This window comes from Exiguobacterium sp. s193, from assembly GCF_018618755.1.
Classification (GTDB): domain Bacteria; phylum Bacillota; class Bacilli; order Exiguobacteriales; family Exiguobacteriaceae; genus Exiguobacterium_A.
Genome location: NZ_JACSMR010000005.1, coordinates 1 through 115,343, shown reverse-complemented (window position 1 = coordinate 115,343; position 115,343 = coordinate 1). Strand labels below are relative to the sequence as shown.

Sequence of the window (115,343 nt, the reverse complement as noted above, 5' to 3'; positions counted from 1 at the left end):
ACATCTATGATATCAGTCCAATTCAGTTCCCAGCGGACGATATGGGGTCGGAATGGAAAACGACACACTTTGACTTCCACTCGATTCACGATAATCTATTGAAACTGGATATTCTCGGGCACGATGACCCGACGATGATTCGGATGTTACAGGATTTATCTGGACGCGATCCGAAAACGATTCCTGTCGATGATGCCGAAGTCATGAAAATCTTCAGTTCGACGGAATCGATTGGTGTGACACCGGAACAGATTGATTCAAAAACCGGAACGCTCGGGATTCCAGAGTTCGGGACGAAGTTCGTCCGACAGATGCTTGAAGAAACGAAACCGACGACGTTCTCGGAACTCGTTCAGATTTCCGGACTATCGCACGGAACGGACGTCTGGCTCGGGAATGCCAGTGAGTTGATTTATAACGGGACCTGTGAACTGAAAGATGTCATCGGCTGTCGTGACGACATCATGGTCTACTTGATTTATGCAGGGCTCGAACCGTCGCTTGCCTTTAAAATCATGGAATCCGTCCGAAAAGGGAAAGGGCTCTCGATTGAGATGGAAGAAGCGATGATTGAAAACAATGTGCCGCTTTGGTACATCGACTCGTGTAAAAAAATCAAGTACATGTTCCCGAAAGCCCACGCCGCAGCTTACGTCTTGATGGCGGTCCGGATCGCTTATTACAAAGTCCATCATCCGATGTACTATTACGCGTCGTACTTTACGGTCCGGGCGGGTGATTTTGACATCGGGGCGATGAACAAAGGAACGGCTGCCGTCCGAAAAGTCTTACAAGATATCAAAGATAAAGGATTTGAAGCGACGGCGAAAGATAAAGGACTCTACACGGTCCTTGAAATCGCACTTGAGATGATCGAACGGGGCTTTACGTTCCAAAAAGTCGATTTGTACAAGTCGAGCGCTAGCGAGTTCTTGATTGATGGCGATACGCTGTTGCCGCCGTTTGACGCGGTGACTGGACTCGGGACGAACGCGGCCAAACAAATCGTCGAGGCCCGTAAAGGTGGAGAATTTCTGTCGAAGGAAGATTTACAGAAACGTGCCAAGTTATCGAAAACGATTATTGAAACGCTCGATAATCTTGGTTGTCTCGAGGGACTCCCAGACGAGAACCAGCTTTCGTTATTTGACCTGTAAAGCCCGGCGGATACTTGCTTAGAGCGGTTCATTATGCTATATTGAGTGAGGAAATGTTTTTTATACTACGACTTGGAAGGAGTAGGGGGACCTGCTCCTTTCTTGTTTGTTTTTTGAAGGAGGATGAAGATGACGAACGTAACTGAGAAGGTCGAGGCGCTCGCGAAACCAATCGTAGAACGAGAGGGGATGGAGCTTGTCGACGTCGAATTCGTCAAAGAGGGGGCGGATTGGTTCCTACGTGTCTCCATCGATAAGGAAGGTGGCGTTGACCTTGAGGATTGTGTCAACATCAACGAACAGTTATCGGAAGCATTGAACAATGATGATCCGATCGACGAACCCTACTATCTAGATGTTGCCAGTCCGGGCGCAGAACGTCCACTCAAGAAAACTGAGGATTTCGAAAAGGCGATTGGGAAACATATCTACGTCAAAACGAATGATCCGGTGAAAGATGCTACAGAGTTTGAAGGAACGTTACTCGCGTACACGGATGAGCTTCTTGAAATCGAAGTCCGCGTCAAGACACGAAAATTGAAAATTGAGATACCGGTGACCAAGATCGCGATGGCGCGACTTGCGGTACTGTTCTAAGGAAAGGAAGAGAACGATGGGACCAAAGTTACTCGAGGCGATCGAGCAAATCGCAAAAGAAAAAGAAATCGATAAGAATATTATCATCGATGCGTTAGAACAAGCATTGATCTCAGCTTACCGCCGCAACTTCGGCAAAGAGTCGGAGGCAGTCAAGGTCGAGTTCGACCAAAAAACAGGAGATATTCGTGTCTTCGCACTGAAGGAAGTCGTCGAACGCTTGACACAACCGGAAGAGCAGCTTTCTCTAGAAGAAGCACATGAAATCGATCCGACATACGAACTTGGGGACTTCCATAAAGTCGAAGTCACACCGGGGGACTTCGGACGTGTTGCTGCACAGACGGCGAAACAAATCGTCACACAAAAAATGCGTGAAGCGGAGCGGGAGCGCATTTACAATCACTTCGCGGACCGTGAAGATGAAATCATGACAGGGATGGTCGAGCGACAAGATGCGCGCAACCTCTATGTTAACCTTGAAGGAATCGAAGCAGTTCTGACGACACACGAACAAATGCCGAATGAACGCTTTGGTATTCGGGAATACATCAAAGTATACGTGACGAAAGTCGATCCAATGGTCAAAGGATCAGGCGCATCGATTCTTGTGTCACGGACACACCCTGGTTTACTCAAGCGTTTGTTTGAAATTGAAGTACCAGAAATCGCTGCTGGCGAAGTCGAAGTGAAATCTGTCGCGCGTGAAGCGGGAGATCGTTCGAAAATCGCGGTCGCGTCAGAGGATATCGACCCGGTCGGTGCATGTGTCGGTCAAAAGGGTGCGCGTGTTCAAAGTATCGTCAACGAATTGAACGGTGAAAAAATTGATATCGTTCGTTATTCCGATGATCCAAAAGAATATGTTGCGAATGCCTTGAGCCCAGCACAAGTCGTCAGTGTGTATGTCAACGAACCGGCGAAGGCGACAATCGTCGTCGTGCCTGATTTCCAATTGTCACTCGCAATCGGGAAGCGTGGGCAAAACGCCCGCCTTGCTGCGAAGTTGACAGGATGGAAAATTGACATCAAGAGTGAGTCGGAAGCAGAATCGATGGGTCTTCGAGATGTGTTCCTCAAAGATGAAGCAGTTGACGTGGAAGCGGTCCAAGTCGAAGGCGAGGAATAATTCGTGCAAAAGAAGGTACCTTTACGTAAATGCGTCATCACACAAGAAATGAAAACAAAAAAAGAGTTGATTCGCGTCGTTCGAACACCTGACAGTGAGGTTGTCATCGATCTTAATGGTAAGATGAATGGGCGAGGTGCCTATTTAACGAAAGATGTGACGGTCATCGAGAAGGCAAAGAAGAAGCGAACACTCGATCATCATCTGAAAGTCAAGACGACAGATGAACTATATGATCAATTGCTTGCAATCGCGGGAGGTACACATGAGTAAATGGGAATCGCTCCTTGGTCTCGCGAACCGAGCGCGTAAAGTGACGACTGGAGAAGAACTCGTACTGAAAGAAGTACGGGGAGGGCAAGCGAAGCTCGTCCTCTTAGCAGCAGATGCGGGGGCTGCAACGCGTAAAAAGGTTACGGATAAATGCACAAGTTACCATGTCCCATATCTTGAAGTCGGGGATCGTTCGATTCTTGGCCATGCACTAGGGAAAGACGCGCGTGTTGTTGTGTCAGTCAATGAAGCCGGATTTGCGAAAAAGCTAACTGAACTCCTCTCGAACGATTAATTGGAGGTGGATCCTTTGGGTAAACGTGTATACGAATTCGCTAAGGAACAAAATGTAACAAGTAAGCAGGTTATCGCACAGCTTGAAAAGCTTGAGAAACCCGTCAAGAATCATATGGCAGTATTAGATGAACAAACAGTACAGCAACTCGACAAAGTATTTAATCCCGAAAAACATCGGGTTGAAAAAACGGAGGCTCCAAAACAAGTGAAATCAGACAATAAACCGAACCGACCAGGAACAACTACTAATAAACCAGCAGGCAATCAATCACGTAATACAAAAGGTGGACGTCCAGAATTCGGAAACCGCAACAACCGCGGTGGGAAACGTCGTCCGAACCAAAAGAAAGCAGAACCACGTAAATTAGAAGTGGCTGACCCGAACTCAAAATCAAGTCAACGGAAAGCAGCACGCCGGGCACAAGAAGAAGCGATGGCGAATGTCGTTCAATATGCGGACAACTTGACGGTTGGTGAGCTTGCTGAAAAAATGGACAAAAAACCAAACGAACTCATCATGAAATTGATGGGCATGGGTGTCATGGCGACAATCAACCAAGATCTCGATGATGAGACAGTTGAATTGTTAGCATCAGACTTCGGTTTCGAAGTTGAAAAAACCGTTAAAGTTGACGAAACGGATTTCGATGCATATGAACTTGACCTTGATGACTATGAGTTGTCAGAACGTCCTCCTGTCGTCACAATCATGGGTCACGTCGACCACGGTAAAACGACACTTCTTGACTCGATCCGTAACACGAAAGTAACAGCGGGCGAAGCTGGTGGGATCACGCAGCATATCGGGGCATATCAAGTTGAAATCGATAACAAAAAAATCACGTTCCTTGATACACCAGGTCACGCGGCGTTTACGACAATGCGTGCTCGTGGAGCAGACGTGACAGATATCGCGATCATCGTCGTTGCAGCGGATGACGGTGTCATGCCGCAAACAGAAGAAGCAATCAGTCATGCGAAAGCAGCGGGAGTGCCAATCATCGTTGCCGTCAACAAAATGGATAAAGAAGGCGCTAACCCAGATCGCGTCAAACAAGAATTGACAGAGTTCGAACTCGTTGCGGAAGATTGGGGCGGCGATACGATTTTCGTACCGGTTTCTGCTTTAAAAGGCGACGGAATCGACGAATTGCTCGAAATGATTCTTCTTGTTTCAGAAGTCCAAGAATATAAATCAACACCAGAGATGAACGGACGCGGAACGGTCATCGAGGCGAAACTCGATAAAGGTCGTGGACCGGTTGCGACGTTACTCGTCCAACACGGAACACTTCGTGTCGGAGACCCAATCGTCGTCGGTCATACGTTCGGTCGGATTCGGGCGATGGTCAATGATATCGGTCGCCGTGTGAAAGAAGTCGGTCCATCCACACCGATCGAAATCACAGGCTTAAACGATGTACCAAAAGCCGGTGATCAATTCTTCGCGTTTGAAGATGAGAAAAAAGCGCGTCAAATCGGTGAAGCACGTTACCAACGTGAAATCGAAGCACAACGTCGCGATTCAGCGAAAGTCAGCCTCGAAGATCTCTTTGACCGCATCAAAGAAGGCGAAGTCAAAGACTTAAACATCATCATCAAAGGTGACGTTCAAGGTTCTGTCGAAGCTCTCGCAGGTTCACTTAAGAAAATCGATGTCGAAGGCGTTAAAATCAACATTGTTCACTCAGGTGTTGGTGCCATCACAGAAGGTGATGTCATCCTCGCTTCAGCAGCGAACGCGATCATCATCGGTTTCAACGTCCGTCCAGACGGTAACGCGAAATCAATGGCAGATCAAGAGAAGGTTGAGATTCGTCTCCACAAAATCATCTACAATGCGATTGAAGAAATCGAACAAGCGATGAAAGGGTTACTTGACCCTGAATTCGTCGAGAAAATCATCGGACAAGCGGAAGTCCGTGACGTCATCAAAGTTTCGAAAGTCGGAACGATTGCTGGTGGTTACGTGACGGAAGGTAAGTTGACACGTGCAGCAGGTGTCCGCGTCGTCCGTGACAGCATCGTCATCTATGAAGGGAAACTTGATACACTTCGTCGCTTTAAAGACGACGTCAAAGAAGTCGCGACTGGCTATGAGTGTGGAATCAAGATTGAGAAGTATGACGACATCAAAGTCGATGACGTCATCGAAGCCTTCATCATGGAAGAAGTCAAACGGAAGTAACAGAACGGAGATCATCCGAACTGGAGGGAATTCACATGAGTGTACGTTCAAACCGAGTTGCAGAACAAGTTCGTAAAGAGATTACGCAAATGCTCATCAAAGATGTTAATGATCCACGTGTCAAAGCGGTTACCGTAACAGGTGTCGAAGTGACTGGTGACTTACAACAAGCGACGATTTTTTATTCGGTGCTTGGTGACGAAAAAGTACGAGACGATGCACGCATCGGTCTTGAAAAATCAAAAGGGTTTATGCGTAAGGAAATCGGATCCCGGATCCGCCTTCGTAAAACACCGGAATTGATGTTCGAGATTGATACATCGGTCGAGTATGGGTCACGAATTGACGAGTTGCTCCGGAACTTGAACAAGGATTGACAAGATCAACAGGGCAACCACAAGCGTGGTTGCCCTTTTTTAGGAGGACGAGGAGATGGAACCGATTGGTGTGTTACCGTTAGATAAACCAGCTGGGATGACGAGTCATGATTGTGTGTTTCGGTTGCGACGGTTATTTCAAACAAAAAAAGTGGGACATACCGGCACGCTCGACCCGGAAGTGACCGGTGTTTTGCCAATCTGTCTCGGACGGGCGACGAAACTCGCACGCTTCATCACGGATGAAGGGAAACGGTATGTTGCGGAAGTGACGATTGGATACGCGACGACGACAGAAGATGCACATGGTGAGACGGTCGAGACGACACCTGTGGTGCAAGACGCGTTGACGGAAGCACAAATCGACGGCGTCCTAAAGCAATTGACAGGGCAGATTGAACAGACACCACCTTACTACTCAGCGGTGAAAGTCAACGGTAGAAAGTTATATGAATATGCCCGCAAAGGAATCGAAGTCGAGCGTCCGACGCGTCTAGTCGAGATTCATGAACTTCTCCGAACATCATCTGTCAGGTTCGAAGACGACGTTTGCCGATTCCAAATTGAAATTGCTTGCGGGAAAGGGACCTACATCCGGACGCTTGCCGTACAAATCGGCGAACAACTGGGTTATGCGGCGCATATGAGCCACTTACGCCGGACGGAGTCGGGGACAATCCAAGAGGGGGATGCCGTGACACTTGCGACACTCGAGGCCTGTGAGACGGTCGAGGAGCGTTTGGCGTATGTCTTACCGATTGAACAAGTCATTCAAAAGTGGCCGCGGATGACGGTTGATGCTGAAACGGCAGCTCGGGTCTTAAACGGAGCAAAACTTGCAAGCATTCCGGATGAATTCGAACTGTTTACTGTCTATAATGAAGAGGACGTACCGTTAGCGATTTATCGCCGTGACCCTGAAATCAATATGGGGCGCGTCGAGGTCATGTTACAAATCGATTAAGATCGGAGAGATCGGGATGGAAATCATTCATTTAACATATCCGGAAAAACCAGTCGAGGAACCAGGAATCATTGCACTCGGATTTTTTGATGGGGTTCACCTCGGACATCAACAAGTATTACAAACAGCAATCGACAAAGGGAAAGAACTCAAACTTCCTGTTACCGTGATGACATTTGATCCCCACCCGAAGCAAGTGCTCGGAAAAAGTGACGATCAAATCCGCTACATCACTCCCCTTGACCGAAAACTCGAAAAAATGGCACAGCTCGGCATCGACCGTGCTTACGTGATCGAGTTTACGGTTGCTTTTTCAGAACTCTCTCCACAAGAATTCGTCGATACGTATTTGATTGGGGCGGGAGCGAAACATATCGTTGCCGGATTCGATTATTCCTATGGGCGATTTGGTGCCGGGAAGATGGCGACCCTTGATTTTCATAGTCGCGGGCAATTTACACACACGACGGTCGCTGAACAACAGGCAGATGATGAAAAAGTCAGTTCGACCCGGATCCGGAAGCTGCTTGCAGCAGGGGAAGTCGAAGCGGCAGCGAGTTTACTCGGAGAACCGTACCAACTGAAAGGTATTGTCATTCATGGCGATGCACGGGGAAGACAAATCGGCTTCCCGACGGCGAACATCCGTCCGGAATTTGCCTATGTCATTCCGAAACTCGGTGTCTATGCGACGCGGGCGCAGCTCGAAGACGGACGGACGTTTCCAGCGATGACGAATATTGGACGGAGACCAACCTTTTACGAAACGGGAGAAGTCAGTGTTGAAACCCACTTACTTCAGTTTGATGAAGATTTATACGGGCAAGAATTGAAGCTCGAGTGGATTGCGTATTTACGTGACGAACAGGCATTTGACGGGATCGAGAGCTTAAAAGCACAACTTGCTCAAGATAAAATCGAAGCGGCACGCCGTTTAAACGTTTGACAGAAGAATAGCGGTTCGTTATGATAAGTCAGTACGATCACGTACAGCCGATTGACTTGGCATCAGGTCTCACCATCCGATGCTCGGCAATCCGGTCATTTAAAAGATGGAGGTGGAGTGACAATGGCACTCACTAAAGAACGTAAAAACGAAATTATCGAAGCTTATGCTACGAAACAAGGCGATACTGGTTCGCCGGAAGTACAAGTTGCTGTTTTAACTGAACAGATCACAACTTTGAACGATCACTTACGTACACACAAAAAGGATCACCACTCACGTCGTGGTCTCTTGAAAATGGTCGGTCGTCGCCGTAACTTGCTCACATACCTTCGTAACAAGGATGTTGCTCGTTACCGTTCATTGATCGAACGTCTTGGTCTTCGTCGCTAATCCGACTAAAAGGACAAGTGGAAGCAGGAGCATCGTCTCCTGTTTCTTTTTTTTGCCGATTCATGGACATTTGGCGCAAGAACCTACATAATTAGATTTGAATGAAAAAACGGATAGCAGTGAGAGGAGATTTGTGCATGTCACAAACAAAACAGACGTTTTCGACCGAACTCGGTGGACGTCCTTTAACAATCGAAATCGGTCAATTGGCCAAACAAGCGAACGGGGCAGCGATGATTCGCTACGGTGAGACAGCTGTTCTCGCGACGGTCGTTGCATCGAAACAACCGAAAGATTTAGATTTCTTCCCATTAACAGTGAACTATGAAGAAAAATTATATGCAGCAGGTAAAATTCCAGGTGGCTTCTTGAAACGTGAAGGACGCCCGGGAGAAAATGCAATTTTAACATCACGGTTGATTGACCGTCCGATTCGCCCGCTCTTCCCAGACGGTTTCCGTCACGACATCCAAGTCGCGACGACTGTTCTTTCGTCAGATCCGGACAACTCGTCAGAAGTTGCAGCGATGATCGGCGCATCAATCGCGCTTTCGATCTCTGATATTCCATTCGACGGTCCGATTGCGGGCGTGACGATTGGTCGTGTTGACGGAGAGTTCATCATCAACCCGACAGCAAGCCAGGCTGAAGCAAGTGATATCGACTTGCAAGTCGCAGGTACAAAACATGCCGTCAACATGGTTGAAGCAGGCGCGAAGGAAGTATCGGAAGAAGCGATGCTCGAAGCGATCTTACTCGGACATGATGTCATTAAAGAATTGATTGCGTTCCAAGAAGAAATCGTTGCCGCTGTCGGAAAAGAAAAATTTGCGTACACGGTATCATCGTTTGACGAGGCACTCGTTGCACGTCTGAAGACGGAAGCGTTAGCAGAAGTGACGACTGCCGTCCAAGTCGAAGAAAAACAAGCGCGTGACGTCGCAATCAACGAAGTCATCTCAAAATATATCGATCTTTACGCAGCAGACGAATCGGTCACGGAAGCACAACTTGCTGAAGTATCCGGTGTGTTAAATAAGTTCGTCAAAACAGAAGTCCGCCGCTTGATCACAGAAGATAAAGTCCGTCCGGATGGTCGTGGGCTTGCTGAAATCCGTCCGCTCGACTCAGAAATCGGACTCTTGCCACGTGCCCACGGGTCTGGTCTCTTCACACGTGGTCAAACACAAGTCTTGTCTGTCGCGACGCTTGGTGTCGCCGGAGATGCACAAATCATCGATGGACTTGGTCTAAAAGAAGAAAAACGCTTTATGCACCACTACAACTTCCCACCGTTCTCAGTTGGGGAAGCGCGTCCGATGCGTGCACCAGGTCGTCGTGAAATTGGTCACGGAGCACTCGGAGAACGGGCGTTACAACCTGTTTTACCATCAGAAACAGATTTCCCGTATACGATCCGTCTCGTGTCGGAAGTGCTTGAATCCAATGGGTCGTCTTCACAAGCCTCAATCTGTGGTTCAATCCTCGCGATGATGGATGCCGGCGTACCGCTTAAAGCACCAGTCGCAGGAATCGCGATGGGCTTGATTAAAGAAGGCGAAAACTACTCGATTTTGACTGACATTCAAGGTATGGAAGATCATCTCGGCGACATGGACTTTAAAGTCGCAGGAACAAAAGATGGTGTGACTGCTTTACAAATGGATATGAAAATTGGTGGCATCACACGTCAAATTCTTGAAGAAGCACTCGAACAAGCGCGTCTTGGTCGTTTGCACATTCTCGAACACATGAATTCGGTCATTGCTGAACCACGTGTCGAATTGTCGAAATATGCACCGAAAATCGTTACCCTCAAAATCAATCCGGATAAAATCCGTGATGTGATTGGACCCGGCGGTAAAGTCATCAATGCGATCATCGATGAAACAGGCGTCAAGATTGATATCGACCAGGATGGAACGGTCTTTATCGCATCGACGGATCAAGATGGCATTAACCGGGCACGTCAATTGGTCGAGGACATCGTCCGTGAAGTCGTCATCGGTGAAGAATTCGATGGAACGGTTCGCCGAATTGAGAAGTTTGGTGCGTTCGTCGAATTATTTAAAGGAAAAGACGCGCTCGTCCATATCTCTGAACTTGCACTCGATCGAGTCGGTCAGACGGAAGACGTCGTTAAACTTGGTGACAAACTGAAAGTCCGTGTCACAGAAGTCGATGACAAAGGGCGTGTCAATGCCTCTCATAAAATCCTTCTTGTCGAAGGGATGAGTGCAGAAGACCGTGCCGCATATGATGAAAAGAAAAAAACAGAGCGTGACAACCGCCCGCCACGTCGGGATACAGGATCTCGCCCACCACGTGACGGACAACGTCCACCACGTCGTAACTAATGAAAACAAGGTGGCTCAACGGTGCGGATGTCGCAGCGAGAGCCACCTTGTTTCCGATTCAGGAGGAAACTATTATGGTCGAACGGATACAGCTAGAAAATGGTGTACGGATTATCATCGAACGGATGCCGAGCGCACGGAGTGTAGCGACAGGAATCTTCATCAAAGCCGGTTCGCGAACGGAAACACCTGAAGAACATGGGATCAGTCATTTGATTGAACATATGATCTTTAAAGGAACGAATCAGTTTTCAGCAAAAGAGATTGCGGTTTACTTCGATCGACTTGGTGGAAATATTAATGCATTCACAAGTAAGGATCAGACGTGTTATTACGTCAAGACATTAGATGAACATGCGGCGACGGCATTCGACGTCTTAGCGGATATGTTCCTTGATTCGACATTCGACGAAGAAGAACTCGAAAAAGAGAAACGCGTCGTGATTGAAGAAATCAAAATGTATGAGGATACGCCGGACGATCTCGTCCATGAACTACTGGCGATCGCGGCTTATGGCGAGGATGTCATGGCGCGGCCAATCCTCGGTACGGAGGAAAGTGTTCTCCGGATTAACCGACAGATGATCATGGAGTATATGAAACAGGCATATGCGCCGGACCAAATCGTCATCTCGATCGCAGGTCACGTCACGGATGCATTGGTCGACCAAGTAAAGGAACGATTCCGTGTCATGACGCGCAGCGATGCAACACGTCCGATTGTGTTACCTGAATTAAAAAATGATGTCATCCGAAAGGAAAAGGATACAGAACAGGTCCATCTTTGTTATAATTTCCGTGCAATCGATTCAACGGATGAGCGCCTACCGGGGCTTGCATTATTGAACAATGCCTTTGGGGCGACGATGTCTAGCCGCTTGTTCCAATCGATTCGGGAAGATCGTGGACTCGCCTATTCCGTCTTTTCCTACTACACGACGTTCGACGATCATGGAACGTTTACGATTTATGTCGGAACGTCACATGAGACGCTACAAGAAGTCGAAGACGTCTTAGAAGCTGAAGTAAAATTATTGCTCGAAAACGGCTTGACGGATAAAGAATTAGAAGATGGGATTGAGCAGCTGAAAGGGTCGCTCATCCTTGGGAATGAAGGAACGTCGAGCCATATGAACCGGAATGCACGGAACGAACTTCATTTAGAGAAACACCCGACATTAGAAGAAGTCATCGAAGAGGTCGAGCGCATCACAAAAGAAGACATACAAGCGTTGATTACACACATCTTTGGAGCGCCACCTGCTAAGGCGTACATCTTACCGGAAGCAGAAGAAGCGGAGTAACATCGCGTTTTAAGCGAAATAAGTAAACTAGAAAACAAGTTGTCGAGAAAGAAGGAATCCCCTTGAATTTAGTTGAATTAATCGAAGCCATTCAAGTCCAAAAAATCGAACGAATGGCAGATGCGGAAGTCGGCTCATTAACGACAGATTCACGTGACGTGAAACCTGGGACATTATTTGTTGCCATTAAAGGCTATACAGTGGATGGACATGCGTATGCCCAGCAAGCGGAAGCGAAAGGGGCCGTCGCCATCATCGCGGAACATACACTCGATGTGACGATTCCGGTCATTCTTGTCAGAAGTACGACACGGGCGATTGCCGAACTTGCAGGGAAGTTCTATGATTATCCGTCTGAAAAAATGCGGATGATCGGCATCACGGGAACGAACGGGAAAACGACGACGACGACGATCGTTCGTGATGTATTGGCACAGTTAGGGCGAAAGACGGGAATCATTGGAACGGTCGAAGTGAAGATTGGTGACCGTGTCGTCCCGAGCCGAAATACGACACCACAAAGTTCTGAACTCCAAGCCTTTTTCCATCAGATGCATCAAGAAGGTGTCGAGGATGTCATCATGGAAGTCTCGTCGCACGGTTTGGAACTTGGCCGTGTCACGGGTGCAGATTTTGATGTAGCGGGTTTTACGAACTTAACACACGACCATCTCGACTTCCATAAGACGTTCGAAAACTATGCCCGGGCAAAAGGGTTATTGTTTGCGCAACTCGGACAACGCCTGTCCGATAAGAAAGTCGCCGTCTTGAACGCTGACGATGCGACAAGCGAACTGTTTGAAATGATGACGGGCGCACGCGTGTTGACGTACGGAATTGATCAGCCTGCTGATTTACAGGCACGTAACATCACGCAGACGCTTCAAGAGACGACGTTCACGATTGATTATCAAGATGAATCGGTGGAATTGACCGTTCAATTCATCGGTCGGTTTAACGTCTACAATTTATTACTCGCGACAGGCATCTTGTTATCACTCGGTTACCGCTTACCTGAGATTTCGAATGCGATCACTCAGATTCAGCCGGCAAAAGGACGGATGCAACGCTTGCCGATCGAGGGATATAATGTCTATGTCGATTATGCCCATACGCCAGACGGCATCGAACAGTGTCTGAAGGCACTTGTCGACGTCCCGAAGGAAAAAATTGTTTTCTTGATCGGCACGGGAGGAAACCGTGACGTGACGAAGCGGCCGATGATGGGACAACTTGCTTCGACGTATGCCGGAACGGTCGTCGTGACGACGGATGATCCACGCTTCGAGTCGTATGAGTCGATTACGTCCGGTATCGCTTCCGGCATGTTACACGACCAGTTCGTCGAAATCGGTGACCGAGTTGAAGCCGTCCGTTATGCGGCAAGTCTCGCCCGTCCCGATAACATCGTCATTCTAGCAGGAAAAGGGCATGAAAAATATCAAATCATTGGTGACGAAAAAACACCACTCGACGAAGAAGAACTCGTCAAAGAGATGATACGCCAATTGGAGGAAAAGCAGTGAATTATCAACCACTTGAATTAACGACTGAGCAATTTGAAACGTTTGTCAAAACGCATCCGAAAGGGGACTTATTGCAGTTACCGGCATGGGGCGCAGTAAAACAAGCGACGGGTTGGACACATCAACGTGTCGCCGTCGGAACAGCCGACGGTCAACCGGTCGGCGTCGCGTTACTCTTGTTTAAAAAAGTTCCGAAACTTCCCTTTACATTATGTTACGCACCACGTGGTTTTGTCGTTGATTATGCCGACAAGGATGCCGTTACGGCGTTACGTGACGTGACGATTGCTGTTGCAAAATCACAAAAAGCGATTGCGATTAAAATCGATCCGAACATTGACCGTGATGAAGATCCGACACTGTTGACAGAAATGATGGCACTCGGATTTAAACATAACGGTTTCGGCGGTGGATTTGACCATGCGCAACCCCGCTTTACGATGGAGACGAACCTTGAAGGAACCGAAAAAGAAATTTTTGACGGTTTCCATTCGAAGTTCCGATATAATGTCCGGCTCGCAGAACGAAAAGGAATCGTTTGTTACGAAGCGAGTCGTGATGAACTGAAGACATTTGCGAAGCTGATGGTCGAGACGGGTGAGCGGGACGGATTTTCTGTCCGGGGTCTCGCATATTTTGAGAATCTTTATGACAACTTGCGTCCGAACGGCGATGCAGCGCTATTTTTGACGAAACTCGACGCGGCGAAGGCCCTTGAAAGTACGGAAGCATTGTTACTTCAAGCTGACCGTGAATTGACAAAAATTCACCGTCAGCTCGAAAAAGAGACGACCGAGAAAAAAATCAAGAGTCTCAATAATCGTTTGGAACAGACGACGGCGCAAATTGATAAGGCCGAGAAATCAAAAACCGAATTGATGGCGATTGCCGCGAAGTATCCAGACGGTGTCATCCTCTCGGGAGGACTGTTAACACTTGCCGGACGCCGGTCGTATTATCTTTACGGTGCATCGTCAAACGAATACCGTGAGTTCATGCCGAACCACTTGATGCAATGGACGATGATGCAGTATGCGAAAGCCCACGGTGCCCTTACGTATGATTTCGGTGGTGTCAGCGGGTCGACGGATCCGGACGATCATTATGCAGGGTTATATGCGTTTAAATCAGGCTGGGGAAGCCAAATGGTTGAAAAAGTCGGGGAGTTTGATTATGTCTTGAACAAACCGCTCTACTTGTTACTTGAAACGGGTCTGCCGATTTTGAAGAAACTCCGGAAGAAGTTCCGCCGCTAATGAAGAGAGGAACAATCTTTGCCTGGATATTGTTTTTATTCGCGATGTTCGCGGTGGGATTGTTTCTTGCCGCTTCGACGAACCGTTTACCGTCGATTTTGCTTGATCAGCCGGATTTAGGGATCGATAGCTGCCCCCGTGACCGCGCGGGGGAAGACCGTCTGATTGCAGCAAGCCGTGGCAATCTAAAACAACTGCATCCGGCTGTCGAAGCAGGTGCAAAAGATTTAATTCGCATCAGTCACTCCTGCTACAACATCGATATTCGGGTTACACAAGGGTACCGGACAAAAAAACAACAAGATGCGTTATATGCACAAGGTCGTTCGAAGTCAGGTGATATCGTGACGAATGCACGTGGGGGAGAGTCGATGCATAACTATGGTCTTGCGATTGACTTCGTGCAAATGATCGATGGCAAGATTTCCTACGATGTCGATTATGACGGGAACCAATCGGGTAAAAGTGATTGGCGTGAAGTCGCAGATGTCGGGAAGGCACTTGGTTTTGAATGGGGAGGGGACTGGAAACGATTCGTTGACTACCCTCACTTTGAGATGAACTTCAATTATTCGTTAAGTGAACTGAAGTCGGGTGCCCGACCGGGTAAACAAGAAAAAGCCAATCGTACAGAAGAAATCGAGCAGCTGCTTGAATCGTAACGAACCGTCATACCGGACGTATTTTGATTCGGTATGACGTTTTTTTTTAGTTTTCCTAGTCCCGTTGTTGGCAGGAAGGCAAAGTTCGGCTAGAATAGTGATAGTGATAAGTGGACGGCTCACGAAAAGTGAATATAAATAGGAGGTCATGTTGTGTCAAAGAAAAAGACGGAAAAAGTAAGCGTCTTTGCTCTTGGTGGAGCTGGTGAAATCGGTAAGAACATGTACGTCGTCGAACTCGACGAAGACATCTTCGTAATCGATGCCGGTTTGATGTTCCCAGGAGATGAGATGCTCGGAATCGACAAAGTCATTCCGGACATTAGTTATTTAAAAGAAAATAAAGAACGAATTCAAGGGATTTTCATCACGCATGGTCACGAAGACCATATCGGTGCACTCAGTTACGTCTTACGTGACTTAAAAGTACCCGTATACGGGACACGCTTGACACTTGGGTTGATCGAAATCAAATTAAAAGAAGCCGGTTTATTGAAGAAGGCAGATCTTCGTCCAATTGATGCCAAGACGAAATTAACCGTTGCGGGACATTTCATCACATTCTTCCGCGTCAATCACTCGATTCCGGATGCAGTCGGGGTATGTATCCAAACCTCACAAGGCGCAATCGTCCATACGGGGGATTTCAAGTTTGATTACACGCCAGTCGACGGCAAACAAGCTGACTTCGGGAAAATTGCAGCAATTGGGCAACGTGGTGTCCTCTGCCTCTTATCGGATTCGACGAATGCAGAGCGACCGGGTATGTCTGGGTCTGAATCGACGGTTGGTTCTGAATTAAATGATGTCATCTATGAGGCACCGGGTCGCGTCATCGTCGCATCCTTCGCATCGAACGTTCACCGCTTGCAGCAAGTATTTGCTGCTGCTGAAGCGAACAACCGGAAAGTTGCGGTCGTCGGAAGAAGCATGGTCAATATCGTCGAAGTCGCGCAACGTTTGAACTATTTGCGCTTTAAACAAAAAACATTGATTGAATTATCGGAAATCAACCGCCTAGATGATAATCAAGTCGTCATCTTAACGACCGGTTCACAAGGGGAACCGATGGCGGCATTAACACGGATGGCACGCAATGCACATAAACAAGTCAACATTCGTCTAAACGATACCGTTGTCGTCGCAGCGTCACCGATTCCAGGGAATGAGAAATCGGTTTCGAAAACGATTGATCTTCTGTTCCGTGCCGGAGCGAACGTCATTTATAACCAACGTAAAGTTCACGTGTCGGGTCACGGTCACGCGGAAGACTTGAAGTTGATGCTCAACTTAATCAAACCGAAGTTCTTTATACCGATTCATGGGGAGTTCCGGATGCAAAAAGCACATAGTCGTCTCGCGCAGACGGTTGGTGTCAATGCAAATAATATCTTTATCATCGAAAATGGTGATGTCGTCGAATTTGAGAAACGAAAAGCCCGGATGTCACGTAAAGTGAATGCCGGAAACGTTTTGATCGACGGGATTGGCGTCGGCGACGTCGGGAACATCGTGTTACGCGACCGCCGTCTCTTATCGCAAGATGGTGTAGTCCTCTGCGTCATCACGATCAGTCGGAAGAACAAGACGATCGTTTCAGGACCAGAAATCATTTCACGTGGATTCGTGTACATGCGTGAATCTGAGGATATGATCAATGAAGCAAACCGGATCGTCGCAAAACAATTGCAAGGCAAGTTAGGCGGAGAACTTGATTGGACTGAGATGAAGTCATTGATTCGAGATAAGCTAAGCTCTTATCTATATGAACAGACAAAACGTCGTCCAATGATTTTACCGATCATCATGGAGATTTAACAAGGTGAGCGACTCAGATCGACCGATTCCTGGTCAGCTGAGTCGTTTTTTAATAGGAGGAGGTGTATCAAACATGGCGACGACGAAAAAGAAACCAGTCCGAAAACAACCGACGGCACGAAAACGTCCACCCGCAAAAAAACAACGACGCCCCCTTCCATATCGTACATATGCCGGTATCTTAGCCGTGTCATTATTATTGGCGTACCTTCTTGCGTTAGGAGAATTTGGTCGGGTTGGCGAAATGTTAGCAGAACAAGCAGCAGCTGTTGTCGGTCAATTTGGTTCATTACTGTACGGTCTACTCGGTGGACTAATGCTCGTGTTGTTATCCCAGCTTGAAGGTACGAAAAAATGGGCGATCACGTTGCTCGTATTCGGTCTTTTGATTTGGCTCGATTTGTTGATTGGTGAGCCGAGAGGTGCACTGAACGGCTGGTTGTATCAAGGTTCCGCTTATTACATTTCGAGTTTCGGGGCCTTTTTGATTGGATTGTTCTTGATTGTGACAAGTATTCATTTACTGGAGCCCTTGTTCTTCCGTGAACTTGGTCAAGGGCTGCTCGAACGGTACGAGGCGTTTCGTAACCGGGAACGCCGTGTCCGAGAGCAACGGGAGCGACCAGTGAAGGAAAAACAAGAACGGAAGCGACTTGAGCGACAAGCTAAACCTGCTACGCTTAAGACGGAAGCTGTCAGTCCACCCGTACCGGACATGGAACCGGAAGATCCGACGGAAAGCATTCAGGATGTCCCGATCATTGGTTTTGCTGATCATGTCGAACCACAGGCAAAAGAGTTGCAAGGTCCTTTGACGATGACAGAGACACCAGATGGGTATCAATTGCCGTCGCTTGACTTGTTGATGGAACCGACAGCTAAAGACTTGTCCGGTGAGAATAAACGATTGAAAGATAACGCCACAAAATTGATTGCGACATTGAAGTCGTTCGGAATCGGGGCAAAAGTCTTAAAAATTCATTTAGGGCCGAGTGTGACGAAGTACGAAATCGAACCCCATCAAGGGATTAAACTCAGCCGGATCACGGGACTTGCTGACGATTTAGCACTTGCGCTCGCCGCAAAAGATATTCGGATTGAAGCACCGATTCCCGGGAAGGCGGCTGTCGGGATCGAGGTACCAAACCGTGAAGTGGCGATGGTATCGCTACGTGAAGTTCTCGGGGCAGAAAGTGTCCAAGCCGATTCCGACCGCTTACTCGTCGCCCTCGGACGGAGTATCTCAGGTGAGACGGTGACAGCAAAACTAAATAAGATGCCCCATGTGCTCGTCGCTGGGTCGACGGGTTCAGGGAAATCCGTGTGTATCAACGGGATGATCGTCTCGATATTGATGCGGGCCCGCCCGGATGAAGTCCGGCTGATGATGATTGATCCGAAGATGGTTGAGTTGAATGTCTACAATGGAATCCCGCATCTGCTCGCACCGGTCGTCACCGATCCGAAAAAAGCCGCACAAGCTTTGAAACAAGTCGTCTCCGAGATGGAGCGGCGTTATGAAATCTTTAGTCAAAATGGCGCCCGTAATATCGAAGGATATAACGCGTTGATTGATAAGATGAATGCAGAAGAAAAAGTCCATCAGCGTTTACCGTATATCGTCGTCATCGTTGATGAGTTGGCCGACTTGATGATGGTCGCTTCAAACGAAGTCGAAGATGCAATCATGCGTCTTGCCCAAATGGCACGGGCAGCCGGCATTCATATGGTCATCGCAACCCAGCGGCCGAGTGTCGATATCATCACGGGTGTCATCAAAGCGAACATTCCGTCCCGGATTGCGTTCAGTGTCTCGAGCGGAACCGATTCGCGGACGATCCTTGATACGAGTGGGGCAGATAAGCTACTCGGACGCGGTGACATGCTGCTGCTTGGGAATGGGATGAATAAACCGGTCCGAGTCCAAGGTGCCTTCTTGTCAGACGAGGAAGTCGAAAAAGTCGTCAACCATGTCATCAGTCAACAAAAAGCACAGTATGTGGAAGCGATGATTCCAAAAGATATTCCTGAAGGTGAGTCGGACGTCGATGATCCATTGTACGATGAAGTCGTCCAGTTCATTTTGACCCAGGAATCGGCTTCGACCTCGATGATTCAACGGAAGTACCGGATTGGATATAATCGTGCGGCACGGTTGATTGATGCGTTAGAGGAAAATGGATTGGTCGGTCCATCAGAAGGATCGAAACCACGCCGTGTCATGGGACGTTAAGTAATTAACAGAGGAACCAGCGTTCACATCGTGAGCGTTGGTTTTCTTTACATGTAAGAAAATATTAAAAAAGTCTAAATGAGAACGATTTCATGAAAAATAGTTGTCAGACGTCTGTTGATTTTCTCTGAATACTTTGTCATACTCAGTCATATGAGTTGACTGCCTTGTATAGAGGCAAGTGAGCAGCTTTTTTACAAATAGATAATGAAAGCGCTCACATAAAGTAGAAGAGGAGCTGGATGGCAATGAAGAAAAAACAGGTACTTGTATCAGCGATGACAGTGGCGACAGTAGGACTGGCAGCATGTGGTGGAGCAAACGACAGCGACAAAGGGAAAAAAGAAGAATTTTCTGTTGCGATGGTTGCCGATAAAGGCGGAATTGATGATAAATCGTTTAACCAATCTGCTTGGGAAGGACTTCAAGCATACGGGGAAGAAAATGACCTGAAGAAAAATGAAGGATACTCATACCTCCAATCTAAATCACAACAAGACTATCAACCGAACTTGTCTCGTCTTGCACGTGGTGGCGAAGATCTTATCTTTGGAATCGGAAACACGTTTAATGAAGACATCAAAACGGTTGCCGGTCAATTTAAAGATACGCAGTTTGCGATTATTGATAATGTCGTCGAAGGAGACAACGTGACATCGATTACGTTCAAGGAAAACGAAGGTGCCTATCTTGCAGGTATCGTCGCTGCGATGGAAACGAAAACGGATCATATCGGATTTGTCGGCGGGATGAAGATGGATGTGATCGAACGGTTCCGGGCAGGCTTTGAAGCTGGCGCAAAATCCGTCAATCCAAAAATCAAAATCGACGTGCAGTACGCGGAAGATTTTGCTGCGCCAGAAAAAGGACAGGCGATTGCAGCGGGTATGTACGGTAAAGGCGCAGACATCATCTTCCCAGCAGCTGGTGGGACAGGGAACGGTGTCTTCACAGAAGCGAAGAACCGCAAAAAGAACGGGGAAGAAGTTGCGGTCATCGGTGTCGACCGTGACCAACAAGAAGAAGGCATGCCGGAAGACGTTACGTTGACATCCGTCATCAAGCGTGTCGATCTCGCAGTGAAAGATACAGCGAACGAAGCGAAAGCAGGCAACCTTAAAGGTGGAGAGACTGTTCAATACGGCTTAAAAGAACAAGGTGTCGATCTCGTCGAGTCTAAAAAAATCTCGAAAAAAACGCTTGATATGTTAGAACAGGCAAAAGAAGAAGTCATCTCTGGTAAAACAGCAGTACCTGAAAAATAAGCAATCCAAGACGATCGGACATTCTTAGATAGAATGTCCTCGGACTGTAGACAACGTGCTATCGGGAAAACAAGCGTCTTTTTTCGTTGCTTTCCTCGGGCGAGGCGCAAGCCGTTGCTCCTTGATCCTAACGGACAAGAAGCAGGGTCTTGCCTGCCTCTAAACGTGCGTTAAAAACGCACTTTTCCCCGTAGGAGTCAACGAAACGCGACGCTTTTTAGATAATACCGTGAGGGAAAGCCGGGCAGGCAGACGGTTTAGGGCGCAATTCGTCTCGTTATCGCCTGTTCATGCTTCATAAGAGTTTGTCTACATGCTAAGGACATTCTTAGGTAGAATGTCCTCGGACTGTAGACAACGTGCTATCGGGAAAACAAGCGTCTTTTTTCGTTGCTTTCCTCGGGCGAGGCGCAAGCCGTTGCTCCTTGATCCTAACGGACAAGAAGCAGGGTCTTGCCTGCCTCTGAACGTGCGTTAAAAACGCACTTTTCCCCGCAGGAGTCAACGAAACGCGACGCTTTTTAGGGAATACCATGACGAAAATCCAGTCATGCAGACGGTTTAGAGCGCACTCCGTCTCGAATCGCTTTTGAAGCGAAAAGCAATCGGTCGCGACCCTGCAGCTTTGCTGTAGCGGCGAGACTGATGCCGCTTTGAAGACGAGGCGAGACAGGGAAGCGCGACCGGATTGTCTCTCGTTATCGCATGTTCACGATTCATAAGAGTTTGTCTACAAGCTAAGGACATTCTTAGGTAGAATGTCCTATTTTATTCCAAAAGAAGTTGCGATATGAAAAGGGTTACAAAAGCGCCAGAAGTCAGACTTCTAACCTGTTACAAAATGATTGCAGGATTGTGTTCGACGTCATATACTTATCTTGGCTGGAGTTCTCATACGTCAGAAGTCTGAGCACTGGTTACAACTAGATAGAGGATGGAGATGCGTCATGTCGATTAAATTAGATCATCGTTTGCTTTATTTACGAGTGATTGAAAAAATCAAGTCCGACATCGATGACGGCGTTTACAAGGAAGGCGAGAAACTACCTTCAGAGTTTGAACTTTCAAAGCAACTTGGCGTTAGTCGAGCGACTCTTCGAGAGGCTTTACGAATTCTTGAAGATGAGAACATCGTCATCCGTAAGCACGGTGTCGGTACGTTTATCAATGCAAGACCACCATTCACTTCAGGGATTGAAGAATTGTATAGTGTGACGGAGATGATTGCGCGCGCTGGTATGATTCCGACATCAGAAGTGTTGTCGTCAGAAATGGTTCAACCGACGGAACGTGACCGAGAACGTTTTCAACTTGGTCCGGATGAACTGGTTTATCGAATCGAACGAATCCGACTCGCGGGAGATGTTCCTGTTGTCTATTGCGTCGATAAGATTCCAAGCCATTATATTAAAAATGAAGAGCAGTTTACGTCGTCGACGTCACTGTTTGACGCACTAGAAAAAGAATTAGGTCGTCGAGTCACACATGCGGTCACGCATATCGAACCTCGAATCGATCCGAAAATCGCTGAACAATTACATACGGACCAACCCTTGCTCGCATTGCGGCAGACGCATTACGATGAGCTCGACCGATCCGTTCTTTATTCAGCGAACTATTTCCGTGCGGATAAGTTTGATTTCCACGTCATCCGTAAACGTGTATAATCGATTGTTTTAGGAGTTTTACTGAAAGCGCTTCCGCTAACCTACGTAACGCTCCTCATCACCAGCCTCAGGTGCTTGACGTAGTCAGGAACTTTGTATGACCATATTCGAAAGGGGATTATTTCAGATGAAAAAGAAGTCACTTCTCGCATTAGCAGCAACAGGTTTAGCAATGAGCTCGGTACTCGCAGCATGTGGTAGCAACGATGATTCTAAAGATTCAGGAAGCAGCGAAAAAGACGGCTTCAAAGTAGGTATGGTCACAGATACAGGCGGTGTTGATGATAAGTCATTCAACCAATCTGCATGGGAAGGGATTCAAAAGTTCGGTAAGGACAACGATTTGAAAGAAGGAACAGGATACAAATACCTTCAATCAGCAAAACAATCGGATTATCAACCGAACTTACAGCAATTAGCACGTGCTAAATACGACTTGATTCTCGGTATCGGGTTCTTGATGGCGGAAGATATCGGTAAGGTAGCGGATCAGTTCAAAGACAAAAACTTTGCCCTCGTCGACATGGTTGTTGATAAACCAAACGTCGCGTCAATCGTCTTTAAAGAAAACGAAGGATCATTCCTCGTTGGTGTCGTTGCTGGTCTTACAACAAAAACGGATAAAGTTGGATTCGTTGGTGGCGTTAACTCAGACTTGATCAAAAAGTTTGAAAGCGGATTTAAAGCAGGCGTCATGGCTGTTAACCCAGATGCAAAAGTCGAAGTTCAATATGCAGAAGATTTCAACGCTGCTGAAAAAGGACAAGCAATTGCTTCAGGAATGTACGGTAAAAAAGTTGACGTGATCTATCACGCTGCTGGTGGTACAGGCCAAGGTGTCTTTACAGAAGCTAAAAACCGTAAGAAAAACGGTGAAGATGTTTGGGTCATCGGTGTTGACCGTGACCAAGTCGAAGAAGGTATGCCGGAAAACGTGACATTGACTTCAATGGTCAAACGTGTTGATACAGCCGTTGAACAAGTTGCGAAAGATACGAAAGACGGCAACTTCCCAGCAGGTAAAGTTGTTGAGTTCGGTCTTAAAGACGGCGGCGTTGATATCGCTCCTTCACAAGACAATGTTGCGAAAGACGTCTTGACAAAAGTCGAAGACTACAAAAAACAAATCATCGATGGAAAAATCACAGTTCCAGCAACTGACGATGAGTATAAAGAGTACGAAGCATCACTTAAATAAAATGGAAGCGGGGGTCGCTAGCATTGCGGCCTCCCCTTTTAAACTAAACATGGGAGTGGATTTTCTTGGAATACGTCATTGAGATGCTAAACATACGAAAAGAGTTTGGCAGTTTCGTCGCAAATGATAATATCACGCTCCAGCTTCGGAAAGGTGAGATTCACGCTTTACTTGGTGAAAACGGTGCCGGAAAATCGACGCTGATGAACGTCTTATTTGGTTTGTATCAGCCTGAGGCTGGAGAAATTCGTGTGCGTGGTGAAAAAGTCAATATTACGAGTCCGAACGTCGCGAATGATCTTGGAATCGGCATGGTGCATCAACACTTCATGCTCGTTCAAAATTTCACCGTCACGGAAAACATCATTTTAGGTGCCGAACCGAAATCTGGTCTTAAAATCGACCGTGCAGCTGCCCGGGAGAAAGTACGCCAAATTTCAGAACAATATGGTCTCGCAGTAGATCCGGATGCAAAAATCGAAGACATTTCAGTAGGGATGCAACAACGTGTTGAAATTTTAAAGACGTTGTATCGTGGCGCTGACATTCTGATTTTTGATGAACCGTCTGCTGTATTGACACCTCAAGAAATCAAGGAATTGATTCAAATCATGAATCGATTGATTGCTGAAGGTAAGTCGATCATCTTGATCACACATAAATTGAAAGAAATCATGGAAGTAGCAGATCGTTGTACGACGATTCGTCGCGGTAAATACATCGGTACAGTTGACATCGACGAAACGATGACACAATCGAGACTTGCGGAAATGATGGTTGGCCGTGAAGTAAACTTTGATGCGGAGTATTCCAAGGCAAATCCACAAGAACTCGTTCTCGACATTAAAAATCTTGTCGTTAAAGATGGACGAGGTATCAAGGCAGTCGATGGTCTGAACTTAGACGTCCGTGCTGGAGAAATCGTTGGAATCGCGGGGATTGATGGAAATGGTCAAACAGAATTGATTGAAGCCATCACAGGACTTCGAAAAGCTGAAAGTGGCGAAATTTTCCTAAATAATAAATCAATCAAAAACTTGAAGCCACGGAAAGTGACAGAATCAGGTGTCGGACACATCCCTCAAGACCGTCATAAGCACGGACTTGTACTGGATTATTCGATTGGTCATAACATGGTCTTACAAACGTACTATCAAAAACCGTATTCTAAAGCAGGCATCATGAACTATAATCAAGTCATGGAAAAAGCCAAAACGTTAATCGAGAAGTTCGACGTCCGAACTCCAAGCCCAGAGACGTTTGCCCGCGCCCTATCTGGCGGAAACCAGCAAAAAGCGATCATTGCCCGAGAAGTCGATCGTTCGCCTGACCTCTTGATTGCAGCACAACCGACCCGTGGACTCGATGTCGGTGCAATTGAATTCATTCATGAGCAATTGGTGCTTGAACGGGAAAAAGGACGCGCTGTTCTCTTGATTTCGTTCGAACTCGAAGAAATATTACAAGTATCAGACCGCATCGCTGTTCTATATGAAGGACGGACAGTAGCCTTTCTCGATCCTAAGGAAACGAATGAGATTGAACTCGGCTTCCTGATGGCTGGCGGTAAGAAAGAGGAGGTAGGTCGTTCATGAAACTAGAACGTTTTTATGGGATTTTAATTCCAATTTTATCGATCATCCTCGGAATGGTGGTTGGTGCCATCGTCATGTTAGTCGGTGGATACGATCCAATCGCTGGATTCGATCAGTTGTTTTACGGGATCTTTGGTGAGCCGTATAGCATCGGGGAAACATTGCGTGCCGCAGCCCCATTGATTTTTGCAGGTCTTGCTGTCGCCTTCGCCTTCCGGACAGGATTATTCAACATCGGTGTTGAAGGTCAAGTCTTAGTCGGCTGGATGGTTGCGGTCTGGATCGGGATTGCCTTTGATTTACCAACAGCGATTCACTTACCACTTGCTCTCATCGGAGCAGGTTTAGCAGGTGCGCTTTGGGCAGCGATTCCAGGTATTTTAAAAGCCCGTTTTCATGTCCATGAAGTCATCACGTCAATCATGATGAACTATATCGCGTTGTATGTGACAAATGATATTTTACGTCACGTCATCGGCATCAAAAATGAACGGACGGACTCGGTCAAAGAGACGGCGTCATTAGCATCACCGTTCTTGCAAGAACTGACGGATTTCTCGCGTCTTCATAACGGGATTTTCATCGCCGTCATCGCAGCACTCGTCTTCTGGTTCATTCTTTGGAAAACGACGCTCGGATATGAGTTACGTGCCGTCGGTTTTAATAAAAGTGCAGCAGAATATGCGGGTATGGGCGTCAATAAAAATATCGTCCTGTCATTCGTCATTTCCGGTGTGTTCGCAGGGCTAGCCGGTGCGATGGAAGGTCTCGGGACGTTCCAAAACATGACGTTGAATGCGTCCTTTACGGGCGTTGGATTTGACGGAATCGCCGTCGCACTTCTCGGGGCGAATAATCCGATTGGTGTCGTCCTTGCAGCCTTATTATTCGCGGGTCTTAACATCGGTGGGTTGTCGATGCAACAGATTGGTATTCCACCAGAATTGATTAAGATCATCATTGCGTTCATCATCATCTTCGTCGCTTCCGGTTATGCGATTCGTCTCGTCATCGAAAAGCTGACGCTCAAAAAGTCAGAATCTAAAAAACTGAAAGGAGCCGATAAATAATGGGCTTTCTAGAAGTACTTTATATTGTCGTACCAATTGCACTTGCCTATTCGGCTCCGTTAATCATTGCAGCACTTGGTGGGATCTTCAGTGAACGTTCTGGCGTCGTCAACATCGCGCTTGAAGGCCTGATGGTCATGGGTGCATTCACAGGAATCGTCTCAGCATTGACGTTGTCTAAAATGGGTCTTGGCGCAGCAAGTCCTTGGGTCGCGATGCTCGTCGCAATCGTCGTCGGAGCAATCTTCTCCTTGTTCCTTGCCGTTCCTGCGATTTTATTCCGCGCCGATCAAACCGTTCTTGGTGTTGCGATTAACATGTTAGCCGTCGGATTAGCGATTTTCTTAGTCCGTGCCTTTTACGGCAAAGGACAGACGGATTCGATTCCGAACCGGATTTCGAAAGAAAATGTTCCATTTTTATCTGACATTCCCGTCTTGAAAATGTTTTTCGCAAACGTCTACTATACATCGTATATTGCGATCATCTTGGCATTCGTTGCCTGGTTCGTCGTCTTTAAGACACCATTTGGCTTACGTCTCCGTTCTGTCGGAGAACACCCGATGGCAGCAGATACGATGGGAATCAATGTTACGAAAATGCGTTTCATCGGTGTCATGATTTCAGGTGGATTCGGCGGGCTTGCCGGCGCAGTCTATGCGACATCGATTTCATTGAACTTCAGTGTGACGACGATTCTTGGACAAGGGTTCCTTGCAATCGCGGCGATGATTTTCGGTAAATGGAATCCACTCGGCGCAATGGCGGCAGCATTATTCTTTGGTTTCGCACAAGCGATTTCTATCATCGGACAACAATTGCCGCTTCTTGACCAAATTCCACAAGTTTATCTCTTGATTGCACCATATGTCTTGACGATTCTTGCGCTTGCAGGTGTCGTAGGACGGGCGGATGCACCAAAAGCTGTTGGGGTACCGTATATCAAAGGGAAACGATAAAGCTAAACACACGATTCAACTAAAAAGCTGTACGTTTTGGCCTGTTAGGTCGAAACGTACAGCTTTTTTAATGCGCTAATGAAAAAACGGTCTGATCGATAAAGATCAGACCGTTCATCCTGTTATTCGTATTTCAGTGCATCGCCTTCAAATGACTCGTCCGCGACTTTAATCGAATCCGTTGGGCATCCTTCGAATGCGTCAATCATGTCGTCAAACAACGCTTCTGGGATTTCTGCCGTCCCTTTGTTATCGTCTAGAATGACGAATGCGAGACCCTCATCATCGTAATCATAAATATCTGGTGCAGCAGCACCACAAGCGCCACAAGCGATACACGTGTCTTTATCGACAATCGTAAATTTAGCCATTTTGAATTTCTCCTCTCGATTCGAAAACATGATGCCTCTAGTTTTGTTCTCATCTATATGTCATTGTATCGGACTCATGCCTTCTTTTCAATGAAGAAGAGGTAGAAGTATTTAAAGAAAGTAATCCGAAAGCGGAAAACCCTGTCATTTTTAAAAAGAACGGCTATGATAATCAAAGGAAAGAAGTTGGAAAGCACAAACTGAACGTGCTATATATAAATCAATGAGTTTGATGCGTTAAGGAGCGGGGGGAGTAGAACATGGAGTTGACGATTGTCAATCAAATGCTGCTTGAAGCAGTCACACGTCTGCGGGATGAACGGACGGACCGAAGCCTGTATCATGTTTTACAAGGGAAACGGTCGGCAACGTCTTTGCAAGACGCACATTTTTATGAACTTGAACCCGTCTTCGGGATGTTACCGTTTAAACGTGAAACTTTTGACCGCCTGCTGACAGAATTGGAACGACAAGGGCTAATCGAAAGAGATACGACGTTACGGGTGACGGAGATCGGGAAAGCGCAAGTCGCGGCACCATTTCTGATTGACGACTTAGGCGGTGAGTTACGTGGCTTTTCAATTACGTTATGGAAGCGAATCAGTCTGCTCATCCAAACGCTTGTCTGTCTGGAACAACGGATTACCTTTGTTCCGATTCAACAAGACGTCGCGACGAAAGAGTGGGTCAGGCAACAGATTAAACACATACCGAATCGAAAACAATGGCTTGAAGGCATCCATCGTGAGTTGCGAGACGCGTTACGTCAACTGTCAGACCGGGAAGCGACGCTTATCAGCTATCGTCTGTCCGGTCTGAAAACGGGTTTATCTTATCCTCAACTACAGGAGCAACTCGACAGTGACACGCTGTCGCTTCGTCTCGAATTCATCATGGCATGGCGCAAGTGTTTGCGTCATTTAAATGAAACGAGTATTATTTTGCAGCTCGGCAGTGATATCGATCAATCAAAGATGACACAATCGGCACAAAAGACATGGGAGATGTTAAAGCGTGGACAGACGCTGGACGAAATCGCCCATCGGCGACGTCTGAAAAAAAGTACGATGGAAGATCACCTCGTCGAAATCGCGATGTATAGTGATGTCTTTCCGCTTGGACAGTTTATTGGAGAAGCAGAGTGGAATGAAGTCAAACAGGTCGTGAACCGGGAACATACCTATTCTTTAAAGCGAATCAAGGCAGAACTGACAAGCGAAATTGACTATTTTCAAATTCGAATTGCCCTCGCGAGGACACGATGGGAGGAAACATGATGGAAGCGGTACTTGAGCGGTATTTTAAGTATGACCGGTTCAGGGCGGGACAAAAGGAAATCATCGAGTCCGTATTGGCGGGACACGATACCTTGGCGATGTTACCAACCGGGGGAGGGAAATCGATTTGTTACCAATTGCCTTCCTATCTTCAACCGGAAGGCTTGACGATTATCCTCTCTCCTTTATTATCTTTAATCGAAGATCAAGTCATGCAAATCAAAAGTCGTGGGGAACGGGCCGTCGCGAAGTTGACGTCTTTCGAGACACGAGAAGAAAAAGACGACATTTTACAGCACTTGCACCGGCTCAGGTATCTCTATCTGTCGCCGGAACAATTGGCGGTCCCGTTCGTCAAACAACAGCTCCGTCAAACAACGATCAATTTGTTCGTCGTTGATGAGGCACACTGCATCTCGCAATGGGGACATGAGTTTCGCCCAGAATATGCGAGATTAGGAGCGGTGCGGAAAGAACTTGGAAATCCGCCTTGTCTTGCACTGACGGCAACAGCGACGTCGCAAGTCGAACAGGATATTTTAGCAGGACTGATGTTATCCGATCCGACGGTCATTCGGCATTCGGTCAATCGTCCAGAAATCCAATTCATCGTCGAACAAGTCGAGCCGGACCAAAAAGATCGTGCGCTCACTACTTGGTTAACGAAAACGGAACGTCCGTGTGTCATCTATACGACGACACGGAGTGAAGCGGAACGTGTCGCACGTATGATTCCGAACGCGACGCACTATCACGCGGGATTAGAAACAGAGGATCGTCAACTGATCCAACAACAATTCTTACATGATGAAATCGAATGTCTTGTCTGTACGAGTGCGTTTGGTATGGGTGTCAATAAAGGGAACGTCCGGACGGTCATCCATTATTCGATGCCGGCAACGATTGAAGCCTACATGCAAGAAATCGGGCGGGCGGGACGGGATGGAAAACCTTCGACGGCGTTACTCCTTTACGCAGCGGGAGATCAACGGCTCCAACACTTTTTAGTGGATAAGCAATATGCACCGACGTTATGGATTGACCAACTCTTCGCAGCCCGTGCACAAAACGAAGCAATCGACGTGACGGAAAAACGGTTGCGGCTCGATGGAGAGGACCCGGCTTATCGGTTGCTGAAGGCACAACTCCTTGATGGATGGTCACGTGAAACCATCATCAAGTGGCAGGAAAGCCGAAAAAAGATACGTTTACGTGAACTTATGCAAATGACAAATTATATTGAAAGTACATCTTGTCGACGTGGATTTATTTTAAACCACTTTGACGAACAACGAATCATTCAGGACCGTTGTTGTGATAACTGTGGAAACACGACGACGACTACGCACGCGAAATTAAAAAGTGGCGGCGTACTCGATTGGGAACGCCGACTCGAAGAAGTCTTTTTTTCATCAGCCGATTCAGTGTAAACTAATAATATCCTTATTTTTTAGAAAAGGTGATGAAATTGAGTAAATACGATCAACGAAAAAGTAACCAAGAAGAAGTAAAATCAAGTTTGCCGCCACGTGCCTCCCGAATTGAACACGGGAGAAATGAGCGACTGAAGCAACCTTTTGCAAAAAATCCATTAGCCATTACATTAACACTGCTTATGATTACGATCATTATTGCCTTCGTTTCTCTTGGTTTCATGATGTAAGGGCACATTGTGAACGGAGATTATTTTCCTTTACGGGTATACTGAAAGGGAAGAGGAAGGAGGCACGATGCATGGATCGTGGGAAATATAATATTAAAGCAGTCGCTGCATTAGTGGGGCTCAACCCGACGACCATTCGTGCTTGGGAACGACGGTATCAGGTACTCGATCCGGATCGTAGTGAATCGGGACATCGCATCTATAGTGATAGTGATGTCGCGAAGCTGCGCTGGATTGTAGATAAACAAAAAGAGGGGCTGTCGGTCTCGAAGGCAATTCAATTGTATGAAATGCCTGTCAGTCGAACCGAACTTCCGCTCGATTATGGTGTTGAACTACGCGAACAGTTGTTTGAAGCATTGACGTCGTTTGAAGAACGACATGCGCATGATATCATGAACAAAGCATTTTCGATGTTTAGCTTTGATAAGGTGATTCAAGACATCGTCGGACCACTCCTGCACGAGATTGGTTTGAAATGGGAAAGTGGCGAAATTACGATTGCGCATGAACATTTCGCGACCGCTTTTTTACGGGCACGCCTGTCGACGTTATCGTTGCAAATGCCTATCAATCCGTTTTTACCACGGATTATCTGTGTCTGTGCTCCGGAAGAAGAACACGAACTCGGTCTCTTATTTTTTACGTTATACTTGCGTCAATCGGGATTCGACGTCATTTTCCTCGGGGCGGGTATTCCTGTCATCGATCTTGTGACGGTGACGAAGCAACTCGCGCCACGCGCTGTCGTACTGTCTTGTACGATTTCCGATCACTTACCGTTGCTCGATGAAGCGATTGAGGAGTTAGGGCGTCTCGTCCCAACGGTTGAGATTGGTCTCGGGGGGTATGCGGTCGATCAATGCCCTGAAAAGTACGGAGAACATCTCCTCGGGACAGACGACATTGCTTGGAAAAGCTGGTTAAGTCGACTCACTCCAACAACTGGTGTATAGTGTGATTCATATCGAACGGAGAAAATGGTTTTCTTCGGTATTGACTGGAGGAGTCTAACATGAGATTTGAGAAATTCAAACAAGGTCATTTACGTGTGTTCATCAGCAAGCAGGAACTGTCTGTTCATGATGTTCGTCCAGAAACACTGGCAGTCGGGAAGGGACAGGACCTGTTGCGTAATTTATTAGAGGAAGCCGAGTCTAATTTTGGGTTCCACGCTGCTGGAACACTCGAATTTTTTGTGACATTCTTCCCGAATGATGGGATGTTGGTGGATGTCCGGCGTGAAGGCGAACTACCGGAAGAAACGTTTGAGGAGTTTGATCAAGTCGAAATCCGGATGACGGTGGATATCGTCCATCATGTGCTTTATCAACTCGATAATTTCGAGGATGTCATTCAAGCGAGTCACGGGCTCGTGCGCCATGCAGTCAAGACAGAAACTGGAGGAAGTCTTTATTTCTTTGAAGGACGGTATTACCTCTACTTTGAAGAACGGATGCCAGAGGCACTCGAGCGGACCGTCACGACGGTCTTGTCTGAATACGGAAACCCGAGTCCGAAAAGTCCGCTCATGATGGCGGAGTACGGTAAAGTCGTCACACGTTCAAATGCAATCGAAATGATTGTTGAGGCATTTTCTGTCTGACCGATTGAACGTTTGTCATGAAAAAGAATGTCATGATTTTTTATCGACCACCCGACCGAATCGTTTCGGAAGCGTGGTCTTTTTTAATAGGAATTCGTCGTTAACACCATTTTGTATTTTTTCGTATAAAAAGTGGTGGTATGATAAACAGTGAACGTAAGATGAAGGAGTGAAGAGTATGAGAGTGGCAGTATTATATGGTGGGATTTCAGGAGAACGCGAGGTTTCGTTAAGTAGCGGGAAATCCGTGATTCAAGCGTTGGAAGGAAAAGGACATGATGTCGTCGCGATTGATTTCCATCCGGAGCGTGCTGAAGAAATCTTCAGTCTGGATGTCGAGGTCGCCGTCATTGCTCTTCATGGGAAGTATGGAGAAGATGGTCGAGTCCAGGCCTTACTAGAACTGGCAGATATTCCATATACGGGTTCAGGTGTGTTGGCGTCTGCCTTAGCAATGGATAAAGCGCGCTCGAAGCTCCATTTTGAAAAAGCCGGGATTCGGATTGCCCGTGATGTATTGATTGAACGTGGTGACAATATCGTGACTAAGATCGAGCAATGGGGCGGAGAATTCCCATGTGTCGTCAAACCAGCCCAAGAAGGATCTTCAAATGGCTTGACGATTGCGCTAGATGAAACGATGTTGCGTGATGGAATCGAGCTAGCGTTTCAAGCAGATGATGCAGTCTTGATTGAGCAGTTCATTAAAGGACGAGAAGTGACGGTACCGGTTCTCGGTCAAAAAGGTGCTGAAAAGGCATTACCTGTCATTGAGATCATCCCTAAAAATGAGTTTTATGACTATGAATCAAAATATGCAGTTGGTGGTTCAGAACATATCTGTCCTGCTGATTTTGATACGAGTACGACACAACAATTACAGGAATGGGCAGTCCTTGCGCATCAAGTGCTCGGGTGCTCAGGCTATTCACGGTCCGATTTCCTTGTCCCTGAGATTGGACATCCCGTTATTTTAGAAACGAATACATTACCAGGAATGACGGCAACGAGTTTGTTCCCGGACGGCGCACGTGCAATCGGAATGGAGTATCCGGAGTTAGTTGAATCCTTTATCATGCTTGCGATTACACGTCACCAAGCGACTTCTAACAAGATAAAATGACCGAATTAAAGCAGATGATAGAAAGCGCTTACAAATATAGTCGGAACCCCTTTCATTACACCGTGGAAAAAGGTATACTTTATCCGAACAAGGAAACGGCATAGGGGATGCCACTTATGGGGAGGAACGTTGGAATGATCACTGACCAACAACATGCAAATCATCGGAAAAACGTACTTGAAGCAACACAGGAAATCGTAAAAGAGGCGCTTGAAAAATTAGGTTATCCAGACGAGATGTACGAATTGCTAAAAGAACCGCTCCGGATGCTGACAGTACGGATTCCGGTCCGGATGGACGATGGATCGACTAAAATCTTTACCGGATACCGTGCGCAGCATAATGATGCCGTCGGTCCGACAAAAGGTGGTATTCGATTCCACCCGAGCGTAACAGAAGTCGAAGTCAAGGCATTATCCGTCTGGATGAGTTTAAAGGCGGGAATCGTTGACTTACCGTATGGTGGTGGTAAAGGCGGTATCATTTGTGATCCACGTGAAATGAGTTTCCGTGAAATTGAACGGTTAAGCCGCGGTTATGTCCGGGCAATCAGCCAAATCGTTGGTCCGACGAAGGATATTCCAGCACCAGACGTCTTTACGAACTCACAAATCATGGCGTGGATGATGGATGAGTACAGCCGGATTGATGAATTCAACTCACCTGGCTTCATTACTGGAAAACCGTTAGTGCTCGGTGGTTCGCACGGGCGTGAGACGGCGACGGCAAAAGGTGTCGCCATCATGATCCGGGAAGCAGCCGCTAAAAAGGGCATTACGTTAGAAGGTGCACGTGTCGTCGTTCAAGGATTCGGTAATGCCGGAAGCTTCTTATCGAAGTTCATGCATGATTTAGGTGCGAAAGTCATCGCAATCAGTGATGCCTACGGGGCATTACACGACCCGAACGGCCTTGATATTCCGTATTTACTCGATCGTCGTGATTCATTCGGAACGGTAACGACGCTCTTTAAAAATACGATTTCAAACAAAGAATTGTTAGAACTTGAATGTGATATTCTCGTTCCAGCAGCCATTGAAAATCAAATTACGGAAGATAACGCGCATGATATTAAAGCTCGGATTGTCGTCGAAGCGGCGAACGGTCCGACGACGAACGAAGCGACGAAAATCTTAGCAGAGCGTGAAATCTTAATCGTTCCAGATGTACTGGCTTCAAGTGGTGGCGTAACAGTGTCCTACTTCGAGTGGGTCCAAAATAACCAAGGGTACTACTGGACGGAAGAAGAAGTGCACGAAAAACTTGAAAAAGTCCTCGTGAATTCGTTTAACCAAGTTTATCAAACGGCACATACACGGAATGTCGATATGCGTCTTGCGGCGTATATGGTCGGCGTCCGAAAAATGGCGGAAGCGTCACGTTTCCGTGGTTGGGTCTAAGTGAAGAGAAAGTCCACTTCGAAAGAGGTGGGCTTTTTGTCTAGGGTAAATTCTTTCTTCTGCTACTTATTTTTGCTAAGATGAAAAAAAAGCACGTGGAAGAGGAGAAGGAACTATGCTGGATTGTATCATCATTGGTGCAGGTCCTTGTGGCTTGTCAGCGGCGATTGAAATGCAAGATCGCGGCTTGTCCGTCGAAGTCATTGAAAAAGGAAATATCGTCGAAGCGATTTATCAATATCCGACACACCAAACATTCTTTTCGAGTAGTGAAAAATTGGAGATTGGTGGCGTCCCGTTCATCAATAAGGAACTGAAACCAAAACGACAAGATGCCCTCGTTTATTATCGCGAGGTCGTCAAGCGGAAACAACTCACAATTCGTCCGTTTGAGACGGTACAACATATCAAAAAAATAGAGGACGGTTTTGAGGTCAGCTCAATCCGTTCAGAAGAGGAAGTAACGCGCGAGGCCCGTGCCATCGTTTTAGCGACGGGGTACTACGGTTTACCGAACAAAATGAACATACCAGGTGAAGAACTGCCACACGTCTTCCATTATTTTAAAGAAGGTCACCCGTTTTATGGACAGGAAGTCGTTGTCATCGGTGGGAAGAACTCAAGCGTCGATGCTGCCATCGAACTTGAAAAAGCAGGCGCACACGTCACGCTGTTGTATCGTGGCGAAGCGTACAGCCCTTCAATCAAGCCGTGGGTCCTCCCGAACTTCGAAGCGCTCGTACGGGCAGAGAAGGTCAATATGGTGTTTGACGCAACAATCGATTCGATCACACCGACGCACGTTCATTATAAAGAACGGGGAGAATCGACTTCGATTAAAGCGGATTTCGTTTTTGCGATGACGGGATATACGCCGGATGTCGGATTGTTCGCGGATGCAGGTGTCGTCATTGACAAAGAGACGGGCATTCCGGACTTCGATGAAGAAACGATGGAATCAAATGTTTCGGGCATCTATATCGCAGGTGTCGTCGCGGCAGGATATGACGCGAATAAAATTTTCATCGAAAATGGACGCTTCCACGGTGAATTGATTGCAATGAGTCTTTCGGAACGGTTGAAGCGGAAGACAGCTCAACCGTAAGAAGTGTCGGCAGGAAAAAACTCCTTTTAAACAAAACAAGGATTGTGGATTTAACCGCTGAATATCCTTGTCTGTGTATAGAAAACGCCGATGATTCCGTAAGCCAAACGGAATCATCGGCGTTTTGATTTGTATTCCGGTCGAAATGTCCGTCCTCTTTTCAAGAGACCGGGTCGGGAGCGTAAAAAAGTGTTACTTGACGCTGTCCCGTTCATGTGTGTCATTCGACTTGGAAGGAGGTCTCGAGTTCTTGATGAGTCGCTCCGATTTCAAGTTCAATCATCAGTTTAAGCCGAGCTTTTTGTGAGTTCAGCCCGTTCGAGAAGATGAGCCCGAGTTCTTTCAGTTGTTGTCCGCCACCTACATACCCATACACATCTTGGACGATTCCATTAAAGCACCGACTGACGATGACAATCGGCATTTTCGTAGTCAATTGGCTGATGGCATCGACGAGGCTTGGGGGGACGTTTCCTTGACCGAGTACTTCAAGGATCAGTCCATCATATCCGAGCTCCCCGACGGCGAGTAAAAGATCGGGTTCCATCCCGGCATAAACTTTTAGGACGGAGACACGTTTCGTTAATTTCGTCACCATATGGGTCGGCTTTAATAACGGTGTGTTGAATAAAAAGACATGATCTTTCGTGACCATCCCAAGGTTTCCGAAGTGGACGGACTTAAACGTATCAACAGACGATGTATGTGTTTTTGTAACGTTGAAAGCGGAATGGATTTCACCGTTAAAGACGACGAGCACACCTTTCCCTTTTGCAGCATCACTGACGGCGACACGAAGTGCCGTGATTAAATTGAACTCGCCGTCTGATCCGACTTCATTTGACGAGCGCATCGCACCAGTGACGACGATCGGAATCGGTGCCCCGATTGTCAACTGTAAGAAATAAGCAGTTTCTTCTAACGTATCCGTCCCGTGTGTGACGACGACACCGTCGTAGCCGGACTGGAGTTCGTCTTTGATGAAGTGAGCCAGGCGTAACATGATATCGGGTGTGATGTGGGGAGAAGGCAGGTTCGCAAAATGTCTTGTCGTGATGTCTGCGATGTCCGTCGCCCGTGGTAATGAGGCGTCAAGCGGATTGATATCGTTCGGTAATACGTGACCGGCGTGGTTTTGGGCCATCGCAATCGTGCCACCCGTATGGATTAAAAGTAATTTTTTCATTAGAGTGCCTCCCTATTAGGAACAGGGAGTCTTCACCTTCCTTCCGCACATTTTCATTCATATTGTACCTTTTTTTTGAAGATATACAATGGACGCGGTTTTCTTTTTTTACCGAAACGCTTATTCTTAAGGAACAGGAAGGGGGAGGAGACGTGTTACCAATCGTTTTCTCAGGAATCGCCCCAGGAATTGCGTTACTTACTTATTTTTATTTACGACATGAACATGAGGCTGAGCCTGTTGGCTATATACTACGTAGTTTCATTTTTGGAATCCTACTCGTTTTTCCATTGATGTTCATCGACTACATCATTCAAAATGAATTCGGGGGGCGTGAATCGATTCGTCTGATTCGTACGGCCGTCACGGAAGAGTTTGCGAAATGGTTCATCGTCTTTTATACGGTGTACATCCATCAACGTTTCAATGATTATTATGATGGAATCATTTATGCGGTCGCTTGTTCACTTGGTTTTGCGACACTCGAGAATATTTTGTATTTGATGGTCAATGGAACGGTTGAACACATGATCTTCAGAGCATTGTTGCCAGTTTCCGGGCATGCGTTATTTGCCGTCTTGATGGGATTTTTTATGGGACGGGCGAAGTTTTCGGTTTATCCGAATCGTTGGCTTATTTTATCGGTTGTCATCCCGATGATTGCACATAGTATGTTTAATTTGTTAATATTGGAAAATGGTGGGATTTCATTCGTTCCAATCATCTTTATGGTCGTATTATGGAGTGTCGGATTGTATCAAGTGAAGAGTGCTAACCGACTCAACCATCGGTATAAGAAAAACTAGTGATTAATCGTAATTGAATAGAAGTGACTGGGAGAGATTGACATGATGCAAACAGGTGATTTAGTAATGGTCACGAATAGTGAAGAAAAGCAAGGGCGGACAAAGGTAACGGCAGTGACGAATCGATTGATTTGGATTGAGGCGCCGAGTGAAGTGTCGACGTTAAAAACGTTCATTTTATCCGAAAATGAACACATCCAAGTTTACTTCTTTAAGGAAAAAGGACGGCTGTTTGGTTTTGAGGCAGAAATCGTCGAACGACAAAATGATCCACTCCGTGGGCAACGGTATGCAATTCGGCGGCCGAGTGAAGAAAAAATCGAACATGTCCAACGCCGGCAGTTCTTGCGTGTGCCGCAATTATTGGATGTAGCACTCCACCCACGTAAAAAGAAATTTGACCCCTTCACGACGGTCTCGCTCGATTTGTCGGCTGGTGGAATATTGATTTTAGCAAACCATCTGCCGCTCGAACTGAAAGATGAAATTGAGCTGACATTTTTGTTGCCGTCTGATAATGGTGGGACACACACACTCGATGTCGTCGGCGAATTAGTCCGAATCGATCGGCGCGAAGCACGTTATGAACTCGCATTTCAGTTCACGGAGATTCATGACCGGAGTCGTGAACTCGTTTTAAGGCACTGTTATCAAGCTCAGATGAAAAATTCGCGGAGTGGTCGGAATCCATTCACTTAAACCGATTTTTTTGCTATGATAACGTTCGATACTACGAACCGCTTAAAAATGGGTCTAACGGAAGGAACGAATGAAACATGACTAAAATTCAAATCGCGCTTGACGGACCAGCTGGTGCTGGTAAAAGTACAATCGCAAAACAATTAGCAGCACATCTTGATTACGTCTATATTGACACAGGGGCGATGTACCGCGCCGTGACATTGGCAGCGCTTGAACAAGGAATCGATTTAGAAGACGGTCATCAGTTAGGTGAAATGATGAAGTCGCTTGATATCCGTTTAACACCTGGCGAAAACGGGCAACGTGTCTTTATCGGCGAACGTGAAATCACGGAGGCAATCCGAACGAATGAAGTGACGAACAATGTGTCATTCGTCGCGAAACATGCTCAAGTTCGCTCGGCGCTCGTCGATATGCAACGTCATGTCGCAAAGTCAGGTGGCATCGTCATGGATGGACGCGATATCGGGACAGTCGTCTTACCTGATGCTGAACTCAAAGTATTTATGACAGCGACCGTCGAAGAGCGGGCAGGTCGTCGTCACCGTGAAAACGTCGCACGTGGCATGGAGAGTGATTTAGAGGCATTACAAGCTGAAATCGCCTTGCGTGACAAGCGAGATAGTGAACGAGAAGTCTCGCCGCTCAAACAAGCGGAAGACGCTATTTATCTCGATACAACTGAGTTAACGATTGATCAAGTCGTCCTCCGTCTGACAGAACTTGCGGAAGGAGTCTTGAAATGAGACGAACAGACTCCGCCTATCGGTTAGCGCGATTCGTCGTGCTCGTCATCGCTAAAACTGTTTTCCGGCTGAAAGTGACCGGGAAAGAGAATTTACCGAAGGACGGATCGATTTTATTATGTGCGAATCATAGCTCGAACTGGGATCCTGTCTTTTTAGTCAGCGCGATTCCGACGAGCCGCTCCGTCCGCTATATGGCGAAGGAAGAATTGTTTAAAATTCCGGGTTTAAAACAATTGATGACGGCAGCAGGGACGTATCCGGTCGGTCGTGGACAAGGCGACCGTCAAGCATTGAAGCGGACGATCGAGTTGTTAAAAACAGATGAAACCGTCGGGATTTTTCCGGAAGGCACCCGATCAGCACCTGGTGAATTCACGGCAGCACAGCCGGGCGTCGGATTTTTTGCGCTCCGTTCACCTGCTCAAATCGTTCCTGTTGCCATCATCGGCAATTATCGACCGTTCAAAACGATGCGGGTCGTCATTGGCAAACCGGTCGATATCGAAGACTTACGTGACCAGCGTGGGGCGGCGAAAGCCATTTCAGAACGAATTCTAGAAGAAATCAAAGGCGTCTACTACAATCAAGCGTAAAACCTTGACAAATAGTCAGAATTGTAAGAAGTTTAAAGAAGGATAAACGTAGAAATACGTTTCTTGTACTCATCGTGAGGAGGTTGTGTTGGAATGGTCGAAGAAATGAAAGATATGCCTGATTTTGAAATTCATCGGGACCAGGTAGTTACTGGGATGGTCGTGAAGATTGAAGACAAGCAAGCACTCATTGATATCGGATATAAGACAGAAGCAATCCTGCCGATTAGCGAAGTCTCAAGTCTCCATTTGGATGACATACGGGGTGTGCTAAAAGTCGGTGATGAATTACAAGTGAAAGTGAAGAAAATTACAGATGAAGAAGTCGTCGTCTCAAAACGTGAGGTTGACGCCTTGAAAGCATGGGATGAAGTCGAAGCGAAGTATGAATCAGCTGAAATTTTTGAAGTCGTCGTCAAAGACATCGTCAAAGGTGGACTCGTCGTCGATATCGGCGTACGTGGCTTTATTCCGGCATCACTCGTAGAACGGCATTATGTCGAAGACTTCTCTGACTATATCGGTCGTTCGATCGAAGTAAAAGTCGTTGAACTTGACCAAGAAAAAAATCGTGTTATTCTCTCGCATAAAGCGGTCGTCGAAGGCGAACTCAATGCGAAGAAAAAAGAGACACTTGAAAACCTTGAGGTGGGTCAAATCCTTGAAGGGACGGTCCAGCGCTTGACGGACTTCGGCGCATTCGTCGATATCGGCGGTGTCGACGGTCTTGTTCATATTTCGGAAATGGCACATCATCGTGTCGAACGTCCATCTGACATCGTGACGGAAGGACAACAAGTCGAGGTGAAAGTACTTGGTGTTGACCGTGACACGGAAAAAGTGAAGCTGTCGATTAAAGAAACGCAACCTGGTCCGTGGCAACAGATGGAAGGAAAAATTGAAGCCGGTGACATCGTCAAGGGACGTGTTCGTCGCCTCGTTCAGTTCGGCGCATTCGTTGAACTGGCGCCACAAGTCGAGGGATTGCTTCATATCTCCCAAATTGCCAACCGTCATATCAGTTCTCCGTCTGAAGTATTGGAAGAGGGACAAGAAATCGAAGCGAAAGTTTTGGAAGTGCATTTAGATGAACACAAGATTTCGCTTTCGACCCGTGTTCTGGAACAAGAAGAGACGGAAGAAGATGATTATTCACAGTATACGGATCAAAATGAAGGGTTCTCGGTTGCCGACTTAGCAGATAAAGATTCAGATTCAAAAGAATAAATGTCACCAAAAAGTGGACACGATTTGTGTCTGCTTTTTTTATGTTTCGGTTAGATGTGGTATAAGAGCGCTTGATTTGATACAATAGAACGGCTATGAAGCGAGAGAAGAGAAAGAAGGTGTTGGGATGGCAATTCCAGTAGTGGCGATCGTAGGTCGCCCAAATATCGGAAAGTCGACGATTTTTAACCGGGTGATTGGAGATCGGGTTTCGATCGTAGAAGACAAGCCAGGTGTTACCCGCGACCGTATATACGGAACTGGAGAATGGCTCAATCGTCATTTTCATTTGATTGATACAGGTGGAATCGAAGTCGGGGATGAGCCCTTACTTCAAATGATGCGCCACCAGGCGGAGCTTGCGATCGATGAAGCAGACGTCATTATTTTCATGGTCAATGGACGAGAAGGAATCACGGCTGCCGATGAAGAAGTCGCTGGCATGTTATTCCGTTCGAACAAACCAGTCGTCATCGCAGTTAATAAAGTCGATAACTTTGAAATGCGCGACTTGATGTATGAATTTTATTCGTTAGGATTCGGGGACTTGTATCCGATCTCAGGAACACATGGTCTTGGACTAGGGGATATGCTGGACCGCGTCCTCGAACTAGCTCCGAACAAAGAAGACATCGAATATGATGAAGACACAATTAAGTTCGCATTAATTGGTCGCCCGAATGTCGGGAAGTCAAGTATGACGAACTCGATTCTCGGTGAAGAACGTGTCATCGTCTCAAGTGTGGCTGGAACGACGCGCGATGCAATTGATACACCGTTCACACGTGACGATCAAGAATACGTCATCATCGATACGGCTGGTATGCGCAAACGCGGAAAAGTCTATGAGTCGACAGAACGCTTTAGTGTCATGCGTGCTCAAAAGGCAATCGAACGGGCAGATGTGGTCTGTGTCGTCCTCGATGGCGAAGAAGGAATCATCGAACAAGATAAGAAAGTCGCAGGATATGCGCATGAAGCAGGACGTGCAATCGTCATCGTCGTCAATAAATGGGACGCTGTCGAAAAAGATGATAAAACGATGAAGAAAATGGAAGAAGAAATTCGTGAAGAATTCCGCTTCCTCGATTATGCACCAATCGTCTTCGTATCCGCGAAAACGAAACGTCGTCTTCAAACATTGCTCCCTGTCATCAATCAAGCAGCGAAAAGTCATGCCCAACGGATTCAAACAAGCGTCTTGAATGATGTCATCGTCGATGCGGTCGCGATGAACCCGGCTCCGACAGATAAAGGAGTGCGTCTTCGGATCAACTACGCGACACAAGTGGCTTCTCGTCCACCGACGTTCGTCTTGTTCGTCAACGATCCAGAACTCTTGCACTTCTCGTACAAACGGTATCTCGATAACCGAATTCGGGAAGCATTTGATTTCACAGGAACGCCGATTCGAATTTTGGCACGTCAAAAACAATAAGGCAGGGTGACTATCATGATGAAAAAAATTGCAGTCATTGGAGCTGGGAGCTGGGGAACCGCGCTTTCGCTCGTTTTAGCAGATAACGGACATGACGTCGTACTTTATGGCCGGGATCAAAAAAATGTTGATGCCATTAATGAAAATCATGAGAATACACAATTTCTGCCTGGTGTTAAATTGCCGGAATCGCTACGGGCGACAACGAACTTAGATGAGGCAGTCATGGGCTGCTCCCATATTTTGATTGTCACCCCGTCTTCTGCGATTCGGGCAGTTGCACGCCAGTTGAATGAACGATTAACAGAACCTGTCGTGCTCATTCATGCGTCTAAAGGAATTGAACCGAAGACACATTTACGTTTATCCCAATTGATTGAGGAAGAAATCGATCCAGCGAAACGGACGGCAGTCTGCGTCTTGACTGGACCGTCACACGCAGAAGAAGTGGCTTTACGTAAGCCGACGACGGTGACGATTGCTTCTGCTGATTTGGAAGAAGCGGGACGTGTCCAGGAACTGTTCATGAATGAAAATTTCCGTGTCTACTTAAATGCGGATATCATCGGGGCGGAACTTGGCGGTGCATTAAAAAATATCATTGCTTTAGCAGCAGGGATGACGGATGGCTTAGGTTACGGAGATAATGCGAAAGCGGCATTGATCACCCGTGGGATGGTCGAAATCGCACGACTTGGCACATTGCTCGGTGCAAACCCGATGACCTTCACAGGTCTGACAGGGATGGGCGATTTGATCGTCACCTGCACGTCGGTCCACAGTCGGAACTGGCGGGCGGGCAACGCAATCGGTCGGGGTGAAAAACTGGAGACTGTCCTTGAAAACATGGGCATGGTCGTCGAGGGTGTCCGTGCGACACAAGCTGCTTATGATTTAGCGGAAACGAAGCAGTGTGAACTTCCGATTACGACGGCGCTTTATCACGTCCTCTTTGACGGGCATACGCCGGAAGAAGAAGTACGGAAGTTGATGCAACGTCCGCAAAAGAATGAAATTGAACATCTATTTACGACGAAAGATTAACGGAGTGGGGTGGAAACCTTGAGTCCAGGATTATTAAAAATGTGGATTTCGTTCGGAGGAATCGGCTTGTTTGCGATCAGTGTCTTACTGGTCACGATCAGCCGGACGAAATTGACGGGGGTTTGGCAAGTTCTCGTCTCGACGATTGCCTTTATGTGTTTTATCGTCGCTTCAATCATCATGGTCTTCATCGTCATGGCAGGACCGAGCGCATGAAAAAGTTATTGATTGTCTTCATGTTGTTACCTGTCATGTTATTATCGGGATGTTTATTCCCGGATAGTCAAAAACCATCGAACCGGGTTCCGTATCCTGAACAGATCCGAACGGTTCAAGAAGCGGTGAACGCGTATCAAAAAGATACGGGTGTATTACCGATTAAAACAAAAGAAGCGAACACTCCTTTGATGGAACGTTATCAAATCGAACTCGGTCGATTAATTCCACGCTACATGAGCGATCCGCCGTCTAACAGTTTTGAAGGAGGCGGGACGTTCATTTATCTGTTGGTCGATGTCGAAGACAAGCCAACGGTTAAGTTGATGGATTTGCTCGTAGCGGAAGAATTACAAAAACTGCAAGTTCGGATTGATACGTATCGAAAGAAAAATGAAAAGTATCCCTTCAAAGGATCGATTGGGAAAAACCAATTTACACTGGACTACAAAAAGTTGTTCATCAAAGAAGAACCGAAGATTCCAAGTCCGTATTCAGATACGAAACTGGATATCTATGTCGATGGTCAAGGTCAACTGTTTGTAAATTATCTTCCCGAATTGAAGAAAGCAGTTGAAACAGCGAAGGAAAAGCCAAAAGTCGGGCAAGATATTCGGTATTTGCTCTATGAGGATCAGCCTTTTGTTCCGGCATACTCTCAAAGCTATACAATTAACGAAAAAGGCGAACCTGTGTTTTCTGAAGAATCGATCGAAGAATCAGAAAATTGATAAGGATTCATACGAAAATGTTGTAATAGCAACGTTTATAAGGTATGATTAGCCTCGAAGAAGTGATTGGGAGGGGGTGAAAGTAATGAACAAAACTGAACTCATTCAAGCGGTCGTCGAAAAATCAGGTCTTACAAAAAAAGACGTGACTAAAGTTGTTGAATCAACATTCGAATCGATCACTGAGACACTCCAATCTGGAGAAAAAGTCCAATTGATTGGTTTTGGTAACTTCGAAGTTCGTGAGCGCGCTGCCCGTAAAGGTCGTAACCCACGTACGAAAGAAGATATCGAAATTCCAGCAAGCAAAGTACCTGCCTTCAAACCAGGTAAAGCATTGAAAGATGCAGTCAAGTAATTTGACTACATAGTCGTTCGAGGATTTCCTCGGACGGCTTTTTTTGTGGGTATTCAAAGGCGTGAAAAAGCGTTGATTATGGTATATTAAAAAAGAAGAACATCCATCAACGAGATGGCACTGGAGATCGGGGGGTAAAAGCATGGACCAACGAGAGCTACACATGACAGAAATCATTTCGGCACTCACACACAAACAGACGACTCAACTAGCTCGACATGTGGATTTCCCTTCCATCGATCGTGAACAGATCAGTTGGTTGATTGATGTCGCTCAGAACGAGATAGTAGATGGACAGGCACTTGTAAAGGGAGTCCATTATGCGAACGTCGCACTTGTGCTCCACGAACGGGTTCGGGAGACAAGACGTGGTTCAAAAGAACGGCAGTTGCTTGTGTTAGCCGGCGATCTGTTTTCGACTTACTTTTTTGAAGAATTAGCATCGCTTCCTCAAACCGTACTCGTGACGCTCGGTCAGACCGTCCAACGCGTGAATGAAGCGAAGTGTTCGCTGCATGAACAAAACTATACGTCGACAGAAGAATATGTCTTACTGTGGTTGACGGCGGAGTACGGACTCGTTCAAGGGCTAGCGACGATCAGTGGCCAAGATTGGTTGACACGGGAAGGGCAACAAATCATTCGAAACCGGGCGAAGGTGCTCGGGCATGAGGCACAGCAATTGTTATTATCGCATTTGGAGCAAATAGCAGTAGCGTAATATTTTTGAAAGGGTGAACGGCGTGCAGACACAAGAAAAAGAAAAAAAGGTATATGAGGTATTTCAATCGATTTCGACGAACTATGACCAGATGAATTCCATCATCAGTTTCCGTCTCCATAAACTATGGCGAAAAGAAACGATGCGCCGGATGAACGTATTTCCTGGCGCGAAGTGTCTTGATCTCTGTTGCGGGACAGCAGACTGGACGATTCAACTGGCGAAAGCAGCCGGTCCGACAGGTGTCATCAAAGGGCTCGATTTTTCAGAAAACATGCTGAAAGTCGGCGTTGAAAAGGTCGAAGCACTTGAGATGAAGAACGTCGAGTTGATTCACGGGAATGCGATGGATTTACCTTTTGGGGACCATTCGTTTGATTTCGTGACGATTGGATTCGGCTTACGTAACGTCCCGGATTATCTTCAAGTCATCAAAGAGATGCATCGTGTCCTCAAACCGGGAGGCACTGTCGTTTGTTTAGAAACAAGTCAACCGACGGCTCCGATTTTCCGTGAGGCCTACTCGTTATACTTCGGTAAAATCATGCCACAAGTCGGCCGCTTGTTCGCGAAATCCTTTGATCAATACAACTGGCTCCAAGAATCGACGGAGGTATTCCTTGACCGTGTCGAACTAAAACAATTATTTGAGCAAGCAGGCTTCATGCAGGTGGAAGTAAAGGCGTTCGCGGGCGGAGCGGCTGCGATGCACCTCGGGAAGAAGTGGTGAGATGTCACTGCATTCAATCTACCGTGATGTAACAAAAGAAGTAAATTTAGTTGACCGGTTCCTGACGAGTCATATCGCGTCGGAAGAACCGACGATTGATGCTGCGGGACAACAACTCTTGAAGGCTGGCGGCAAGCGGATTCGTCCTGCATTCGTTTTGCTTGCATCAAAATTTGGACAGGCGGACCGCGATGAACTCGTTCGTGTCGCCGCGAGTCTCGAACTCGTCCATATGGCGTCGCTCGTCCATGATGATGTCATCGATGACGCGGAGCTTCGCCGTGGCAAACCGACCGTCATGCAGCGTTTTGATGAGGAAGTTGCACTCTACTCAGGAAACTATTTATTTGGGGAAGCCGTCAAATTGATTGGAGAAATCGGAAAACCGGAACTCGTCCACGTCATGGTACATGCGATGCGTGAGATTTGTGAAGGGGAGATTGAACAGATTTACGATCAATATGATTGGCATCAATCGATTAAACGATACATTAAACGGATCGAACGCAAGACGGCAATCTTGATTGAAGCGAGCTGTCACCTAGGCGCAATCGTCGCCAACTGTTCGGCTGCGGATACGAAAGCCTTGCGCCAATTTGGACGTGACATCGGTCTTGCTTTTCAAATTGCGGACGATCTGCTCGATTTTACGGCGAACCGGGCTGAGCTCGGAAAACCGGTCGCAGAAGACTTACGTCATGGGCATAAAACATTACCGGTCTTCTACGCCTCAGAAAATCCAGCCTTTTTTGAAGAACTCGTCAAGATTCAATCGATGCCTTCGCATGAAGACGTTGCCCCACTACTTGAGCGACTTCATGCGTCTGATGCGCTCGATCGAACACAACAGACCGTCGATCTCTACATTCGGCGCGCGATTAAACGTCTAGAACATTTGCCGAAGTCGTCTGCCAAACGGTCGCTTGAAGAAGTGGCGCGGTACGTCGGGAAACGAAAAGGCTAAATAACTGTCAAAAATTTCTTGCCGCATGTTCCGTTTACGGGTAAACTTACTATGTAAGCGCTTTTCTAAAAGCAATTCATAGGGGGATTAAAAAATGGAACAAACATTTTTAATGGTCAAACCAGATGGCGTCGAACGCGGATTGATTGGGGAAATCATCGGCCGGATCGAGCGTAAAGGATTTGTCATTCGTGACATGAAGATGATGCAAGCGTCAGAAGAATTGGCGAAAGCACATTATGCTGAGCATGCTGAAAAACCATTTTTCGGAGAGTTGGTCACTTTCTTGACATCTGGTCCAGTCATTGCCTTACGTGTCGAAGGAGTGGATGTCGTATCCGTTTCACGATTGATGATTGGTAAAACAAAACCAACAGAAGCGTTACCGGGGACGATTCGGGGAGATTTCGCGAACACGATGAGCGAAAACGTCATCCATGGTTCAGATAGTGTTGAGAGTGCGGAGCGTGAACTAGGGCTTTGGTTTCAAGGACAGCCTGTAAACGCATAATGTGAATTGGAATGATTTGGACGATTGAGCAACGGCTCAATCGTCTTTTTTTGTGTTTTGGAATGGAAATGGCTTTATGCTACTATAGAGAATAAGATAAGGTCATCTTTTGAATGGAGGGTGACCGATGATAGAGAGGACCAGTGAGGTGTAATATGGACGATTATGAACTTTTTATCCAACGTTTCTTGAAAAAATCAGGGATTGATTTAGGACAATATAAAGAAGCACAAATGAAGCGCCGCTTGACGGCTTTACGAGATAAGAAAGGTCACGATACGTTTGCCTCTTATATGCAAGCGATGGAAAAAAGTGAGACCCTCTATGAAGAATTTTTAGATCGGATGACCATCAATGTCAGTGAATTTTTTAGAAACCCAATTCGTTGGCAACAACTTGAACAAGATATCTTACCAGTCCTTCAAGCGCGGGCACATGGGCGGATTCGGACGTGGAGTGCTGCTTGTTCGACGGGGGAAGAACCGTATTCGCTTGCGATGATCCTCAACGAAATCATGGAACCTTCCCAATTTACGATTCAAGCGACGGATTTAGATGAAATCGTTCTTGAAAAAGCCAAACAAGGACGGTATGGGATTTCCGCCTTGAATGAGGTCGTTGAGACACGGAAAAAACGATACTTCGTAGAACAGGACCAACAGTTTGAGGTCGTTCCTGAAATTAAACGGCTCGTCCGGTTCAGTAAACATAATTTATTAGGCGATCGATATGATAGTGGGTTTGATTTAATCATCTGTCGGAACGTTCTGATTTATTTTACGGAAGAAGCGAAAGCACATGTATACCGCTCCTTTGTGGATGCCTTGAAGCCGGGTGGTATTCTATTCGTCGGCGGGACGGAACAAATCTTCCAGCCTGAACGGTTCGGCTTGAAAATGAAACAAAGTTTCTTTTATGAAAAAATATAACGGTACGTGAAGGGATGAGGCATATGCGCTACATGACTGCAGGAGAATCACACGGAAAAGGGCTTTCCGTCATCATCGATGGTGTTCCTTCCGGACTGACGATCGACTTTGAAAAAATTCAAGCCGAGATGACACGACGCCAAGGCGGATACGGGCGTGGACGCCGGATGCAAATCGAGCAGGATGCGATTGACGTCCGTGGTGGAGTTCGTCACGGGTACACGACGGGAGCACCAATCAGTCTGTTCATCGAAAATAAAGATCATACGCACTGGAAACAAGTCATGCAGGCAGAGCCGTTAGAAGAGCAACTCGAGCGCCCGCGGACATTAACACGTCCCCGCCCGGGTCATGCTGACCTCGTCGGTGGGTTAAAGTATGGTCATCGTGATTTACGGGATGTCCTCGAACGGTCGTCGGCACGTGAAACGGCAGCACGTGTTGCCGTCGGAGCGATAGCGAAGCAATTGCTGACGCAACTCGGAGTCGATTTATTTTCGCACGTCCGTTCAATCGGTGGCATCGACGCTGATGCCGTTGATCCGACGACACGTCGGGAACAGATTGAGGCCTCACCCGTCCGTTGTGCTGACGAAGTCGCGACTCAACGGATGATGCAGGCAATTGATCAGGCGAAGCAAGAAGGGGATACGTTAGGTGGCGAAGTCGAAGTCGTCGTCACCGGTCTTGTCCCAGGAATCGGCTCGTTCGTTCAAAACGACATGAAACTCGATAGTCGGATTGCACAGGCTGTCATCAGTGTCAATGCGATGAAAGCCGTCGGGTTTGGTGATGGCTTTGATTTAGCACGCCGTCCAGGCAGTACGGTCCAGGATGAAATCGTTCATGATGAAGCAGGTTACGCGCGAAAAACGAATCACTTAGGAGGGATTGAAGGGGGCATGTCGACAGGGATGCCGATCCGGGTCCAAGTGGCGATGAAACCGATCCCGACGTTATACCGTCCCTTGCAGTCCGTCGATATCGAGACGAAAGAACCGTTTACGGCGCAAATCGAGCGAAGTGATGCGTGTGCCGTCCCGGCAGCAGCTGTCGTCCTCGAAGCCGTCGTTGCTTTCGAAATCGCTGCAGCCGTCCTTGAGATGTTCGGCAGTTCGACGATGGAACGGTTGACGCAAGCGGTCTCTGACTACAAGGAGGAGGTGCGTCTGTTTTGACGCAACTCTTAATCAAAGCAAGTCGCCTGTACCCGGTCTACATTGAACCGGGTGCTTTGCGGCATCTGGCGGATGTCGCGGAAGCAAGGGCGACTGATCGGTTTTGGATCATTACCGATCAGACGGTTAGTGCATTGCACTTAGAAACGCTGTTCAGACAACTGCACAATCTTTTTCCAGGAACCCCGATCCTGACGAGTCATGTCGCACCGGGCGAAGGCAGCAAGTCGCTTGAAACGTACGGACAACTGCTTGAAGCGGGAGTTACCGGCGGCGTGACACGACGGACGGTCGTCCTTGCGTTTGGCGGAGGAATGGTTGGCGATCTTGCAGGATTTGTCGCAGCGACGATTTTACGGGGAATCCCGTTTGTACAAGTACCGACGACGTTACTTGCACACGACTCAAGCGTCGGTGGGAAAGTTGGGTTGAACTTAACACGCGGGAAAAATTTAGTCGGAGCTTTTTATCAACCGTGTGCTGTATTGTACGATCCGACATTTTTGCAAACCTTACCGGACCGCGAATGGAGAAGCGGTTTTTTTGAATTATTCAAACATGGGTTGCTTGCACCTGAACCATTCGCTGAGCGATGGTTAGATGTGACATTAGCCGACATCAAACAATTACCGCTCGAGTCGTGGATCGCACGGGGCATTCAGGTCAAACAACAGATCGTCGAACAAGATGAGCAGGAACAAGGCATCCGTGCTTTTTTGAATTATGGCCATACGTTTGGTCATGCAGTCGAATATGCGAGTCAACGTCTCGCCCACGGTGAAGCGGTTGGCATCGGTCTTGTGTTCGTGAAGGTGCTAGAGGGACGATTGGAAGAAGCAAATCAAATCGGTCAATTGTTGATCCGTCTCGGTGTCGAGTTGCCTCCACGCGAGTCTTTTTCAGTCTATCTGGATTACATGAGACGGGATAAAAAAAATAATCATGCGATTCGATTCGTCTTAATGGAAAACGGGAAATTTAAATTAGAGGAAATTTCGGCAGACCGATTGAAATCTGCTTATGACATGACTGTGAGGTGCTTAGAATGGGTTTAACGGGAAAGGTTAAAGTACCAGGAGATAAATCGATGACACACCGTGCTTTTTTATTCGGCGGAATCGCCGAAGGGACGACGGTCATCACGAATGCCCTCGAAGGAGCAGATTGCCTCGCTTCTTTACATGCCGTCGAAGCGCTTGGTGCGAAGGTCGAACGAACGGGTGAAACAATCGCTGTAACGGGAACGGACGTGCTCCAGTCGGCGGCGATCGATTGTGGAAACTCGGGGACGACGATTCGTTTATTGACTGGCATTTTAGCAGGAGGCGAAGCAACGTATGAGTTGACGGGGGATGCTTCCTTACAGAAACGACCGATGGACCGGGTGACGATCCCACTCGGGCAGCTTGGTGCACAAATCGAAGGGCGTTATGCACCGCTCCGGATTGAGGGGAAACCACTCATCGGAACAACGTATACGTTGCCAGTCGCAAGTGCTCAAGTAAAAAGTGCGGTCTTGCTCGCAGGAGTATTCGCGACAGGTGAAACGACGGTCATTGAACCGATCTTGTCGCGAGACCACACGGAACGCATGTTACCGCAATTCGGTGTTGATGTTGTCATTGAAGACTTTGAAGACGGGCGGCATATCCGGGTTAAAGGGCCGGCAAGACTTGCGGCGACGACGGTCGACATACCGGGTGACCCGTCTTCTGCCGCTTTTTGGTGGACGGCGGCTGCGCTTGGCGAAGACAGCGTCATTACGACGGAACATGTCCTGATGAACCCGACACGGACTGGCTTTTTGCAAGTATTACGTCAGATGGGGGCAAGTGTTCAAATTTCGAACCGAAAAGAAGTGGCGGGCGAAGAAGTGGCTGACGTTACCGTCGAGTCGACATCACTGCAAGCGGTGACGATTGAAGGGGAACAAATTCCTTCGTTGATTGATGAAATTCCACTGCTTGCGTTACTCGCAACTCAAGCAGACGGGACGACGACGATCCGTGACGCAGCTGAGCTCCGTGTCAAAGAAACAGACCGGATTGAGACGGTCGTCGCCTCACTTCGACAGCTTGGGGCAAAAATCGAAGCGACGGCGGACGGCATGATCATCGAAGGTCCGACACCGCTGACTGCAGGGACGGTCGACAGTGCCGGGGATCATCGTTTAGCGATGATGTTGACGATTGCGGCGACGCTAAATGAAGAAATTGACGTAATCGGGAGTGAAGTAGTTGAAGTCAGCTACCCGACGTTCTATGATGATTTAAAGAAACTAGAAGCCAACCATACGTAAGTACCGTATTGAATTTTAGAAAGTGAGGCGTTTGCCTTGAACGAACACGTATTAAAAGAAATCGTCGATGGCCTAGAACATGGTCATACGTCTGAAGCATTACTCGCACTCGAACAACTTGAAAAAACAGGGACGGACGAAGATCGCCTGGCCGTCGCGGATCTCTATATTGAACTCGGTCTGTCGGACCGGGCAGTCGATCTCCTGTCGCCACTTTACGTCGACTATGCCGGAAACCCCGGAGTCGCCTTACTGCTCGCAGAATGTTACATCGATTTAGACCGGGAAGAAGAAGCAATCACCGTGCTTGAACAAGTCGATAAGACAGATGTCGAAAACGGACCACGGACGTTAGTCCTGTTAGCAGACCTCTACCAGTCGCAAGGTCTCGATGAGGTCGCCCTCGCGAAATTAAAAGAGGCCCGGGCTCTTGCGCCCGACGAACCACTTCTTGCTTATGGACTTGCAGAACTCTATATGACGCTCGGTGCATTCGATCAAGCCGTTCCATTATTCGCGGAAGTGGCGGCAAACGCGGCGCTCCGTGGAGAGTTACCACTCGATGCGTTGTACGCGGAGTCGCTAGCGATGATCGGGGAATTCGAAGAAGCGATTCCATTATACGAGCGGGCTGTTGCAGAACGACCTGACTTGCATACGTTGTTTGGTCTCGCGATGACGGCACACCGTGTCGGGCAACACCAGAAAGCAGTCGAGACGTTCCAACAATTGATTGCCCAAGATCCCGACTATACGTCTGCTTACGTACCATACGCAGAAAGTCAGGCCGAACTTGGATTGACGAAAGAAGCCTTGAACGTCATCAAACAAGGGATCGAACGGGATGACTACAATGATGAGTTGCGGACGATGGAAGCCTTATTCCTCTTGAAACTCGGTGACCGTCAAGGAAGTGTCACTGCGTTACGTGAAGCCCTTGCCCTCAACCCGGAATCGTTGCTCGCAGCAGAGCGGTTACTTGCACTTCTCGCGGAAGATGAGGATCATGAGGCGACAATCGAGACGATCACAGCGATTGAAGAACATGTCACGGCTCCGATTTTGACATGGTACCGCGCCCGGTCGCTTTATGCGCTTGAAGATTATACGAATGCCATGAAACAATATGCTCAAGTTGAATCAGCATTTGCAGATGATGCGTTATTCTTAAAAGAATATGGTTTTGCTTTAGTCGAAGAAGGACGGCGTGAAGAAGGACAAATCATGCTACGTCGGGCAGCGATGCTCGCTCCAGAGGATGCAGAGCTCGTCGATTACGTCGAACGGATGGACAGTTGATTTTATTTGAGAAGGGAGTAGGATTGAGATGACAGAGAGAAAGCAGCGTTTCTTGCGCCGCATCTTGACCTATTATACGTTGAAGCGCCGAGAATCTAAGTGGATCCTTGATTACTGGCTTCGTAATGATGCAAAACTGGATCAAGTTCATTTTGTTCAAAATGCGATGTTCGCTCCGAAAGCCATGATCATTACGACTTACGGATTTGACGCCGACCCGTTTCTCTTTAAAAAAGGAGAGGTCAAAACGACCGATCCGGAAAAAGCCTATCATGACATCCGTTTGACGGACGAGCCGGTCTATATCGAATTGAATTTTCAAGGGATGATGATGGACGATGAGTATTTATCGTTGCTCGAAGAAAATCCGTTCCGTCCTGAGGTTGCCGTCGAACCGCGTCTAGCGGACGAGGCGATGCATTTTATCGCGGCGACTGTCAACCGTCAGGAAGAAGAACGGTTGATTCGATTAATCGATGAGGCGCTAGACGCACGTGACCGCAGTCGTTTTCAGTCGCTCTCGGAAGAGCTTCGGACGATCCGCAGTCAACTCGAATAATGCAATCTATAATGGTGTCATCCTCTTTCAAAATAAAAGGGGATGACTTTTTTTAGGCGTGGAGAAAAAACGGAAAATATGAAGAAAAATAGAACGGAATTTCATAAAACGTTCACATTAAGTGAGCAGTAACAAAAGCGGATATGATACATTAAATGTGACGAAATGTAAGTGAACAGGAAAGGGGGAAATGAGTTGCGTTTCAAACCATCCGATGTTCAAAGGACGAGAAACGAACAAGCGTATATTGATACGTTGGTCGTCCCATTGATACCGATCGGATTTGGCGAGTCGATGCATGCCTTTGCGGAATGCGCCGACATGACGACGACCGTCGCGTCTGAAGTCGAACGACAATTATCCGGTCGTGCGATGCTTGTTCCAGGACTGACTTATGTCGACCTGCCGTCGCTCGATCAATTGAATAGTTGGCGGGAAGCGGCATCTGCCGAACAATTCCGTTTTGTCACGTTCATCACGGCAGATTTACGCTGGAAAGAGACAGCGGTCGAGGACATCGTCTATGTTCCACGCTTATCGCTTGAGACGATGAGTCGCGACCAGCAAGGTCAGATGGTCGGGAATTTTGTAGGACAAGTTCTCGAACAGTTAGGAAACCGTTGGACCGCGCTATGAAGCGGTTGACGCAATGATTTTATTAAGATACTATTACCATGTGAGAAATTTGTGTGAAGTACAGTGGTCTTGGGGCACGGCGTACATCACAAGGGGGGATCGAGATGGCTCAAAACGGGTCTAACGTAACACGTCGTCAATTCTTGACGTATACATTGACTGGAGTCGGTGGCTTTATGGCAGCGACGATGGTTATGCCGATGGTCAACTTCGCAGTTGATCCAGTCCTGAAAAAATCAGGATCAGGCGATAAAGTAAAAGTAATGAAGTTGTCGGACATCACGACAGAACCAAAGCGGGTCGACTTCAAGAAACAAACGCAAGATGCTTGGTATGATTTCGAAGAAACATTATCAGCATGGGTCTTCAAAAACGATAAAGGCGAGATTCTCGCATTATCACCGATCTGTAAACATCTAGGATGCCAAGTGAGTTTCGGAGCAGATCCGACGCACCCAGAGCAATTCTATTGCCCATGTCATTTCGGACGGTATACGAAAGATGGCGTCAACGTACCAGGTACGCCACCGACGAAACCGCTTGACGAATATGAAATGCAAGAGAAAGATGGTTTCCTTTACTTAGGCAAACCAGTCGAAAGAGGTGCGTAAGCGATGATGCAAAAAATCTATGATTGGATTGATGAGCGGGTTGATATCACACCGCTTTGGCGAGATATCGCCGATCATGAAGTTCCAGAACACGTAAACCCTGCCCATAACTTTTCCGCATTCGTTTATTGTTTTGGCGGGCTGACGTTCTTTACAATCGTCATCCAAATCCTCTCGGGGATGTTCTTGACGATGTATTACGTACCAGACATCATCAACGCCCACGCGTCCGTGTACTATCTTCAAAATGAAGTCGCGCACGGTCAAATCGTTCGTGGTATGCACCACTGGGGCGCATCTGTCGTCATCGTAATGTTGTTCTTACATACATTACGCGTCTTCTTCACAGGTTCATACAAAAAACCACGTGAATTGAACTGGGTCGTTGGTGTACTCTTGTTCTTCGTTGTCTTAGCACTCGGTCTAACAGGATACTTGTTGCCTTGGGACATGAAAGCATTGTTCGCAACGAAAGTTACGATTCAAATCGCGGAAAGCATACCGGTCATCGGTGGCATCGCGAAGACGCTCCTCGCGGGTGGAGAAATCGTCGGTGCAAGTACGATTGCTCGATTCTTTGCGATTCACGTCTTCTTCCTTCCTGCGGCATTGTTCGTCTTGCTCGGGGCCCACTTCATGATGATCCGTAAACAAGGGATCTCTGGACCACTTTAAACCGACAATCAGACAATCAATTTAGGCAACCTAAAAGGGGGAGAACACGATGCATCGTGGTAAAGGAATGAAATTCGTCACCGATTCACGGGTGTCGATCAACAACCGGATGCCGAATAAGTCGAAAGACTATTCTGAGTATCCAGGTCGGACGGAAGCGTTCTGGCCAAACTTCTTACTTCGCGAATGGATGGTAGGAGCAGTCTTCTTGATTGGCTTCATGACCTTGACAATCGTTGAAGCAGCACCATTACAAAATATCGCTGACCCGACGAATACGTCGTACATTCCGCTTCCGGACTGGTACTTCCTATTCCTCTATCAGCTTTTGAAATACCAATTCGCCGCTGGTCCATACATCTTGATGGGGACTGTCATTCTTCCGGGTCTTGCCTTCACGGCATTACTTGTAGCACCGTGGCTTGACCAAGGGATTGAACGTCGCCCAGCGAAACGCCCGGTCGCAGTCAGCATGATGCTTCTCGGAATCGTGTCAATCATCTTCTTGACATGGGAATCTGTTCAAACAACACACTGGGATACGATCCATAAACAAGGTGAGTTGACGATGAACGAAGGTCCTGAAATTGATACGACGGCAAAAGGCTATGAAATTTACTCGAACCAATCATGTGTCAACTGTCATGGTAAGAACCTCGAAGGTGGAGCAGCTGCTCCAGCCCTCGTCGGGACGAAAAAGACAGAAGAAGAAATTTATGAAATTGCAGACAAAGGTGTCGGTGCGATGCCTGCTGGACAGTACAAAGGTTCAGATGCAGATCGTAAAGAACTCGCTAAATTCATCGCTTCTTACGGTGAAGGCGGAGAGAACAATAAATAAGAGAAGAGCCGGGGGAATAATTCCTCCGGCTTTTGTCTATCATGAGGTGAATGAATGTGCCGTTTTTGCATATCTTAAAACATAAAGCAATCCTGTGGCCGCTCGGCCTGATCAATCTAGCGGGAACAATATACGGTTATTATTGGTATCAACCGCAACTCGGGCAGTCGAAGTGGTATTATTATCCGTTCATTCCGGATAGCCCGACAGCGTCTTTATTTTTTACGATCATCGTATTTTTGTGGATTTTCAATCGGCGCTCCCGACTATTCGAAGCACTGGCGTTCGTCACGTTGATTAAATATGGTGTCTGGGCCGTCGTCATGAATGCCTTGATGCTTCAAGAAATCGGGACGGACAATAGTTATTTGACGGCGATGGCACTGATGCTGATGCTTTCGCACGGCGCGATGGCATTCCAAGCGCTGCTTTACGTTCCGTTCATGACGTTCCGCGTCAAAGAACTCGTCCTTGTCTCGATCTGGGTCATCCATAACGATGTCGTCGACTATGTGCTCGGTCAATGGCCACGCTATCCGGCACTTGCGGAGCATATCCAGTGGATCGGGTACGGATCGTTCTGGTTGACGGGATTATGTATTTTGATGGGATATCTCCTTGTTGCACGCGATTCGATTGACAATAAGGTCGCTTGAACGTAAAATAAGGATATAATCTTTTAGGAAAGGACAGATGTTACATGGCTAACTATCTGATTTACCTCGCCATCATCATCATTGTTCCCATCTGGGCACAAATGCGAGTCCGAAAAACGTATAAAAAATATCAAGAAGTTCCGATTCATAGTGGGGTGACGGGGGCGCAAGTTGCTGACTTCATCATGAAACAAAACGGAATTACGGATGTCCGTCTCGAAGCGATTGGCGGAACGATGTCCGATCATTATGATCCGACAAATAAAGTGGTCCGCTTATCAGAAGATGTCTACTACGGTTCGACGGTCTCAGCGGTTTCGATCGCGGCGCACGAAATCGGGCACGTCATCCAGGATGCGACAGACTACAATATGATGCGTGTCCGTCACCGGATTGCACCGGTTGCGTCGATCACATCGAATCTGTCGTTCCCGTTATTACTCGTTGGTTTCTTTGCCGGGATAACAGGTCTTGCGATGCTCGGTGTCATCTTGATGCTCGGTGCCGTCATTTTCCAACTCGTGACGTTACCTGTTGAATTCGACGCCTCCAAACGGGCGATGGTCCAATTGACGGAACACGGAATCATTGATGCAGAAGAAGAACGTGGTTCACGTCGCGTCTTGAACGCAGCTGCTTGGACATATGTCGCTGCGACACTCGTCGCCGTCGCCGAGTTCCTCCGTCTCGCTTTGATGGTCTTTGCCCCGTCGGACGAATAATTCAAACGTACTGAACCAGATGAAAACATTTAAAAAACACCCGGTCCGTTCAATCCTCTACTTGAGAAGCGAACGAGCCGGGTGTTTTGTGTGTTTACGTTTCCTTGATCGGGACACGGTTTTCGTCGAACGTAAATCCTTCGCCTGTTACTTCGTACACATCATGTAACGTGATGAAGGCATGTTGGTCAACTGCTTTGACAAGCGTTTTCAATCGTGTAATTTCATTACGTGCTACGACGACATACAAGACTTCGAGGTCGCGACCCGAATACCCGCCTTTTGCAAGTAAGCGTGTCGTCCCACGGTTCATCGTCGCGTGGATTCCGTCCGCAATCTCCGTCCGGTGATCACTGATGATCATCGCGGCTTTCCCGGCATACGTTCCTTCTTGCATCCAATCGATGACGCGGGCGCCGACATAAACGGCAAGCAACGTGTACATCGCTTGTTTGTAGTCGAGGTATGTCAACGAAGCGACGATGACGAAGAAATCGAAAATCAGGAAGGTCCGACCGATCGACCAGCCGAAGTACCGTTTCGTCAGACGGGCGATGATATCGACGCCACCTGTCGTTCCGCCGTTATTGAAAATGATGCCAAGACCGACACCGATGAAGACACCGGCGAACAAAGAAGCGAGGACCATGTCATCAGTTAATATGATTTCGAGCGGTGAGTATTTTGAAATCAATCCATACCACAGGGAAAAACTGAACGTGCCGATCAGTGTATAGATAAACGTCGTCCGACCAAGCAGTTTGTAACTGACAAAAAACAGTGGAACGTTCAGGACGAGGTTCGTGATGGACGGGGATAAACCGAATAGTCCTTTTAAAATCAAGGTGATTCCTGTAAATCCTCCCTCAGCCAGTTCATTTTGAACGTTAAAATGATAAATTCCGAATGCAAAGATAAAGGATCCGACAAGAATCCAAATAATGTTTTGGATACGGATCGGAAATTGAAATGGGGGTGCCATACTGTTGCTCCTCTCTAACAAGACTCTTTCTTTAGGGTAACGGTAGAAGGTGAAAAAGACTAGCTTTTCCTAAGCGAAACCCGAGGAAAAGTGGTCGATGTAGTTTTTGGCGTTCGTTTTGTTTACAATTGTATCGAGAAGCGCGTGCTAACTTAACTGAAGAGAGAGTGGTTTTAAATGAAAAAATCGATTGGAATCTTATGTTATCCATCCGTCGGCGGAAGTGGTGTCGTTGCGACGGAACTCGGGATGAAACTTGCAGACCGTGGACATGACGTCCATTTCATCACGTCGAGCATGCCGTTTCGCTTAACGGAATACCGTCCGAACATCACCGTCCATCTCGTAGAGGTCAATCAATACTCGGTCTTTAAATACCCCCCCTATGACATTACCTTAGCGTCGAAAGTCGCGGAGGTCATCGATGTGTTTGATCTTGATATCATCCATGCCCATTACGCTGTCCCCCATGCCGTCTGTGCAGAACTCGGGCGCAACATGGCGAAAAAGAAGGGTGTCGGTGTCGTGACAACGCTACACGGGACGGACATCACTGTCATCGGTCAAGATTTAGAGATGCAACCGGCAATCCGTTACGGCATTGAAAGCTCGGATGCGGTGACGGCCGTTTCGGAAAGTCTTGCCCTTGAGACGAACATGACGCTGAACGCACAATATGACATCGACGTCATTGCGAACTCGATTGATGAAAGTGTCTATTACCCGATGCGCGACGAACGCTTGAAACGGCATTACGGGATTGAACCGGGCGAAATCGTCGTCATCCATATTTCGAACTTCCGACCCGTCAAACGGATCGACGACACACTCGTCGCATTCGCAATTGCGGCGAACGGACGAAACATGCGGTTATTGCTTGTCGGGGATGGTCCGGAGATGGGGCAGACACGACGGAGGGCCAAAGAACTTGGTGTTTATGAAAAAATCATTTTTGCCGGGAAACAAGAACACGTCGCCCAGTTGCTCGCGATTAGCGACATTCATTTATTGTTGTCGGAAAAAGAAGCGTTTGGGCTCGTTGTCCTCGAAGCGATGGCAGTCGGGGTACCGAGTGTCGTCTCGAATGCCGGGGGCTTACCGGAAGTGATCCAAGACGGCAAAACAGGGTTCATCGTGCCGACGTATGACGTCAAGGCAGCTGCTGACCGGATTGGACACCTGGCCGATACACCCGAGCTTCGGGAACAGATGGCAGATGCGGGTATCCGTGATACACGACAACGGTTCGATTCGAATGAAATCGTCCGCGAATATGAAAAAATATATGAACGGGTGTGTGCGCGGTATGAACATGCGTGAGTCAGCGAACACGATCATCGAGACGATTGAACGAGCGGGCGGGGAGGCGTATATCGTCGGCGGTGCCGTCCGGGACACGTTACTCGGACGGACGCCGGGCGACTACGATTTAGCGACGTCGCTTCTTCCGGACGAGGTCATTCCGCTGTTTCCCGTCGTCATCCCGACCGGACTTGAGCACGGGACGGTAACGGTCGTCGTTGAAAAAATACCGTTCGAGGTGACGACGTTTCGTTCCGAATCGACGTACAGCGACCGACGCAGACCGGATCACGTCACACTCGGTGTTTCACTTGAGGAAGATTTGACCCGTCGTGATTTTACGATTAATGCGATGGCCTTAAAACCGACCGGACTGGTCGATTTGTTCGGAGGACAAGCCGATCTCGCGGCAAAAATCATTCGGACGGTCGGACGCCCGGAAGATCGGTTCGGAGAAGATGCGTTACGGATGATTCGGGCGTTACGCTTCATGAGTCAGCTTGCGTTTTCGTTAGACGAACGGACGGAACAGGCGATCAAGGAATGCGCCGAGACGATCCAATACGTCGCAATCGAACGCGTCGCGATTGAACTCGAAAAACTATTGCTCGGCGCAGGGCGACCTGCCGCCTTACGCGCGATGTTACGAACCGGGCTCGGCATGTACTTGCCGGGTATCACTCCGGATACGATTGAACGATTAATCGCGTCTGACTTAGACGGGGTCTCAAAAGACGATGTCTGGACGCTGCTGCTTGATGCGGGATTTTCACCAGACCGTTTAAGTGCCTTTAAACGCTCGAAAAAACAGGAGCAACGTGCGAAACGATTAGTTTGTCTGGTTCACCTCGAGCAATTGACCGATTGGCAACGGTATGCATTGACGGATGAGGAACTAGCGGTCTTGAACCGGATGACGGGTCGGAATCATCCGGACCGGACGACTTTACCAATCCGGACGCTGAAAGACTTACAGGTCGATGGACGTGACATCGTCGCCCTTGGTCTAAAAAAACAAGAGATCAAGCACGCCCTCCACTATTTGGAACAACATGTCGTGACTGGACAGTTCGTCAATCAACGTCCAATTTTGTTAGAGGAAGTGAAGAGATGGAAAAATCGACGCGAGAACGAATCCTTCAACGCTTGATGCAAGAAGACTGGATCTCCGGTCAAGCGTTAGCCGAACAATTAAATATTTCACGTACCGCTATTTGGAAACAAATTACGGCATTAAAAGAAGCCGGGTATGCGATTGAATCGAATAAAAAAACAGGATACCACCTGATCGACCGTGGGGATCATTTGACACCACTCGCAATTGAACACTACTTACGGACCAACACACTTGGGCGCAAAATCTTTCATGTCGAAGAAACAGAAACGACGCAACGGATTGCGCACGACTTAGCCCAACAACAAGTCGCAGAAGGAATGCTCGTCGTCTGTGACTACCAGACAAGTGGACGGGGGCAGCTGGGGCGCATCTGGCATGAAACGAAAGGGAACGGGATTGCAATGAGTTTGATTGTAAGACCGGACGTCCCGCTCGATCAAGCAGGACAACTGACACTTTTGTCTGGGCTTGCCCTAGCGACCGCTTTACGTGACCTTGACGTACCGGTGACGATCAAATGGCCGAACGATTTACTGATTGCAGGTCGAAAGGTCGCAGGGATTTTGACGGAAATGCAGACGGAAGGAAGTCGGATCAGTTCTGTCATCATCGGAATCGGAATCAACGTTCAGCACGAAGAATTTCGTGACGTGATCGCGGACCGCGCGACGTCGCTGAAACTCGCGACCGGTCGAACATTCCAGCGGGCAGAAATCGTCGCCACGTTTTTAAATCAGTTTGAACAGATGTATACACGCTGGGTCGAGGAGGGATTCGGTTCCTTCGTCCAGGCATGGGAACAACTTGCCGATAAATTGAATCAATCAATCACAGTGCGGTCACGGCAACAAATAGTAACCGGCATCCTGCGCGGGATTCAAGCAGATGGGACGTTGATGATCGAGTCGGCGCAAGGGCTGGAAACATTCCATTCAGCAGAACTCGTCTATTGGACGGAAAACTAAAAACGCGCCGTTTGCAGTTGCCAATTCGAATCATGTATAATAAGGTGATGGATGATATCCGCTAGGAGTCATACCGATGGAAGGCTTATTGTTAGTTGATATTCCTGCCTTGATCCCATTCGGACAGGGACAGAAGGACGCTGTTGCACTTATTCACGCCTTCTTTCCTAATGCACGTTTTATTAGGAATAGAAGGCGTTTCCTTTTGTCCTCTCTATACTAAAGTAAGGAGAGAACACACATGCATACCATGACACCCTTATTAAAAAAACAAGCGGCGGGTGAAAAACTCGTCATGTTGACGGCATATGATTATCCGTCAGCGAAATTAGCAGAAGCAGGCGACGTCGATTTGTTGCTAGTCGGCGACTCGTTAGGCAATGTTATTTTAGGCTACGATTCAACGATTGCGGTGACGGTCGAAGACATGATTCACCATGCGCGCGCGGTCCGTCGCGGTGCACCGAAGACATTTATGGTCGTCGATATGCCGTTTGCGAGCTATCACGGTTCATTTGACCGGACGCTTGACGCTGCTGCACGAATTTTCCAAGAAAGTCAGGCCGACGCCTTGAAACTTGAAGGGGCAGGTGACATCTTGACGACGATTCGTCGTTTAACGGACGCTGGGATGCCTTGTGTCGCCCATCTCGGTTTGACACCTCAATCGGTAGGTGTCCTCGAAGGTTTCAAAGTCCAAGGGAAATCGCTTGCTGCTGCGGAACAGTTGATTGCCGACAGTTTGGCGGCGGAACAAGCAGGTGCGAAGATGCTCGTCTTAGAATGTGTCCCACACCAACTGGCGAAACGTGTCAGCGAGTTACTTCAGATTCCAGTCATCGGGATTGGTGCCGGGGCTGACGTCGACGGACAAGTCCTGGTTTACCACGACCTTTTGACGTATGGTGTCGGACGACTGCCGAAGTTCGTTAAAGCCTACACGGACTGGAACACGTCAGGTACTGAAGCGATTGCAAGCTACGTCGAAGAAGTGAAGCAAGGGACATTCCCGTCGCTTGAACATACGTTCACGATGGACGAGGAATTGATTGATTCGCTTTATGGAGGCGATAAGAAATGAAGGTCATTCAAGACATTCAAGAATTGCGACACGAATTAGCCTCCTACGACTCCATCGGATTTGTGCCGACGATGGGATTTCTTCATGAAGGACACGGCTCATTACTCGAACAGGCGCGTCGAGAAAATGAGATCGTCGTACTGAGTATTTTTGTTAACCCGACACAGTTCGGACCAAACGAGGATTTAGAGCGGTATCCGCGTGATGAACAACGCGATCAACAATTGGCACGCGCAGCGGGCGTCGATTATTTATTTTATCCGACGAATGAAACGATGTATCCGCTCGATATGGCGCGGGTGACAGTCAGAACGGGCGACGACGTCCTATGCGGTGCGTCGCGCCCCGGACATTTCGATGGTGTCTTGACGGTCGTCAGTAAATTACTAAACATCGTCCATCCGACACGTGCTTACTTCGGTCTGAAGGACGCCCAGCAGTTGGCGTTGATTGAAGGATACGTCGCGGACTATTTTGTCCCGGTCGAGATTGTACGCTGTCCGATCATTCGGGAAGAAGATGGACTTGCGAAATCCTCTCGGAACGTCTATTTGTCTGAGCAGGAACGCGGCCAAGCACCACGTCTCCAACAAGCACTTCAGGAAGCGAAACATTTGCTTGAAACAGGGATGCCGGTCGAAGAAGTCGTCGAACGGACGAAAGACGCCTTACGTCTAGAAGGAACGGAACTTGATTATGTCGATGCCGTCGCGTATCCGACACTCGGACCTGTCTCGTCAGATACACAAACGATTTTACTTGCCGTCGCCGTTCAGTTTCAATCGGCGCGGTTGATCGATAATTTACTTTATACGAGAGGAGCATGATTATGTTACGGACATTCATGCACGCTAAATTACACAAAGCCCGCGTGACGGAGGCCAATCTCCATTACGTCGGATCGATTACGATCGATGAAGATTTGCTTGATGCGGTCGGTATTTTTGAAAATGAAAAAGTACAAGTGACGAACAACCAAAACGGGGCGCGGATTGAGACGTATGCAATCAAAGGCGAACGTGGCTCAGGCGTCATTTGTTTGAATGGTGCGGCAGCTCGTCATTTCCAGGTTGGAGATGAAGTCATCATCATGGCCTATGCCCAGTTGACGAATGAAGAGATTCTCGTGCACACCCCAAAAGTTGCCGTGCTCGACGAAACAAATAACATCAAACAGATGCTTTCTCAAGAAATCGCGCATACGATCTTATGAAATTCAGAGACCCGGAACACATTCGGGTCTCTATTTTTGTTAAGATGAAACAGGAGACGCAAGACACGTATTAGATGGATGGTTAAAGGTGGAGGATAAGTCGTGGAGAAGAAGTTTGTAGTAATCGACCTAGAGACGACAGGTCACTCGATTAAAGCCGGAGATGAAATGATAGAGATTGGCGTAGCAGTCGTCGAACAAGGGAAAGTGACAGAACGTCTATCTGCTTTCGTTCGACCGAAAAAACCGATTCCGCCGTTCATTTCCCAGTTGACGGGCATATCCGACCAAGACGTCGCAGATGCGGAAACGTTCGATACGATCGCACCACGGGTCTTGTCGATGTTAGACGGGGGAATCTTCGTCGCGCATAATGTCCAGTTCGATTTAACATTTTTAAATGAAGCGCTTGAAGAAGAAGGCTACTTACCGTATACAGGTCCTGTCATCGACACCGTCGAACTGGCGCGGATTTTATTACCGACAGAAGAAAGCCATTCCTTGTCTCATTTGACGGAGCGCTTGAATTTGACGCATCAGGAAGCACACCGGGCAGGGAGCGATGCTGAAGCGACAGCAGAACTATTGCTTGAGCTGTTAGGTCGACTTCGAAAGTTACCGCTCGATACATTAAAACAATTGCGTCGGTTGTCTGCTAAATTGTTCAGTTCGATTGAGGACGAAATCGATTTGGCGATTCAAGCAGTCGGAATCGAAGCCGATGATCGGTTCGACTCCTTCCGAAAAATCGTCTTGAAGAAACGACTAGCGACCGAGATAATGCCGACCCGGTCAGAGTTACAACCGTTCGGTCCCTTCGTCGATCACTTGAATCAAGAAGTGTTCCCGAAATTATTCAACGGCTACGAACAGCGGACGGGACAGCTTGAAATGATGCGCCATGTCTATCAATCGCTTGACCAAGAAGTGCCGTTGCTCGTCGAAGCCGGTACAGGAACTGGGAAATCTCTCGGCTACTTAGTCCCGGCCGCGCATTACGCGATTGAACATGAGACGCCGATCATCGTCAGTACACATACGATTCAACTGCAAGAACAATTATTTGCCCGTGATTTACCACTCCTGCGTCAGTTATTTGAAGCACCGGTCGAAATCACGTTGCTGAAAGGGCGAAATAATTACATCGATTTACGGAAGTTTGAATTTTTCTTAAATGAGACGGAGGAGCCGTATAACTTTACGTTAGCGAAAGCAATCTTACTCGTCTGGTTGACAGAGACGTCGACCGGGGATTTGGAAGAAGTCAGTCTTCCGGGTGGCGCTGCCCAAGGCAATATCGCCATCAAACAATTGATTCAGTCGGACAGCCAGTCGCAACTCGGACGGTTCGATCCGTGGTACAGCCGGGATTTCTTCCAACATGCCGTCCGTCGGGCGAAAGACGCAACAATCATCGTCACGAACCATGCGTTGTTGTTCAGCGACATCCAATATGAGGCGGGTGTTTTGCCCAAAAATTGCCCGTTGATTTTGGACGAGGCGCATCAAATCGAAGAAGTCGCCAGCCATCACTTCGGACTCGTCTTTGACGGACATTCATTCGACCGGATCTTTAGACAACTTGGTTTTTCGTCCGAAAAGAAACTGTTGACCCGAATCGTCAACTTATCGGATCAATTCGATTTGACGGAATTGGTCGAAGCGCATAGTGAGGTGATTGACGAAACGATGACGGAATTGATTGAAGAGGCGGATAATTTGTTGATGATCATTCAAGCCTACGGCCTCGATCTTTCTTCGCGTAAGGAACGACGGGAGGGACGTGTCACTGTCCGCTTTAAGCGTCTCGATCACTCGATGCGTTCCGTCCAAGAGAGCGCGAAACGGGTCGAACTCGTCTTGCGCCGGCTTCGGCAAGCGATTCGTGCGATCCATAAGTTATTCCATGACCAACGGGAACAGATGAGTTATCGTGAACGATCGGTCGTCGCCGATCTGAAATCGGTCATCGGTCAAATCGAAGATGTCGAGCATGCGATTTTTGAGACGATGCTCGCTCCGCATGACGAAACCGTGTCTTGGATCGAGACGACTGCAAAGAATCGGAAACTGACCCGGATTTATACGCAACCGATTGATATCTCGGACCGTCTCTACCGCGAGGTCTTCTCGAAGCGGACCAGCATTTTGACATCAGCAACACTGACGGTCTCAAATAAATTTCAGTTCATCGAGAAACGACTTGGCTTAGGAGAACTCGAGACACGACGGTTCATCGTTCCGTCACCGTTCGGTTACGCCGAGAAGGTACGGCTGATGGTTCCGACGGACTTGCCGTTACTACAAGACGTCCCACCTGCGAAATATGCCGAGACGATTGCGGAAGCCATCATCGAAATCGCCGAAGTGACGGAAGGGCGGATGCTCGTTTTGTTCACATCCAATGATATGTTGCGGCAAACACACGATGCGACGAAACAAGCACTCCCGGCGCGCTTTACGTTACTTTCGCAAGGCATCACGCAAGGGTCACGGCAACGGCTGATGAAGCAGTTCAAACAGCTCGATGCCTGCATTCTCTTTGGAACAGCAAGTTTTTGGGAAGGAATCGACGTTCCGGGAGACGACTTAAGTTGTCTCGTCATCGTTCGCCTGCCGTTTGCGCCGCCCGATCAACCGATCGTTCAGGCACGCTCGGAACAAATCGAGCAGCAGGGGAAGTCTTCCTTCTTTGAATACAGTTTACCGCAAGCCATCATTCGCTTTAAACAGGGGTTCGGCCGCTTGATCCGGACGACGAATGACCGTGGAGTCGTCTTTGTCTTCGATCGACGCATCGAGACGACGCGGTACGGAAAACGATTTATTTCGAGTTTGCCAAACGTACCTGTGTTATCAAAACCACTCCAAGAATTGACGGCAGAACTTGAATTGTTCTTGAATGATACGGATTGAGTCTATTAAAATAACCATTATCGCATTATAATAGGTTAAGAAAAATGAGGGAGGATATAAGATGGATTCGAAAATCGAGACGCTCGCGACGGTCAAGGTCAATCGCCATGACGATACGTACAAAATCGTAGACTTATTGAATCGCACGTTAAAAACTGAGGATTTAATGTTTGGTCTAGCTTTGGATGAAAAGGATAAGGAGCAGATGGTCTTTACCATCTACCGCACATGAAGTGGAAAGTCATCATCGGCTTGCTTGCAATCGTCCTTATCGTCACAGTCGTCAGCACGGGCATCTACCAGCTGACGGTTGCTGAAGCGAAGGGACGGGAGCAAGAGGTCGTGTTGCAGGCAGAAAAGCGGTTGAAACAAGAGCTGACACCTGACACGGTGACATTCGAAAATGTCTTTAATGGACAGACACAATACACGGTCTTTTCGATGAAAAAAGATGGGACAGCGCTTCGGGCGTTCGTTCCGGCGAAAGGGAAGATTGAGACACGTCCCGTCAAAGACGGGATGAAGATTGCCGATGTCATTCGACAAAATGGGAATCAAGGGAAAATCGTTTCGTCTAAATATGGATTTGAAGAGCGGGCGCTGATTGAAATCGTCACCGAGACGGCGTCCGGTTATGATTATTCGTACTATACGTACCAAGAAGGATCATTCATCAAACGACTACGGATCAACTAAAAAAGGAGTGTGCGATATGTTATCAAAACGCGTACAACAATTGACGCCTTCTACAACACTCGCCATCACGGCGAAAGCGAAGGAATTACGTGCATCTGGTCAAGATATCATCGGTCTTGGTGCCGGTGAACCGGATTTCAATACACCGGAATTCATCATTCAAGCGGCATTTGCGGCAGCTGAAGCCGGTGATACGAAGTATACGCCTTCAGGCGGAACAGTTGCGTTGAAAGACGCGATTATCGAGAAGACACGTCGCGATTTGTGGGTATCTTACGATCGATCAGAAGTCATGGTCGCATCTGGTGCGAAACATGCGTTATCGACACTCTTCCAAGCAATCCTCGATCCGGAAGATGAAGTCATCGTTCCTGCCCCATACTGGGTCAGCTATCCGGAACAAATCAAGTTGAGTGACGGCGTGCCGGTTATTTTAGAGACGACGGAAGCCTCACGTTTCAAAGTGACGCGTGCGTTGCTCGAGCAACACATCACACCGAAAACAAAAGCAATCGTCTTGAACTCTCCGTCGAACCCGACCGGCATGGTCTACACGAAAGAAGAGTTAGAGATGGTAGCAGAGATAGCGATTCAACATGACATTCTCGTCATCAGCGATGAAATTTACGAAAAATTACTGTATAACGGTGTGACACACTTATCGATTGCGACACTACCAGGAATGCGGGAACGGACCATCATCATCAATGGTGTCTCGAAGTCGCATGCGATGACGGGCTGGCGGATTGGTTATGCGATCGGACCGAAAGCAATCATCGGCGCGATGACGAACCTTGCGAGCCATTCGACGTCGAACCCGACATCAATCGCGCAAGCCGCTTCAGTCGCGGCCTACGAAGAAGGGGATGCTCCAGTCGAAGCGATGCGTGTCGTATTCGAAGAGCGGCTCGAACAAATTTATGATCGGTTGATTCAGATTCCCGGATTAACGTGCCTGAAGCCGGAAGGTGCCTTCTACTTGTTCCCTCATGCGTTGAAGGCAGCAGAGATGTGTGGGTATGCGAACGTCGATGACTGGTGTACAGCCGTCTTGTCGGAAGCAAAAGTAGCCTTGATTCCAGGTTCAGGGTTTGGTGCACCGGAATACGTCCGGTTATCATATGCAACGGATCCAAAGCGTGTCTTAGAAGCACTTGACCGGATTGAAGGATTTATCGCGGCTCGTACAGCCGTTTAACTTAGAGAGGATGTTGACTTTTGAAAGCAATGATTCGAGATGTAGCAAAACATGTGGGAGAGGAAATCACGATTGGCTGTTGGTTAGCGAACAAACGCTCAAGCGGTAAAATCGCCTTCCTCCAGTTACGTGACGGTTCCGGTTTCATGCAAGGTGTCGTCGTCAAAGAAACAGTCGGAGAAGACTTATTCAAAACAGCCAAAGGCTTGACGCAAGAATCCTCACTTTGGGTGACAGGTGTCATCAAATCAGATGGTGAGCGGACAGCACTTGGTCATGAGATGGAGATTACGTCAATCGAAATCATCCATGAAGCAATCGACTACCCGATTACACCAAAAGCACATGGAACAGATTTCTTGATGGACAACCGTCACCTCTGGTTGCGGTCAAAACGCCAGCATGCCGTCATGGTCGTTCGAAATGAATTGATCCGTGCGACATACGAGTTCTTTAACCAAGAAGGATTCATCAAAGTCGACCCGCCAATCTTGACGGGCAGTGCACCGGAAGGAACAACCGAGTTGTTCCAAACGAAATACTTCGATGAAGATGCGTACTTGTCGCAATCGGGTCAACTCTACATGGAAGCGGCAGCGATGGCACTCGGGAAAGTCTTCTCATTCGGTCCGACATTCCGTGCTGAAAAATCAAAAACACGTCGCCACTTGATTGAGTTTTGGATGATGGAGCCGGAGATGGCATTCTACGACCACGAGATGAACCTCGAAGTCCAGGAAAACTATGTCTCGCACCTCGTTCAGTCCGCCTTGAAGAACTGTAAAGCGGAACTGGAGTTGCTCGGTCGTGATTTAACGGTTCTTGAAACGATTCAAGCGCCATTCCCACGCGTCCGGTATACGGAAGCAATCGATATGTTAAAAGAACAAGGATTCGACGACATCGAATTCGGAGATGACTTTGGCGCGCCACATGAAACAGCGATCGCAAACAGTTTTGCCCGCCCGGTCTTCATTACGCACTGGCCGAAAGCGATCAAACCGTTCTACATGAAAGAAGATCCGGAAAACCCGGGATTCGTTCTGTGTGACGACTTGATTGCCCCGGAAGGTTACGGTGAAATCGTCGGTGGTTCGCAACGTGAAGAAGATTACGACAAATTGCTTGCTGATATGAAAGAACATAACTTGGATGAGACAGGCGCTTACAAATGGTATCTTGAAACACGCAAGTATGGTTCAGTACCACACAGTGGCTTTGGTTTAGGACTTGAACGGACCGTCGCTTGGATCACAGGTGTCGAGCACGTCCGGGAGACAATTCCATTCCCACGTCTACTCAACCGGTTGTATCCGTAATTTAGACTGAAATCGACCCATCGTTTAGACGGGTCGATTTCTTGCTTAGACTAAAGAATCGAGGAAGTGTCATGAATCATAATTTAATCCAACTTTTCGAAGAAGGGACCGTCGTCCTTCCGAAACGATTGTTCACGGAAGCGAAGCGGCTTGGAATCAGTTTTGTCGAGTTCACGTTAATCGGTCAACTGTTCGCTTGTCGTGCTGAAGGGATGGAGATGCCGTCGCCAGAGGAACTGAGTAACCGACTTGGCTTGTCAGAGACGGAAACGATCGAGACGACGCTTGGTTTGTTACAAAAGGGGTTGCTCGCGATGGAAAACGTCGCTGGATCGGAACGGTATTCGTTAGTCCCCCTGTATGAAAAATTGATGGCACCACCGGAACAAGAGGCACCGAACTTCGATACGATCAATCCATCCGTCTTCCAACAATTCGAACGGGAACTCGGAATGATGTCGCCGTTTCAAATGGAACAAATCATCCAGTGGCTGACGATTGAAAACATCGCAGAAGAGTTAGTGCTTGCTGCACTGCGGGAAGCAGTTTACCATAATGTCCGGAAAATGACTTATATCAATCAAATTTTGCGGACGTGGGAACGCGAGGGCATCAAGACGCTTGAAGACCTTGCGACACGGGGAGGGTGAATCATGTTACGTCTAGCAGAAATCGAACGGATTGAACAAACACTTGAAGAGATGTTCCCGGATGCTTTTTGTGAACTGATTCATCAAAACCCGTTTGAACTCGTCGTGGCCGTCGCCCTGAGTGCACAAGCGACGGACGTGCTTGTCAACCAAGTCACGCCGGGGTTGTTTGCCGCGTATCCGACGCCAAACGACTTAGCAGCGGCACCCGTCACTGAAATCGAAGAGAAAATCAAGCGGCTTGGTCTCTATCGCAATAAGGCGAAAAACATCAAGGCTCTCGCGGAACGTCTCGTCACGCTGCATGACGGGGAAGTACCGACGGACCGTGCCGGACTCGAAGCCTTACCTGGCGTCGGACGAAAAACAGCGAACGTCGTGTTGTCGGTCGCGTTCGACGTCCCTGCGTTCGCTGTCGATACGCATGTCGAACGGGTCTCAAAACGTCTTGGCATCTGCCGCTGGAAAGATAACGTCACGCAAGTCGAGGCCACCTTGATGAAACGATTCAAGCGGGAACGCTGGTCGAAGCTTCACCATCAATTCATCTTCTTCGGACGGTATCATTGTAAAGCGCAACGCCCGAACTGCCCTGCATGTCCGCTACTCGACATGTGTCGGGAAGGGAAAAAACGGACGAAAGGGACAACGATTCCTGTCGACTGAACGCAGTCACTTTATTCAACATCGATCAAAAAGGATAGCCCGTCTTTGAGAGATTCAGCTCTCAAAAACAGGCTATCCTTTTTTTCTAAAGTGAATGTCACGAAACGATCAGCCGTTCCAAGGTGTATCGGACCATTCCCGGCGTTTTTTCGTAATCGGGACTTTTTTGAATCCCCAGTTCCGGAAATCTTGATCGGGACTATCACGACGGATGTAAATCTTGTCTTTAATGGCTTTAAAGATTCGGTTTTCGTCCCCGTAATGGACAAACCGTGGTTTTACCTCGATCACGCCACGACGTACACGTGATAGGGGGAGGCAGACGAGGTCAGCAATCTCAAGACCGGATTGGTAGAGGTCGCTATCCTTTTCGGCAAAGATAAAGCCTTTGATTTTTTGACGACTTTTTTCGACATCAAGATGGACTGTTCCAGAGTTGAAGATGTCGAAGAATGCTTTTTGGATCAATAAGTTTTGGTAGTCATCGCGACTTTCGAGAACGACACGGGCACTCGTCGCCTCCGTCTCTTCTAAAAAGGCGTAGAAGGATTTCATCAAGTGTGCAAACGCGACGACGTAAGGATCTTTTGGGGTAGAGAAAAAATCCTGTAACTTTTGTTTATCGACTTCGACACTGACGATCGTACAGTCGATATCGACTAAGAAGTCCGGTAGTGCGACCCAAAAATGACGTAACATGTCAATCGTAATGCCATCTTCTTTTCCATAAGGATGCTCTGCCTTCAAGATTTCTTTTAAGTGGAGCGGGATGTGCGGGTCTTCAAACACGCTTGACTTAAATTCCATCAAGCGTTTTCGTAACGGACTCGGCTCACCCGTCTCGTCGGAGTCGATGGCATATTTATATTCCATCAAGACACCGGTCAAATTAAATTGTGTGTTGCCTTTGGGTGTACCCGTCTCATCGACGAACATGACGTATTTTTTCGCAGTGTTGTTCGACGCTCTAGGAATCATTTTTGATTCATGGCGCGAATTCGATTTAGGTGTTGCCAATCAGATTCCTCCTCGCGCGGTTCTGCAGGACCAGTCTCGACTGTCTGCTACACTATACTGTGTACGACAAGTATACCAAGATTTCCTGCTAAAAAAAGTAAAACCTCGAGTGAGAGGAATCACTGCATCAGTTGATCGATATAACGAACAGACTTAATCGTTTCGTTAAACCGCTTCAAACTTGTTTTCGGTTGAAAGGCTTGAACTGACAGTTGTTTCAGTTGATCGACGGCACTTTCGACCATCGCCGGTCGTAAATAAGGACTGTTTTGTGCGTTTCGTTGCCAATCGGCGATGAGTACATCTGCCTGTTCGACAAATGGAATCACATCCTTATTAAAGTCATATTCTGTTCCTGCGCGTCCTGCTTGATAAATGCGCTCGATTTCTTGAAGTAACGGTTCAATTGTCATTTGTTTTTAACTACTCCTCTCGGCCGATACGATACAATCACATATCATGGTACAATAAACGCGATAGGAGGGGAATCGATTTGAATTATCCGAACGGTAAAAAATTTCAAAAGCCTCTCGAACCGAATGGAACGAAGATGAAAAACCCACGGGCGAATGCATCGACGTTTTCGAACCGAGGGATGAAGCTTGAAAAATTAATTAATGAAAGTAATACGTTTTACTTGACGCATAATCGGGCAATTATTCACAAGAAGCCGACCCCCCTTCAAATCGTCCAGGTCGATTACCCGAAGCGGTCTGCCGCTGTCGTCAAGGAAGCCTATTTTAAGCAACCGTCGACGACAGACTACAACGGCGTCTATCGCGGAAGATATATTGATTTTGAAGCAAAGGAAACGAATCATAAGACCTCCTTTCCACTCAAGAACTTCCACCCCCACCAAATCGAGCACATGCGAAAGTGCGTCGCACATGGAGGAATTTGTTTTGTCATCATTCGATTCAGTATGTATAATGTGCAATATGTGCTTTCAGTCGAGCACGTGTTCCCCTGGTGGGAACAATTGGAAACGGGTCGAAAATCAATTCCGCTCGACCAAATTGAACAACATGGTATAAAAATCAAGACAGGTGCGTTCCCTGCAATTGATTATCTAGAGGCAGTGGACGAGTTATATTTCACTTGAGAAACTTACGGATTGAAGGAGAAGGATAGCATATGGAAAGAAGTCGTGTCGCACGTCGTGAAGAAACAAAGACGTCAGCCAAACAATCGAACCGGACGAAACGTCCGAAAAAGAAGAAGACGGGTAGCTCGGGTGGTTCTGGAAAAGGTCCCTTATTTAAAAAGTTATTATTGATCGCGATGGGACTCTTCATCTTAATGATGCTGATCGGTGGTGGCTTCGCTGCGTATGCGATCTCGACCGCCCCAGAGCTCGATGAGACGAAGTTGCGTGATGCGCTTCCTTTGAAAATCTATGCCAGTAACAAAGAAGAAATCAAACAAGGTGGCACGAGTCGTGAGTACGTCTCGATCAAAGAAGTCCCGGATGTCGTCAAAGACGCGTTCATTGCGATCGAAGACCGACGTTTCTATCAACATAACGGGATTGACTTCCGCCGTCTAGGTGGCGCAATCCTCGCAAACATCACCGATGGTTTCGGCTCGGAAGGGGCCTCGACGATCACACAACAGGTCATTAAACAATCATTCTTAAGTTCTGAAAAAACGATTACCCGTAAAGTACAGGAACAATGGCTTGCGATTCGTTTAGAACAAGATTATACAAAAGATCAAATCTTAGAGATGTATTTAAACAAAAACTATTATGGTCAAAACGCATTCGGGATTCAAACAGCTTCGAAAGCGTATTTCAACAAGCCGGTCGATAAGTTGAATTATGCAGAAGCAGCGATGCTTGCCGGACTTCCGCAACGTCCGACGGCGTATGACCCAATCAAGGGTGACCCGAAATTAACGAAATGGCGTCAAACGCAAGTGTTGAACGCGATGCTGACGACCGGTGTCATCACGCAGAAGCAACGTGACCAAGCGGTTGATCAAAAAATCTCAAAATTGATTGATCCGGCACCGAAGTCGACGACAGATGCATCGTACGACAGTGTCATCTTCGATATGGTGTCAAAAGAACTAGAAGATGTCTTTGGACTTGAAGGAAAAGACATTTATGGACAAGGACTGAAAATCTATACCTCGATTGATAAACCGATGCATGATTACATGAATGAAGTCATCAAAAAAGACGAAGTCGTTCAATTACCGGATTATGCGGAAGCTGCAGCGACTGCCGTCAATACAAAAACGGGTGAAATTTTGGGTGTCGTCGACGGGAAAAACCCGGGCGAAGATACGGCACGGCGAAACTATGCGAATGAACCGCACCAACCGGGTTCGTCAGCGAAACCGTTCTTTGCATATGGTCCAGCGATTGAAAATGAAAAATGGTCGACAGCGAAACAAATTACGGACCAAGAAACAAAAATTAACGGAAAAACGATTCAAAACTATTACGATGGTTACAAAGGATCGGGTACGATGCGGAACTGGCTGAAGATTTCTGCCAATACACCGGCGATTCAAACGTTCCAAGAAATCGGTGGCGATGCGGTCGAAACCTTTGCCGCTAAATCTGGTTTAGCATTAGAAAAAGACGAGTCGATTTCTCCGGCATACGCGATCGGTGGGATGAAACATGGCTTTAACACGACCGAGATGGCAGGTGCTTATGCGACACTCGGGAACGGTGGCGATTACATCAAACCGCATATCATCAAATCGATTGAGTATAGTGATGGTTCAAAAATCAAATCACCGATCAAATCGAAAAAAGCAATGGAAGATTATACAGCCTACATGCTGACAGATATGCTTCGTGACGTCTTAAAGCCGGGCGGAACATTCCCGACAGCGGGACTTGCTTTTGACGCAGCAGGAAAAACAGGAACGACGAATGCCTACAAGGATGTCTGGTTCGTCGGCTACACGTCAGACGTCTCGATTAGTGTGTGGACAGGGACGACGAAATCCGGAAACAATAACGGCATCGGACTTGAAGGACAAACTGAAAGTAGAATGGCGCAAAACTTATGGAAAGATTTTGTGACGAAAACACGTGACCGGACACCTGCTCCGTTCGAACAACCAAGTTCTGTCTTAAGTATCGGTGATGAATTGTATGTCAAAGGAACAAAGGAGCCGGTCGTCGAAAAAAAGGCCGTACCAGCTCCGACTGGGTTGCAAGCTTCTTACGATGAAGATTCGCAATCGGGTGAGCTGACTTGGAATTACAATGATTCAGCGTTACGGACGAATGGTTATGATAGTGTGACGTTTGAAATTTCGATGAAAGACCCGGACGGCAAGACATCGGTTCTCGGGACAAGTTCGACGAACCGGATCAGCATCAATGGTCTAAAACCGGGACGGACAGAATTTAGCCTTGTTGCAAAAGCATCCGGGGAAGAGTCCGGACCAGTTTCAACATCCGTGACAATTGCGGAACCTCAGACGGACGAACCGGCGACGGATGAACCTCAGACGGACGAGCCAACGACGGATGAACCGACGACGGATGAACCGACGACGGATGAACCTCAGACGGACGAACCTCAGACGGATGAACCTCAGACGGACGAACCGACGACGGACGAGCCGACGACGGACGAGCCGACGACGGACGAACCGACGACGGATGAACCGACGACGGATGAACCAACGACGGACGAATCGGCGACGACACAATCAACCGATCCAAAAGCAAAAAAAGATGAAGCAAAAAAACAAGCGAAAAAAGATCAAAAAGATAAAAAAAGTGATTCACAATCCGCGCAATAAGATTCATATACACGAAACAAAGGTCAAGACTGGAGCAGCGAACCTGTTGCTTCAGTCTTACCTCTTTTTTTTTTGTATAATGAGTAGAGAAGGAAGGAAGTGAGTCGATGGAACCTAGACAATCACTCGTCACCTATTTAGAAGAATTGAAAGCCGATCGCTCTTTTATGGAGCGCGTCACATATATGAAGACGATGGAAGCGACGGAAGGGCGGTACGCACCATTTCCAGACCAGATGCCGAAGCGGTTACAGCAAGCGATTCGGGCACGTGGCATCGATGCCTTATACCGACACCAAGCCTTAGCCTTCAAACATGTCTTAGCCGGGGAATCGACGGTCATCGTCACGCCGACGGCTTCCGGGAAAACGTATTGTTTTAATTTACCGATTCTTTCGCATTTACTCGAGCACCCGAACGACCGGGCACTCTATCTTTATCCGACGAAGGCACTTGCGCAAGATCAAAACAGTGAACTGCTCGAATTAATTGATGAACTCGAGGCACCGATTCGTTGTTTTACGTATGACGGAGACACGTCACCGACGATTCGGACAAAAGTCCGTAAAGCGGGGAACATCGTCATTACGAATCCAGACATGCTCCACTCCGGAATATTGCCACACCATACGAAGTGGATTGAGCTGTTCGAAAATTTAAAGTATATCGTCATTGATGAATTGCATACGTACCGTGGCGTCTTCGGGAGTCACGTGGCGAATGTCATCCGACGGTTACGCCGAATTTGTCACTATTACGGGAGTGATCCCGTCTTCATCATGACGAGCGCGACGATTGCCAATCCAAAAGAACTCGCGGAACGGCTTATTGAAAAACCAGTCACCTTAATCGATGACAACGGTGCTCCGACCGGGCGAAAACATTTTATCGTCTATCAGCCGCCAATCGTCAATGCCCAACTCGGAATTCGACGTTCGGCGACACTCGAAACAAAACAACTGGCATCGCGTTTCATCAAAAAGAAATTTCAGACGATCGTCTTTGCCCGTTCTCGCGTCCGCGTCGAGGTGTTGCTGACGTATCTACGCAGTTTGGTTCGCCATGAACTCGGTCCGAAATCGATTGAAGGATACCGTGGCGGTTATTTACCGACGGAGCGACGAGATATCGAACGACGTCTAAGAAAAGGTGAGATCACCGGAATCGTCTCGACGAACGCGTTAGAACTTGGCGTCGATATCGGTCAGTTACAAGTCTGTATCATGAATGGTTATCCGGGGACGATTGCTTCGTTATGGCAACAGGCAGGGCGAGCCGGAAGACGGCAGGACGATGCCTTAATCATCCTCGTTGCTTCGTCCGGCATGCTCGATCAATACGTCGCAGAGCGACCGGAGTTATTTTTAAATCAATCACCAGAGGCGGCGCGGTTAGATCCCGATAACCTAATCATCGCCGTCGATCATATTAAGTGTGCGGCATTCGAACTCCCGTTCCGGCAAGGTGAAGCATTCGGGACACTCGAGACAGAAGATATCCTCGAGTATTTAGTCGAAGAACGTGTCCTGCATCAGCGGGGAGAGCGTTTCTACTGGATGAATGACGCGTTTCCGGCACATGAGATCTCGTTACGCTCGAGTGATCAAGAAAACGTCGTCATCGTCGATCAGACGGAAGTTCCGAATCGGGTCATCGGTGAGATGGATACGTTTAGTGCGATGACCTTATTGCATGATGAAGCGATTTACTTGCATGGAGCGGATCAGTATCAAGTCGAGACCCTTGATTTTGAGGAGAAAAAAGCGTTTGTCCGTGCCGTGGATGTCGATTATTATACCGATGCTAATTTTTCAGTCGATTTGTCTGTCCTTGAAGAAGATGAAAGCTATTCGAACGATGCGTTTAGTGTCGCCCGTGGGGATGTCAGTGTCCGTGGGATGGCGACGATGTTCAAAAAAATTAAATTCGGTACCCATGAAAACATCGGGTCAGGTCCGATTCATTTACCCGAGCGGGAAATCCATACGACAGGCGTCTGGTTTACGTTACCTGCTACATCTGCTTCGAGTACGGAGCTCGAACAAGTACTGGAAGGTGTCGCGAACAGCTTGCGGCGTGTAGCACCGCTCTATTTAATGTGTGACGCGAGCGATGTTTTCGTCGTGCCGCAAGTCAAGGCGACCCATACGCAAAAGCCGACCATCTATTTATATGACCGGTATCCTGGAGGGGTCGGCTTAGCTTCCTCGATCTATAAACAACGGAGCATCATGTTACGGGCAGCACGCGACTCGATTGAGACATGTCCCTGCCAAGATGGTTGTCCGGCTTGCATCGGTATGGTCGGTCTCGCAGACGAGAAGGAACGGACGGTCAGCATGCTAACTGAGATGGAGAAGGAGTTATCATGAAAAATAAATTAAGACGGATGTTAAAACCGACGAATCAAGAGAGCGAGCAATCACAAACGATAGAGGAGACTTCGGAACAAACGGTCGATACGAAGACGGCGAACGAACAAGCGGCCTGGATTGAAAAAGGGGCGGACATCCTGACGTTCGAAGACGAATGGATTGTCAGAATCGATCAGCGTTACAACTTAGCGGACAGCCATGGCCACCGGACGTTCGGTGCCGGGTATGAATCACTTCAACTGCCGCATCCGCCACTTGCGCTTGATGTCCCGCTTGAACAAATCATCTTTTTCGATACGGAGACGACCGGCTTACGTGGAACCGGGACAACGATTTTTTTGATGGGGTTTGCCCGTTTTGAGAAAGGAGAGTTGTTGATGCGGCAATATTTTTTACCGCATCCGCATTATGAGGCTGCCTTTTACCATCATTTTCTGACGGATATCGGAGAAGATGTCCGCTTCGTCACCTATAATGGAAAAAGCTTTGATTGGCCGCAAATCAAGACACGACATGTGTTCGTCCGCGAACGTGTCCCGCGCCTGCCGAAAGTCGGTCACCTGGATTTACTCCATGTCTGTCGGCGGATTTTTAAAGGATTGTCCGATTCGTACCGGCTGACGGCGATGGAAGAACAAATCGGATTTGAGCGAGCGGATGATTTACCGGGATTTTTAGCACCGATGCATTACTTTCAATATGTCGAACATCAAAATCCGTCCATCATGGATGGTGTCCTTGAGCATCACCTCCATGACTGTCTGACACTTGTTAGTCTCTATGATGAATGCAATCATCTCGTGACCCACCGAAAAGAAGTATCATCCCGGATTGGAGAGAACATTGCCGTTTGGTTAGCCGATTTAGGGATTAACGAACAATCAGTCGAGCACTTTCATCAGGTAAACGATTTGTCGGCGGAAGGATGGTTGCGGCAAGGTCTCTTATTTAAAAAAATGCAAGACTATCAACAAGCAGTCCCGTGCTTTGAGAAGAGTAAGACGTTTCGTGGATACATCGAGTTAGCGAAATGGGCGGAGCACATTGCAAAAGAGCCACGGCTTGCTTATGATTATACTGAACAAGCCAAAATAATGGTGGAGTCTCAATCGTTGCTCGCGTCACGTAAGGAAAACGTGATGGCAGAACTCACCCACCGAAGCAATCGGCTACAAAGGAAGTGTCAAGGATGAAAGTTGTCGCAATCACGGGTTACAAACCAACCGAACTCGGGATTTTCGATCAAAAACATCCCGGTATTCCAGTCATCAAGGCAGCATATCGGGAACGGTTGATTCGACTGATTGAAGACATGGGGACGACGTGGTTCATCACGAATGCAACACCCGGATGTGAGCTCTGGGCATGTGAAGTCATTCTCGAGTTAAAGGACGACTACCCAGACATCCAGCTCGGGATTCTACTCCCGTTTCTTGAACAGGAAGCGAAATGGAAGGAACCGGTTCAAGCCCAGTATTTGGCTGTACTTGACCAAGCAGATTTCGTCGATGCAATCAGTCAGAAGCCTTATGAAAATCCTAGCCAACTGCGAAACAAAACGGAATTCATGATTGAAAAAAGCCAAGGACTTTTATCGATTTTTGATGAAGAGCATGGTGGTTCAGCGAAGTATCTCGTCGAGCGTGCTAAAATAGAAATGGAAAGATCCGATTATCAAGTGTTCTTGATCACGCAAGATGATTTATCGATGATGGAACAAGAACTGAACTATACTGATCAGTGGGAGTGAAGAGGATGTATAAACCGTTATTGACGGCAGACGATATTTATAAAAAAGAATTTAAGACAGGTCTCCGGGGATATGTGATTGAAGAAGTCGATGGATATTTAGATCAGGTCATTAAAGACTATGAAGGTTTTGAACGTGAAATCGACCGTTTGAAAAAAGAGCTTGAGGCAGCCAAAACGGCGGCACCAGCACGAACAGAAGAACGAACTATCGACCCTGAACCAGTTGTTTCAAATCCGTCGAATTATGATATGTTACGCCGGATCTCGAATCTTGAAAAAGCGGTCTTTGGGCGCCCGCATCAAGAAAACTGATCCTCCCTACTTAAAACATCCACTTCATTTACGAGTGGATGTTTTTTTTTGTGAAATTCCCCTGTTTTTGAAAGGAAGCGTCGCTTGAGCGAAAGGGTGGTAAACTAACTAATAACGAGCGAGGAGAGGGAGAAGATCATGTTACAAGTGATGACGACAAAAATCGTTCCCCCAAAGGAGCGACGATTATTTTCATTAAGACGGACGATGACAAATGAAGAGACGGATTTAGAATTAATCTGTAATCACATTCGTCATGTTTGCCGGTATGACTGGATGCTGTTTGAACAGATTCAACTTGATGCACAGATGGGGATTGATTTCGCCTTGATTGGACCAAAAGGGTTATTTTTGATATTGGTGAATGAGGAGCCTGCTGTTTTACTAAGTGATCGTGCGTATCATGTCGAACAGATGACAGGAATTCAAAAAGTCGAGACACATCACCCGGTAACAGACGCACAAAACATGACGAAGGCTGTCAGAACCCTGTTGAAAGCAGAAGGCATCGTCATTCCGGTTCAGTCGATGCTTGTCTTCAAAAATGCTCCGAAACTGCGGTTGTCGCGCGTTAAGTTTTCGATTGGTCACACATTTGCATCACTCAAGCCATGGATTGCACAGCGGCAAGGCACACCTGTCACAGAAAAGGAGCGGAAACAGGTCGCTTATTTACTGACCAGCTATCAAAAATAGTCACCCTTCGCTACTCGCGAGGATGACTATTTTTTTTACCGTCGTTTCGGTTGACTGAGGAAACGTTCGACCCGGTCGATGTCTTCCTTCAGGGCATACACAGCAACCCGGTCGTCTAAGTTTTTACTAAAGCGGCGGAATAAAAACGACGTTTTGACACCACGTTCGATGCGGACTTCAAAGCCTGCATCGGCGAGCCGTTCATAGTCACGTCGCAACTGTTCTCCTTTATCACCAAACTCTTCCCCGATGAGGACCCAACGTAAGGATTCCTTCGTCCGGCGCAAGACGATGATGATGAAAAGAACGATTAATATAATAATTAATGGCAATCGTGTAATCAAATCATCCATGGAACATATCACCTCATAACTATCATACGTGTTTAGCGGGCATAAAGTAAACGCTCAAGATAACGTGCGAACGGTTTAATCTTTAAACCTTGCTGGCGATACGCGATATAACCGTCAGGTCGAATCAAGTAGAGACCACACTGCTTGATTCCGAACTTCCGTGCTAATTCTCCCCCTTGGTCGACGACGCCGTCATCTTTTAGCTCCTGATGGATCGGGACCGTCTCAAACAGGTCAGGATAGGTATATGCTAACTCCTTATAGGGCGTAAGTTCCGATTCGTCCGATTGGCGTGGTAAGAACAGCAACAGTAAAAAATTACGATCAGCGCGTCGGAGTAACAACTCATTTTTTTTCGTGCGTGGATTCACGACTTCACTGTAGGGCATCGGTTCGCCCGGTTTCGGGGCTAGCAAACCAAAGCGTCCTTGCGTGACGAACGTATCTGACGGATGGTAATTACTGTTGAGCTGCGCAATCCGATTCGTCACGTAATGATGGAGTGGTGTGATTTTGAGACTGTTCCGGATGACTTTTTCCTGCAAGGGAAGCAGGAAGGGAACATTGATTTGTAAAAGCTCCGTCGCAAGATTCGTTGACCGTAATATTCCCCGTGCAGCCTCACGCCGTTCCGTACTATAGGAGTCAAGGAGAGGGAAACTTGCTTTAAATTCGTGGACACACCAAAGTTTCCACGCTAAGTTCATTGCGTCGGCGATGCCCGTATTCATACCTTGTCCGCCGACGGGCGAGTTGATATGCGCCGCATCGCCGATTAAGTAAATCCGGTGGTGACCAAATTTTTCGATGATTCGATTATGGACACGGAACATCGAATACCAATGGACTTTCTTTAATTTGAAGGGTACTTTCGCCCGATTCTCTAAAAAGTCTTCAATCGCCGCGTGATCCGTCGGAACGACACCATTCGTCAAATTACCGGTAATCCGAAATAGATTGGACTGTAACGGAAACGACTCGATGACACCATGATCGGAAAAGAAGATGTGAACTTCTTCAGATGAAAGCGGCCAATCGACTTCGATATCGGCAAGTGCCCAGGATTCCTTAAAGGACTTGCCGCTAAACGGCAGTCCAAGTTCGCGCCGGACGAAGCTATTTGCACCGTCTGCACCGATGATGAATGAAGCATCAACGGTTTCGACGATATCATTTTTACGAATCGATGCGGTGACGAACGTCGGGAATTGGGCAAACCCGGTCAGTTCCGTATCCCGTTCAACTTGATGTCCGTAATCGAGTAACCGTTGCTCGAGAATCCGTTCTGTCTCACTTTGAGGCAACAATGTCACGAACGGGAACGGGGTATTTAAATCCGTAAAATCGAGTTTAGCTTGCCAAGCCCCGTTGACATAAAGGTTTCCCTGGTTAATTTTGATTGCTTCTGCCATCAATTCGTCCGCAACGCCAAGGCGAGCGAACAATTCAAGTGAGCGTGCTTGGATGCCGATTGCTTTTGAGACGACGGATGGACCACTCGCCCGTTCGATGATCCGAAATGTTAAACCGTACCGTGATAACGCAAGTGCTAGTGTCAATCCCGTTGGTCCGGCACCGATGATTAGTACATCTATGTTTTTCTTCACGAATAAGCCCCCCCTTATTTTACTTCTTAACCAAAACTCGCTACCATTAAACTATACACCTAGCGGGAAACCGCCAGAGAGGATGAGTGGGTTGAACGAACAGTTGTTTACGACAGACCGATTAGTAGTAAATTTTAAAGAGTACATCCGACAAAATGAGACGTATATGACGAAAACGCAGGCCCTGAATGCTTACTATAAAGTCGTCTCCGGTTCGATTCTGGCAGACAGGATTGCGAAAAATGCTGATTTGATCACGCGGATGCGTCATTTAGAAGAAGCGTATCAGAAAGTCGCGCAGGAAGGACGATGACGAATCCAGAGTTCGATCAACTGCGGGCAATCTTTCGACAGACGAGCGATCAGTTGCCGCGTCAGGCGGCAGCGGTCCTTGTGCCGTTTGTCGAGCATGAGGGACAAATCTGCCTCCTTTTTCAAGTACGTGCCAAAACATTACGTTCGCAACCCGGGGAAATCGCCTTTCCGGGCGGAAGAATTGATTTCGGGGAAGGTCCAAAAGAAGCGGCGATTCGTGAGACACGGGAAGAATTGAACGTGACAGATCAAGACATCGAAGTCATCGGGACGTTAGAGCCGCTCGTGACGCCGAACCGGTCCATCATTTATCCATATGTCGGAATCATTCGTACCGATGACATCCGACCATCAAAAGCAGAGGTCGATCATATCTTTTACGTGCCATTAACTGATTTGTTACGGTCGAGCCCGATTGAGGGAGAGATGGAGTGGCGGATTCGCCCAGGCAAAACCGTCCCGACGAGTCGGATGGCGAATCGAGAGGCGTATCTCGATCGCACATACAAAGTAATCGAACATTTTTATGAACATCAAGACTATTTGATTTGGGGGTTGACGGCGAAAATCTTACGGCAAATGTTAAGTATGATTTCGCGATACTAGCTTTTTGATGAGTTCTTTTATATGATTAAACGTATCTGAACGTGTCAGGAGATGAATGAGATGGAAGAAACAGAAGAGTTATTCGATTATATCGTGGGCGACATGGTAAAAACGAAGGAAGGTTGGATCGCTGAAGTGACGGCTGTATTAACAAATACGGTTGTCGGTGATCTCTCGCATACAAAAAACTTCGAATCACTTGGATTCGAGTTTGAAAAACAAGTTCTCCTTAAATCGGAGATTGAATTATTGGAACGTAAAACGAAATAAGGTGAAACCCGGCAGATTGATGCCGGGTTTTTCTTTGAATAATTATTCGGTAATCATGCATGTCTAAGCGTAATGGACACTCGTATGCCAAGTAAGATGCGACCTTTTACAGAAAACCGTCTGAAACGGACACTTAATTCACAGAATTTCATGAACAATCGTAATCATTACAAAGTCGTTACAATGAATAAAAGGTAACAGAACGGTTACGACATCAATAAATGGCTTAACCACAACGTTAAATCGACTTTTTGAAAGCGTGTAACCGTTTCGTTACTTTTTGACAGATATATTTCAAATGACGATTTAGACTATTCATCCTTAAATTCCTCATGGTAAGGTGTTCGAGCCGTTAAGGGCCGGAAAGGTTGTTTTAAAGGATGAAGCTGAAACAAATCGTACTTACCATCATTTTTACTTTTACAGGACTCATACTTGCACCACATATGCATACGGAAGCTGCACAAATCGGAATCGGGACAGAGAAGAAGATTGTCCAAAATCCGCTTGAGATGAAACGAGAATCCGTCCGCCTTGAAAAGAAGCGCGCCGCGAAACGAGCAGCTGAAAAAGTTGCACGGCACGAACGTCAATTAAAAGAACAACAGGCTCGGGCAGAGCGAGAAGCAAAACAAAAACAACAACAGCTAGAAAAAGAACAGCAACAGGCAATTGAAAAAAAGACGAAGAAAGCGGAAGTAAAACCAGTTGCTCAAGACAATGAACAGGCAGGCGGACGCCAGGAAACGTTTGAAACGACGGCTTATACGAATGACGCTGCACTCAACGGTTCATACGATGGAAAAGTCTTGACGGCTTCAGGCTATGATGTGACCCATACGATTCACTTTGAAGGACGACGAATCGTTGCTGTCGATCCACGTGTCATTCCGCTCGGAACGAAAGTCCACGTCGATGGATTTGGGGATGCGATCGCACTCGATACGGGTGGTGTCATTCACGGTAAAATCATGGACTTGATGATGGAAACGGAACAAGAAGCGATTAACTGGGGCAGACGTTCCGTTAAAGTTACGATTTACGATTAATTTGGAATAAGCAACCACAGGCTGGCATTCATCCAGTCGTGGATGCTTTTTTTTTTTGAACCAGGTTTTAGAATCGTTAAATAAGGGGAATTTTACAAAGATAATAAAATATAGAAATGGAGGGATCGTCTGTGATTGAGTTTAAAGACGTCGGGAAAACATACGCCGACGGAACCAATGCGGTCCAAAATTTAAATTTTACAGTAGAAAAAGGCGAAATTTTTTGTTTGATTGGTCCATCTGGTTGTGGGAAGACGACAACGATGAAGATGGTCAACCGATTGATTGATCATACAGCAGGTCAGATTTGGATTAATGGGGAGCCGATTATGTCGATTGACGAACACGAACTTCGCCGAAAAATCGGCTATGTCCTCCAACAAATCGCTTTATTCCCACATATGACGATTGAAGAGAACGTCGCAGTCGTGCCGCAACTATTGAAATGGGATAAGAAAAAAGTTGCGCAGCGTGTCGATACATTGTTCGAACTGACGGGTCTCAATCAAAATTTGAAAAAAAAGTACCCAAGTGAATTATCGGGTGGTCAACAACAACGGGTCGGCGTCATGCGTGCGCTTGCGGCAGAACAAGATGTCATCTTGATGGATGAACCGTTTTCGGCGCTTGATCCAATTTCAAGAGATCAACTTCAAAATGATTTGATTCGTCTGAACGATGAGCTCGGAAAAACAATTTTATTCGTGACGCACGATATGAATGAAGCGTTAAAGTTAGGAAGTCGCATTTGTTTGATGAATGAAGGGGAAATCGTTTTTATCGGTACAAAAGACGAAGTACTGGCAAGCGACGATCCATTTATTAAAGAGTTCATGGGACAAGTCAGGGGGACGATGTAATGGGCGGTTTGTACGAAACGTTTCAAGATCGGAAAGAAGAGCTGCTGCAAGCTTTAATTGAACATATCCAACTGTCTGTCATTTCCTTACTGATTGCTTGCTTAATTGCCATTCCGCTCGGTATTTACTTATCACGAAATAAAAAAATCAGTGAGTGGTCGATTGGTGTGACCTCTGTCATTCAAACGATTCCTTCACTGGCACTTCTCGGATTGATGATTCCACTCGTCGGAATCGGGACGCTTCCGTCCGTTATTGCCCTCGTCCTTTATGCCTTGTTACCAATAGTCCGGAACACGTTCACAGGATTAGCCGAAGTCGATCCTTCGATTAAAGAGGCGGCACGGGCCTGCGGGATGACGCCGACGCAAAGTTTGCTGAAGGTTGAGTTACCGCTTGCTTTACCGGTCATGATGGCTGGTGTCCGGACAGCGATGGTTCTCATCATCGGGACGGCAACGATTGCAGCCTTGATTGGGGCAGGGGGACTCGGATCGATCATCTTACTCGGAATCGACCGAAATGATAATAATCTATTATTATTAGGTGCCATTCCAGCGGCCTTACTCGCGTTACTGTTCGATTTTTTATTACGACAAACGGAAGTTGCGACGAAAAAACGGCAAACGAGCCGAATGGTCGTTGCCCTTGCCTTGATTGCGACACTAATCATCACGCCATTCGCGCTCGGTCGGACGGAGCAACCGGACTTGGTCGTTGCCGGGAAATTAGGGGTCGAACCGGAAATTTTAATGAATGTGTATAAGATTGTCATTGAAGATGAAACGGACTTGAACGTCCAAGTTAAACCAAACTTCGGTAAAACAACATTTGTCTATAAAGCGTTACAATCTAGTGATATCGATTTGTACCCTGAATTCACGGGCACGGTCCTTGCGAGTTTGACAAATGAAAAACCGGTCTCAAATGATGCACAAGCGGTTTACGAGCAAGCACGAGATGGATTGGTCAAACAGGACCTCGCGCTGTTACCGCCGATGGACTACAATAACACCTACGCCATCGCAGTTCCGAAAAAAATCGCGGAGCGGTATGACTTAAAAACGATTTCCGACATCAAGCGAGTTGCGAGTCAATTAACGGCAGGCTTCACGTTAGAATTCAAGGATCGTCAAGATGGATATAAAGGGATTCAAGAGAAATATGGTGTCAACTTTAAAGACGTCGTGACGATGGAACCAAAACTACGATACAAAGCGATTGAGTCAGGCGATATCGAAGTCATCGATGCCTACTCGACAGATCCAGAAATCGCGAAATATGACATGGTTGTCTTAAAGGACGATCAGCAACTGTTCCCACCGTATGAGGGAGCACCTCTATTACGCCAAGAGACGCTTGATGAGTACCCGGAAGTCGGGCAAGCCTTAAAAAAATTAGATGGAAAAATCACAGATGAAGAAATGTCTAAAATGAATGAAGAAGTCGCCTATGGTGGTAAAACAGCGAGCGAAGTTGCGCGCAATTACTTGAAGAAAGAAGGGATCATTCAATGAAACTATTGATGATTAGTAATCCTTCAGCAGGGACGAACCGGAGCGGATTGTTAGAAGAAGTCATCAGTCCGCTTGCGGAACAGTTTAATGAAATCGTCATCAAGCAGACGACTCGGGCGGGGGATGCCGAGTTGTTTGCTCAAGATTCATCAGCATTCGATGCGCTCGTCGTCCTTGGAGGCGATGGGACGGTCTTCGAAGTCATCAATGGGTTAGCGAAGTTAGAGACACGTCCCATCCTTGGGATCATTCCAGGAGGGACATGCAATGATTTTGCCCGGACGCTCGGTCTACCGATGATTCCCCGACTTGCAGCAGAAATGATTGCGACCCAACAAATCGTTGAGGTTGATCTTGGACAAGTCAATGATACGTATTTCCTTAATTTTTTAGGGCTTGGGCTGATTGCTGAAGCCTCAATTGGAATCGATACCGAAGAAAAAGTCAGACTCGGTAAAATGGGCTACTATTTATCGACGATTCGCTCCAGTTTAGAAGCAAAACCCTTTGCTTACGAACTTAATTTAGTGGAAGGGCAAAAAATGACAGGTGAAGCTGTCTTGATTTTAGCAGCAAACGGTGAATCACTTGGTGGGATCGAGACTAATTTATCGAACGGAGCATATAACGATGGGAAGCTCGATTTAGTAATCGTCGATGAAGTCAATTTAGCGACGATTCGGGATGTCATCCTCCAAAAAATTGGACTAGCGACGAATCCTTCCTTCACCCATATATTAACGAGTGGGTTTACTTTAAAGACGGATTCTCCAAAAGTGATTGACACAGATGGGGAAAAGGCATTGAACTCTCCGGTAGAAGTAAAAGTGTTACCTGAATTTTTAAAAATGTATGCGGGTCACCAGTCCAAATAATTGAATGATGGGATAGTTGAGGAGACAAGGGGATTCAGAAATGAATCATTGTCTCCTTTTTATATGCACAAGTCCAAAAGGTAGTTCATCACGAATATGCGGTTACGCTTTTATGCTTTAAAGAAAATACTTGATAAAGGATGACATTCTTGTTTAGTTTTTGTACAATAAGAAAGTATTTTGAAAAGGAGGTGGAGTTCCATGAAGGGTAATGCATGGGCTTCGAAAATTGGATTTATTTTAGCCGCTGCCGGATCAGCCATCGGGCTCGGCGCGATTTGGAAATTCCCTTACACGACAGGAACAAACGGTGGAGGTGCTTTTTTATTACTATTTTTAGTATTCACCTTACTCCTCGGACTTCCAGTACTGATTGCAGAATTTTTGATCGGAAGAATAAGTGGCAAAACAGCATTACGGGCATTTTCTGAATTAGGTCATAAAAAATTTACGTTCATCGGTGTACTTGGTGTTGTCACTTGTTTCTTACTGCTCTCGTTTTACAGTGTCATCGGAGGCTGGGTATTAATTTATACGCTCCTCGGATTCTCAGGAAATTTGACATCACTTACGAGTGAGCAACTCGGTGAACTCTTTGGAACGATTTCTGCTTCACCACTGTATGCAATCGTCGGACAAGTCGTCTTTTTGATTATCACGGGTTTGATTGTCTTGCGTGGTGTCCAGTCCGGGATTGAAAAGATGAGCAAAATCATGATGCCATTATTATTCCTTTGCTTTATTATTTTAGTTGGTCGGTCCTTGACACTTGAAGGAGCAGGCGCGGGTGTTCGCTTCTTTATTGAACCGGATTTTTCAGCATTAAACCGGACATCGGTCCTCAGTGCGCTTGGACAAGCCTTCTTCTCGTTATCGCTTGGTGTATCAGCGATGTTGACTTATGCCTCTTATATGAAAGAACGTGGTCAAATCAATCGTTCAGCAGGATGGATTGTTTCCCTGAACATCGTCGTTTCGTTACTTGCCGGACTAGCGATTTTCCCGGCAGTCTTTGCATCAGGGCTTGATCCTGCTGAAGGTCCTTCACTCTTATTTATCGTTTTACCGACGGTGTTCAGTCAAGTTCAGTTCGGTAGCGTCTTCTTGACACTGTTCTTTTTATTATTTGCGTTTGCATCAATCACGTCATCGATTGCGATGCTTGAGGTAGTCGTCTCAGCACTGACCGATCGGAAAGATGAAGCGACGGCTCAAGACAAAAAGCGGGTTACTTTGATTATCACTACGCTAGTTGCACTTGTCGGGGTACCGTCAGCACTCTCATTTGGAATTGCGAGCGATGTGACATGGCTAGGGCAAACCGTTTTTGATTGGATGGACTTCCTCGTTTCAAATATCTTAATGCCGATTGGAGCCCTCTTGATTTCGATTTTTGCTGGATTCAAACTTGACCGGGCCATCGTTGAGCGAGAGTTAGCGACTGGACCGATGGTAAAACGACTGATTCCTTTTTGGCGTTTCAGTGTCTGTTACTTGAGTCCGTTAGCGATTCTAATCATTTTAATATGGCCGCTACTGTTTTCTTAAATCACATCGGCCAAAGCATCAGATTTCGACCTTACTGTCGGAATCTGGTGTTTTTTTGTACATCCGTCTCTAGATTTCTGACGAGTACATCTAGAGACGGATGTACAATTTAAAAGATTATGGTGAAATAAGGAGTATCGAGGACTAACATTTCGTGAAAACGGGAAACTTTTTGTTAAGTCATCCGTAATGGTAAGATATAAGAAAGAATAAAAAGTATTCTTATCTCAGATAGATGCGTTCAAGAGAAAGAGGGGATGAAATGAAATCTTCTACATGGTGGATATTTGGGTCAATCGGTTTGATGTTCGCATTTCTTCAAATCGCAGATGCACTTAACTTTTCCGGAATTTTTGTTGCCCTTGGTTTATGGTTCATTTGGAGCGGTTACCGTTCTAAGCCTGGTAAGCGGTACCGGACAGAACGGAAAACAACTGAGTTAAAACGACAAAACGTCAAAAAGAAATTATTACTCGACGATGAAGAACAATTCGTCGGTAGCGTCATCTTAAAACCAGAACAAGCGACACGACGATTCGATGAGACAGATGATCTCGAATTGCAAGTTTTACAACGGACCGTTGAAGAAGGGTTCGTTAAATTACAAGCTTTTGATACAATCATCCCGACGATTCGTGATAGCGAAATTCGTGCAGAGATGCGCGTCGTTTCACGCGAGGCACATACGTTATTTGAAGAATTGTTCCAAGCACCACGCGAAGTGAAAAAAGTCCGCGATTTCTTTACATTCTACCTCGATTCCTTATTGTCGATTTCAGAAAAGTTCGCAGACTTAGAACGGCGTGGGGCTCAAGTACAGTTTGACACGCGTGAACAATTGCAAGCGAACTTAAAAATGATTGCCGAAAAATTAAAACAACATCAATCTCTGCTTTTAGAAGGGGATACGGTCGATCTAGAACGAGAACTCTTGACGATTGAAAAAGTGTTGGCTCAAGAATCTGAACAAAGAAAACAGGAGGAGAGTTATAAACATGACCCATTCTGATAATAATTCATGGCAAGAGTGGCCGGACGAATCAAAAACAGAGAGCGCATCACAACCGACGATCTCAGATCCGTCCGTGGATTTGAATCTTGCAGAGACACCGAAGCACCGGACACCCGTCCGACCGGTTGAAGACATGATTCCGAGTGACGTTCCGGCTGAACAACGTCAAAAAATCGAACGTCTTCTTCAAGTGATTGATTTAAACAAGTCTGATGCCGTCATGCAATTCGGAGCACCTGTTCAACGGGAACTCTCCCAATTTTCTGATCAAGTATTAAGTGAAGTGAAAATGAAAGACGGTGGCGATGCTGGGAAGTTGCTGTCGGACTTGATGCAACGGGTCCGCCAAATGGATCCGGATACGCTGCAAGAAAAGAAAAGTTTTTGGTCGAATGTCCCCGTAATCGGTCGGGCGAAGAAAAAGGCAGAAACTTACTTCTTACAGTATGAAAAGATGAGTGCGTATTTAGAAGAAGTCGTCCATAACTTGGATCGTTCGAAATACGGTCTAATGAAAGACATCACGCTGCTCGATCAAATGTATCAAAAGAATCGACGGTACTTCGAGGAACTCAATTTATACATTGCAGCCGGTGAAACAAAGATTGCCCATGTCAGAGAAAATGAAATCGAACCGCTTCGGACGGAGGTTGAGATTTCCCGTGACCAAACAAAATTACAGGAATTAAATGATTTAATCCAACTTACAGATCGATTCGAGAAAAAAATTCATGATTTAAAATTATCGCGGACGATCAGTTTACAAATGGCACCGCAAATTCGTGTCATACAGCAGAATAATCAAATCCTTGCTGAAAAAATCGAATCGGCGGTCGTCAATACGATTCCGCTTTGGAAAAACCAAGTCGTCCTTTCACTCAGTCTATCTAGGCAAAAAACGGCTCTGCAGATGCAAAAGGATGTCACGAATACGACGAACCAATTACTGGAACAAAACTCTCGTCTCCTAAAGGATTCGTCGATTGAAATCGCAGAAGAAAACGAAAAGGGGATCGTCTCAGTCGAATCGTTAAAAGTCGCGCATCAAAACTTAATTGAAACGCTTGATGAGACACTCCGGATTCAACAAGACGGGAAACAAAAACGCCGTGACGCCGAGCATGAATTAGAACGCATGGAAAATGAATTAAAACAAAAAGTCATCGAAGTCGCTTCAAAAAGTAGAGAACTACCGAATCAACGTTACTAAGGCTGTAGACAAAGTGCCATAGTTTTTTTCGTTGCTTTCCTCGGGCAGGGCGCAAGCCGTTGCTCCTTGATCCTAACGAACAAGAAGCAGGGTCTTGCCTGCCTCTGAACATGCGTTAAAAACGCACGTTTAGAGGCAAGAGTCAACGAAACGTGACGCTTATTAGGTAACACTATGACGGAAAGCCAGTCATGCAGACGGTTTAGGGCGCAATCCGTCTTGAATCGCTTAGAACCGCGAAAAGCAATCGGTCGCGACCCTGCAGCTTTGCTGTAGCGGCGTGACCGATTGTCGCTTTGAAGACGAGGCGAGACATGGAAGTGCAACCGGATTGTCTCTCGTTCTCGCCTGTTCACGCTTCATAAGAGTTTGTCTACACGCTGAGGGACACATTTGTGTGTTCCTTCGTACTTTTTAAGGAGTGAAAATAATGGACCTCAAACAACAAAAATGGGATACGACGTGGTTATTGTTTGCACAAATGATGGCTGATCGCCACTCGAAGTGCGCATCGAAGTCAGTTGCCTGTGTCATCGTCAAGGATGAAAAACCCATTTCGATTGGAATCAATGGGACGCCGAGTCAACACGTCAACTGTAATGAAATCTTTTTAAAACAGCAGGGGACGTTATATAAATCGATTCGTGAAAATGTATCTGAATCTGATACTACGATACATAATGGTCACGTCTTTTATCACTGTAACAATCAGGAAGAACACCATGAATGGTCAAAGCAACATGAAATCCATGCTGAAATCAATGCGTTAGGGAAACTTGCGGCCGATTCCACGAGTGCACGTCATGCGACGGCATATGTGACGCATAGCCCTTGTCACGCCTGTAGCCTGGCATTGATTGCTTCAAAAATTGACCGTGTCGTTTATGCGACGGGGTATGAATATGGGGATGGGTTGAACTTGATGCGTCAGAGTGGGATGGACGTAGTACACCTCCCGTTAACGGAACAATATTTTCTTGAAAGAATTTTAGATAAAGACTTGTAAACGCTTCCATGACGTTGTATGATGAAATCAAGCATTGCCATGGTAATTATTCACTCTTCCATTCGGGTTGATCTTTAACGAGATCGACCCACTTTTTTTGAAAAACATTTGACAAAATCCCCAATATCTGTGATGATAATAAAAGATATGACGAAGCGGAACGCCGCATTTTCATAACATAGACTTTCAAGGAGCTGGAATGCCAGGTCGTTGAAAAAAAGTCCTGACTCATTCGAGTCAGGACTTTTTTAATGGATTGCCGTCGAAGAAGCGGATTCATGCAGTCGTTGCGCCCGGATGATACATTTTTTTGTAGCAGCGCCACAGAGAACACTTTGGAGACGTTGGCAAATGATATCCGTTTGCGACTGGTGGAGAAATAATTTTTGAATCAGCCGTGTAAAGATGGCGTCGCATGAAGAGAGATGCCGCTTGATTGTATTCGATGACATGCTCGTTAATTCATCCGTACTGAATCCTGCATCGGTACTAAAAGCAGACAGGACGAGTAATTTTACGAGATCAGACCGAACATCAAGACCGATTTGTTGGACCTGAAAGCAACAGGATTTTAATTCATGATCAATCAATTGCTGTAAAGCGGAATCTTGGTCCGCCAAGATGTCATAATTGACGATGGCATGTCTCAACTGGGCACGCGTTGTATGTGAGGCGTCAGCTTCTTTTTGTGACTGGACCACAATGTCATAACTTGAAGATAACGAACGGATCATTATTAAAAACCTCCTTAAATCGAATGAGTGTACATATAATTTCATCATAGTTGATTAAGTAACCGCTTACAATCATTCTTTTGTTTTGTACAGAAGAAGAAATGATTTGCTATGATGGACAGTAGAGATGAGAGGAGTGATTCGAAAATGATTCGTTTATTTAAAGCGATTCCGGAACAAGAGATCTTGCCGTATACGGGAGATGTCTTTACGGTAGAAGAATCGAATGAGACTGGTGGTTTCTCGATTGACCGGCACGCTCCGGGCGAACAAGTCGAAGAGACGTTATTGGTGGCTTCTGCGGAAATTAGAACGAGTCAGACCGGACGGGAATGGCTCCAATTCACGTTCAATTCACCGAGTGGGTCTTGTAAAGGGAAACAGTGGTTGAATCAAGGCACGGCTGAAGATGCGATGCGTCCTTATCTTGAGACGCGAATCGTCCATGTCGTGGCGAAGGTCGAGGAATACCCTGTCGACTCGGGCAATAAGTCACTGACGGTTCAACGGGTCAAAGCGGTCCATGATGTCTCCGGGACGACTTTGTTACCCCAGATGCCTCAAGAAGAGTCGATGACGGATTATCGTAATCAATTGATTGGATTAGTCGAGCAGCTGGGTGAGCCGTATCGGCAAATCGCACTCCGGTGTTTAACGACCTATTGGGATGACTTTTCGACAAGACCGGCGGCACTTTTCCATCATCATGCTTATATCGGGGGCCTCATGAAACATACTGCCTGTATGATGACGATTGTTGCAGGAATCTGTCAATCAGAGCGTCCGTATTTAACGTTACTTCAATGTATTCAAGAAGCAGAAGCCGACCATAAAAATGATCTGTTTCAAGCGCCGAGTCGATCTGCACGACAGTTTGCCTGGGATGACAGCTTCGATTCGTTATACCAAGCAGCACGAGCGATTACACTGTTAGATGAATTGCCGAATCAAGATGAATTGCTGCTTGGCGTTTTGTTACATGACATCGGAAAGGTTTGGGAGTATAATCATCTCGGCGCAACAACGAGTCGATTTACGCAATTGCTTCAAGTCGAACCGGGTGAAGAGACGTTATCCGGAATCGCAATCGATTCCATCGGTAGTTTAGTCGGCCATATGCCGTACGGCTGTTTTGTATTCGAACAAGCATTACGGGATGAATCAATCCGCTTACCGCTCGAACAACACCATCGCATGATGCACCTGATTTTATCGCATCATGGAAAAAAAGAGTGGGGCTCGAGTGTTACACCACAGACGACGGAAGCATGGTATTTACATGCGATTGATTTATTAGATGCACGAAAAGAAAAATGGAGAACGGCACAAGTGCTTTAAGGAGTGAATAGGATGCAAGAACGGATTAAAACAACATTGATTACCGGGTTTTTAGGTGCAGGCAAAACGACGTTGTTGAATCATATCGTCTCCCATCCAACAGAGAAGGTAGCGTTGCTCGTCAATGAGGTAGGAGCTGTCCACATCGATGAAGCCTTGATTGAACGTAGTGACGAAGAGATGATTGAATTGACGAATGGATGCATTTGTTGTTCAATTCGCGGGGATTTACGGGAGGCTTTATTACGAATTTCTAAAAAACGCCGGGCAGGTGAAATGACTTTTGATCGGTTATTGATTGAGACGACAGGCATCGCGGACCCTGGCCCGATTCTGCAGACGTTTTACTTTGAACCGGCAATCGAACAACAGTATCAATTATCGAGTGTCATCACGGTCGTCGATGCGTACCATCTCGAACGAGAATTGACATTTGAAGAGAATGTCAGACAGATTGGTTTTGCGGATGTTTTGTTGGTCAATAAAGTCGATTTGGTACCAATCGATGTACAAGAACAAATCGTCGTACGGTTGCAGGCTTTAAATCCGACCGCGAACATCATTCCGACAACCGAGTCTCGTGTCGACGTCGGCAAGTTGTTCGAGACGTTTCATTTTCCGAAAGCGGAAGAAGAGCGCTTGATGCAACAGGACGATCGTTTTGAACGTGCTGCAGACTCCTTTACGGCGTTAACGGTCACGGAAGTCAATCCGTTAAACCGTAATCGGTTTGGAGCGGTTTTGCGCGAAATCCTTGAAGCCTATGCGGAAGATCTATACCGGTATAAAGGGATTATCCATTTTGCAGACACGGAGCAGAAGACGATTCTTCAAGGAACCGGGATGATTTACGGGACAGCGACACGTGGACGGTTTGAGGAAGACAAACAAACGACACTTGTCTTCATCGGGAAAAATTTAGACGAACAAGCGATACGAAAAGGTGTAAAGGCGGCGATTGAACATGGTTGAAGTATATTTTGATGGTGCGGTCCGTCCATCCAATGATGATGCGACAGTAGGAATCTTTTGTAAGAATTCAGCGGGAGAGGTCATCGAGCGAACGTTTCGAATCACAGCAGTCAATAATCATGAAGCAGAATTCCAAGCGTTCGCCCGGGCTGTCGAATTGGCGGAAGAGTTAGTCCTTGTCGGAGAAAGCGTCTTTTCGTTTCGGACGGACTCCGAGGCCGTTTCGTTGGCGGTCGAGCGTGAGTTTGCAAAAAATAAACGGATTCAAGTTTATTTTGATCCGGCATTTGAACGGTATTCGCTTCTACCACTCGCTTTCGTCAAGTGGATTCCACGGTCTGAAAACAAAGCAGACCGTGTCGCACGCGAAGCGTTAAACGATTTTTAATTAAAACAGCGACCATCTTGACCGAATGATTCGGGGCAAGCTGGTCGCTGTTTTTTTATGCATCAAGCGAATTTTTTTCAATTAAAACTTGGTCTATCCGACGTCCGTCCAAATCGACGACTTCGAACCGATAGTCGGCAATGACGACATGACTTCCACGCATCGGAAATTCACCGAGCGTATACAAAATCAATCCAGCGACGGTGTGATAAGCATTTTGCAACTCGCCAGGAAGCGGTGTCGTGATACCAAGCGTTCGCTTCAAGTCATCGATGTGTAACAGTCCGTCTGCCAAATAGGAGCCGTCACTACGGATGACGAGTTCCGGTTCCTCCTCGACCGTTGAAATCTCACCGACGAATGCCTCTAAAATATCAAATAAGGTGATCATCCCTAAAAATCCACCGTATTCATCGAGTACGAATGCAATCGAAACGGTCTCTTTGCGCATCCGTTCGAGTAAATCCGTCGCTTTCAATTGGCGGGGGACGATTAAGGGTGTCTGAATATAGCGTTCAATCGTCAAGGCTGGTGTATCGGAAGATAAGACTTCTTTTGCATCGATATAGCCGACGAAATGATCTAAATCTTCATGACCGACGGGGAGGTTTCGGTGTTTTGCTTGTCGTAAGTCCGTTAAAATTTGTTCGTTTGAATCATTTAAATCAATCCATTCCGTGACGGTCCGCGGTTCCATCAATTCATAGGCATATTGATCATGAAATGCAAAGACGCGCGAAACTTGTTCAGCTTCTGAGTCTGCGAAGACCCCTTCCTTCGCACCACGAATCAACAATTGTTTGACCTCATCTTCCGTCTCGTCTTCGCTTTCAAGACGATCCAGTCCAATCAACCGGAAAATCCCACTCGTTGATTTGCTTAAGATGTAGATGAAGGGACGTAAGAGCGACGAAAAAAACCGCATCGGTTGGGCGAGCCACATCGTGACCCGTTCCGGACTGACAAGGGCAATCCGTTTCGGGACCAATTCACCGATGACGAGTGAAATATAGGTGATGATCGTCACGACGAAAATGTATCCGAGTGTACTGGCATAGGCAGACAGCCATGAAAACTGGGCTAGCCAGTTGATGACAGGTTGGGAGAGGGCTGCGCCACCAAATGCGCCGTTGACGATGCCGATCAAGGTGATTCCGACTTGAACGGTCGATAATAAATCGGTCGGCCGATCTAAAAATTCAAGAGCGATTTGTGCTGATTTTTTCCCGTCATCAGCGTACTGTTGTAATTTTTGACGTTTTGATGACAAGAGGGCAAGTTCTGTCATCGCAAAAATCCCATTTGCGAGGATTAAAAGCAGGACAATCGTCAGATTGATAAACCACATAGTGCATTCACTCCTTCTCAATTAACAAACTATTCCCCAAACGACGCTCTATCATTCCCATTCGCTGTTTTTTCCGTTAAACTGATAAGGTGTAAGATGAAAAAAGGGGGATACAAACAATGGAGTATCGTTTAGAGCATGACACGATGGGGGAAATTCGTGTCCTGGATTCAAAAGAATGGGGCGCACAAACACAACGGAGCTTAGAAAACTTTAAAATCGGTACGGAAAAAATGCCGCTTGAAATCATTCGGGCATTTGCTGTCCTTAAAAAAGGTGCGGCATTAGCCAACCGTGATTTAGGCGTTCTCGACGGGGAAAAAGCAGACGTAATTGCCGAAGTATGTGACGAAATCATCGCGGGGCAATTCGATGATGAGTTTCCACTCGTTGTTTGGCAAACGGGATCTGGCACACAATCGAACATGAACGTCAACGAAGTGATTGCGCGTGTCGGGACGCGTAAGTTACAAGAGCGTGGGAGCGACTTGACGATTCACCCGAATGATGACGTCAATAAGTCACAAAGTTCAAATGATACATATCCAACAGCGATGCACATCGCAGCGAAAACGGTCGTCATCGATGACCTGTTCCCGGCGATTGAGGCGATCCATGCAACACTTGACGAAAAAGCGAAGGCTTTCGCAGACATCGTCAAGATTGGTCGGACGCATTTACAAGATGCGACGCCAATTACGCTGGGGCAAGAAATCAGCGGATGGGTCCGGATGCTCGATTTATCTAAAAAAATGATTGCGTTGACACTCGATCCGTTGACGGAACTCGCGATTGGTGGAACGGCTGTTGGGACAGGGATTAATGCCCATCCGGAATTCGGAGACCGTGCCGCTCAAAAAATGAGTGAAGAAACAGGTAAATCGTTCGTCAGCGCGGAAAACAAATTCCATGCGTTGACGAGCCACGATCAGCTCGTGTTTACGCACGGAGCGATTAAGGCACTGGCGATGGACGCGATGAAAATTGCGAATGACGTCCGCTGGCTTGCGTCAGGTCCGCGCGCCGGAATCGGAGAAATCACGATTCCTGAAAATGAACCGGGTAGTTCGATCATGCCGGGAAAAGTCAACCCGACGCAGAGTGAAGCGTTGACGATGGTTGCTGCCCAAGTACTTGGAAATGATACGACAATCGGGTTCGCTGCGAGTCAAGGAAACTTTGAATTGAACGTCTTCAAGCCAGTCATCATGTACAATTTCATTCAGTCGGTTCGTCTGTTGACGGATGCGCTCCATTCGTTCAACGACCACTGTGCAGTTGGCATTGAGCCGGAACGGACAGTGATCGATGATAACGTCGAGCGTTCACTGATGCTCGTCACGGCATTGAATCCACACATTGGATACGAAAATGCGGCGAAGATTGCGAAAGCAGCGCATAAGAACGGGACGACGCTTAAAGAAGCGGCATTAGCAACCGGTTTACTAACGGAAGCGGAGTACGATCAATGGATTGTCCCGGCAAACATGATTAGTCCGAACTTAAAAGCGTAATTGAATTCGAAAGCGAGGAAACCTCCCTCGTTTTCTATGCACTCGAAGAAACGATTGTCTCGGTTGTGTAGAAAGAGGGGGAGGATGTTTTGGAAAACAAGCAAAACAAGATAGAAAAACAGATCAATCAGACGATTTTGATGGTGGAACGTTTGTTACGCATGTCTTCAGTCCCGACCGAAGAGTTGAGGGTATTCGCGAGTTGGCTCGAACGACTCGGACAACAAGAGGACATGGCATTTTTTGCACAGCAAGCAACGCGTCTTGAACAAGAACTCCCAGCAGGAGAAACTGTCAATCATGAACTTGTTCTGACACAGTTACGTCCCGTCATTGATTACGTATCGGCTCACGGTCGAAAAAAGATGGTCCGAAAAGAATTGATTGTCTCGATTACGAAACGTTTTTTAGATAACATCCAGTGGAAAAAAGCGTTGGAGAATGAACGTTATATGACCCGTTTTTTTGGTTCCGTCGAAGATGCGCTTGAAGTGGGTTATGATTTGCCGATTGATGCACTGCTAATTGATTATGATCTCATTCGAACTACAAAAAAAGAGTATGTCGATAAACTCATCAAGAAGTTAGAAGCGACATTCATTCCATTAATCATCGTCGGGGAAGCGAATCAACGAATTCGTCAACAGTGTTATCAACTTGGGGCAGATGACTACTGGGACGAGACCGTGACGCTAGATGAACGGCAGATTCGCTTAAAACAACTACTCCGTAAGCTCCGGATTGTTTCATCGACAATCCTCGTCGATGAGTTGACGGGGGCGTTTAATCGGAAGTACTTACAAAATGCCTTTCAACGTCGTACGTCACGTCTAGCACGTGACGGTCAATTATTCGCGTTAGCCATCTTTGATCTCGATCACTTTAAGCGAATCAATGACCTATACGGGCATCCGACAGGCGACTTGGTTTTATCCGAACTTGCCGCATTGACGAAACAAACGATTCGGCAAGAGGATGAATTGATTCGGTTTGGTGGAGAGGAGTTCATGTTGCTCTTTAGTACCGATAGTAGCGATGTAGCATGTGCGACGATGGAAAAAGTCCGTCAGCGAATCGAACAGCATATGTTTGCAAATGGACTAAAGGTCACGGTCTCGATTGGCTTTACGCTGATTGATCAACCATCGTCTGATTTAGAAGATACGACCTCAGAAGCGGATGAAGCACTCTATCAGGCAAAACGTAAAGGTCGGAATCAAGTCGTGATGTATTCCGTGACAGCAGAAAAAGAAAAAATCGCAGGGATGATTAAAGTCGAAGGGGTCGAGGCAGAACGCTTACAAAATATCGACATCCCGACGCATCCGAAGTATCACTTCCGCGTGTCGCCGTTTACGACGACGACCGATGCAGAGGTTGAACTCCATCTTGTTCCACTCGATGTGGTGGCAGCGTCGGACTTCCGACTGCTCGAGCAATGGAAGCAGGAGCGTGGACGAATCATTGATACGATCGTCGTAGTCGAGGAGGAAGATGCGCTGCTTGGTGAAGCATTGCAGCGTGGGGTCACCGACTACTGTCTCCTTCCGCTTGAACTTGAACAGGTCGAGGAACAAATCCGGCAATGGGTACTGAGTTTGACCTGATACCTATCCATGAAAAAGCCTACGTGTTTCCGATCTTCCTTTTTGGAAGCATCAGAAGCACATAGGCTTTTTTTGTTAAGACCGTTCAAATTGTTTGATTGTGAAAGCAAATTCATTTTCTTTGTTTGCCGGATAAAAGGCTTCGTCGCGTAGCGTAAACTGTGAGGGGATCGCTGGATAAAAAACATCCCCGTCTAAGTCTGCTTCGATTTCAGTCACATATAGTCGTTTGGCGACCGATAACGTTTGGCGAAAGAGCTCGCCTCCACCTATCAAAAAGACTTCCTCTTCTGAGTCAGTAAATTCGGACAGGCGGTCGAGGTTTTTCCAAATCGTAATCCCTTCTGCCTGGAACTGTTCATCACGTGTGACGACGATGTTTTGTCTGCCGGGTAACGGGCGACCAATCGACTCGAACGTCTTTCGTCCCATGATAATCGGTTTTCCGAGCGTCACACGTTTAAAATGCGCTAAATCAGCTGGCAGATGCCAAGGCATCGCGTTATCGCGACCGATGACACGATTATTTGTATAGGCAACGATATGCGAAATCATACGGCGACGACTCCTTTAATGTGTGGATCAGGATCATACCCTTCGATGATGATATCTTCAAAGCGGAAGTCTTCAATTCTTGACACCTCACGCGCGAAACGGAGACGCGGTAATGGCTTCGGTGAACGGCTCAGCTGGAGATTGACTTGATCGAGATGATTCGAGTAGATGTGGGCATCTCCGAGTGTATGCACGAAATCACCGACTTCTAGTTTGCAGACATGAGCAATCATATGTGTCAACAGGGCGTAAGAAGCGATATTGAACGGAACACCTAAGAAAACATCCGCCGAACGTTGATAAAGTTGGCATGAAAGTTTTCCGTCAGCAACGTAAAATTGAAAAAGTAAGTGGCACGGTGGCAAAGCCATCTCGTCGAGCTGCCCCGGATTCCAGGCACTCACGATCAACCGTCGTGAATCGGGATTCGTTTTGATTTGCTCGATGACGTTCGCGAGTTGATCGACAGTCGTACCGTCCGGCTTAGGGAAGGAACGCCACTGTGCTCCGTAAACGGGGCCCAGATTTCCGTCTTCGTCAGCCCACTCATTCCAGATACGGACTCCGTTTTCCTTCAGATAAGAAATATTCGTCTCTCCTGAAATGAACCAAATCAACTCATGGATGATTGACTTCATATGTAATTTTTTCGTCGTGACCATTGGAAAACCGTCTTTTAATGGGAAGCGCATCTGATGACCGAAGATGCTCGTCGTTCCCGTTCCCGTCCGGTCCTCTTTTAATGTCCCGTTCGTCAGAATTTCTTGGCATAAGTCATGATATTGTTTCATCGCAAAAATTCCCCCTCTAGCTCTCTAAATTTCTATTGTAGCTGAAATCTCGGACCTTAGGAAGAGCCCGAGACATGTCGACGGAAGAGGTAACTGAACAATCCGAACAATGGAATGAAGTCACGCCAGCCCGGGCGCGTTTCTGTCCGACTGCGAATCCGAAAAAACATGAATAGTTGCAGGATATAGAACATCACAATGTCAACGCTCATCGTCCGAACGAACTGATTCGTCATGAAATAAAGTGCAAAGATCGACCAGTCGGAACGAGCTAAGGCAATCCAAATGATGCAAGCAGAGAGGAATGCGAGGATTGGGACGACAACCAGGACCCAGGAGCGCCTGCGGAATGGTAAGAAGGTCTGACGCGGAATCGCGAGCGCGAGATACGGCATTAAGACGAACGAACCGAGGACAAAAGCACCGAGGCTCGCTAACATCGGCGAAGGTTTTAAAAACCGCTTTTCATCTAAAAAGAGTAGGAAAAAAGCAAGTGGATAGATTCCGAGTAAGGTGAATAAGCTTAGGGCCGACGTATCGAATTGACTTTGATCAAAGCGGAGAAATGAAAATAAAAAACCGTCTGGAAAAATACGATTGTTTCCGAATGCTAAAATAAAGACGATGGCGACAATCCAAATTAAAAATAAAAAATAACGGCGATACACAATGAAACGCCTCCCTTCTCAAATTATTTTCCTCAATCGGTATACTTTAAACATGAAAAGCCTGAGGAAACCGATGCGATGGTACTGTTTAAAATATCGGAATTCGCTTGTTTTAAGTCAAAATGACATGGTACGATGGCGATGAAGTCGTTGGAAGCGCTTAACTGAAATGTGCAAGCGTTTGCCTAAAGCAATTATAGAGGAGTGGTGACAAAGTATGGAACGAAAATGGTGGCATGATAGTGTAGTCTATCAAATTTATCCGCGTAGCTTTAACGATTCGAATGGGGATGGGATCGGTGATCTCGTCGGAATCATTGAAAAACTGGATTACTTAAAATTACTGGGGATTGATGTCATTTGGTTGAGCCCGGTCTATGATTCGCCGAATGATGACAATGGGTATGATATTCGTGACTATGAAGCGATCATGCATGAGTTTGGGACGATGAATGATTTTGATCAATTGCTTGAGCAAGCGCACGCACGGGGGATTAAAATCGTCATGGATTTAGTCGTCAATCATTCTTCAGATGAGCACGCCTGGTTCGCGGAGTCGCGCAAAAGTAAAGACAATCCGTATCGGGACTATTATATTTGGCGGGCGGCAAATGACGATGGCACGTTGCCGAACAATTGGGGTTCGATTTTTTCGGGACCGGCTTGGGAATTAGATGAAGCGACAAACGAATATTACTTGCACCTCTTTTCAAAAAAACAGCCTGATCTGAACTGGGAAAATGAACAGTTGCGCAACGAGGTTTACGCGATGATCACCCGCTGGTTAGATCGGGGAATCGATGGGTTCCGAATGGATGTCATCAACTTGATTTCGAAAACACCAGGTCTGCCAGATGCGGATGTTGCACCGGGGGCATTATATGGCGATGGGGGACAACACTACGTCAACGGTCCGCGAATCCATGAATACTTAAAAGAGATGAACGATGCGTCGTTCGGGAACTATGATGTCTTGACCGTCGGGGAAATGCCGGGCGCTACGACAGAAGATGCAATCTTATATACGGATCCTGCCCGAAACGAGGTCAACATGGTCTTTACGTTCGAACATATGGATTTAGATTCAGGTCCAGGTGGAAAGTGGGACGTCTTACCGTTTGACTTACATAAATTAAAAGATAACTTTACGAAATGGCAAGTCGCGCTACACGATAAAGGCTGGAACTCGCTCTATTGGAACAACCATGATCAACCGCGTGTCGTCAGTCGTTTCGGTAATGATACGACATACCGGGTCGAGTCGGCAAAGATGCTCGCGACGTTGTTACACTTATTAAAAGGAACTCCGTACATCTATCAAGGTGAAGAAATCGGGATGACGAATGTCGCCTTCAAGACGATTGAGGAGTACGAAGACATCGAAATCCGAAACATGTGGCAGGAGCGGATGGCCCAAGGTACAGATCCTGAAGCATTACTGCAGGCAGTCCACCAAAAAGGACGTGATAACGCGCGGACACCAATCCAGTGGAATGCAGAGCAGCATGGAGGATTCACGACAGGAACACCATGGTTGAAGGTCAATCCGAACTATCCTGAAATTAATGTTGAACGGGCGCTAGAAGATCCGAATTCGATTTTTTATTACTATAAGAAGCTGATTCAATTGAGGCACGAACATGATTTGATCGTATACGGTAAGTATACGTTGCTTGAAACGGCTCAGAAGGATGTTTATGCTTACTCGCGGACCTATGAAGGAGAAACCTGGTACGTGTACTGTTCGTTTGCAGAAACAGACATCCTGCTTGAGGTGGATCACGAGACGACAGATATCGTCATCGGAAACTATCTTGAATCACCAACTGTGACGAACGGACAACTGACATTGCGCTCATTTGAGGCAATCGTTTACCGGACATGAACAAAAGCCCCTTTCTCATCCATCGAGAAAGGGGATCTATTCGTTAGCGCTCATTTTTAGCGATTTGTTTGACCAATCGAATGATGGAGTCTTGGTCCTGTTTTGTCGTGTGGAGATGGAGACCATACAGGTGATCCGTTCCAATCCATTTTTCATGCAGGAGTTGACCTTCGATTTTCAATGGTTCTGTATTAGCGAGCAGTGAGAACTCGACAATGATCTTTGTTGATTTTTGTAACGGTAATTTGAGTGGCGTCGTGATGGCAATTCCACTTGGAGAAATATTATGAATCTGCATCAATCCAGTTGGCGTACGACGCCCATCTTTGACAAGATAAAATTCACCTGTGATCGGTACCTTAAATGTGTAACGAAAAGGTTCATTGCGTTTGATTTTCAACAAAAGCACCTCCCAATTCCCATTATCCGTTAATCTGATGAAATCTTCCATCCTCAATTTGATGAATGAAGTCATTGGATTTCTTTAGTTATGCTGCGAGATCAGCCGAATCAGCAGACGGTTTCATCCGCTTCGCGAGATACATGAAGGGTGTCGCGAGCCAAGCGATGACAAATTTCGCGACATATGTCGTCAGAAAGATTTGCCACCAGATGTCGAACGGGAGGCTATGAAACGCAATCGCACAAAATGTCAACGTATCAATCAATTGACTGAGTACGGTCGATCCGGTCGTCCGCAACCATAATTTCTTTTCACCCGTCTTTTGACGGATTTTTGAATACATAAAAACATCGAACAATTGAGAGACGAGGTAAGCAGCGAGGCTCCCGAGTGCAATCCAAGGTAGTAAGCCGAACAATAAGTTCATCGATGCCGACATCTCTTTCGCAAATGGATCATTGAGCGGCGTATAGAGTAAGCTATACTGCATCAGGATTGTCGTTGCGATTAAGGAGAAGAAGCCTAAGAAGACGCCTTGTCGTGCGACTTTTTTTCCGTATTTTTCATTTAAGATATCGGTTGCCAGATAACAGCTTCCGTAAACGACGTTACCGAGCGTGAAAATATACGAATAAATATCAACTTGCTGTGTAACTTGGATGTTGGCAACGATTGTCGCAAGTGCAATCCAGACCATTAGACCCGTTCTACCAAAGAACCGATAACTGAGTAACAATAATCCCATCGTTAAGAGAATCGAGGGAAACCATAACCATTCATTCATACAAAATGTGCCCCTTTCTAAGTCATACAGCTCAAAATTGTACGCTTGGTTTAAGAATTTGTCAAAAAAAAGACGCCTAAGGGGCGTCAAAGCTTGTAGACAAACTCTTATGAAGCGTGAATATGCGATAACGAGAGACAATCCGGTCGCGCTTCCCTGTCTCGCCTCGTCTTCAAAGCTGCAATCGGTCTCGCCGCTACGCAAAGCTGCAGGGTCACGACCGATTGCTTTTCGCGGTTCTAAGCGATTCGAGACGGATTGCGCTCTAAACCGTCTGCATGACTGGCGTTCCGTCATAGTGTTACCTAAAAAGCGTCACGTTTCGTTGACTCCTGCGGGGAAAAGTGCGTTTTTAACGCACTTTTAGAGGTAGGCAAGACACTGCTTCTTGTCCGTGAGGATCAAGGAGCAACGGCTTGCGCCTCGCCCGAGGAAAGCAACGAAAAAAGACGCTTGATCTCCCGATGGCACTTTGTCTACAGCCTGTGACGCCAAGGGGCGTCCGTCCAGTCATTAAGAACGTTGTAATGAGTAGCGTTTTCGGCGTCCTTTAACGAAGTAACCATCGGATTCTTGAAAATCATTAGACAAGAAGATTTTTCGGGCAAAGCGTTCATGGGGAGACGTAGGAAGAACACGTGCCCGTACTTCATAGACATCGAGGACATTCGACGTCCGCAACGCCGACTGAACGGCTTCTGTACCATATCCATTCCCACTATAAGCATCAAAGACCATCAAATCGAGTTGGAAATAATGCCCCATCTTTAAGAGTAGGACACGACCGACAAGTTGAGTGTCGACGAGTATATCAAAGTAATAATCTTCTGCATAACTATGTTCTTCTGAATCAAAGGCACGTTCGGTTCCGAGCTCGTGATCGTACCCTTGAATTTCTTGTTTCGTCAGTCCGTATGCCGACTCGCCATACTTTACGAAATGTTCGAATTCCACTTGATCTACATGCCGTAGTGTTCGACGTTTTAAATCCATGACGGTATTCCTCCTCTGATAGCAATTACCTCTGCTCGTTCATTATAGCGAGTAAAAGAATGAAAAAGCAAAAGATAGCCGACGGATCGTTTTTGCATGTCCGAAAGAAAAATAGAAGGTGATAGTCAGAAACGGATTGCGGTTGTATCATTTGACGTTGAATATGGTAAAGTAAAGATGTAGACATATATGTATTGGAAGGAGATGGAAGAATGTTCACAGAACGAGATGGTATTAAGTTACGCCTTGAGCAAATCGAACGTTTATATGCTGATTTGAATCGTGAGGCGAAACAATTAACTGAGCGGTTACGTCACTTAGATGAACAAGGGGACGATGTCCGCCAAGAGGTTGCTTTAAATAAAGAAGACCGGGATCACTTAAAAACAAGTATCGATGAAACGTTGCAAGCACTCTTGCAACGGACAACGGTCGACGCAAAAGTGGAACAAGAAAAACAAGAAGATTTGATTTCTAAAAAAGCACTCATCGAAGATATCGAAGGGTTATTGAAGAAAAAAAAATAAGCTAGCCGCGGCTAGCTTATTTTTTATAGGAGTGAAACGAAGTGAAGAAAGAAAACGTGTTACTGACGACATGTTTAAGACCGACGATTGATGTGGAACAACGCTTACAACAATTGATGAAAGAGAAAGCATTAAGCTTTCATTTCGTCGAACGGAAAAAAATAAGCATCCATACATTGCAGCAAACCTATCAGTTACCGGTGCTAGTCGTCGACAAACAACGACTTGAGTATTATCCGTTAGCGGAAGAAACGTCATTTTTCTTTCATCCGTCAAGTGCCGTCTTTCGGATCAAGCAGTTTGACACGACGGGCTACGACCCACTGATCGCGATTGCACGTTTAGAAGAAGGCATGGCAGTCCTTGATTGTACGTTAGGCTTAGGGTCAGATGCAATCGTCATGAGTCATGCTGTCGGCTCAAGTGGTCAAGTCGTAGCGTTAGAGAGTAAAGCAGAAACGGCACTCATCGTTCGTGAAGGACTGCTTGCTTGGCAAGAAGGATATGAGCCGATTAATGAGGCGATGCGCCGAATTAAAGTGCTGAACGAACAACACATCCATTATTTAAAGGCATTGCCCACAGATTCGTTCGATGTCATCTATTTTGATCCAATGTTTGAAAAGACCGTGACGGAGTCGATCCATTTGAACGGCCTGCGCACCCTTGCTGACTATGAAGTATTGTCGGAAGAGGCGATTGGGGAAGCAAAACGAGTCGCAAGGAAACGAATCGTCTTAAAAGCTCATTTTGAGAGTGAGTTATTTAATCAATTTGCTTTTGAGCGTATCAAACGGAAGTCATCGAAACTTCATTACGGTGTGATTGAATTGACGTAACCCGAGTACGGCGAAAAAATCTCCACCCTCATCAGTCGACGACTGAATAGGATGGAGATTTTTTTAGTGTTTATTGCGTGATTTCTTTTAATTCTTCTTCCATATCGTTGAATTCTTCTTTTACAGCATCCACTGGTTGCTTCGTAAGAAGACTGACGATGACAGTAAAGAGTAAACTTGTGAAGAACCCAGGAACCATCTCGTAAAGTGTATCACTCAAGTTGAGTTGGACCCATAAGATGACGGTGACGGCACCCGAGATAATACCGGCGAGCGCCCCTTGTTTCGTCATCCGTTTCCAGTAAAGTGAAAGCAAGATGATTGGTCCAAATGCAGAACCGAAACCAGCCCATGCATAACCGACAAGTGAAAGAATCGTTGCCGAAGGGTTCCAAGCAAGGAATGTTCCAATCACTGCGATGGCTAAGACGGCGCCACGCCCGATTAAAACAAGCTGTTTGTCTGACGCTTCTTTATGCAAGAACGTCTTATAGAAATCTTCCGTCAGCGCACTTGATGTAACGAGTAACTGTGAAGAGATCGTTGACATGATTGCTGCCAAGATGGCCGCCATCAAGAAACCAGTGATATACGGGTGGAACAAGACATCAGCGAAACGAATGAAGACCGTTTCTGGGTCACCGAGTCCATTACCTTGTCCTTCAAAGTAGGCAATCCCGACAAGACCTGTCAACATCGCACCTAAAATTGAGAAGAACATCCAACCAATCCCGATACGACGGGCTTTTTTCAAGTCCTTAACAGAACGAATTGCCATAAAACGAACAATGATATGGGGTTGACCGAAGTAACCAAGTCCCCAAGCAAGGAATCCGATGATTCCGAGGACAGTCGTCCCTTTGAACGGGTCAAACAGTGTAGGGTCTAAATTGTCTGCATAATTGAATGCGCCGTCAACACCACCAACATCCGTCAAGGCGACGATTGGTACGAGGATGAGGGCGACGAACATGATACAACCCTGGACGAAGTCGGTCCAACTGACTGCGAGAAAACCGCCAAAGAGTGTGTAGGCGACAACGACCGCAATCGTCAAGAGCATACCATAATGATAATCAAAGCCAAATGAACTTTCGAACAATTTACCACCCGATACGATACCGGCTGAAGTATAGAACGTAAAGAAGACGATGATGACGATCGCCGAGACCGTCCGTAAGATACGTGACGTATCTTTAAAGCGATTCTCTAAAAAGTCTGGAATCGTAATTGAATCGTTTGCCATTTCCGTGTAAAGACGAAAACGCGGAGCGAGGACGATATAGTTGATGTAACAACCAATCAGCAATCCTAATGCAAGCCAAAGTGCTGAGACACCCGTTGCATACATGGCGCCAGGAAGCCCCATCAACATCCAACCACTCATATCAGAAGCACCAGCAGATAATGCTGTTACGCCCGGTCCTAAGTTACGACCACCTAACATGTAGTCTTCCGTGTTTGTCGTTCGCTTATAAGCGATGTAACCGATAGCAAGCATCATAAGCAGATACAAGCCAATTGAAATCCATTCTTGCGACATAAAAATAAATCCTCCCATGCATGTAGTTGTCATTGTCTGTTCCGATAAAAATTAAAAAGTGAACGCCGATGACTTATTTGTTCCCAACCTTACAGGGGCTAAAACTACATTGCAAGTCTTTGCAAATGGACAGAAAACGGCTTCAAGCCTAGTCTATCAAGGGGTTGGGACACTTTTCGTCCCTGTTAAAGTTCTAATTTTCTGAATTTTGTCACGGGAATGTAATGTTTATATTTAAGTTTCGTGTTTTTAAAAATACGGAACTCATGTATAATGCCGGAAAATAAAAATAGACTAGCGAATTGCTAGTCTGTCTACAAAATAAGTTAGTCCAGTGGTAGTGCAAGGTAGGCACTGTGAAGTCGATCAAGTGCTTCGTCTAACTGGCGACGTGGACACCCGAAGTTGAGACGTTCAAAGGTCACACCATTTTCTCCAAACGGTTTTCCATGTGTTAAGGCAAGGGATGCTTGTTCGACAAGCCAAGACGCACGCTCTTCATCCGTCAATCCAAGTTGCTCGAAATCAACCCAAAGTAAGAAGGTCGCATCCGGTTTGACGACCGTTAAAAGTGGCATTTCCGACTGAATCCGTTTAATGGCATGATCCCGATTTTGTTCGAGATAAACCAATAGATCTTTAAGCCACCGTTCGCTCATCGGATCTTCGTATGCAGCGATGATGGCAGTCGATGCGATGGCATTTGGATGAACGAAATGAGCTTGTTGGACTTGTTCGATTTTTGTCCGAATTTCTTCATTTGGAACGATGAGATAGGAAGCGTAGAGCCCCGGGATGTTAAATGTTTTAGACGGTGCGCTGACGAGAATAGACTTTTCATAGGGAAATTCTAGAATCGGATGATGTGTGTGACCAGAAAAAACTAAATCGGCATGAATTTCGTCAGATAGTAAATAAACATCGTATTTCTTTGCTAAATCGACGATGGTTTGTAACTCATCTTGATTAAATACGCGACCTGTCGGATTATGGGGACTACATAAAATCAGCATCTTAGCCGTTTTCATTTGTGATTCAAGTGCTAAAAAATCAATTTCATACCGTTCACCAATCAGACGAAGTGGATTTTCAATCAATTGACGACGATTCGCGTGAATGATTTGGTGGAATGGTGGATAAACAGGCGTTTGGATGATTACTTCGTCACCTTCATCCGTCAGTGCAAGTAGAGTATGCGCCAATGCAGAAACGACGCCACTTGAGTAGAGAAGGGAAGTTTGTTCGATTTGTTGGTTATATCGTTTTAAAAACCACGACTGAATCGACTTTTTCGCACGTTCCTCAAATAATGAGTAGCCGAAATGACCGCTTGCGACACGTTTCGTCAAGGCTTCCGTGATGGAGTCCGGTGGACGGACGTCCATATCCGCAACCCACATCGGAATCAATGTATCCGAGCCATATAATTGTTTTAAACCGTCCCATTTGACAGAACCCGTCAATTTTTTTTCAATGATTTCATCAAACATGTGTTCTTTCATAAGGTCTCGACTCCTTCATAGATATAAGTAGTATACGTTCACCTTAGCGGACGACTTAGATTTCAGCAAGTTGAAAAATTGAAGGTTTTATAAAACGGTCAGTTGGGAATAGGCATTATCGTACACAAAAAATAGACGGGGTGAATAAAATGTTACATTCAAAAGTATTGGTAGGACGCGCGCCAGAAGAACTAGAAGAACGAATGAATCATTTCTTTGAGGAGAACGGAGTAGGTTCAAACTCGATCATCACACTTAAATTCTCGACATTCGTCGCATCAAAAGCGGATGAACATTATTCTGTTCTAATCGTGTTCGATAACTCATTAACTAAAACTGTCCTTTAAACATAGGGGATTAAGAGTGGGGCTGGCAGACTTGTCAACGTCTGTCAGTTTTTTTATTGAAGATGGGCCCTACTTACGCTATACTAATATCAGAAGTGAATAGGCTTCCGTAGGTTAATGGCAGACCTCAGCAATGGTAATGCTGCAGTGCGAGTTCGATTCTCGCCGGAAGCATCAATATAAAAAAAGTCTTCCGTAACAAGTAAACATCACTTGGACGGAGGGCTTTTTTTATCATTCATCTAGCTTGTGCTAAAGGAGTAAGTCTATGACTTCTGTACAAATGACGATTGGCAACCGATTAAAAAAAATTCGCCGTGAGAAAAAAATGACCCAAAAAGAATTAAGTAACGGCATTTGTAGTCAAGCAGAAATTAGTAAGGTGGAAAATGGTAAAAATTCACCTACAATTGAACTCCTCCAACAAATAGCGAAAAAATTGAGGATTCCAGTCTCATTTTTTTTTGTTGATGTAGATCAGATGAAAAAATTTCAAAGAATCGATTTTGAAATGACGCAACTGATGCGTGCGCAAGAACATACAAAAATTCTTGAACTTGTACAGAATTATTTAGAAGAAGAGTTATCTCAAGAAATACAGATTTTATTAGCTTATTATCGATTAGTAAATGAAGTTGAATTGCAAAAAATTGATTTCAGGACATGTATTTCGCAATTGCTACAATTAATTAAAGGTCAAGAAGTGATTCAAGAGTACTTTCTAATTTACGTCAGGATTCAGATGGCGATTGCTGTACAGTATACGAATAATACAGAATACACCCATGCGAATACTATTTATGAAGAAGTCTTGAAACTGGACTACGTAACAGACGAATATAAAAAACTTAGGTTTAAAGTTGTATATAATTACATTAGAAATTTGATTAAGTTAAAGAGATTTTCGTCTGTAATCGAGAAAACTAACGAAGTCATTAAAGAAAGTAACGATTTGCGAGATACTAGTTACTTAGGTCATTTCTTTTACCAAAAAGCGTACGCACTAGAACAAACAGAGGCATCAATCGAAAAGATTAAAGAAGCCTATACACAAGCGTATGCCATTTTTATAGTGACAGAAAATGAAGCCTACAAAAAAATATTAGAGGAATATCTTTTGGAGTCTCTTTATTTTACATTAAAATAAGAAAAGAAGTTTATTAGTGTGCAAATAACATGAAGAAAGGAAACTTAAATGAGTTCCTTCCCCCTCTCAATTGGAAATCAAATCAAACGGATACGAAAAGAAAAGAAGATGACACAAAAAGAGTTATGCGACGGGATTTGCAGTCAAGCGGAAATTAGTAAGATTGAAAACGGTAGAAATTCTCCTACGATTGATTTGTTACAGGAAATTGCTAAACGTCTCCGTGTACCGATGTCTTTATTATTTCAGGATCGTTTTGAAAGTGAAGCTTATCGAGAAATTGATAATTTACTGTCGCGATTACTTCGAGAGCAAAAATACGAATTTTTACAATTAGAGCTAGAAAAGATCAAAATAAGTGATACAAAAGCAATTTACTTATTGAAATCTTACTTTAAAATTCTGTTATTATTTAAAACGAATCGAATCGATTATCGATCAGCATCTTCATTGTTAATAAATTTGACGAACGAAGAAGATGTTTGGTACGAAGCACCACAAATTTTTATACGGATTAAGATGGCTATTTCAAATTTATATACTGAAAACGGTAAATTTCATTTAGCCGAAAAAGTATATCTAGAGCTTGAAAGTTTAGAATATGATACAAAAGACTTAAAACGGCATTTGTTGAAAATTTATTACAACCATGCACAATTGTTAACATTTCATAAAAAGTATGAAGAAGGAATGGTCCTAACGAAGAAGGGATTGCAAGATAGTTTGAAGCTTAACGACTCTTCATTTGTTGCACATTTTTATTATCAACGCGGTTACTACAATGAAATATTAGAGAATATAACATTAGCAAAGCAAGATTACACGATTGCTTATACACTCTTTCACACCCTGCAACTCGAAACGTACAAAGAAATTGTTTATAGAGGGAAAAAAATTTTTTTACTTTTTTCGTTTGACGAATTGTAATATTAAGTGCAACACCTAACTGAAAACACAAAAAACCCATAACGACCTCGTGTAGAATAAAGCTACCACACCACATTCAACGGAGGATTCGTTATGAGCTATGTTCATCTTACCA

115 protein-coding genes and 1 tRNA gene (1 of these 116 running past the window's edge) are annotated in these 115,343 nt (G+C 46.6%); 99 read left to right on the top strand and 17 right to left on the bottom strand.

The window, feature by feature from the left end; genetic code table 11:
• The 23 genes from KNQ04_RS08705 to KNQ04_RS08590 form a co-directional block, all read left to right on the top strand.
• A protein-coding gene (locus KNQ04_RS08705) for a PolC-type DNA polymerase III (protein WP_214849548.1) crosses the window boundary here: on the top strand, positions 1-1,157 show its end. 3,115 nt of this gene lie to the left of the window's left edge; the window shows 1,157 of its 4,272 coding nt (coding positions 3,116-4,272); its start codon lies off the left edge, out of view; it ends in the stop codon at positions 1,155-1,157.
• Between the two features lie 129 nt (positions 1,158-1,286).
• Complete coding sequence (gene rimP, locus KNQ04_RS08700; protein ID WP_214849547.1) at positions 1,287-1,754, top strand: ribosome maturation factor RimP; 468 nt, start codon at positions 1,287-1,289, stop codon at positions 1,752-1,754.
• Positions 1,755-1,770: 16 nt separating this feature from the next.
• Positions 1,771-2,883, top strand: coding sequence for a transcription termination factor NusA (gene nusA, locus KNQ04_RS08695; RefSeq protein WP_214849544.1), 1,113 nt, complete (start codon positions 1,771-1,773; stop codon positions 2,881-2,883).
• A gap of 3 nt (positions 2,884-2,886) precedes the next feature.
• Positions 2,887-3,156 carry an RNase P modulator RnpM gene (gene rnpM / locus KNQ04_RS08690; RefSeq protein ID WP_214849542.1) on the top strand — a complete coding sequence of 90 codons (270 nt, stop codon included), beginning with the start codon at positions 2,887-2,889 and terminating at the stop codon, positions 3,154-3,156.
• Positions 3,149-3,451 (top strand): YlxQ family RNA-binding protein, encoded by a 303-nt coding sequence (locus KNQ04_RS08685; RefSeq protein WP_029330734.1) that lies wholly within the window; start codon positions 3,149-3,151, stop codon positions 3,449-3,451. The genes rnpM and KNQ04_RS08685 overlap by 8 nt, the downstream gene beginning before the upstream one ends.
• Positions 3,452-3,466: 15 nt before the next feature.
• Complete coding sequence (infB, locus tag KNQ04_RS08675; protein WP_251136957.1) at positions 3,467-5,641, top strand: translation initiation factor IF-2; 2,175 nt, start codon at positions 3,467-3,469, stop codon at positions 5,639-5,641.
• Between the two features lie 35 nt (positions 5,642-5,676).
• Positions 5,677-6,018 (top strand): 30S ribosome-binding factor RbfA, encoded by a 342-nt coding sequence (rbfA, locus tag KNQ04_RS08670; protein ID WP_214849539.1) that lies wholly within the window; start codon positions 5,677-5,679, stop codon positions 6,016-6,018.
• Between the two features lie 55 nt (positions 6,019-6,073).
• On the top strand, positions 6,074-6,982 hold the full coding sequence (truB, locus tag KNQ04_RS08665) for a tRNA pseudouridine(55) synthase TruB (RefSeq protein WP_214849536.1): 909 nt from the start codon (positions 6,074-6,076) through the stop codon (positions 6,980-6,982).
• 16 nt (positions 6,983-6,998) lie between these two features.
• Positions 6,999-7,928 carry a bifunctional riboflavin kinase/FAD synthetase gene (locus KNQ04_RS08660; RefSeq protein ID WP_214849534.1) on the top strand — a complete coding sequence of 310 codons (930 nt, stop codon included), beginning with the start codon at positions 6,999-7,001 and terminating at the stop codon, positions 7,926-7,928.
• Between the two features lie 123 nt (positions 7,929-8,051).
• Positions 8,052-8,321, top strand: coding sequence for a 30S ribosomal protein S15 (rpsO, locus tag KNQ04_RS08655; protein WP_023468676.1), 270 nt, complete (start codon positions 8,052-8,054; stop codon positions 8,319-8,321).
• Between the two features lie 137 nt (positions 8,322-8,458).
• Positions 8,459-10,678 carry a polyribonucleotide nucleotidyltransferase gene (gene pnp / locus KNQ04_RS08650; RefSeq protein ID WP_214849532.1) on the top strand — a complete coding sequence of 740 codons (2,220 nt, stop codon included), beginning with the start codon at positions 8,459-8,461 and terminating at the stop codon, positions 10,676-10,678.
• A gap of 74 nt (positions 10,679-10,752) precedes the next feature.
• Positions 10,753-11,982 carry a M16 family metallopeptidase gene (locus KNQ04_RS08645; protein ID WP_214849530.1) on the top strand — a complete coding sequence of 410 codons (1,230 nt, stop codon included), beginning with the start codon at positions 10,753-10,755 and terminating at the stop codon, positions 11,980-11,982.
• A gap of 62 nt (positions 11,983-12,044) precedes the next feature.
• The gene (locus tag KNQ04_RS08640; RefSeq protein WP_214849528.1) at positions 12,045-13,508 is read left to right on the top strand and encodes a UDP-N-acetylmuramoyl-L-alanyl-D-glutamate--2,6-diaminopimelate ligase; all 1,464 of its coding nucleotides are present in this window, start codon (positions 12,045-12,047) and stop codon (positions 13,506-13,508) included.
• The gene (locus tag KNQ04_RS08635; RefSeq protein WP_214849526.1) at positions 13,505-14,764 is read left to right on the top strand and encodes a peptidoglycan bridge formation glycyltransferase FemA/FemB family protein; all 1,260 of its coding nucleotides are present in this window, start codon (positions 13,505-13,507) and stop codon (positions 14,762-14,764) included. Before KNQ04_RS08640 ends, KNQ04_RS08635 begins: the two co-directional genes overlap by 4 nt.
• Positions 14,764-15,426, top strand: coding sequence for a M15 family metallopeptidase (locus tag KNQ04_RS08630; protein WP_214849518.1), 663 nt, complete (start codon positions 14,764-14,766; stop codon positions 15,424-15,426). Before KNQ04_RS08635 ends, KNQ04_RS08630 begins: the two co-directional genes overlap by 1 nt.
• A 153-nt stretch (positions 15,427-15,579) precedes the next feature.
• Complete coding sequence (locus KNQ04_RS08625; RefSeq protein WP_214849516.1) at positions 15,580-17,244, top strand: ribonuclease J; 1,665 nt, start codon at positions 15,580-15,582, stop codon at positions 17,242-17,244.
• A gap of 73 nt (positions 17,245-17,317) precedes the next feature.
• Entirely contained in the window at positions 17,318-19,477 is a 2,160-nt protein-coding gene (locus KNQ04_RS08620) for a DNA translocase FtsK (RefSeq protein ID WP_214849513.1), read from the top strand.
• A gap of 248 nt (positions 19,478-19,725) precedes the next feature.
• Positions 19,726-20,742: a BMP family lipoprotein gene (locus KNQ04_RS08615; RefSeq protein WP_214849511.1), complete on the top strand. Its 1,017-nt coding sequence runs from the start codon at positions 19,726-19,728 to the stop codon at positions 20,740-20,742.
• 947 nt (positions 20,743-21,689) lie between these two features.
• Entirely contained in the window at positions 21,690-22,409 is a 720-nt protein-coding gene (locus KNQ04_RS08610) for a GntR family transcriptional regulator (protein WP_029330710.1), read from the top strand.
• Between the two features lie 127 nt (positions 22,410-22,536).
• Complete coding sequence (locus tag KNQ04_RS08605) at positions 22,537-23,607, top strand: BMP family lipoprotein (protein WP_214849503.1); 1,071 nt, start codon at positions 22,537-22,539, stop codon at positions 23,605-23,607.
• 65 nt (positions 23,608-23,672) lie between these two features.
• On the top strand, positions 23,673-25,202 hold the full coding sequence (locus KNQ04_RS08600; protein ID WP_214849501.1) for an ABC transporter ATP-binding protein: 1,530 nt from the start codon (positions 23,673-23,675) through the stop codon (positions 25,200-25,202).
• A complete protein-coding gene (locus tag KNQ04_RS08595; protein WP_214849499.1) occupies positions 25,199-26,272 on the top strand; it encodes an ABC transporter permease in 1,074 nt (357 codons plus the stop codon). Before KNQ04_RS08600 ends, KNQ04_RS08595 begins: the two co-directional genes overlap by 4 nt.
• On the top strand, positions 26,272-27,231 hold the full coding sequence (locus KNQ04_RS08590; protein ID WP_214849497.1) for an ABC transporter permease: 960 nt from the start codon (positions 26,272-26,274) through the stop codon (positions 27,229-27,231). The genes KNQ04_RS08595 and KNQ04_RS08590 overlap by 1 nt, the downstream gene beginning before the upstream one ends.
• A 122-nt stretch (positions 27,232-27,353) precedes the next feature.
• Here KNQ04_RS08590 and KNQ04_RS08585 read toward each other — a convergent pair whose 3' ends face one another.
• Positions 27,354-27,602: a ferredoxin gene (locus KNQ04_RS08585; RefSeq protein ID WP_214849494.1), complete on the bottom strand. Its 249-nt coding sequence runs from the start codon at positions 27,600-27,602 to the stop codon at positions 27,354-27,356.
• Between the two features lie 260 nt (positions 27,603-27,862).
• Between KNQ04_RS08585 and KNQ04_RS08580 the strand changes: the two genes are divergently transcribed.
• From KNQ04_RS08580 to KNQ04_RS08550, 7 genes are all read left to right on the top strand, one after another.
• Positions 27,863-28,879: a YpbB family protein gene (locus KNQ04_RS08580; protein ID WP_214849491.1), complete on the top strand. Its 1,017-nt coding sequence runs from the start codon at positions 27,863-27,865 to the stop codon at positions 28,877-28,879.
• Complete coding sequence (locus KNQ04_RS08575; RefSeq protein WP_251136956.1) at positions 28,879-30,309, top strand: RecQ family ATP-dependent DNA helicase; 1,431 nt, start codon at positions 28,879-28,881, stop codon at positions 30,307-30,309. Before KNQ04_RS08580 ends, KNQ04_RS08575 begins: the two co-directional genes overlap by 1 nt.
• Positions 30,310-30,613: 304 nt before the next feature.
• A complete protein-coding gene (locus KNQ04_RS08570; protein WP_214849486.1) occupies positions 30,614-31,498 on the top strand; it encodes a MerR family transcriptional regulator in 885 nt (294 codons plus the stop codon).
• Positions 31,499-31,557: 59 nt separating this feature from the next.
• Complete coding sequence (locus KNQ04_RS08565; RefSeq protein ID WP_214849484.1) at positions 31,558-32,148, top strand: adaptor protein MecA; 591 nt, start codon at positions 31,558-31,560, stop codon at positions 32,146-32,148.
• A gap of 178 nt (positions 32,149-32,326) precedes the next feature.
• On the top strand, positions 32,327-33,271 hold the full coding sequence (locus KNQ04_RS08560; RefSeq protein WP_214849482.1) for a D-alanine--D-alanine ligase: 945 nt from the start codon (positions 32,327-32,329) through the stop codon (positions 33,269-33,271).
• Between the two features lie 134 nt (positions 33,272-33,405).
• Complete coding sequence (locus tag KNQ04_RS08555) at positions 33,406-34,671, top strand: Glu/Leu/Phe/Val family dehydrogenase (protein WP_214849481.1); 1,266 nt, start codon at positions 33,406-33,408, stop codon at positions 34,669-34,671.
• Positions 34,672-34,786: 115 nt separating this feature from the next.
• Positions 34,787-35,776: a YpdA family putative bacillithiol disulfide reductase gene (locus KNQ04_RS08550; protein WP_214849479.1), complete on the top strand. Its 990-nt coding sequence runs from the start codon at positions 34,787-34,789 to the stop codon at positions 35,774-35,776.
• A 220-nt stretch (positions 35,777-35,996) separates the two neighbouring features.
• Here the strand turns inward: KNQ04_RS08550 and KNQ04_RS08545 are convergent, their stop codons facing one another.
• A complete protein-coding gene (locus tag KNQ04_RS08545) occupies positions 35,997-36,962 on the bottom strand; it encodes an asparaginase (RefSeq protein ID WP_214849477.1) in 966 nt (321 codons plus the stop codon).
• 152 nt (positions 36,963-37,114) lie between these two features.
• Here KNQ04_RS08545 and prsW point away from each other — a divergent pair, with 152 nt between their 5' ends.
• The 26 genes from prsW to KNQ04_RS08415 all read left to right on the top strand — a co-directional run bounded on the left by prsW (position 37,115) and on the right by KNQ04_RS08415 (position 58,157).
• The gene (prsW, locus tag KNQ04_RS08540) at positions 37,115-37,768 is read left to right on the top strand and encodes a glutamic-type intramembrane protease PrsW (protein WP_214849475.1); all 654 of its coding nucleotides are present in this window, start codon (positions 37,115-37,117) and stop codon (positions 37,766-37,768) included.
• A gap of 42 nt (positions 37,769-37,810) precedes the next feature.
• Positions 37,811-38,467: a flagellar brake protein gene (locus KNQ04_RS08535; RefSeq protein WP_214849473.1), complete on the top strand. Its 657-nt coding sequence runs from the start codon at positions 37,811-37,813 to the stop codon at positions 38,465-38,467.
• A 77-nt stretch (positions 38,468-38,544) separates the two neighbouring features.
• Positions 38,545-39,216 carry a (d)CMP kinase gene (gene cmk, locus KNQ04_RS08530; RefSeq protein WP_214849465.1) on the top strand — a complete coding sequence of 224 codons (672 nt, stop codon included), beginning with the start codon at positions 38,545-38,547 and terminating at the stop codon, positions 39,214-39,216.
• Positions 39,213-39,812 (top strand): lysophospholipid acyltransferase family protein, encoded by a 600-nt coding sequence (locus KNQ04_RS08525; protein ID WP_214849455.1) that lies wholly within the window; start codon positions 39,213-39,215, stop codon positions 39,810-39,812. Before cmk ends, KNQ04_RS08525 begins: the two co-directional genes overlap by 4 nt.
• Before the next feature lie 93 nt (positions 39,813-39,905).
• A complete protein-coding gene (rpsA, locus tag KNQ04_RS08520) occupies positions 39,906-41,039 on the top strand; it encodes a 30S ribosomal protein S1 (RefSeq protein WP_214849451.1) in 1,134 nt (377 codons plus the stop codon).
• A gap of 127 nt (positions 41,040-41,166) precedes the next feature.
• Positions 41,167-42,477, top strand: coding sequence for a ribosome biogenesis GTPase Der (gene der, locus KNQ04_RS08515; protein ID WP_214849449.1), 1,311 nt, complete (start codon positions 41,167-41,169; stop codon positions 42,475-42,477).
• Between the two features lie 18 nt (positions 42,478-42,495).
• The gene (locus tag KNQ04_RS08510) at positions 42,496-43,521 is read left to right on the top strand and encodes an NAD(P)H-dependent glycerol-3-phosphate dehydrogenase (RefSeq protein ID WP_214849758.1); all 1,026 of its coding nucleotides are present in this window, start codon (positions 42,496-42,498) and stop codon (positions 43,519-43,521) included.
• Between the two features lie 18 nt (positions 43,522-43,539).
• On the top strand, positions 43,540-43,737 hold the full coding sequence (locus KNQ04_RS08505; RefSeq protein ID WP_251136955.1) for a DUF2768 domain-containing protein: 198 nt from the start codon (positions 43,540-43,542) through the stop codon (positions 43,735-43,737).
• A complete protein-coding gene (locus KNQ04_RS08500) occupies positions 43,734-44,468 on the top strand; it encodes a hypothetical protein (RefSeq protein ID WP_214849440.1) in 735 nt (244 codons plus the stop codon). The genes KNQ04_RS08505 and KNQ04_RS08500 overlap by 4 nt, the downstream gene beginning before the upstream one ends.
• Before the next feature lie 85 nt (positions 44,469-44,553).
• Entirely contained in the window at positions 44,554-44,826 is a 273-nt protein-coding gene (locus tag KNQ04_RS08495) for an HU family DNA-binding protein (RefSeq protein ID WP_012370671.1), read from the top strand.
• 142 nt (positions 44,827-44,968) lie between these two features.
• On the top strand, positions 44,969-45,547 hold the full coding sequence (locus KNQ04_RS08490; RefSeq protein WP_214849438.1) for a heptaprenyl diphosphate synthase component 1: 579 nt from the start codon (positions 44,969-44,971) through the stop codon (positions 45,545-45,547).
• A 22-nt stretch (positions 45,548-45,569) separates the two neighbouring features.
• On the top strand, positions 45,570-46,277 hold the full coding sequence (locus tag KNQ04_RS08485; RefSeq protein ID WP_214849432.1) for a demethylmenaquinone methyltransferase: 708 nt from the start codon (positions 45,570-45,572) through the stop codon (positions 46,275-46,277).
• A 1-nt stretch (position 46,278) separates the two neighbouring features.
• On the top strand, positions 46,279-47,241 hold the full coding sequence (locus KNQ04_RS08480; protein ID WP_214849430.1) for a polyprenyl synthetase family protein: 963 nt from the start codon (positions 46,279-46,281) through the stop codon (positions 47,239-47,241).
• Positions 47,242-47,335: 94 nt separating this feature from the next.
• Positions 47,336-47,752, top strand: coding sequence for a nucleoside-diphosphate kinase (gene ndk, locus KNQ04_RS08475; RefSeq protein ID WP_214849427.1), 417 nt, complete (start codon positions 47,336-47,338; stop codon positions 47,750-47,752).
• 155 nt (positions 47,753-47,907) lie between these two features.
• Positions 47,908-48,681, top strand: coding sequence for a CheR family methyltransferase (locus KNQ04_RS08470; protein WP_214849424.1), 774 nt, complete (start codon positions 47,908-47,910; stop codon positions 48,679-48,681).
• A 23-nt stretch (positions 48,682-48,704) separates the two neighbouring features.
• A complete protein-coding gene (gene aroC / locus KNQ04_RS08465) occupies positions 48,705-49,859 on the top strand; it encodes a chorismate synthase (RefSeq protein ID WP_214849421.1) in 1,155 nt (384 codons plus the stop codon).
• Entirely contained in the window at positions 49,856-50,914 is a 1,059-nt protein-coding gene (gene aroB / locus KNQ04_RS08460) for a 3-dehydroquinate synthase (protein ID WP_214849418.1), read from the top strand. The genes aroC and aroB overlap by 4 nt, the downstream gene beginning before the upstream one ends.
• A complete protein-coding gene (gene aroA, locus KNQ04_RS08455; RefSeq protein ID WP_214849415.1) occupies positions 50,905-52,158 on the top strand; it encodes a 3-phosphoshikimate 1-carboxyvinyltransferase in 1,254 nt (417 codons plus the stop codon). Before aroB ends, aroA begins: the two co-directional genes overlap by 10 nt.
• Before the next feature lie 36 nt (positions 52,159-52,194).
• On the top strand, positions 52,195-53,457 hold the full coding sequence (locus KNQ04_RS08450) for a tetratricopeptide repeat protein (RefSeq protein ID WP_214849412.1): 1,263 nt from the start codon (positions 52,195-52,197) through the stop codon (positions 53,455-53,457).
• A gap of 28 nt (positions 53,458-53,485) precedes the next feature.
• Positions 53,486-54,016: a ReoY family proteolytic degradation factor gene (locus tag KNQ04_RS08445; RefSeq protein WP_214849408.1), complete on the top strand. Its 531-nt coding sequence runs from the start codon at positions 53,486-53,488 to the stop codon at positions 54,014-54,016.
• A gap of 195 nt (positions 54,017-54,211) precedes the next feature.
• Complete coding sequence (locus KNQ04_RS08440) at positions 54,212-54,652, top strand: DUF2487 family protein (RefSeq protein ID WP_214849406.1); 441 nt, start codon at positions 54,212-54,214, stop codon at positions 54,650-54,652.
• Positions 54,653-54,756: 104 nt separating this feature from the next.
• A complete protein-coding gene (locus KNQ04_RS08435) occupies positions 54,757-55,263 on the top strand; it encodes a ubiquinol-cytochrome c reductase iron-sulfur subunit (RefSeq protein WP_029330633.1) in 507 nt (168 codons plus the stop codon).
• A gap of 3 nt (positions 55,264-55,266) precedes the next feature.
• Positions 55,267-55,938 (top strand): menaquinol-cytochrome c reductase cytochrome b subunit, encoded by a 672-nt coding sequence (gene qcrB, locus KNQ04_RS08430; protein WP_012370658.1) that lies wholly within the window; start codon positions 55,267-55,269, stop codon positions 55,936-55,938.
• A gap of 49 nt (positions 55,939-55,987) precedes the next feature.
• Positions 55,988-56,779 (top strand): menaquinol-cytochrome c reductase cytochrome b/c subunit, encoded by a 792-nt coding sequence (locus tag KNQ04_RS08425; protein ID WP_214849404.1) that lies wholly within the window; start codon positions 55,988-55,990, stop codon positions 56,777-56,779.
• Between the two features lie 56 nt (positions 56,780-56,835).
• Positions 56,836-57,435, top strand: coding sequence for a DUF1405 domain-containing protein (locus KNQ04_RS08420; RefSeq protein ID WP_214849402.1), 600 nt, complete (start codon positions 56,836-56,838; stop codon positions 57,433-57,435).
• A 44-nt stretch (positions 57,436-57,479) separates the two neighbouring features.
• Positions 57,480-58,157 carry a zinc metallopeptidase gene (locus KNQ04_RS08415; protein WP_214849400.1) on the top strand — a complete coding sequence of 226 codons (678 nt, stop codon included), beginning with the start codon at positions 57,480-57,482 and terminating at the stop codon, positions 58,155-58,157.
• A 94-nt stretch (positions 58,158-58,251) separates the two neighbouring features.
• Here the strand turns inward: KNQ04_RS08415 and KNQ04_RS08410 are convergent, their stop codons facing one another.
• Entirely contained in the window at positions 58,252-59,139 is an 888-nt protein-coding gene (locus tag KNQ04_RS08410) for a YitT family protein (RefSeq protein ID WP_214849398.1), read from the bottom strand.
• A gap of 177 nt (positions 59,140-59,316) precedes the next feature.
• On the opposite strand from KNQ04_RS08410, the gene bshA reads away from it, so the two are divergent.
• The 13 genes from bshA (at position 59,317) to nth (ending at position 72,262) form a co-directional block, all read left to right on the top strand.
• Entirely contained in the window at positions 59,317-60,459 is a 1,143-nt protein-coding gene (gene bshA, locus KNQ04_RS08405) for an N-acetyl-alpha-D-glucosaminyl L-malate synthase BshA (RefSeq protein ID WP_214849395.1), read from the top strand.
• Complete coding sequence (locus KNQ04_RS08400; RefSeq protein ID WP_251136953.1) at positions 60,446-61,591, top strand: CCA tRNA nucleotidyltransferase; 1,146 nt, start codon at positions 60,446-60,448, stop codon at positions 61,589-61,591. Before bshA ends, KNQ04_RS08400 begins: the two co-directional genes overlap by 14 nt.
• On the top strand, positions 61,552-62,523 hold the full coding sequence (locus KNQ04_RS08395) for a biotin--[acetyl-CoA-carboxylase] ligase (RefSeq protein ID WP_214849393.1): 972 nt from the start codon (positions 61,552-61,554) through the stop codon (positions 62,521-62,523). Before KNQ04_RS08400 ends, KNQ04_RS08395 begins: the two co-directional genes overlap by 40 nt.
• A gap of 241 nt (positions 62,524-62,764) precedes the next feature.
• Entirely contained in the window at positions 62,765-63,604 is an 840-nt protein-coding gene (gene panB, locus KNQ04_RS08390; RefSeq protein ID WP_214849390.1) for a 3-methyl-2-oxobutanoate hydroxymethyltransferase, read from the top strand.
• Complete coding sequence (panC, locus tag KNQ04_RS08385) at positions 63,601-64,431, top strand: pantoate--beta-alanine ligase (RefSeq protein WP_214849388.1); 831 nt, start codon at positions 63,601-63,603, stop codon at positions 64,429-64,431. Before panB ends, panC begins: the two co-directional genes overlap by 4 nt.
• 2 nt (positions 64,432-64,433) lie before the next feature.
• Positions 64,434-64,817 carry an aspartate 1-decarboxylase gene (gene panD / locus KNQ04_RS08380; protein ID WP_214849379.1) on the top strand — a complete coding sequence of 128 codons (384 nt, stop codon included), beginning with the start codon at positions 64,434-64,436 and terminating at the stop codon, positions 64,815-64,817.
• A 102-nt stretch (positions 64,818-64,919) separates the two neighbouring features.
• Positions 64,920-67,733, top strand: coding sequence for an ATP-dependent DNA helicase DinG (dinG, locus tag KNQ04_RS08375; protein WP_214849377.1), 2,814 nt, complete (start codon positions 64,920-64,922; stop codon positions 67,731-67,733).
• Positions 67,734-67,794: 61 nt separating this feature from the next.
• A complete protein-coding gene (locus KNQ04_RS08370; protein WP_012370646.1) occupies positions 67,795-67,965 on the top strand; it encodes a YpmA family protein in 171 nt (56 codons plus the stop codon).
• Positions 67,962-68,429, top strand: coding sequence for a hypothetical protein (locus tag KNQ04_RS08365; RefSeq protein ID WP_214849374.1), 468 nt, complete (start codon positions 67,962-67,964; stop codon positions 68,427-68,429). Before KNQ04_RS08370 ends, KNQ04_RS08365 begins: the two co-directional genes overlap by 4 nt.
• 16 nt (positions 68,430-68,445) lie before the next feature.
• Positions 68,446-69,627: a pyridoxal phosphate-dependent aminotransferase gene (locus KNQ04_RS08360; RefSeq protein ID WP_214849371.1), complete on the top strand. Its 1,182-nt coding sequence runs from the start codon at positions 68,446-68,448 to the stop codon at positions 69,625-69,627.
• Positions 69,628-69,656: 29 nt separating this feature from the next.
• Positions 69,657-70,946, top strand: coding sequence for an asparagine--tRNA ligase (asnS, locus tag KNQ04_RS08355; protein WP_152638933.1), 1,290 nt, complete (start codon positions 69,657-69,659; stop codon positions 70,944-70,946).
• A gap of 71 nt (positions 70,947-71,017) precedes the next feature.
• The gene (locus tag KNQ04_RS08350; RefSeq protein WP_029330601.1) at positions 71,018-71,596 is read left to right on the top strand and encodes a DnaD domain-containing protein; all 579 of its coding nucleotides are present in this window, start codon (positions 71,018-71,020) and stop codon (positions 71,594-71,596) included.
• A gap of 3 nt (positions 71,597-71,599) precedes the next feature.
• The gene (gene nth, locus KNQ04_RS08345) at positions 71,600-72,262 is read left to right on the top strand and encodes an endonuclease III (protein ID WP_214849369.1); all 663 of its coding nucleotides are present in this window, start codon (positions 71,600-71,602) and stop codon (positions 72,260-72,262) included.
• A 108-nt stretch (positions 72,263-72,370) separates the two neighbouring features.
• Here nth and KNQ04_RS08340 read toward each other — a convergent pair whose 3' ends face one another.
• Positions 72,371-73,279, bottom strand: coding sequence for a DUF3800 domain-containing protein (locus KNQ04_RS08340; RefSeq protein WP_251136952.1), 909 nt, complete (start codon positions 73,277-73,279; stop codon positions 72,371-72,373).
• Positions 73,280-73,398: 119 nt separating this feature from the next.
• A complete protein-coding gene (locus tag KNQ04_RS08335; RefSeq protein ID WP_214849367.1) occupies positions 73,399-73,692 on the bottom strand; it encodes a DUF1798 family protein in 294 nt (97 codons plus the stop codon).
• 74 nt (positions 73,693-73,766) lie between these two features.
• Between KNQ04_RS08335 and recU the strand changes: the two genes are divergently transcribed.
• The 7 genes from recU (at position 73,767) to KNQ04_RS08300 (ending at position 82,188) form a co-directional block, all read left to right on the top strand.
• Positions 73,767-74,381, top strand: coding sequence for a Holliday junction resolvase RecU (gene recU / locus KNQ04_RS08330; RefSeq protein ID WP_214849747.1), 615 nt, complete (start codon positions 73,767-73,769; stop codon positions 74,379-74,381).
• Between the two features lie 32 nt (positions 74,382-74,413).
• On the top strand, positions 74,414-77,053 hold the full coding sequence (locus tag KNQ04_RS08325; RefSeq protein WP_214849365.1) for a transglycosylase domain-containing protein: 2,640 nt from the start codon (positions 74,414-74,416) through the stop codon (positions 77,051-77,053).
• A 107-nt stretch (positions 77,054-77,160) separates the two neighbouring features.
• Positions 77,161-79,425, top strand: a complete 2,265-nt coding sequence (locus KNQ04_RS08320) for a DEAD/DEAH box helicase (RefSeq protein WP_214849363.1) — start codon at positions 77,161-77,163, stop codon at positions 79,423-79,425.
• Positions 79,422-80,621, top strand: a complete 1,200-nt coding sequence (locus KNQ04_RS08315; protein ID WP_214849361.1) for a ribonuclease H-like domain-containing protein — start codon at positions 79,422-79,424, stop codon at positions 80,619-80,621. The genes KNQ04_RS08320 and KNQ04_RS08315 overlap by 4 nt, the downstream gene beginning before the upstream one ends.
• On the top strand, positions 80,618-81,178 hold the full coding sequence (locus tag KNQ04_RS08310) for an SLOG family protein (RefSeq protein WP_214849358.1): 561 nt from the start codon (positions 80,618-80,620) through the stop codon (positions 81,176-81,178). The genes KNQ04_RS08315 and KNQ04_RS08310 overlap by 4 nt, the downstream gene beginning before the upstream one ends.
• 5 nt (positions 81,179-81,183) lie before the next feature.
• Positions 81,184-81,492: a cell division regulator GpsB gene (gpsB, locus tag KNQ04_RS08305; RefSeq protein WP_214849355.1), complete on the top strand. Its 309-nt coding sequence runs from the start codon at positions 81,184-81,186 to the stop codon at positions 81,490-81,492.
• Positions 81,493-81,630: 138 nt separating this feature from the next.
• Entirely contained in the window at positions 81,631-82,188 is a 558-nt protein-coding gene (locus KNQ04_RS08300; RefSeq protein ID WP_214849345.1) for a nuclease-related domain-containing protein, read from the top strand.
• A gap of 35 nt (positions 82,189-82,223) precedes the next feature.
• Here KNQ04_RS08300 and KNQ04_RS08295 read toward each other — a convergent pair whose 3' ends face one another.
• Entirely contained in the window at positions 82,224-82,541 is a 318-nt protein-coding gene (locus tag KNQ04_RS08295) for a hypothetical protein (protein ID WP_214849342.1), read from the bottom strand.
• Between the two features lie 32 nt (positions 82,542-82,573).
• Positions 82,574-84,148 carry an FAD-dependent monooxygenase gene (locus tag KNQ04_RS08290; protein WP_214849339.1) on the bottom strand — a complete coding sequence of 525 codons (1,575 nt, stop codon included), beginning with the start codon at positions 84,146-84,148 and terminating at the stop codon, positions 82,574-82,576.
• Positions 84,149-84,239: 91 nt separating this feature from the next.
• Between KNQ04_RS08290 and yvfG the strand changes: the two genes are divergently transcribed.
• The 11 genes from yvfG to KNQ04_RS08235 all read left to right on the top strand — a co-directional run bounded on the left by yvfG (position 84,240) and on the right by KNQ04_RS08235 (position 94,416).
• Positions 84,240-84,461, top strand: coding sequence for a protein YvfG (gene yvfG, locus KNQ04_RS08285; RefSeq protein WP_214849336.1), 222 nt, complete (start codon positions 84,240-84,242; stop codon positions 84,459-84,461).
• Complete coding sequence (locus tag KNQ04_RS08280; protein ID WP_214849333.1) at positions 84,458-85,069, top strand: NUDIX hydrolase; 612 nt, start codon at positions 84,458-84,460, stop codon at positions 85,067-85,069. The genes yvfG and KNQ04_RS08280 overlap by 4 nt, the downstream gene beginning before the upstream one ends.
• 60 nt (positions 85,070-85,129) lie before the next feature.
• Positions 85,130-85,339, top strand: coding sequence for a hypothetical protein (locus KNQ04_RS08275; RefSeq protein ID WP_214849330.1), 210 nt, complete (start codon positions 85,130-85,132; stop codon positions 85,337-85,339).
• Positions 85,340-85,719: 380 nt separating this feature from the next.
• Entirely contained in the window at positions 85,720-86,388 is a 669-nt protein-coding gene (locus tag KNQ04_RS08270; protein ID WP_214849328.1) for a 3D domain-containing protein, read from the top strand.
• A gap of 131 nt (positions 86,389-86,519) precedes the next feature.
• A complete protein-coding gene (locus KNQ04_RS08265; RefSeq protein WP_214849320.1) occupies positions 86,520-87,248 on the top strand; it encodes an ABC transporter ATP-binding protein in 729 nt (242 codons plus the stop codon).
• On the top strand, positions 87,248-88,765 hold the full coding sequence (locus tag KNQ04_RS08260; RefSeq protein WP_214849318.1) for an ABC transporter permease/substrate-binding protein: 1,518 nt from the start codon (positions 87,248-87,250) through the stop codon (positions 88,763-88,765). Before KNQ04_RS08265 ends, KNQ04_RS08260 begins: the two co-directional genes overlap by 1 nt.
• Positions 88,762-89,640, top strand: a complete 879-nt coding sequence (locus KNQ04_RS08255) for a diacylglycerol/lipid kinase family protein (RefSeq protein WP_214849316.1) — start codon at positions 88,762-88,764, stop codon at positions 89,638-89,640. Before KNQ04_RS08260 ends, KNQ04_RS08255 begins: the two co-directional genes overlap by 4 nt.
• Before the next feature lie 201 nt (positions 89,641-89,841).
• Positions 89,842-91,188: a sodium-dependent transporter gene (locus KNQ04_RS08250; protein WP_214849308.1), complete on the top strand. Its 1,347-nt coding sequence runs from the start codon at positions 89,842-89,844 to the stop codon at positions 91,186-91,188.
• Positions 91,189-91,450: 262 nt separating this feature from the next.
• Positions 91,451-92,197, top strand: a complete 747-nt coding sequence (locus tag KNQ04_RS08245; protein ID WP_214849306.1) for a 5-bromo-4-chloroindolyl phosphate hydrolysis family protein — start codon at positions 91,451-91,453, stop codon at positions 92,195-92,197.
• Positions 92,184-93,410: a toxic anion resistance protein gene (locus tag KNQ04_RS08240; protein ID WP_214849304.1), complete on the top strand. Its 1,227-nt coding sequence runs from the start codon at positions 92,184-92,186 to the stop codon at positions 93,408-93,410. Before KNQ04_RS08245 ends, KNQ04_RS08240 begins: the two co-directional genes overlap by 14 nt.
• Positions 93,411-93,840: 430 nt before the next feature.
• Positions 93,841-94,416 carry a deoxycytidylate deaminase gene (locus KNQ04_RS08235; protein ID WP_214849302.1) on the top strand — a complete coding sequence of 192 codons (576 nt, stop codon included), beginning with the start codon at positions 93,841-93,843 and terminating at the stop codon, positions 94,414-94,416.
• 248 nt (positions 94,417-94,664) lie between these two features.
• On the opposite strand, the gene KNQ04_RS08230 is transcribed toward KNQ04_RS08235, so the two are convergent.
• Positions 94,665-95,150: a hypothetical protein gene (locus KNQ04_RS08230; protein ID WP_214849300.1), complete on the bottom strand. Its 486-nt coding sequence runs from the start codon at positions 95,148-95,150 to the stop codon at positions 94,665-94,667.
• Between the two features lie 147 nt (positions 95,151-95,297).
• On the opposite strand from KNQ04_RS08230, the gene KNQ04_RS08225 reads away from it, so the two are divergent.
• The 3 genes from KNQ04_RS08225 to KNQ04_RS08215 are packed head-to-tail and all read left to right on the top strand — an operon-like array spanning position 95,298 to position 97,848.
• Complete coding sequence (locus KNQ04_RS08225) at positions 95,298-96,488, top strand: HD domain-containing protein (protein ID WP_214849298.1); 1,191 nt, start codon at positions 95,298-95,300, stop codon at positions 96,486-96,488.
• Between the two features lie 12 nt (positions 96,489-96,500).
• Positions 96,501-97,460: a CobW family GTP-binding protein gene (locus KNQ04_RS08220; protein ID WP_214849296.1), complete on the top strand. Its 960-nt coding sequence runs from the start codon at positions 96,501-96,503 to the stop codon at positions 97,458-97,460.
• Positions 97,453-97,848 carry a ribonuclease HI family protein gene (locus KNQ04_RS08215; RefSeq protein WP_214849294.1) on the top strand — a complete coding sequence of 132 codons (396 nt, stop codon included), beginning with the start codon at positions 97,453-97,455 and terminating at the stop codon, positions 97,846-97,848. The genes KNQ04_RS08220 and KNQ04_RS08215 overlap by 8 nt, the downstream gene beginning before the upstream one ends.
• Before the next feature lie 55 nt (positions 97,849-97,903).
• Here the strand turns inward: KNQ04_RS08215 and KNQ04_RS08210 are convergent, their stop codons facing one another.
• The gene (locus KNQ04_RS08210) at positions 97,904-99,196 is read right to left on the bottom strand and encodes a hemolysin family protein (RefSeq protein ID WP_214849292.1); all 1,293 of its coding nucleotides are present in this window, start codon (positions 99,194-99,196) and stop codon (positions 97,904-97,906) included.
• Between the two features lie 119 nt (positions 99,197-99,315).
• Between KNQ04_RS08210 and fumC the strand changes: the two genes are divergently transcribed.
• A complete protein-coding gene (fumC, locus tag KNQ04_RS08205) occupies positions 99,316-100,710 on the top strand; it encodes a class II fumarate hydratase (RefSeq protein WP_214849289.1) in 1,395 nt (464 codons plus the stop codon).
• A gap of 89 nt (positions 100,711-100,799) precedes the next feature.
• The gene (locus KNQ04_RS08200) at positions 100,800-102,317 is read left to right on the top strand and encodes a diguanylate cyclase (protein ID WP_214849286.1); all 1,518 of its coding nucleotides are present in this window, start codon (positions 100,800-100,802) and stop codon (positions 102,315-102,317) included.
• Between the two features lie 75 nt (positions 102,318-102,392).
• Here the strand turns inward: KNQ04_RS08200 and KNQ04_RS08195 are convergent, their stop codons facing one another.
• From KNQ04_RS08195 to KNQ04_RS08185, 3 genes are read right to left on the bottom strand one after another with little or no spacing between them, the layout of a single operon-like run.
• Positions 102,393-102,872 carry a dihydrofolate reductase gene (locus tag KNQ04_RS08195; protein ID WP_214849282.1) on the bottom strand — a complete coding sequence of 160 codons (480 nt, stop codon included), beginning with the start codon at positions 102,870-102,872 and terminating at the stop codon, positions 102,393-102,395.
• A complete protein-coding gene (locus tag KNQ04_RS08190) occupies positions 102,869-103,663 on the bottom strand; it encodes a thymidylate synthase (RefSeq protein WP_214849279.1) in 795 nt (264 codons plus the stop codon). Before KNQ04_RS08190 ends, KNQ04_RS08195 begins: the two co-directional genes overlap by 4 nt.
• Positions 103,664-103,719: 56 nt before the next feature.
• Positions 103,720-104,331, bottom strand: coding sequence for a hypothetical protein (locus KNQ04_RS08185; protein ID WP_214849276.1), 612 nt, complete (start codon positions 104,329-104,331; stop codon positions 103,720-103,722).
• Positions 104,332-104,548: 217 nt separating this feature from the next.
• Between KNQ04_RS08185 and KNQ04_RS08180 the strand changes: the two genes are divergently transcribed.
• Positions 104,549-106,216, top strand: coding sequence for a glycoside hydrolase family 13 protein (locus KNQ04_RS08180; protein ID WP_214849268.1), 1,668 nt, complete (start codon positions 104,549-104,551; stop codon positions 106,214-106,216).
• Positions 106,217-106,259: 43 nt separating this feature from the next.
• On the opposite strand, the gene KNQ04_RS08175 is transcribed toward KNQ04_RS08180, so the two are convergent.
• The 3 genes from KNQ04_RS08175 to KNQ04_RS08165 form a co-directional block, all read right to left on the bottom strand.
• Positions 106,260-106,616, bottom strand: coding sequence for a PilZ domain-containing protein (locus KNQ04_RS08175; RefSeq protein ID WP_214849265.1), 357 nt, complete (start codon positions 106,614-106,616; stop codon positions 106,260-106,262).
• 88 nt (positions 106,617-106,704) lie between these two features.
• Positions 106,705-107,403 carry a queuosine precursor transporter gene (locus KNQ04_RS08170; protein WP_214849262.1) on the bottom strand — a complete coding sequence of 233 codons (699 nt, stop codon included), beginning with the start codon at positions 107,401-107,403 and terminating at the stop codon, positions 106,705-106,707.
• A 513-nt stretch (positions 107,404-107,916) separates the two neighbouring features.
• A complete protein-coding gene (locus KNQ04_RS08165; protein WP_214849259.1) occupies positions 107,917-108,396 on the bottom strand; it encodes a GNAT family N-acetyltransferase in 480 nt (159 codons plus the stop codon).
• A gap of 212 nt (positions 108,397-108,608) precedes the next feature.
• Here KNQ04_RS08165 and KNQ04_RS08160 point away from each other — a divergent pair, with 212 nt between their 5' ends.
• Positions 108,609-108,923 carry a hypothetical protein gene (locus tag KNQ04_RS08160; protein WP_214849255.1) on the top strand — a complete coding sequence of 105 codons (315 nt, stop codon included), beginning with the start codon at positions 108,609-108,611 and terminating at the stop codon, positions 108,921-108,923.
• Positions 108,924-108,964: 41 nt separating this feature from the next.
• On the top strand, positions 108,965-109,762 hold the full coding sequence (locus tag KNQ04_RS08155; RefSeq protein WP_214849254.1) for a class I SAM-dependent methyltransferase: 798 nt from the start codon (positions 108,965-108,967) through the stop codon (positions 109,760-109,762).
• Positions 109,763-109,832: 70 nt separating this feature from the next.
• On the opposite strand, the gene putP is transcribed toward KNQ04_RS08155, so the two are convergent.
• Entirely contained in the window at positions 109,833-111,305 is a 1,473-nt protein-coding gene (gene putP, locus KNQ04_RS08150) for a sodium/proline symporter PutP (protein WP_214849251.1), read from the bottom strand.
• A 326-nt stretch (positions 111,306-111,631) separates the two neighbouring features.
• Positions 111,632-112,807, bottom strand: a complete 1,176-nt coding sequence (locus tag KNQ04_RS08145) for a MalY/PatB family protein (protein ID WP_214849249.1) — start codon at positions 112,805-112,807, stop codon at positions 111,632-111,634.
• Between the two features lie 149 nt (positions 112,808-112,956).
• On the opposite strand from KNQ04_RS08145, the gene KNQ04_RS08140 reads away from it, so the two are divergent.
• The 4 genes from KNQ04_RS08140 (at position 112,957) to KNQ04_RS08125 (ending at position 115,228) form a co-directional block, all read left to right on the top strand.
• Positions 112,957-113,154 carry a hypothetical protein gene (locus KNQ04_RS08140; protein WP_214849248.1) on the top strand — a complete coding sequence of 66 codons (198 nt, stop codon included), beginning with the start codon at positions 112,957-112,959 and terminating at the stop codon, positions 113,152-113,154.
• Between the two features lie 103 nt (positions 113,155-113,257).
• Positions 113,258-113,328: transfer RNA gene (locus KNQ04_RS08135), tRNA-Thr, on the top strand.
• 94 nt (positions 113,329-113,422) lie between these two features.
• Entirely contained in the window at positions 113,423-114,301 is an 879-nt protein-coding gene (locus KNQ04_RS08130; protein WP_214849245.1) for a helix-turn-helix domain-containing protein, read from the top strand.
• Between the two features lie 48 nt (positions 114,302-114,349).
• On the top strand, positions 114,350-115,228 hold the full coding sequence (locus KNQ04_RS08125) for a helix-turn-helix domain-containing protein (RefSeq protein WP_285801183.1): 879 nt from the start codon (positions 114,350-114,352) through the stop codon (positions 115,226-115,228).
• Positions 115,229-115,343 lie beyond the last annotated feature (115 nt).

Excerpts from the sequence above, each read along its gene's own strand:
- truB (WP_214849536.1), top strand. The coding sequence starts at position 6,074 with ATGGAACCGATTGGTGTGTTACCGTTAGATAAACCAGCTGGGATGACG.
- putP (WP_214849251.1), bottom strand. The coding sequence starts at position 111,305 with ATGTCGCAAGAATGGATTTCAATTGGCTTGTATCTGCTTATGATGCTT.
- KNQ04_RS08170 (WP_214849262.1), bottom strand. The coding sequence starts at position 107,403 with ATGAATGAATGGTTATGGTTTCCCTCGATTCTCTTAACGATGGGATTA.
- KNQ04_RS08250 (WP_214849308.1), top strand. The coding sequence starts at position 89,842 with ATGAAGGGTAATGCATGGGCTTCGAAAATTGGATTTATTTTAGCCGCT.
- KNQ04_RS08660 (WP_214849534.1), top strand. The coding sequence starts at position 6,999 with ATGGAAATCATTCATTTAACATATCCGGAAAAACCAGTCGAGGAACCA.
- KNQ04_RS08595 (WP_214849499.1), top strand. The coding sequence starts at position 25,199 with ATGAAACTAGAACGTTTTTATGGGATTTTAATTCCAATTTTATCGATC.
- KNQ04_RS08245 (WP_214849306.1), top strand. The coding sequence starts at position 91,451 with ATGAAATCTTCTACATGGTGGATATTTGGGTCAATCGGTTTGATGTTC.
- KNQ04_RS08630 (WP_214849518.1), top strand. The coding sequence starts at position 14,764 with ATGAAGAGAGGAACAATCTTTGCCTGGATATTGTTTTTATTCGCGATG.
- KNQ04_RS08235 (WP_214849302.1), top strand. The coding sequence starts at position 93,841 with ATGGACCTCAAACAACAAAAATGGGATACGACGTGGTTATTGTTTGCA.
- nusA (WP_214849544.1), top strand. The coding sequence starts at position 1,771 with ATGGGACCAAAGTTACTCGAGGCGATCGAGCAAATCGCAAAAGAAAAA.
- KNQ04_RS08410 (WP_214849398.1), bottom strand. The coding sequence starts at position 59,139 with ATGGCACCCCCATTTCAATTTCCGATCCGTATCCAAAACATTATTTGG.
- KNQ04_RS08425 (WP_214849404.1), top strand. The coding sequence starts at position 55,988 with ATGCATCGTGGTAAAGGAATGAAATTCGTCACCGATTCACGGGTGTCG.
- KNQ04_RS08580 (WP_214849491.1), top strand. The coding sequence starts at position 27,863 with ATGGAGTTGACGATTGTCAATCAAATGCTGCTTGAAGCAGTCACACGT.
- KNQ04_RS08445 (WP_214849408.1), top strand. The coding sequence starts at position 53,486 with ATGACAGAGAGAAAGCAGCGTTTCTTGCGCCGCATCTTGACCTATTAT.
- KNQ04_RS08310 (WP_214849358.1), top strand. The coding sequence starts at position 80,618 with ATGAAAGTTGTCGCAATCACGGGTTACAAACCAACCGAACTCGGGATT.
- KNQ04_RS08585 (WP_214849494.1), bottom strand. The coding sequence starts at position 27,602 with ATGGCTAAATTTACGATTGTCGATAAAGACACGTGTATCGCTTGTGGC.
- KNQ04_RS08280 (WP_214849333.1), top strand. The coding sequence starts at position 84,458 with ATGACGAATCCAGAGTTCGATCAACTGCGGGCAATCTTTCGACAGACG.
- KNQ04_RS08360 (WP_214849371.1), top strand. The coding sequence starts at position 68,446 with ATGTTATCAAAACGCGTACAACAATTGACGCCTTCTACAACACTCGCC.
- KNQ04_RS08550 (WP_214849479.1), top strand. The coding sequence starts at position 34,787 with ATGCTGGATTGTATCATCATTGGTGCAGGTCCTTGTGGCTTGTCAGCG.
- KNQ04_RS08180 (WP_214849268.1), top strand. The coding sequence starts at position 104,549 with ATGGAACGAAAATGGTGGCATGATAGTGTAGTCTATCAAATTTATCCG.
- KNQ04_RS08145 (WP_214849249.1), bottom strand. The coding sequence starts at position 112,807 with ATGAAAGAACACATGTTTGATGAAATCATTGAAAAAAAATTGACGGGT.
- qcrB (WP_012370658.1), top strand. The coding sequence starts at position 55,267 with ATGATGCAAAAAATCTATGATTGGATTGATGAGCGGGTTGATATCACA.
- KNQ04_RS08435 (WP_029330633.1), top strand. The coding sequence starts at position 54,757 with ATGGCTCAAAACGGGTCTAACGTAACACGTCGTCAATTCTTGACGTAT.
- KNQ04_RS08350 (WP_029330601.1), top strand. The coding sequence starts at position 71,018 with ATGAATCATAATTTAATCCAACTTTTCGAAGAAGGGACCGTCGTCCTT.
- KNQ04_RS08370 (WP_012370646.1), top strand. The coding sequence starts at position 67,795 with ATGGATTCGAAAATCGAGACGCTCGCGACGGTCAAGGTCAATCGCCAT.
- pnp (WP_214849532.1), top strand. The coding sequence starts at position 8,459 with ATGTCACAAACAAAACAGACGTTTTCGACCGAACTCGGTGGACGTCCT.
- KNQ04_RS08140 (WP_214849248.1), top strand. The coding sequence starts at position 112,957 with ATGTTACATTCAAAAGTATTGGTAGGACGCGCGCCAGAAGAACTAGAA.
- KNQ04_RS08320 (WP_214849363.1), top strand. The coding sequence starts at position 77,161 with ATGGAACCTAGACAATCACTCGTCACCTATTTAGAAGAATTGAAAGCC.
- KNQ04_RS08480 (WP_214849430.1), top strand. The coding sequence starts at position 46,279 with ATGTCACTGCATTCAATCTACCGTGATGTAACAAAAGAAGTAAATTTA.
- der (WP_214849449.1), top strand. The coding sequence starts at position 41,167 with ATGGCAATTCCAGTAGTGGCGATCGTAGGTCGCCCAAATATCGGAAAG.
- KNQ04_RS08225 (WP_214849298.1), top strand. The coding sequence starts at position 95,298 with ATGATTCGTTTATTTAAAGCGATTCCGGAACAAGAGATCTTGCCGTAT.
- KNQ04_RS08230 (WP_214849300.1), bottom strand. The coding sequence starts at position 95,150 with ATGATCCGTTCGTTATCTTCAAGTTATGACATTGTGGTCCAGTCACAA.
- KNQ04_RS08495 (WP_012370671.1), top strand. The coding sequence starts at position 44,554 with ATGAACAAAACTGAACTCATTCAAGCGGTCGTCGAAAAATCAGGTCTT.
- KNQ04_RS08300 (WP_214849345.1), top strand. The coding sequence starts at position 81,631 with ATGTTACAAGTGATGACGACAAAAATCGTTCCCCCAAAGGAGCGACGA.
- KNQ04_RS08535 (WP_214849473.1), top strand. The coding sequence starts at position 37,811 with ATGATGCAAACAGGTGATTTAGTAATGGTCACGAATAGTGAAGAAAAG.
- KNQ04_RS08295 (WP_214849342.1), bottom strand. The coding sequence starts at position 82,541 with ATGGATGATTTGATTACACGATTGCCATTAATTATTATATTAATCGTT.
- KNQ04_RS08315 (WP_214849361.1), top strand. The coding sequence starts at position 79,422 with ATGAAAAATAAATTAAGACGGATGTTAAAACCGACGAATCAAGAGAGC.
- KNQ04_RS08365 (WP_214849374.1), top strand. The coding sequence starts at position 67,962 with ATGAAGTGGAAAGTCATCATCGGCTTGCTTGCAATCGTCCTTATCGTC.
- KNQ04_RS08125 (WP_285801183.1), top strand. The coding sequence starts at position 114,350 with ATGAGTTCCTTCCCCCTCTCAATTGGAAATCAAATCAAACGGATACGA.
- panB (WP_214849390.1), top strand. The coding sequence starts at position 62,765 with ATGCATACCATGACACCCTTATTAAAAAAACAAGCGGCGGGTGAAAAA.
- KNQ04_RS08195 (WP_214849282.1), bottom strand. The coding sequence starts at position 102,872 with ATGATTTCGCATATCGTTGCCTATACAAATAATCGTGTCATCGGTCGC.
- aroA (WP_214849415.1), top strand. The coding sequence starts at position 50,905 with ATGGGTTTAACGGGAAAGGTTAAAGTACCAGGAGATAAATCGATGACA.
- KNQ04_RS08270 (WP_214849328.1), top strand. The coding sequence starts at position 85,720 with ATGAAGCTGAAACAAATCGTACTTACCATCATTTTTACTTTTACAGGA.
- KNQ04_RS08275 (WP_214849330.1), top strand. The coding sequence starts at position 85,130 with ATGGAAGAAACAGAAGAGTTATTCGATTATATCGTGGGCGACATGGTA.
- KNQ04_RS08395 (WP_214849393.1), top strand. The coding sequence starts at position 61,552 with ATGGAAAAATCGACGCGAGAACGAATCCTTCAACGCTTGATGCAAGAA.
- fumC (WP_214849289.1), top strand. The coding sequence starts at position 99,316 with ATGGAGTATCGTTTAGAGCATGACACGATGGGGGAAATTCGTGTCCTG.
- panC (WP_214849388.1), top strand. The coding sequence starts at position 63,601 with ATGAAGGTCATTCAAGACATTCAAGAATTGCGACACGAATTAGCCTCC.
- KNQ04_RS08260 (WP_214849318.1), top strand. The coding sequence starts at position 87,248 with ATGGGCGGTTTGTACGAAACGTTTCAAGATCGGAAAGAAGAGCTGCTG.
- KNQ04_RS08555 (WP_214849481.1), top strand. The coding sequence starts at position 33,406 with ATGATCACTGACCAACAACATGCAAATCATCGGAAAAACGTACTTGAA.
- KNQ04_RS08620 (WP_214849513.1), top strand. The coding sequence starts at position 17,318 with ATGGCGACGACGAAAAAGAAACCAGTCCGAAAACAACCGACGGCACGA.
- KNQ04_RS08525 (WP_214849455.1), top strand. The coding sequence starts at position 39,213 with ATGAGACGAACAGACTCCGCCTATCGGTTAGCGCGATTCGTCGTGCTC.
- KNQ04_RS08190 (WP_214849279.1), bottom strand. The coding sequence starts at position 103,663 with ATGAAACAATATCATGACTTATGCCAAGAAATTCTGACGAACGGGACA.
- KNQ04_RS08545 (WP_214849477.1), bottom strand. The coding sequence starts at position 36,962 with ATGAAAAAATTACTTTTAATCCATACGGGTGGCACGATTGCGATGGCC.
- KNQ04_RS08160 (WP_214849255.1), top strand. The coding sequence starts at position 108,609 with ATGTTCACAGAACGAGATGGTATTAAGTTACGCCTTGAGCAAATCGAA.
- bshA (WP_214849395.1), top strand. The coding sequence starts at position 59,317 with ATGAAAAAATCGATTGGAATCTTATGTTATCCATCCGTCGGCGGAAGT.
- rpsA (WP_214849451.1), top strand. The coding sequence starts at position 39,906 with ATGGTCGAAGAAATGAAAGATATGCCTGATTTTGAAATTCATCGGGAC.
- KNQ04_RS08645 (WP_214849530.1), top strand. The coding sequence starts at position 10,753 with ATGGTCGAACGGATACAGCTAGAAAATGGTGTACGGATTATCATCGAA.
- KNQ04_RS08255 (WP_214849316.1), top strand. The coding sequence starts at position 88,762 with ATGAAACTATTGATGATTAGTAATCCTTCAGCAGGGACGAACCGGAGC.
- KNQ04_RS08130 (WP_214849245.1), top strand. The coding sequence starts at position 113,423 with ATGACTTCTGTACAAATGACGATTGGCAACCGATTAAAAAAAATTCGC.
- KNQ04_RS08210 (WP_214849292.1), bottom strand. The coding sequence starts at position 99,196 with ATGTGGTTTATCAATCTGACGATTGTCCTGCTTTTAATCCTCGCAAAT.
- gpsB (WP_214849355.1), top strand. The coding sequence starts at position 81,184 with ATGTATAAACCGTTATTGACGGCAGACGATATTTATAAAAAAGAATTT.
- cmk (WP_214849465.1), top strand. The coding sequence starts at position 38,545 with ATGACTAAAATTCAAATCGCGCTTGACGGACCAGCTGGTGCTGGTAAA.
- rbfA (WP_214849539.1), top strand. The coding sequence starts at position 5,677 with ATGAGTGTACGTTCAAACCGAGTTGCAGAACAAGTTCGTAAAGAGATT.
- asnS (WP_152638933.1), top strand. The coding sequence starts at position 69,657 with ATGATTCGAGATGTAGCAAAACATGTGGGAGAGGAAATCACGATTGGC.
- KNQ04_RS08575 (WP_251136956.1), top strand. The coding sequence starts at position 28,879 with ATGGAAGCGGTACTTGAGCGGTATTTTAAGTATGACCGGTTCAGGGCG.
- KNQ04_RS08615 (WP_214849511.1), top strand. The coding sequence starts at position 19,726 with ATGAAGAAAAAACAGGTACTTGTATCAGCGATGACAGTGGCGACAGTA.
- KNQ04_RS08220 (WP_214849296.1), top strand. The coding sequence starts at position 96,501 with ATGCAAGAACGGATTAAAACAACATTGATTACCGGGTTTTTAGGTGCA.
- KNQ04_RS08400 (WP_251136953.1), top strand. The coding sequence starts at position 60,446 with ATGAACATGCGTGAGTCAGCGAACACGATCATCGAGACGATTGAACGA.
- KNQ04_RS08685 (WP_029330734.1), top strand. The coding sequence starts at position 3,149 with ATGAGTAAATGGGAATCGCTCCTTGGTCTCGCGAACCGAGCGCGTAAA.
- KNQ04_RS08215 (WP_214849294.1), top strand. The coding sequence starts at position 97,453 with ATGGTTGAAGTATATTTTGATGGTGCGGTCCGTCCATCCAATGATGAT.
- ndk (WP_214849427.1), top strand. The coding sequence starts at position 47,336 with ATGGAACAAACATTTTTAATGGTCAAACCAGATGGCGTCGAACGCGGA.
- aroC (WP_214849421.1), top strand. The coding sequence starts at position 48,705 with ATGCGCTACATGACTGCAGGAGAATCACACGGAAAAGGGCTTTCCGTC.
- rpsO (WP_023468676.1), top strand. The coding sequence starts at position 8,052 with ATGGCACTCACTAAAGAACGTAAAAACGAAATTATCGAAGCTTATGCT.
- KNQ04_RS08325 (WP_214849365.1), top strand. The coding sequence starts at position 74,414 with ATGGAAAGAAGTCGTGTCGCACGTCGTGAAGAAACAAAGACGTCAGCC.
- KNQ04_RS08415 (WP_214849400.1), top strand. The coding sequence starts at position 57,480 with ATGGCTAACTATCTGATTTACCTCGCCATCATCATCATTGTTCCCATC.
- KNQ04_RS08610 (WP_029330710.1), top strand. The coding sequence starts at position 21,690 with ATGTCGATTAAATTAGATCATCGTTTGCTTTATTTACGAGTGATTGAA.
- KNQ04_RS08510 (WP_214849758.1), top strand. The coding sequence starts at position 42,496 with ATGAAAAAAATTGCAGTCATTGGAGCTGGGAGCTGGGGAACCGCGCTT.
- KNQ04_RS08570 (WP_214849486.1), top strand. The coding sequence starts at position 30,614 with ATGGATCGTGGGAAATATAATATTAAAGCAGTCGCTGCATTAGTGGGG.
- KNQ04_RS08560 (WP_214849482.1), top strand. The coding sequence starts at position 32,327 with ATGAGAGTGGCAGTATTATATGGTGGGATTTCAGGAGAACGCGAGGTT.
- KNQ04_RS08605 (WP_214849503.1), top strand. The coding sequence starts at position 22,537 with ATGAAAAAGAAGTCACTTCTCGCATTAGCAGCAACAGGTTTAGCAATG.
- KNQ04_RS08335 (WP_214849367.1), bottom strand. The coding sequence starts at position 73,692 with ATGACAATTGAACCGTTACTTCAAGAAATCGAGCGCATTTATCAAGCA.
- KNQ04_RS08565 (WP_214849484.1), top strand. The coding sequence starts at position 31,558 with ATGAGATTTGAGAAATTCAAACAAGGTCATTTACGTGTGTTCATCAGC.
- panD (WP_214849379.1), top strand. The coding sequence starts at position 64,434 with ATGTTACGGACATTCATGCACGCTAAATTACACAAAGCCCGCGTGACG.
- KNQ04_RS08240 (WP_214849304.1), top strand. The coding sequence starts at position 92,184 with ATGACCCATTCTGATAATAATTCATGGCAAGAGTGGCCGGACGAATCA.
- KNQ04_RS08500 (WP_214849440.1), top strand. The coding sequence starts at position 43,734 with ATGAAAAAGTTATTGATTGTCTTCATGTTGTTACCTGTCATGTTATTA.
- KNQ04_RS08490 (WP_214849438.1), top strand. The coding sequence starts at position 44,969 with ATGGACCAACGAGAGCTACACATGACAGAAATCATTTCGGCACTCACA.
- KNQ04_RS08590 (WP_214849497.1), top strand. The coding sequence starts at position 26,272 with ATGGGCTTTCTAGAAGTACTTTATATTGTCGTACCAATTGCACTTGCC.
- KNQ04_RS08470 (WP_214849424.1), top strand. The coding sequence starts at position 47,908 with ATGGACGATTATGAACTTTTTATCCAACGTTTCTTGAAAAAATCAGGG.
- KNQ04_RS08165 (WP_214849259.1), bottom strand. The coding sequence starts at position 108,396 with ATGGATTTAAAACGTCGAACACTACGGCATGTAGATCAAGTGGAATTC.
- rimP (WP_214849547.1), top strand. The coding sequence starts at position 1,287 with ATGACGAACGTAACTGAGAAGGTCGAGGCGCTCGCGAAACCAATCGTA.
- nth (WP_214849369.1), top strand. The coding sequence starts at position 71,600 with ATGTTACGTCTAGCAGAAATCGAACGGATTGAACAAACACTTGAAGAG.